Consider the following 115343-nt stretch of genomic DNA (forward strand, 5'->3'; position numbering starts at 1 on the left):
GTCTTCACGGGCAGGGAGTCCAAGGTGGATGATCTTGCGTATCGCCAGAGAAAGAAGCGGGTCCGTAAGATCGCCAAGAAGCGCGCTAAGCGAGTCAAGCAGCTCGCTTAAAATAGATTGCTGGCAGGTTCATGAAGGCTCGTATTGATGCGTGGTTGTGGTCCGTGCGCGTCTATAAGACGCGTTCGGAAGCCACGACTGCGTGCCGGGCGGGGCATATTCGCGTCAATGGGGATCCCGTCAAAGCTGCTTATACGATCAAGCCGGGCGATAATGTCCGGATTCGAAGGCACGGCTTTGACCGGCATTTGCAGGTCGTGAAACCGCTGGTCAAACGTGTTTCAGCCCAAGTAGCAGCGACCGCATACATCGACCACACTCCAGAGCGCGTCAAACCTGCGATTCCCGCCGTTCCTGTCCGGCCACGCGGATCCGGCCGCCCCACGAAAAAGGAACGCCGCCAGATGGACCAGCTACGCGCATCGTGGGTTCCTTCTGTTGAAAACATCGAGGATCTAGATCTCAGTTGAGGTCACACTCGCACCGCATCCGCCTCAGCTGGCTCGCGTTTGCCGCTCAACTGCCTTGTGAATGAGCTGTGAGTTCAGCGGGGCGCTAGAGGAAAGCGCGCCGATAAAGTAGCGTGAAGCGTACGCCTGTGCATATGCAGGCAGATCTTGTTCGCCGAAGGCAGTCCGGACCGGTCAGCACGCCGCGAGTCAAGGTAGTAACACCGCCCACACCCTGGGCATTAGCCCAGCACACAAAGGCTGGGCGCAGAAAGGACAAAGCTCGTATGGCTTCTGGAACCGTCAAGTGGTTCAACCCGGATAAGGGTTTCGGTTTCATCGCTCCGGATGACTCTTCGGATGACCTGTTCGCTCACTTCAGCGCAATCCAGACGACTGGTTTCCGCACTCTCGAAGAGGGCCAGCGCGTGGAATTCGTTGTAGCTGAAGGCCCTAAGGGTCTGCAGGCTACGGAGATCACCCCGCTCTAAGCGCAGGTTCACGTAACTCATTCTTAAGCCCCGATGCGGTGCAAGCGAACACTTCAGTGTTCAGCCTGCGCCGCATCGGGGGTTTAAAGCACGGGCGCAGGCCGAGCTGCGGGCACATCGGCGGCGATTTATCCGTGTGTGACCGTGCTATCTACCCGCTGGAAGGGATAGCCTGGGACTATCTCACCTCGCCAACAAGGGGATGACTGTGGCAAGCAAGAAGCTTAAGAAGCGTACGTGGGCTGCGATCGGTGCTGCCGCCGCCGTGGGTGGCGTAGCTGTTCGCGATCTCATCCAGAAGAAGAACGCCGTTCTGCGTAACTACCCTGTCCTGGGGCACGCGCGGTATCAGCTGGAGAAGATCCGCCCGATGATCCAGCAGTACTTCATCGAACGCGACTGGGATGGCCGTCCGTTCGATAAGACGACGCGTGACCTTGTCAACGCACGCGCCGACGGCAAGAAGGCCGAGGAGGCTTTCGGCACGTTGGCTGAGGTCAACGAGGTTGGTTTCGAGTGGATGGTTCACTCGATGAACCCGCTTGAACCGCCACAGACTCCGCCACGCGTTGAGGTGGGTGGCCCGGATTGCTCCCAGCCGTACTCGATGTCGCTACTGAACATCTCAGCGATGAGCTTCGGTTCCCTCTCGGGTAACGCGATCAAGGCGTTGAATAAGGGTGCGCGCATGGGTAACTTCGCGCACGACACCGGCGAGGGTGGCTTCACGCCGTACCACCAGCAGGGCGGCGACCTGATCCTTGAGATCGGTACGGGCTATTTCGGTGTCCGCGATCAGGACGGCAAGTTCGATCCGGAGCGTTTCCGCGATGTTTCAAGCAACGAGCAGATCAAGGCCGTCGAGATCAAGCTGTCCCAGGGCGCTAAGCCTGGCCTGGGTGGTGTTCTGCCTGGCCCTAAGGTCACCAAGGAAATCGCGGAGATCCGCGGCATTCCTGAAGGCGTCAAGTGTGTTTCCCCTCCGGGGCACTCGGCGTTCAAGACCCCAACCGAGCTCATCGAGTTCATCGCCAAGACGCGTGAGCTCTCTGGCGGCAAGCCGACCGGCTACAAGCTGTGCGTGACGTCGGTCGACGACGTCTTGGCTATGTGTAAGGCGATGATCGAGGTTGGCACGGCGCCGGACTTCATTGTGGTCGATGGCGCTGAGGGCGGCACTGGTGCTGCTCCAGTTGAATTCGAAACCCACATGGGTATGCCTCTGACCCAGGGCTTGATGATTGTGCACAACGCACTCGTGGGCGCTGGCTTGCGCGACAAGGTCAAGATCGGCGCTTCCGGCAAGATCGCTGAAGGTAACGCGATCGTCAAGCGCCTGATTCAGGGTGCTGACTTCACAAACTCGGCGCGCGGCATGATGCTCGCGCTGGGTTGCATCCAGTCGTTGCGTTGCGCTGAGGGCACGTGCCCGGTTGGTGTGGCTACGCAGAACCCTCGCCTTGAGCGCGGCTTGGATGTGGATGTGAAGGCTGAGCGCGTCTACAACTTCCACCAGGCGACTGTGGCTCAGGCAGTCAAGATCATGGCTTCGATGGGCGTGACTCGTGTTGAGGACCTCTCCCCTGCGATGCTGCGCCGCAACGTCTCGCCTGACAACAACGATTCGTTTGCACGCCTGTTCACGTGGCTTGAGCCGGGTGAACTGCTCAGCGATTCCCCACGCATGTGGAAGGAACACTGGGAGAACGCGAGCTCGAGCCGCTACGGATTGGGCAACGCCAAGACGGCCCGCGCATAAGCAGACCGCCCGCGCATCGGAATATTTCCACTGAGGGCGCCGTTGAACTAGCTACTATGGCTACTTCAACGGCGTCCTCTTCGTCTTCTGTTCCAACCAAAGCTCCGGCGTTGTCCTTGCTGGATCTTGTTCCGGCCCGCCGCAATGACAGCCCGCAACAACCGTTTATGAATGCGGTTGAGCTCGCGCAGGCGGCTGAGCGTAGCGGTTACGAAACCATGTACTACGCCGAGCACCACAACATGGGTGAGATCGCGTCGACGGCTACCGCGGTTTTGATGGGGCACGTGGCCGCACGCACTGAAACTTTGGGGGTAGGCGCGGCTGGCGTGATGCTCACGAACCACGCGCCGCTCGTTGTGGCCGAGCAGTTCAAGATGCTCGAGGCGCTCTACCCTGGCCGGATCCAGTTGGGTCTGGGCCGCGCTCCAGGCACGGATCAGGCTACGGTGCGCGCGCTGCGCCGCTCCCCTGATGCCGCGGAGCACTTCCCATCCGATGTCATGGAGTTGCTCGGTTATCTGGATGGGCCGTCGCGCATCCCTGGGGTTGAGGCTTATCCGGCGACACCGGATTCCACTATCCCGGTCACGATTCTGGGTTCCTCCCTCTATGGTGCTCAGCTGGCGGCCAAGTTGGGCCTCCCGTATTCGTTTGCGTCGCATTTTGCGCCGACGCACCTGCATGAAGCCATCAAGGTGTACCGCGAAGAGTTCAAACCGTCCGAACGACTGGAGAAGCCTCGCGTCACGGTCGCGGCTGGCGTTGTGGCAGCACCGACGGCATCTGAGGCTAACGATCAGTTCCAGTTCGCACTGCGCCGCCGCGTCCAATCGATGCTGGGACGGAACCGTTCGCAGCCATTCACCGAGGCTGAAATCAATCAGATTTTGCAGATGCCCGCCGGCAACCAGGTGCGCAACATGATGAGCTACTCCGCTGTGGGGACGCCGGATCGAGTGGTTGAGCAGCTGCGTCAGATGGCTGAGGAGACTCAGGCTGATGAGTTAATCCTTTCGTACCATGCGATTAGCCACGAGGACCGCCTGGCATCCGTCATTTCCACGGGTGAGGCGTGGTCGAAATAGGCCTCCAATTGTCCGATACACCGGATAGTTAAGCGCGGAATTACAGTATTTTTATTCAATTACCGAACGAATGGTCGGTAATTCGGCCTCCGGTGTCCACAATTCGTACATTGTGATGTTACTCACGGGTCATTCCGGGTTACTATGACCATAGATCAACCTTGGAACCGGAGAAGCTCATGTCGATACACAGCGAGCAAGTAGATGTCAGCGTGCATCAAGGGTTGGGTCTGATCCGCCTGAATCGGCCTGACAAACTGAACGCCCTCATGCCCGATATGGTCGAGGCCATTCACAGTTCCCTGCGCGCTTGGCGATACAACGGTGACGTCAAAGCGATCGCGCTCCTTGGCGAAGGCTCCCGCGGCTTCAGCGCAGGCGGCGACCTACAGAATTTCCGACGCGCACTACTCGCCGGCGAGGCCGAACAGATGCTGGGCATCCTCGCCGCCGAGTTCGAGCTCGCCGCCGCCGTCCAGACCTACCCTAAGCCTGTTGTTTCTTTCATGACCGGCGTGACGATGGGCGCTGGCTTTGGCATCGCATCGGCGGCTTCGGTGCGGATCGTGACCCCGGATTCGCGGCTTGCGATGCCGGAGGTGCGGGTCGGTTATGTCCCCGACGTCGGTGGTTCGCTGTGGCTCGGCCGTGCGCCGGGTCGGATTGGCGAGCACCTTGCGTTGACGGGTGATTCCATCGGTGCGGGTGACGCCGTTGAGTTCGGTCTCGCGGATTTCTGCATCGCGCAGGATGCGGTTGAAGAGGTTTTGTCTTCGATTGCTGATTTGTGTGCGTTGCCAGGGCAGGACTTGGCGATGGGCTTGCAGATCATGCATGGGCTTCCACAGCGTTCTGAACTGAATGTTCAGCGCGCGTGGATTGATGAGGCGTACGCGGGCAGCGATGTCGCAGAGATTCTGGCGAGGCTGGATGCTTCACCATGGCCGGCTGCGGCGGAGGCCGCTGAGCGGATCCGGGCTAACTCCCCGATTGCGTGCGAGACTGCGCTGCAACTCGTGCGGGAGTCTCGCGCTGAGGATGAGTTGCGGGGCGCCCTTGAGCGCGAACATCGTGCCGCGTCTTACGTCATGGACACCCCTGATGTTGTTGAGGGTATCCGTGCGCTACTCGTTGATAAAGATAAGGCGCCGCGGTGGTCGGTGCCGCGAGCTGAGGACGTCGATACTGACCGGATCGCACGCATGCTTGAGCCGCAGGACGATGAGCTTGGCCTATGGGATGACGGCGAGGAAGGTGGCTGGTGATGAGCGACGTCAGCCAGGCAACACGCAACGAGCCCATTCTTGAGCGGGCCATCCGGATTCTGGATTGTTTCGATCATCAACATCCGACCCTCACGGTTGCCCAGATCTCTGAGCTCTCCGGGATCCCACGCACCACGACCTACCGGATTGTGAACCAGCTGGAGGAGCTAGGTTTACTGCTCCGGGACGAGCATGGCGAATATCTGCCAGGTTTGCGCTTGTGGGAGATCGGAAACCGTGGGTCATGCATCAAGACGGTGGCTCAGGTAGCCCACCTACACATGCTTCATGTACACAGCATCGTGCGCACGGGCGTGCATTTCTCGATCCTTGAGGATAACGAGATGCTCATCGTCGAGTACGTGTGCGAGCAAGAGGGAGCCGATTACATTGGAGTCCACCGCGGCATGCGTCTCCCCGTGCACGACACGGCGACCGGGATGGCAACACTCGCTTACTCATCCATGTCGGTGGTTTCGGAGTACATGGAAGAACACGGCGAAGCGATGACCACAGCGCACCCGCAGCTGCGCCACGAGGTCGAGACGATCCGCAGCCAGGGATACGCCCGCTACCCCGGTTTTGTTCACGAGAACACCGAAGTCCTCGCCGTACCGGTGATAGGCCCTCACGGGCATGCGATCGGCGCTATAGCCGTGATCCTCACGGATCCAGCCGAGGAACCTGCCTCGCTGATTGAGAGCCTGCAGAAAGCCTCAAGTAGCATCACGCAGGACATGCTTGAGCGTGTGGGCACGTTCCTCCCGCCGAAGGTACCTAAGCTGCCTGGACGCTGATAGTCCCGTATACATCGTTTGTGGCCCGCTCGAATATTCGAGAGCGGGCCACAAACGTCTGGGCTAACTCACGTCACAAGCGAGTGACGTCGCCGAGCGCCTCGCGAGCGAGCTTGTTGACCGTTCCGTAGCGGTGCGCGGTCATCGTCACAGCCTGTTCGCGGACGAACGGCAGCATTTCGATGCGGCCCGAGCGGGTCACAGGATGGTCGTTGACGGAGAGGTCAGGGGCCTGCGTCGTCGCTTCGAAGGTGGCCTGAGCCAGGGCTTCCATCTCTGGGGTGCCTTCCCGGCCGATCAGGCGCACGCGACTGCCATCTGGATTCTCAGATAGCTTCGCGCACGTGTTGAGCCAGTCTTCGTCGCTTTGAACAACAACCTCAGCACCCAGCTGACGGTAGGCGTCAGCGATGCCGACGGGCGCCTCAGCTGGAAGCGAGACTTCCATGCGCTGTTTAGCAGCGGTTCCTTCGCCGTCGGTGACTGCACGCAGTACCCGCCAGCCAGCAGCAACCACGCGGGCGAGCCGCACAAGGTCTTCTTCCTCGACCGTGGCCACACGCATCCGGACCTTGACAGGGCGGTAGCGCAAGCCGTTGACCTCAACGTCGAGGCCCGTGGCGTCCTGGAGACCTTCGAAGAAGCTGATGTCCTTCTCGTCTTGAACGAGCGCGCGTTCGAGCCAGGCGCGTGGTTCTTCGTTGAAGGCATGGACCAGCATCGAGTAGTGCGGAGTGGATACGATGACGCGGCGGTCTACCTGCCCGAGGCCCTGTTCGGAGTCCTTCCAACGCAGCATAGAGGGGACGTAGTTCGGGCCACCGGCCTTGGTTCCGGTTCCGACTGCGGACTTCTTCCAGCCGCCGAACGGCTGACGCTGGACGATCGCGCCGGTGATGCCGCGGTTGATATAGAGGTTGCCGGCCTGAATGTTTTGCTGCCAGTAACGGATTTCCTCGGCATCGAGCGAGTGGATACCACTCGTGAGTCCGTAGTCGATCTGGTTGACCCATTCGACGGCTTCTTCGAGGGTTTCAGCCTGCATCACACCGGTCACGGGGCCGAAGTATTCGGTGAGGTGGAACTCGGATCCGGGCTGGACGCCGGCGCGGATGCCTGGGGAGAACAGCTTGCCGGAGTCATCGAGCGGCTGTGGCTTGAGGACCCACGTCTGCCCTGGCTCCAGCTGGGTCAGGCCGCGGCGCAGCTTCTCGCCTGGTTCCTCGATGACCGGGCCCATGATGGACTCCGGGTTCTCGGGGTAGCCCACCACGAGCGACTGTGCGGCGTCGACGATCTGGCGGTGCAAGCGATCGGAACGGCCTGCCTGGCCCACAAGGATCACGAGCGATGCCGCGGAGCACTTCTGGCCGGCGTGACCGAACGCGGAGTCCACGATGTCCTTTGCCGCGAGGTCGTAGTCAGCGGATGGGGTCACGATGATCGCGTTCTTACCCGAGGTTTCCGCGAAGAGCGGCAGGTCTGGACGCATCTCGTGGAAGGCTTGCGCGGTTTCGTACGCGCCGGTCAGGATGACGCGGCCCACGCGTTCATCGGTGATCATCGCATCGCCCAGGTCGCGCGAGGAGGCGTCGATGATCTGCAGGATGTCGCGTGGCAGGCCGGCTTCGTCGAGGGCTTCCCAGATGCATTCGGTCAGCACAGCACCGCAGCGGATCGATGCGCGGGCCGGCTTGATCACGACCGCGCTGCCTGCGGCGAGCGCGGAGACGGTCGAGCCGGTTGGGATCGCGACTGGGAAGTTCCACGGCGGGGTCACGAGCGTGACCTTGTCCATCTCGGCTTCCGCGCCGGCATAGTTGCCGAGGTTGCGTGCTTGTTCTGCGTAGTAGTTGCAGAAGTCGATGGCTTCGGAGACCTCAGGGTCACCCTGGGCCAGCGTCTTTCCAACTTCGGAGCCCATGACTTCGAGCAGGTCCGCGCGGCGGGCCTTCATCTTGTCACCGGCGCGGTGCAGCACGTCGGCACGCTGGTCTGCGCTGAGTCCCTGCCACACGTCGGCTGCCCTCTGGGCGGCGTCGTAGACCTCGTTGAGTCGGGCGGTGTCCTTGACCTTCGCGCCGGCTACCGTCTCGTTGCCGAGGGTGCTGGTCGGGATCTTCTTGAGGATCTCCCCGCCCCACAAGCGGTTCCATGCGAGGTCCGGGTCGGTGTCTGGCTCGTTTGTGAACGTGCCGTCCCAGGTTGGCTTGCTGAAGTCCTCTTCGTTGCGGTCCTGGAAGCGGCGCGGAACTGGTGCCTCGGTCCATTCTGACAGGATGCTGACAGATTCACGGAAGCGGTCTTCTTCCTGCTTGAACGCGGCGGGGTCATCGTCGAGGTTGAAGACCTCGGACATGAAGTTATCCTCAGTCGCGCCCTCTTCGAGGCGACGCACCAGATAAGAGATCGCAACATCGAACTCATCCGGCTTGACCACCGGCGTGTAGAGCAGAAGCCGACCCACGTCCTGCCGCACGGCCTGGGCTTGCTGGCTTGCCATGCCCAGAAGCATCTCGAATTCGACGTCCTTGCCGCCCGGTTCGATGCCGCGAGCACGCATGAGGTGCAAATGCAGCGCGATGTCGAAGAGGTTGTGACCTGCGATACCGAGGCGAACGTTCTTGACGTGCTCTTTGGTGAGCGCGTAGTCGAGGATCGCCTTGTAGTTCGCGTCCGTGAGCTGCTTGGTGGACCACACGGTCTGGGTCCAGCCGCGCATCTGCGCTTCGACCTGCTCCATCGGGAGGTTCGCACCCTTGACGAGGCGGACCTTGATCGGGGCGCCACCGTTAGCGACGCGTTCGGCGGCGAAACGCTGAAGACGCTTCATCGCAGCGTAGGAGTCCGGCAGGTATGCCTGCAGCACGATGCCGGCTTCGGTGTTCTTGAACTCGTCTTCGGCCAGAAGCTCGGTGAAGACCGCGAGCGTGAGGTCGAGGTCCTTGTATTCCTCCATGTCGAGGTTGATGAAGGTGCGCGGGCTCGAGTTATTGGCTGCGCGGTAGAGCGGGCGCAAGTGTTCGACGATGTCGTTGACAGCTTCATCGAAAGCCCACGCGCTGTGCGGGGCTACGGTCGCGGAGACCTTGATCGATACGTAGTCGACGTCCGGACGTTCGATGAGTTCCTTGGTTCCCTTGACGCGGTGCGCGGCCTGATCTTGCCCGAGGATCGCTTCGCCGAGCAGGTTGATGTTAAGGTCGATACCTTCGGTGCGCAGCGCCTTGATGGCTTTGGTGAGTTTGTCTGGGCGGGCGTCCACGATGAGGTGAGACACCATGTTGCGCAGTGCCGTGCGGGCTGCCGGGATGACGACGCGTGGAGCGAGCTTACCGAGGGTACCGCCGGCTTTCACAGCGCTCTGTAGGTACCACGGGAGGAAGGCGGGCACTTTAGCCGCAATTTCGTTGAGTGCCTTGGCGGCCGCGGCTGGGTCTTCAGTACGAATGACGCGATCGACGAAACCCACGGTGAAGTCCAGACCATCGGGGTCAGAGAGCACACCGGCAAGCTGTTGGGCAGCCTTATCTACGGGATAGTCGCGGGCAGCGGTAAGCCAGTCACGAACCTGCTGTACGGCTTGATCTGTGAGGTCCCACGGGCGGACCATGCCTTCCATGTCTGGCCCGTGCCAAGCGATGGGTCGGCGAGTGATGGATTCAGCTGTGTGACGTCCCGTCATGCGTACGTGCTCCTAACTCTTGAGCCGCTCAGACTATGAGGCGCCCGAGCGTCTCGTGTCCGTCGCGTGGATGTTTCCATCGTGTGTTTCACCGCCATGATAGACAGATCGACGATTTACTTACATCCGTAACTTATCGTTCGGTAGAAATGATTATCCTGTGATAAATCTACCTGCCGGTAGTCGTACTTACAGCGTAATTGCCGCTGTTCCTTAGCATTTCTCAGATTTGCCGTAGACTCGTAGATAGATGGCGCCCTCACCGTGGGGGTGTCCTATATATCTGAAAGGCGGTGTTGACCGTGGGCATTCTAGGTTGGATTCTCGTAGGTCTAATTGCCGGCGCTATCGCTAAGGCCATCATGGGCGACAAGATGGGAATCATCGCAACCATCGTGGTTGGCATCTTGGGCGGCCTCCTCGGAGGCTGGCTCGGCTCGCTTATTTTTGACGCGGGTACGGGCAGCTTCTTCGAGCTGCGTACGTGGATCTGCGCGATCGCCGGTACGTGTATCTTGCTGGGTATCTTGGGTATTTTCTCCCGAGGCTCGGCTCGAGCTAAGTAATAGATCTCGTTCTATACGTCGGTGCCCCGCCAGGCTTGGCCTGGAGGGGCACCGCGTGTTTATTTGGCGTCGCGGGGTGTGCGCAGGCCGAAGTACACGGCGATGGATACCGCAAGCGCCAGCACCCCAGCAACCGTCGCAGTGACCGTGACTCCCGCATCGAACGCATGCGAAGCCGCCTGCAACAGCTCAGCCGCACGCTCGTGAGGAAGCCCCGCAGCCACATCGTGAGCCGAAGCCAACGAAGACGCCACCTGTGCCCCTTGCGCCTCACTTAACCCGGCCGGAGGAACCAGCTTCGCGGTGTAGAGCGCATTGAGTAGGCCACCCAAAACAGCGGCACCCATCACGGTCCCGAATTCGTACGCAGTTTCGGACATCGCAGACGCCGCGCCCGCCTTTTCAGACGGAACAGCCGACAACACGAAGTCATTTGAAATCGTCTCCGCCATGCCCGCGCCAGCACCGATCAGCAAAAACGCAACCATCGGAACCCAGTCACCGCTACCCACAAACACGGCAAGAATCCCGTACGCCAACGCACTACACAGAACTCCCGCGACCATCGCCGGAACCGGGCCCGTCCAACGAGCCACCGGAACAACAGCCAACCCAGCCACCACGGTCATCGCCATGCCAGGCAACATAAACAACGCCGCTTCCGCCGGGCTACGCCCCTCAATCAACTGCAGATGCTGCGACAAGTAGTACAGGAAGCCCACCAGCGAAAACATCGCCAACAGGTTGATCGTCAGCGGCAACGCGAACGCCTTGCGCGAGAGCAAACGCACATCCAAAAACGGAATGTCCGCACCCAGCTGACGACGCACAAAAACAAACCCAGCAACCAGGGCGAACGCAATCGCGCCCACACCAACCCACGGCTCCTGCGGCAAGGTCTTGATGCCGTACGTAAGCGGCAGCAACGTCGCCATCGCGAGCAGAATGCTCAACACATCGAGCGGACCAGGATTCGGGTCCTTCGACTCCGGAAGCAAGAACGGCGCGCCCGCCAGGAACGGAACCAAGATCGGCACCGCCATCAACAAAACCGAGCCCCACCAGAAGAAGTTCAGTAGAACACCACCGATGATCGGCCCGAGTGCCGCGCCCGCAGAGAACGTCGCCGCCCAAATAGCAACAGCCGTCGTGCGCTCCCGCGGATCCGGGAAGATGTTGCGGATGAGGGACAACGTCGCCGGCATGAGCGCGGCGCCGAACACCGCCTGCAACGCACGGAACACGATCAGCATCGTCGGCGAAACCGAAAACGCGGCGATGCCGGACACCACCGCGAAACCCACCGCACCGATGATCATGATGCGGCGGCGACCAATCCGGTCACCCAGGTTCCCCATCGGAACCAAGAGGCCCGCCAAAACCAGCGGATAAATGTCCAGAACCCACAGTTGCTCGGTTGCGTTCGCATACAGCGCGACGGCGATCTCCGGCAACGCCAGCACCATCACGGAGTTATCAACCGAAACTAACAGGACAACAATCATGAGCAGAGCCAGAGCCGCCCAACGCCGGCGGGCGCTCGGGATTAGCTGCTCATATTTACCGTATTGAGGGGACATGAACTTTTTCAACTAACAGAGAATAGAAGGGACATGGCGACGCTCTCGGTTCAGAGAACGCTAGCCACGCAGAATAGCTTTACGTTCCCTCCAGGCGCGGGCCTTGCGTTCCGACATCGGCATCGGCCGCTCATCCTCAGGCAACGCGGAGTCCGCGGGGACCGCGATGAACGTGTTGAGCCATCGAGCGTTCGGGTCCGAGTCGATGAGGAAAGATTTCAGCAAGAGCGTTGCCGGAAGCGCAAGAAGGGCACCCAGCGGACCAAGGACCCACACCCAGAACAGCAGGGACAAGAAGGAAACGGTCGGGGTGACACCCACGGATTCGCCGGCGAACTTCGGCTGGATAATCGACTGGATCACGAAATTCAGAACCGAATACGCGACGATCACCGCGACAGCCGAACCCCAGCCCTTCTCAAGGAACGCCAGCAGCGCCGGCGGGATGAGGCCGATGAAGAACCCGACGTTCGGGATGTAGTTGGTGATGAAAGAGAGGATGCCCCACACCCACACAAGCGGGATACCCAAGAGCCACAACGCGCCGACGTCCGCGATCGCGACGATGAGGCCGAACACGGTGGTGACGAGCCAGTAGCGGCACACACCGTAGGCGAAATCGTTGGTGATGATGAGGGCACGCGGCTTGGTGATGCGTAGCAACTGCTGGCGGGCGTGCAGGCCAGCGGAGTCCATCGCGAGGAACAGGGTCGCGATCACCAAGGTGGTCAGTAGGGCGAGGATCGAGGAAACGTTGGAGAACAGCGGTGCCACAAGCGACATGACGTCGTTCGGCTTAATGGCCTGAAGCGACCTCGTGAGCTCGCTGAAGTCCAGGTTGAGTTCGACCGCGATCTCCTGAATCCACCGCCACGCCTCAACGAACTGTTCGTTATAAGACGGCATGAGCTGGATGAGCGCAAGGAGCGACCACACAATGAGCCACACAAACAAGACCAAGATCACGAGCACTAAGAGCAGTGACACCACAGCCCCCACGAAAGGCGGCACCCAGCGCTGAAGGAACTTCTGCACCGGGTAGACCACAATCATGAGGTTCAAACCCAAAAAGACCGGCGCGATGATGTCCTGCAGATCCCGCACGAACATCAAAATAATGCAGGTAGCGGCCAGTCCGAGCGTGACCTTAATAAAGCGGGGGATCCCTGTTTGCTGAGTTTCTTCCCATTTGCGAGCTTGCCCAGCCGAGGCTGAGAACTCATCTTTAGGCTTGCCAGTCTCATCCAGCGGGATCACGCCGATGCTTCGTGCAGGGGTGAACTCCTCCGCGGCGTCGCTACGTGCTTCATCCGTTGACGTTTCGACTGCGTCTTCTGGCGTATCGGAATCCAAGGCAACAACCGCATCGGGCTGATCCGCATCGGATAGATCAGCGGCCGATGCGGAAGTAGACGCGGAGGCTGTCAGCTCGCCTTCTTCAGGTGAGGAAGCAACAGGCGCGTCTGGGACAGCCGCGTTCGGAACAGCGGCGTCCGGGACAACCGGGATCTCGCCCGTAACGGCGTCATTCGATTCCGCCGTGAACTCGTCTGACGGTTCCTGGCGCTCAGCCATACGTCTCTCCCCAGCTACATTGGCTTATCAACACATTCGTCACCATTCTATTGCTCCGCCCGCAACCGCGCGTGCCCGTTGTCGCGACTATTATGGGCCTGGCGCCGGGTCTACTGTCGGGCCGGTTGTCGCGACGGCACTTCTTGCCCGACGGCCAGGGACGTTTTGGGTTCTACATCGACGCCGTGGTATGGTTTCATCTGTTCGCCTCAGCGAGGTGAACAGCGCGAGCACCACAACTTAACTGTTGAGAATCGCTTGCGGGGGTATGGCGCAGTTGGTAGCGCGTCTCCATGGCATGGAGAAGGTCAGGGGTTCGAATCCCCTTACCTCCACAATGTTATGTGTCGGGACATCGTTCATACGATGTCCCGACATTTTTTATGTCCTGGGGTGGTGATGTGTCGCGTCATCGTTCCGCTTTTTTGGTGGATGTGTCAGGACATCGTTCCGTTTTTTGGGTTGGTAGTTTTTGGTGGGGTCGATGGTGTAGGCGCCAATGATTTCTCCTGTTGTTTTGTTGATAGCGAGGGCTTCGGGGCCGTTGACGAGCAGGATGATGCGTTGTCTGTTGTGGGCGTGGCCGATGCCGAGGTGGCGGAGTTTTCCGGCGTAGCGGAGGGTGATTTTGCCGTGGCCGTCTACGCGGTCGGTGCGGACTCGCCAGCAGCTGTTGCCGAGTGTGATGGTGGGTTGATCTTTAGGTGTGGCGGTGTAGGCCTGGTGGGGTGTTCGTCTGTTGATGGCTCGGTGTTTTCGTTGGGTGTTATAGAGGGTCTGGAAGTCGTGGAGTTGTTGTTGTAGGTCTTGGTGGGTTTGGGCTGGTGGTTGGGCTTTGAGCCATGTTTTCAGGGTGCGGTGGAAGCGTTCGATTTTTCCTTGGGTGGTGGGTTTTCCGGGGCGGCCGTTCTTTTGTTCGATGTTGAGATCGGTGAGGAGTTGTTCGAAGGGGTTGGGTTGTTTATTGGTGGTGCGGCCTCCGGCTAGGCGTGTGGTGTAAACGAGTCCGTTATCGGTCAGGGTTGCTGCTGGGAGTCCGTGTGTCTCGGTGGCTTCTAGGAAGGTGTTGACTACTATGCGGCCGGTGATTCTGGGGTAGACGCTGATGTGGGTGAGGTAGCGGGAGTGGTCATCGAGCCAGGAGATGATTTCGGTGTCGGTGCCATCGGCTAGCGGCCAGTGGGTGAAGTCGGACTGCCAGAGGCTGTTGGGGGCGGGGGCTTGGAATCGTTGCCATGAGGAGCGGGGCCGTTTTTGTGGTTGAGGTTGGATTGTCCCGGCTGTTTTCAGGATCCGGAAGATGGTGCTGGTTGAGGGGGGGGCTGCTGCATGACTAGGTGACATTCGACATGGCTAGCGTTTGGCCGGCCTGGAAGGATGATCATCATGCCCGCAAAATATCCAGAGCAGTTCCGAGACGACGTCGTACGCGTCGCGTTGAACCGTGACCAAGAAGTCACGCTCGCGCAAATCGCGAAAGACTTCGGCATCCACGTCGGTACCCTCGATAAGTGGTTACGGCAAGCCCGCATCGAAGACGGCGAAAAGCCCGGCACAACTCGTTCAGAGAACGAAGAACTCCGACAACTGCGCCGTCGAAACAGGCTGCTTGAGCAAGAAGTCGAGGTGCTGCGTCGTGCTGCCGCATATCTATCGCAGGCGCACTTGCCGGGAAAAGGCTCTACCCGCTCGTGAGAGAGCTCGCCGCTGACGGGATTCCTGTTGCGGTGTCGTGCCGGGTATTGAAGCTCTCACGTCAGCCCTACTATCGGTGGCTGAAATCACCAGTGCGAGAGCGTGAACTCGTGCAGGCGTATCGCGCGAACGCGCTCCATGATGCGCATCTGGAAGACCCCGAGTTCGGGCATCGGTTCCTTGCCGACGAAGCAAAACAAGCAGGTGAGGCAATGTGCGACCGGACTGCGTGGCGGATCTGCCGCGATAACGGCTGGTGGTCTGTGTTTGGGAAGAAGAAAGCACGAGGCAAAGGAACCAGGCCCGGGCCTGCTGTGCATGACGACCTTGTGCAGCGTGAGTTCACTGCGACAGCCCCGAACGAATTGTGGCTCAGCGATATCTCAGAACATTGGACCCGTGAAGGCAAGCTCTATATTTGCGCGGTGAAAGACGTGTTCTCGAACCGAATCGTCGGCTACGCGATCGACTCACGAATGAAGTCATCACTCGCAGTCAGAGCACTGAACAATGCAGTCATGCGTCGAGGGAACGTAGCCGGTTGCATCCTGCACACGGACAGAGGATCGCAATTTCGGAGTCGGAAGTTCCGGCGTGCGCTTGACCAACACGACATGGTCGGATCGATGGGCAGAGTTGGTGCTGCCGGTGACAATGCAGCGATGGAATCGTATTTCAGTTTGCTGCAGAACAACGTCCTTAACCGGCGCAGCTGGGCCACACGGGAAGAGCTGAGGCTCGCGATCGTGACCTGGATTGAACGTACTTATCACCGTCGGCGCCGGCAGGCGCGCCTGGGGCGTTTGACGCCGGTCGAGTACGAGGCCATTATGTACGAGCAGGTCGCACTCGCTGCCTGACACAGTTGTCACCTACTCGTGCAGCAGGCCCGGGCGAGTGTTCTCTGGTAGCAGGTCATAGATCGTTTCAGCACTAGCGTCTAGGCCGTCTCGAAGGAGTTGGTGGCGTAGCGCGAGGATAGTTTCGCGTAGTTTTTCTGGTGTCTGGTTGGGGTTGGTGTGCGGGCGTTTGGAGTGTGGGTGGAGTGCTTCAAGCCCGCCGATACGGAAGCGTTTGAGCAAGGTCCTGATCCAACGGGTGCTGACACCAAAATGTGCGGCTGCGTCTTTAACGCTCATCCCGCCGTCAGTAATTGCTAGCACGATCGCTCTGTTGCGTGTGTATGTCATACCTCAGCATGCCGACTCACCCCACCTTATGCGGAACGATGTCGTGACAGACGGGTGAACGATGTCGTGACAGATGGTTGGCAGGGTGTCGTGGCACATCTGTGAGTGGGTTGGGGTGGTTAGGGGTGAACGATGTCGTGAAACCAAACACCCTTACCTCCACAAATTGTTAAGTCTCGGGACATCGTTCAGATGTCCCGAGACTTTTTTGTTCCGTAGTTTTGATGTCCCAGTGGCTTGCCGTGACGGGTGGCTACCTCTAGGCAGGGGCTTCATCGCCGCCTACCTCATCGTCTGCGCGCCGGATGAGGACACCGAGCCGCTCAGCGTTGGAGCGCATTCTCTCGATAGCTTCCTCCAACGGGGTGCCGGCCTCCGCCTCGATAGTTTTGATGAACTTCGGCCCGAAACTAGCGTCTGGATTCCGCGCCACTTCGCGGTACGAAAAAATTTCGGACTTCAAAGCCTCAAGCGCGTCCGCGCCGTTCTCTAGTGTGCGCAAAAGTATGAGGTCTTCAGCATGCGGGACATCCACCAGGTCCAATACATACAGATTCGACACCGCAAGAGCCGCCGCTAACTTATGTACAGGCTCGAAGCGCTCAAGCCAGTGCTCGATGAAGCGGTGGCAAAGCGCGGAATCAGCCGGTGCAATGTGCTCCTCCAGCGCTTCTTTCACGCAAGAAATTGACATGCCGTCCGCAATCGTGAGCGCAACAGAGAAACCATCATTTGACGCCGCCAGAATCTCCTGAGCCAGCCGGGTTTTGCTGTCTAGTCCAGTCATTACCGATCCCTATTCTCCCTTGACGTTGGCATCCGCGGCGCCATAATACTTCTCTTTATTTTGACACTCTGATGCACGCTTTCAAGCGGACCTCCACGCAAGATACGAAAATCTAAATGTGCCCCTCCTATCTGAACTGCTCCCCATTAGTTGGACTGAGAAATTCAGTTACCGACTAGTGGGGAGCAGTTTTATGCAGTCACGTAGTTCGTTGAGTCAGTCTCAACGTGAACGGTTAGTGGAGTTGTTTGAGCAAGGTATGGGATTCCATGTGGCTGCTCGTGTTCTTGGTGTGCGCCGCGATCCGGTTGTGAAGCTCTACCATAGGTTCCGGCTTCATGGCAGGCTGTGCCTTGTGCAGAAACGAACTAAAAAGCAGTACAGCTATGAGACCAAGAAAGAAGTCGTTGAGCGTTTCCTGGCTGGCGCGACACGGCAACAGTTAGCTCGTGAGTACCAGTTGAGTGCTGATGAGGTCGTCACGAAGTGGGTAGGGGCTTGGCGTAAAGGCGGTGACGAGGCGTTGCGCCCGAAGCCGAAGGGCAGGCCTAAAGGATCTAGCAAGCCTAAGGTTTTGCCTGAAGAGGAAAAGCTACGCCGGGAAGTGGAACGGTTACAGGCTGAGAACGCTTACCTAAAAAAATTGCGAGACTTCAGGAATCAGGGACACGCCTGAAGGTCCAGGTGATCCTCACCCTCAAGTCCCAACATCGCCTCACCGACCTGTTGCGTGCTGCCCAGATGGCACGATCAACGTATTTCTATCACCAGAAACGGCTTGCTACTGCCGATAAGCACGCAGCTCTTAAAGCCGCGATCCAACAGAGTTTCGAATCCAGTCAACACCGGTACGGGTACCGTCGAGTGCTACAAGACCTACGCAACCAGGGCTGGGTTATCAACCATAAACTGGTCTATAAACTCATGCACCAGATGAGCTTGAAAGCTAAGATCAGACGCCGCCGACCCTATGTCTCCTACAAGGGCGCGATCAGTCATATCGCACCGAACGTGTTGGACCGTAACTTTATGCCGGTAGCACCGAATACAGCCTGGGTCAGTGATGTCACCGAGTTCCGGATCGCAGGACACAGCGTCTATCTCTCACCGATCATGGACCTGTTCGATCACACGATCATCGCCCACACCATAGCGACCTCGCCCTCCACAGCATTGACTGCCTCATCGCTGAAGAAAGCCCTCACCCAACACTCGCCAGCACCGGGCTGGATCATGCACACCGACCAGGGGTTCCAATACCAACACTCATCCTGGCGCGACCTCGTGGATGCGCACCAGAGAACACTTTCGATGTCACGCAAAGGCAACTGCTACGACAACGCCGTGATGGAAAACTTTTTCGGACACCTCAAAGCCGAGATGTATCACGGTGAAACCTTCACCACAGTCGAAGAATTCACCACTGCTATCAACGACTACATCCACTGGTACAACACCACACGAGTCCAACAACGACTCAAGGGCCTGACCCCGATGCAATACCGGAGCCAGACCCTTGAAGCCTCAGCCGCCTAAAATAAAACCAGTCCAACTTTCGGGGGCTAGTTCATTTCGGGGGCTAGTTCATTATGGCGGGGCACATTTGTTTCTGGGGTGATTTTGGCCTGGGCGCCGGCGGCGGTGTGGGCGGCTGCAATCTGTTCGGGCAGACCATGATCAACGTCAAAGCTCCGACGTCTGTAACCGCATCTCGATATTCCTGGCCGGCATGTTCCTGCTGATCCTCATCGTCGTCATCGACCTCGCCGAGGTGTCCCAGCCGACCGTGTCCCACCACTTGAAAGTCCTCAAAGACAGCGGGATACTCATCTCGGAACGGCGCGGCACCTGGGTCTGGTACCGGATCGCTCCGGCCCGGCAGCGCGCCGTCGCCGCGCTCCTGGACACGTTCGCACCAGCTGCGGTCTCAGGCGAGCCGGAGCAGATCGAAGCCGACACTGAGGCGTTGCGCGACATGGACACCCGCGTCACCCGCCTCGCAGAGGAACTCGCCGACGAACTCACTGATCTGCACCGGGACCTCGTGATCGCGATCGTGCGGGAACCCTACGCGGGCCTGATGCGGTCCGCGAAAGAGACTCGGGACATGATCCAGCTCACCGAGCGTTTCGCCAGGCAACGGCTGTCCGATCTCACCCGGGACCGCACGGCGGGGACACCGCAGGTGTTGTTCGTGTGTGTGCAGAACGCCGGCCGCTCCCAGCTCGCCGCCGCCCTTCTCAACCAGCTCTCAGGCAGCACCGTCATCGCACGCTCGGCAGGGTCGACCCCAGCGGCGGACGTACACCCGCACGTGCGCTCTCTGCTGACCGAAATCGAGGGCGAGCCTCAGGCGGGGTCGGCGTTCCCGAAGCCGCTTACCGACGACGCCGTCCGCGCCTCCGACGTCGTGATCACGATGGGGTGCGGGGACGTGTGCCCGATCATCCCAGGCATCCGTTACGAGGACTGGGCTGTGGGCGACCCCGCCCTCGCCTCCCCGGAAGGGGTTGCGGCGATCCGCGACGACATCGAAACCCGCGTCCGCGCACTTCTTGCCACCCTCACCGACTAAACGAAAGAAATGAACTGAACATGAACGACCACAAGCCTTCGGTGCTGTTCGTCTGCGTCCACAACGCCGGCCGCTCCCAGATGGCCGCGGGCTACCTCCGCCACCTCGCGGGCGGCCGGGTCGAGGTCCGCTCGGCCGGTTCCATACCTGCCGAGCAGATCAACCCGGTCGCGGTCGAAGCCATGCGCGAGGAAGGCATCGACATCACAGCCGAGCACCCGAAGATCCTCACGACCGAAGCCGTGCAGGACTCCGACGTGGTGATCACGATGGGCTGTGGGGACGCATGCCCGATCTTCCCCGGCAAGCGATACGAGGACTGGAAGCTTGAGGACCCCGCCGGCCAGGGCATCGACGCCGTGCGGCTGATCCGCGACGACATCAGGCAGCGCATCGAGACGCTACTTGCGGAACTCCTCGACTAAACGGAGCAGCGAACGAGCGAGAGGCTGGCGCGCATCATGACACACAGGCAGCGACCACGAGCAGGCTTTGAGGCGAGCCTGAGCTACTCGTTGAGTGGGACGACGTCGAAGCCCAGGAGTTCCACGCTCATGCCGCGTCGCTCGTCGCCTCCGTGATCGCGGGCCGGGCGCGCATCCAGCCATGCCTGGAAGTGCTCGCGGGTTTCCCAGCGGGTCACAACAAAGTAGCGGTCCTCCCCGATCTGCGGACGCAACAGTTCAAAACCCTGGAAACCTTCGGCTGCATCGACAGCTTTCTTTCGCGCGGCGAAGCGTTGCTCGATCTCGGCTTCAGCCCCTTCAGGGTAAGTGAGTGCTGTGATGTTGACGAACGTCATCTGAACCTCCCTAGACGGCGGCGGTGTTACGCGCCGCTACATGATTCAACCTTTTAAACAAGGTTATCGAAGCTTCCTGAAGTTTCGCTGAGTGGTACCCGCGGTTCCACTCAGGTTCCGGTGTGGGATTGGATATGTGCTGTTGGATGCTCAGGGAACACGATTTAGTACTTCTCGTAGATCCCTACCAAGTGTGGAAACTCGGGGAGTTTGCCGCCATCTCGGATGAAGGTGCAAAAGATAAGAGCCGTGTCATCCATTTTAGTTTCTAGGACACTGTCTCCTTTCTTTGTGAGTCTCCAGTAGAGGCAGGATCCTTCGCCACGGAGCTGTACTTCATTTCGGTAGAAGCGTATGCCCTTTTCTGGCCCGCGCTTATCTGGCTTGAAGCAAAGAGTTTGGACGGAACCGTTTAGGATAGCGTCATTGCTGATGATCACGAAAGACTGGTCATTGTTTGACGCCAGTTCCTGAATTTCTTCTAGCGCCCACCTGACCTGCCCGTAAGACGTAATCGGCGTATCTTCGAAATCGTCAAGGGAGACATATATTTTCCACCCGTCGGGGACTCGCGCGGTGTAGTCGAATTCGGGTACTGGGACCGGCGGGACAAAACGTACTGCTTGCACACAGTTATCACTTAGCATGAGAGCAAATCTCAGCAGCTCACCTTCGTTCGTATAGCTAGTGGCACCCACCTTTCCACGACCGTCAAGGTTCGGCTGTTGAATGCGGGAAGCTGGCAGCGACGGAGGGTTTGATGAGCGAAGCAAAATGGAACCTGGTGCCGCTTACGCCTGAATACATTGAAAATGAGCATGGCGGCTACGTGTCGGAGCTTGAGAACGCGCTCAAGAATCATGAAATCCGCAACATCGCTCTTTCCGGGCCTTACGGTGTCGGAAAGAGCAGCATCCTTCGCGAGCTTGCCAGGAGACAAAAGGACCGCGTCATGGGGCTTTCACTAGATCTTCTCAACATTTCCCTTCGAAAAGCCCTTAAAGCTAACTTGGGGCTAGGTAAGCCTCGCGATATCGAAGAAAGATAATCGAAAAACGGACTGTTACGGGACTTAAACCGAGGCTACTGTAAGTGGAATTGGGCCCCGGCTTGGCGGAGCATCTGGAAAGTGTCCAGCGTATCAACGTCCATAGCCATGCAAGCGTCCGGAATCAATACCCTCTTCCGAGAATTAGGTTGAGGGCGTTCATGGGTAACCACCGTATGCTTATGCTCCCGCGCGTAGGCCACCAAAAGGTAGTCGGCGTTGGCACCGGTGAACTCGTTTAATGCAGCTTGAGTAAAGTTCCTCGATTTTGCCCAAGTAGTGAGGGCGGCGAAGTGTCGCGTTGTACCTTGATCGATAGGCCGAAAGAAGGCCGCATTACCCCTAGCCCACCTCGCGAGCTCATCCTCACCAGCAAGGAGTTCTTTGCGGACCGCCTCGATACTGCAAGCTAACGATTTCTGGTGAGCTGTATCGAGCCAGGTCCAGAATCCAGGAGCGATATCGAAGGCGTAATAACGGTTCTTGGCTTCAATAAACACGTTAGTGTCGAGTAGATACATCATGCCACCTGCAGCTCGGTAGCTAGATTCTCAAATGTCTCGTGCTTTTTAGTGCCGAGCAACCTGTAAGCGTCCCGATAGGTAGTGTTTCCTTCATAGGCGCTAGCAATTACAGCCCGAGCAAACCGGCGGCTTAGCCGGAGCGGTTGCGTTTTGTAATAGTTGCCTCCACCCGACCCACCGTGTTTCTCGGCGAGGATTTTGATAACGCGATCCCGCTCTTCCTCATAACGCTGGCGGTAGCCATCCCATGTCAGGAGTCCGGCGTCGAAAATGCGCCTGAGAATCACCAGGGTGCTGACTCGATATTTCCCTGCCAGGCGTTCCAGCTCCTCAAGGATCGCTTCGCCCAGATAATCTCTTCGCAATGCATCAAGCGGAACCAGCACTTCTGCCGCAACTTCATTGCACCACAGTTCCTCGGCTAAGCCAGTACTGGCAGTCAACGCCGCGTCGGAGAGCGCGCTTCTCCCCAGCCACACATGAGCGAGCTCGTGGATCAGAGTGAAGATCTGCGCTGCTTTCGTATCAGCGCCGTTAATGAAAATCAGTGGCACAAGCGGGTCAGACAGTGCGAACCCCCGAAACTCTTCAGGATTGAGTTTCCGGTGAGTGTTCGCCCCTACGATCCCATTGATCATTACCAAAACACCGATGTGTTCGATCCGATCAATCAGGCTTCGACGAGCATCTTCCCAGCTGGAAAACTCTTCTCTTCGGGACAAGCCGAGGTCCAGCAAACGGCGCATCTCATCCGCCACTAGCTCCGGGGACGTGTCCGTGGTTACGGATCCGACAAAGTCGGGGGCAACCATGCCGCACTCTTGTGCGTAGGCTCGGTACCAGTCCTGTCGGGACTGACACATGTAGATCGTGTCCAGCAGATCAGCCGATGGCTGCGGGACAGCAACATTCCCGATGGTGCGCATGTCTGGGATGGGAACTTCCTCGCTGGGTGGCTCAGGGAGGAACAGCATCCCGAACGGGGTATGCGTGGCGTCAGCGAATTTCTCGAGCTGTTTTAGTGTCGGCTGGACAGCGCCGGAGATCCAGGCATCAAGTTTAGGGGCACGCCGTTCAGCAGTTTCAACATCCCATCCCGCCCTCTCGACAGCCCACTGGAGCAGATCGGGAGCGACCTCAACGCGAACACTCACCACGCCACCTCCAAACGGGTTTGAATCGAAGACAACCCTGAATCAAATTCTACCTTGGAGACGAAACAACGACATGGGCGGTTTCTTTCACAGAGCGAAGTTCGGTTCGGCTAAAGCGCCTGCAGTCCTGACGCTAACCCTCATCCACGCTGCAACCCCGAGGTAGTCGCCAGCCTGCGCCCCAGGGCGTCGCAACTAGAAAGGTTGGACATCCGGAGGCGAGATCGGTCAGGCGTAAACTGAACATGTTCAGTGAACGCGTTCAGGAGTTACTCGTGCCCCGCAGCCGAAATGAAACTAGACAAGCAACCCGCCGCGCCGTGTTGAAAGCTACAAGTCGCCTATTCGGCGAGCGCGGGTTCGCTTCCACGACGATTCGTGAGATCGCTCAAGAAGCCGGCGTGAGCGTCGGCACCGTCATGGCCGCCGGGGACAAAGAAGCCCTCCTCGTTGAGCTCTTCGATGACCTCATCGATCAACGCCAACAACACATCGATTCCCTCGACTTAGATACCAGCGAGCCGTGCGGCGACAGTGCTATATCCATCGTGGAACCGTTCGTCGCTCTCTTCGAGGAACGCCGCGAACTAGCCCGCACCTATGCATCGGTCCTAGTGCGCGGCCGCCACACCTCCGTCGTTTTCACCGACCTTGCACGCCGACTCATCGATGTGTTTGAACAACTCATCACCGCCCACGGATGCACAAGCCGGGCAGACACACATAGACGAGCCGAAGCCCTTCATTCTGCCTATATCGGCAACCTATTCATCTGGGCATCCACCACCGAACAGTCCGGCGCCGACCTCCTCACTCAGCTACGCAAAGTCTTCACCGCAATCTGCCCACCAACAGGAAGCAACTCATGATCCTGATTCCCTCATCAGAGCTACCACCAGCGCTCTTAGCAACCGCTCTCATTCTCGATGTGGCACTATCAATCCGGCCGGTCCAATTTATTCGCGACTGCCTCCACGGTGTCCGCTTTCCTGAAGAATGGTGGTGGTCCCTGCTCGTCATCAAGGTGCTAGCCGCAGCCGGGCTCATCGCAGGGATCTGGGTTCCCGGACTAGCCTTCGCGGCAAACAGCGGTGTAATCGCCTACTTCCTCTGTGCTGTTGTAGCCCATATCCGCGCAAAAGCAACAGGCTCAGCCTTCTGGATCAATTGCCTGGGGGTGCTCGTCCTAGCCAGTGCCACACTCGTGTGGAGCTTCATCTAGAAAGTTCTCGCCCGGAAGCTACCTACAACAGAAGATGCCCCAGGATCGTCCAGATCCTGGAGCATCTTGCTTTAGCTGTTGCGGATCTTCGCCGCCTTAGCTGTTAGTTAGCGAAGAACTCGTTCGGGCTTACCGGCTTGCCGTTCTCGTCGTAGTTGTAGAAGCCCTTGCCGTCTGCGACTCCACTGAAGCCAGCATCGATCGCTTCCTTGAGTTTCTTGCCGAAACGCTGGCGAGTCTCGTCCTCAGACGTGCTTGCGATGTTCGAAGCCACGTGGAAACCAACCACGTCGTAGACCTCGAACGGGCCGCGAGCGAAGCCCGTACCGAGCTTCCACGCGTTATCGATGTCCTCAGGGGTGCCCACGCCGTTCATGTACAGGTCGCTACCTGCGTTGAGCCATGGGATCAGCAGTGAGTTCAGGAAATAACCAGGGGTTTCCTTCTTCACGTGAGCCGGAACCATGCCGGTCTCCTTGGCGTACGTCAGCGCCTTCTCAACGAAGGCCTGGTCCGTCTTCGGGGTCTCCATGACCTCCGCGAGGTTCTGCTTCCAGATCCGGTTCGCGTAGTGGATGGCGAGGAAGCGCTCCGGTGCGCCCGTCGAGTCAGCAAACAGTGACGGCAGCAACGACGACGTGTTGGTCGCCAACAGCGTCCGCTCATCAGCGAGCTTGCCGACCTTAGCCCAGGTTTCGCGCTTGAGGTCAAGGTTCTCCGGTACTGCCTCGATGATGATGTCGACGTCGGAAACCGCCTCTTCAAGGTCAGTTGTTGCCTTGATGCGCGCTACGGCTTCCTCAAAGTTCTCTTCCGTGAAGTCGGCCAGGTCCTCGCTGTAGCCCTTGCGCATCCACGCCCAGCGGGCCGGGAGCTTGTCGATCGATTCCTGGAACGGGTCGTAAATGGTGACGTCTTTACCGTGATAGGCAGCCTGCATGGCGATCTGCGATCCCAGCACGCCTCCGCCCAGAACGGTAACGGTTGTGAATTCAGTTGCGTTGTTAGTTTCCGACATCTTCCGCTCCCCTCACAAGGACTAACTTTACACTTGTAACATTACTCCTCTTGGCGCTTGAAACAAGGCATTCGCCCATCAGCGAAACCAGTCACGAGGCTCAATCTCCGCGGAATAAAGTCGGGCCCAAAACCGGTTAAACACCACGAGCTTGCCCCTTCCGCAAGCATCTACTTAAGGCCTCAACCGAAGGAGCATCATGAGCACCACCGTTGATTTCTACTACGACCCCTCCTGCCCCTTCTGCTGGGTCACCAGCCGCTGGCTCGTCCGCGTCCAGGAAGACCGCGACATCGACATCACGTGGCGCCCGTTCTCACTAGCAATCAAGAACGATGAACTCGGCAACGGCACCGCAAACCACAACGGCCGCGGCCACGTCGCAGGCCACCGCGTGCTGCGCGTGATCGCCGCCGCCGAAAAGGCCGGGGCCGACGCCGGCGCCCTCTACACCGCTTTCGGCCGCGCCTACCACACACAGGACGGCGCGATGGATGATTCCCTCATCGCGACCGTACTGAAGGACCACAACCTCGATGCGTCCCTCGCCGATGCCGCAGACGACGCTTCCTGGGACGCCCACCTCGAAACTGAACAGCAGGCAGCGCTCGATGCGGTCGGCAACGACGTCGGCGTGCCGATCATTCTCTTCACGAAGAACGGCGCGGAGCCGCAGGGCTACTTCGGTCCTGTCATCAACGCCTTGCCAAGCCGCGAGGAAGGCCTCGACCTATGGGACGGCCTCGAGAAGCTCGCGCCAGTTCCTTCGTTCTACGAGCTCAAGCGCACCCGCCCAAAGGGCGGCCCAGACAAGACCGGGACCGAGAGCATCTAGCCGAGACGATCTAACCGGTCAGCAACCGGACATCTGAGCAGGCCCGGCGAACTTACCCCTTAGCGGAAGCTCGCCGCGGCCCGCTCAAAGTCTGGATACTCAAACACAGGCCCCAGAATCTCGGCGGCATTCGTGCGGGCCTTCACGCCGGTCAGCAAAAGCTCCGGTTCGAAACCAGCCAATTCTCCGACGGCACGCATCAGGCCCGCAGGAACCCGAAGTTGCCAACCCTTACCCGAAGCGGAACCGAGCAATTGCAAGGCTTCCGAAAGCCTGATCGGCTCCGGCGCCGCCGCCACCACAACGCGGTGCCTCAAAGCTTCGAAGCCACGTCCTTCGGCTGCCGCTTGCTCTTCCTGCATGAGCAACGCGTGCACAACAATCCGAGCCCAATCCTCCACGTGAATCCACGACAACCAAGAGTCCTCAGCTGGGTGAACCCTTGCCGCTGCAACAGTTTTGAGCCCTGCAAGCCCCGGCATCCCGGAACCTAAAACAGGTGCCGTCCGTACTACCACGGCGTTATCCGGTGCAGCGGCTTCCCATTCCTTCAGCAACGCCGCCATACCCGGAACTGATTCCGGCGCCCAATCCGGGGCTGTGTCCGCGGTGTAGTCCTCTGCGTTAGCATCCGTGGTCAATGCAAGGGCCGATGCGTGGATCCAGCCCGTCACACGCTTCGCCTTCCGCGCGGCCTGATTCAGCGCCCGAGCCGCCGTCACCCGTGCCACGCGCAGCTCCGCCAGCTTCTCCGCCGTTGCCTTCTTGAACATGCGCGGACCCACCATGTTCACAACCGAAACACCGGCAGGGTCTGCAAACAGTTCCGACCACTCCCCCTGGCTCACACCATCCCATTGACGCCGCGGGACCAAACCACCCGTACGCCGCTTACGGCTCAGAACCACCACCCGGCGACCGCGCGCCATCAACGTGTGAGCAAGCCGGGCACCCAAGAAGCCCGTCCCGCCAGCGATCACAACCAGCGGCAAGGCCTGCGCCGCATCGCGCTCAGCTTCCTCAGCGAGCATCTCAAATAAACGCGCACCAACTTTTGACAGGTCACTGTCAAGGAGGCCGCCGAAAGCCGCACCGCCCGCGGCAGACCCCAGCGGTCCCTCCGCCTCAATCCGTCGCTCAACAATAGTCCCGCGGCCATCCGCCGAGTCAATCAGCGACCACTTCACCCGCGTAAAGCCACCAGGCTGATCCTGCTGCCACGCAAAGCGGAACCCCTCAACCACCTCAACAATCCGAGCCGGCGGCGCCGTCAACGCATGCACCGTCCCACGAGCGACAGCCCTCGGAACCACCATGATCCTCTGCCCCACAGCCAGGTCACCGGCTTCGCCCGCGGCCACATCAACCAACACCGTGCCGTCCTCAGCAACCGGAGTACACCGCTGAACCGCATCGTCCATCACTGGCCACACATCAGGGGTCATCAAGGCACCCCACACAGCCTCACGAGGGATAGCAACACGCACCTGCTGAACACGCTGAAAGCTCATAAAACCAGCCTACCCACCAGCCGCCCGCCGGCTACCCACCAAACACACCCCTTAAACGGCGCGGCCGCGGCGGGGCACACCAGCCCACCGCAACATGGTTGCAGACGGCTCAGCCGCCTCCTCAGCTACCTCACGAACCCGAGCAAGCAGATCCTTATCCATCCGGCGGTCCCCAACCGTCAACGTGCCCAGGTGCATCTGGTCCTCAAGGAACAACAACGTATCCTTCTCAAACTCAACATTTGGCACCTTCCACCTTCGGCTGCTACATCTTGTAGAGTTAGGCAAGTAATGACAGGCAATAACAGGCAGGGAGGTGACCCCATGACGCCCATTCGCGAACGCGGCCAGCTTGAACGCGAGGTGCTAGATCTTCTACGGGAGAACGCCTCACCTATGAGCGCGCGCCAACTCCAGGACGCATTCGACGAGCCACAACCGGCCTACACGACCATCATGACGGTGCTCGCCCGCCTCGAAAAGAAGGGCCAAGTGACCCGCGGAGGTCCGTCTCCTCGCAAGACCACGTTCCAAGCCGTCCACAGCGACGAAGACGCCGCAAGCCACGGAATGCTCGCAGCACTTGGTCAGGCCAACGACCGCAAAGCGGCTTTGCTCGCTTTCGCAGGTAACCTCGACGCCGCAGATGTAGCCCTTCTCAATGAAGCCTTCAACTCTAAGAAGCGCCGCAAATCCTGACATACTGTGCCTATGCTCTGGTGGGTCCTCGCATGTTTCGGCGTCTCTACGCTCTTAGCTTTTGTAGCGCCCATCGTCCTCACCAAAGGACATTGGCATGTGCGACGCCCGCGACTCGGTCTCGCATTGTGGTTCGGGGCGTTCTTCACAGGACTAGGCTTCACTGCACTCGGCTTGATCTTGAGTGCAACTGCGGCGGTGTCCACTCCCCCGGAAGAAACTGGGCTCGAATCGTTGGCCCTTTCGCTCCTCGCCTGGATCGGCCTGCTCGCCCTCGGCGCGGTCACGGCTTTGATTTACACGGCAAATGAGCCGCTCGTTGAGATCCAAAAGTCCACGGTTTCGCACCTTGAGTCCGCAAGCTACAGCCGCACACAGCATCGTGATTATGAGCTGATCCTCTTCCACGCCGATGAGCTGCTTGCGTGCGCTGTCCCCCTCAAACGCGCGACCGTCTTCGTTTCTTCGGGACTGCGCGAGGCGCTGAGTGATGCTGAGCTCGATGCGGTGATCGCCCACGAGCACGCCCACCTGACACAGCGACATGGGCTCGCATTGCGGGTCGCACATGTGAACTCTGTTGCCCTCGGCGCGTTTCGCGCTGGCCGCGAGCTACGGCGGGCTTCGCTTTTGCTGGTTGAATTAGCCGCCGACGACGCCGCAACTAAAGCCACAAGTTCCGCCGCGCTGGCAGGGGCCCTCACGACGATGGGCACGGAACTTGGTGACGCCGGCATGCTTGCGCGGGCGCACAGGTTACAGATGCAGGCGGCTGTCGCCTAGCGGCGCTTCCGGCCCGCCGCAGTCACGTTACGCGAAGAGAGTGTCCCCAATGAATCCGCCGTCCTTACAGCCTGGCGGGATCGCGAACACGGCGGACCCGATGTGCGTGATCCATTCGTTGAGCAGGTCGAGCTCATCGAGCCGCTTCTGCAACGGTGCGTACTGCGTAACGGGGTTGTGCTGGAATGCCGTGAAGATGAGCCCCGAATCTGAAACTTCAGTCCCGCTGGGGTGCACGTCGTAGTTGTAGACGCGACGGAAGATCCGCTCGTGCGGATTGTCAGAGCGGGCGCGCCGGATGTGCGCGAACTCGGCGATCACGGGGAAGCCAGCAGCGTTCTTCGCTTCGAAGTCCGGCTCGTCGTGTTCTTTATGGCCAGTCAGCGGAGCTCCGGAGGCCATACGGCGCCCCACCGAGGCTTCGCGGCCATCGCGGTCTAGCCGGTCCCACTTGTCGAGCATCATCTCGATGCGTCGGATCACGAGGCTCGTTCCGCCATCGAGCCAGGCAGGGTTCTTATCCGGGCCTTCCCACACGACTGACGCGAAGTCATCAGTTTCTGGCGCCATGTTGACGGTGCCGTCCAACTGGCCGAAAAGGTTGCGCTGCGTGTGGTTGTGCTTCTGAGATCCGTATGCGCGGCGGAAGCCCTGCTGAACCCACGCGACATCCATAAAGTGGCGTGAGTCTTTGAGCAGCATGCGAGTTGCGTGAGCGACCGTCACCGGATCGTCCGCAGCCACTTGAATCAGAAAGTCGCCACCGGTCCATTCCGGTTTGAGGGTATCCCGCTTGTACTTAGGCAGCGGCTTGAGCCAGTCCGGCATGGCTTTCGGGTCCGGATTGATCCGCTTGACCGTCTCGGAACCGAAGCCAAACGTCACAGTGAGCCGCGACGGATAAAACGCGAGCTCCGGCTCGGTGTCCGCCAACGCGCCAGTCCCCTGCGTGAGGCGTGCCGCATCGTCGGTGAGGATGTTGAGTAAACGGTAAAGGCCGTCGCGGTCCGTCTTTTTCTTGAGGGTGAGCCCCACAAGCGTCTGATGCGCCTGCGGGTACATCTCAACGCCTGCTTGGTGCTCGCCGTAGAACGGCAGCTTCTTGACGCCCTGAATGACGTCGGCCTCGGCGAGCGCTTCTTTCCTCGCTTGGTCTTCACGGTTGCTTGCAAACGCATCGACGCCGACAACGGCCGCCGCTCCCGCTACGGTTGCGGCTCCCCCGAAGAGCAATGAGCGACGCGATACGCCACCCCGACCTTTCTGGTCGTCTTGTTCCGCGCGGGTCATTACGTGCCTTTCCTTTCTATCGACGTCGATGCGTGTGCATACTGAGGCTGATTGCCTTACTTAGTGATCGCTGTGGTCGTCACCGTGGTCATGGTCGCCGTGATCGCCGTGGTCCATATCGCCGTGGCCGTCCTCGTAGTTTTCGTTAGCGCCCGTGAATTCCTTGGCTGGGGCTTCGAAATCGAAGGTGTCGCCATCGGTGGTCTTGAGGGTGATCTTGATGGTGTCGCCTGGCTTGATTTCCTTCTCAAGACCCATGAACATCAAGTGGTCAGCGCCTGGTTCAAGGGTGATGCTCTTGTGAGCGGGAACGACGAACCCGCCTTCCTTCTCCTGCATCTTCTTGGCGCCATCCGGGGTCTCGACAACCTCGTGCAGTTCGATCTTCTTCGCATACTCGCTGGTTGCGGATTCGATCGTGATGTCTTTATCGGTCTTGTTTTCGATGACACCGAATGCGGCGGTCATGCCCTCGGAAGCTGCTTTGACCCAGGTTTCGTTGGTCGTGAGTGCTTCCTGCGAGCTTTCCTGCTTGGTGTTTTCTTTCGTATCACCCGAGCATGCTGACAAACCAAGAACGGCAGCTGCGCTGAGTGCGATTGCGGCGGAAATACGGCGGTTCATAGTGATCCTTTACGAAGAGAGGTTGCCTCAGTTGGTTTTCGTGCCACGGCTGGCGAAGTACCAGATGACAAGACCCACGATGATCACGCCAGCCCCTGCGGTCGCGATAACCCAGACAGGAACACCGGTTGCCTCGTTGGATTCGGCGCTGTCGGCGGCTTCAGCGGCACCGTCGTAGATGCTGCCGCTGTCAGCGTCCTTCCCTTCAAGGGCAGGAACCTTCGGAGCGTTCGTAACGTCACCTACAGAGAAGGGAATGGTTCCTGAGATGGGGTGCCCATCCTCAGAGACCACGCGCCAGCGGACTTCGTAGTTTCCGTCTGGCAGGTCTTCCGTCAAGGGCTGAGTGACCTTAAAGTCTTTCAACTCTGGGTCAAGACCCTCGGCATAGTTCTTCTGCTCCGCATCCACCACCATGATCATGGTGCCCAAGTCCATCGGGCGGCCAGAGAACTCGAGTGTGATGTTCCCTGGGGACTGATCGAGAGCGGCTTCGTTGGATGGCGTTGATTTGACCAAACGATCGTGAGCTTGCGCGGTCGATGCGCCAAAGACCGATGCGAAGAAGACCGATGCGATGACCAACAACAGCGCGAACGCCGCAGCACTCAGTGCAGCAATAGGCCTCGGCAGTGTTCGTGTCATTACTTTGATCTCTCCCGGTAGCTTGACGAGTTTGGACGTTGTCGTAGTGGGTACGCGGATTACTCTACAAGATGTAGTAGATAAATCCTATTGCGGAACGCTCAATCACAGCGCTAACCCACCCCTTTAAGTATGGACTGCGCCTCGAACGAGACGCAGTCCATACTTAAACGCCCCTCACACAGCGGGGCTTACGGCCGGGGTTACAACGGGGTTTATGCGGGCATCATTCTCCCACCGGGGCACCCACCGAATCACGCTGCGCACCAACCGAATCAACCGGAGCACCAACCTTCGAAGCCGGCAAATAGACCTTGCCGCCCGAGGCCAAAACTCTTGGCTCTTCTTCTGCATCCCCACCAAGGCCTCTTGAGCCTCCCTACTACCGTAGGTATCGCGGATATCCTGCGAGATGCGCATCGAACAGAACTTAGGCCCGCACATCGAACAGAAGTGGGCAGTCTTCGCGGGCTCAGCCGGCAGTGTCTCGTCGTGGTATTCAAGCGCAGTCACAGGGTCCAATCCCAAACCGAACTGATCGTGCCAACGGAACTCAAAACGGGCCTTAGACAACGCGTCATCACGCTCGGTCGCCCCCGGATGCCCCTTCGCAATATCTGCAGCGTGCGCCGCGATCTTATACGTGATGACACCCGTCTTCACGTCATCACGATTCGGCAGACCCAAGTGTTCCTTCGGGGTCACGTAACACAGCATCGCAGTGCCGTAACGCGCGATCTCCGTGGCACCGATCGCCGACGTGATGTGGTCATAACCCGGAGCGATATCCGTAGCCAACGGGCCCAACGTATAGAAAGGCGCTCCGTCGCACAGCTCCTGCTGACGCTCCACGTTCTCGCGAATCTTATGCAACGGAATATGCCCAGGGCCTTCAACCATGACCTGCACGTCATACTCCCACGCACGCTTCGTAAGCTCAGCGAGAGTATCCAGCTCAGCAAACTGCACAGCATCGTTCGCATCCGCAATCGACCCTGGCCGCAAGCCGTCACCCAACGAAAAAGCGACGTCGTACTGCGCGAAAATCTCACACAACTCATCGAAGTGCGTGTACAGGAAATTCTCCTGGTGGTGCGCCAAACACCACCCGGCCATGATCGAACCACCCCGGGACACGATGCCGGTAACACGGTCCGCGGCAAGCGGGACGTAACGCAACAGAACACCCGCGTGCACCGTCATATAGTCCACACCCTGCTCACACTGTTCGATGACGGTATCGCGGTAAATCTCCCACGTGAGCGCATTCGCGTCGCCGTCCACCTTCTCCAACGCTTGATAGATCGGGACCGTGCCAATCGGGATCGGCGAGTTCCGGATGATCCACTCACGCGTAGTGTGAATATCGTTACCCGTGGACAAATCCATGAGGGTGTCAGCGCCCCACTTGGAGGCCCATTCGAGCTTGGCCACCTCTTCCGAAATGGAGCTTGTCACCGCGGAATTACCGATGTTCGCGTTGACCTTGACGAGGAACTCCCGGCCGATGATCATCGGCTCAGACTCCGGGTGGTTCACGTTATTAGGGATGATGGCGCGCCCCGCCGCCACCTCGGTGCGCACCTTCTCGACATCGCAGTTTTCACGCAACGCGACATACCGCATCTCAGGGGTAATGATCCCCTGCCGCGCATAGTGCATCTGCGTTACGCGGCGCCCTGGCTTTGCACGCAAAGGAACGGGCCGGCGCCCCCTCCACTCTTGAGAAGCCGCGCCACGGCGCACGGCGGAGCGTCCATCGTCTTCCAGCTTGCGGCCGCGGGCCTCGTACGTTTCCACATCGCCGCGTTCGAGGATCCACCGTTCACGCCACGGCGCGAGCCCCTCCTCTGCAACACTTCCTGGCCCCATCGTGCGGTAAACTTGCAACGGAGGGTTCGGGGAACCATCTGGCGAATCAAGCTGTGAAATCTCGGTGACGGGAACACGGATGCCATGCTCTTTGTCTTCGATCCATGCAAGCCGATGCGATTCATACTGTTCGCGCTGCTGCGCATCGGCTGATGATACTTCCGCAGACGATTCGGCGACGGTTTCGGCCGTTTCAATGGTGGACGTTGATTCAATGACGTCGTCAGGGCGCACAGACATAGCGCAATCCTCACTTTCCTACGCCGGTATGACCCGGATCAGGTTCGACGGTCCAAAGCTCATAGCTTTGTCTCAGCCCCTCGCAGGGGCACCCGTATGGATGCTCACCATTCGAACACACAACGCGGGCAGATGCCAACACACATCACATTCATGCCAACACCCCGTCACCGCTTCACGCTTGTAAGATATAGCTCGTTATCCGGTCACCTAGTACTCGCCCTTACGTTGAGGGCGTTATACGTTGACGTCTTGCAGGAGATCCGTGGAAAAGCAGCTTAAGAAGATCGCACGCAAAATTTTCAGGTCTAAAGCCTGGAAAGCAAGCAGCCAATGGCTCCGCGGAACCCGCCAATACAACATCGCCGCCAAAGAACACGCAGATTCCGCGGCGCCCGGCGCTCAAGTGCTCGCCTACTTCGGTGACACCCACGCCAAGCTCTACCAGTTGCAGCAGTGGATCCCGGTGCTCGAAGAGCTCAACGAAACCGTGCCTACCGCGATCTTCCTGCGCCGCCCATCGGCCATTGAAGCCGTCGAAGAGATCACGGACCTCCCGGTGGTCTACCGCGGAAGCTTCGACAACATGATCAGCTACTACGAAGAGCACAAGCCCAAGCTGTTCCTCTACGTCAACAACGGCCGCTCAAACTTCCAGACCCTCAGCTACGCGCCAGCCGTGCACGTGCACATCAACCACGGCGAATCAGACAAGCTCTCGATGGTCTCCAACCAGGCCAAGGCATACGACGCCGTATTCACCGCGGGCCCAGCAGCTTTGCGCCGCCACCGCCGCGCGCTCATCGACTTCGACGAATCGAAGCTGATCTCTGTTGGCCGCCCACAGCTTGACCTCGACTACGAAGACGAGCTTCCAGCCAGCCAGTTGCGCACCATCATGTACGCGCCAACCTGGCAAGGCGAAAACGACAACAACAACTACACCTCGATCGACTGCTACGGCCCACAGATCGTGGAAGCAGCCCTGGCTACCGAAGGCACGCGCCTCATCTACAAGCCGCACCCACGCGTGGCAGGGGCACGCCAGCCAGAGATGAAGGCCGGACACCAGAGGATCCTTGAGCTCATCGAAGCAGCGAACGCCGAAGGCGGCGAACATTTGATCCTCAAGGAAGGGAACATCCTCGCGATGTTCTCCGACGTCGACCTCATGATCACCGACATCTCCAGCGTTGGCCTCGACTTCCTCTACCTCAAAGCAGACAGCCCGATGCTGCTGACCGACCGCCGCACCAACCGCAAACAGCTCACGGATGAATCACCGATCGCATCAGCTGTACCAGTGATCGATGCGGACACCGTGGATACATTGCCTACGATGATCGCCGATGCACTCGCTAACGGCGGCGATAAAGACGCGCGAGCACAAGCACGTGCGCTGTACTTCGGCGATTACGGGGTTGGCGAGTCGCGCGTAGCGTTCATCGAAACCGTTCAGAAGCTCATCGCTGAGCGGGAAGAGAAACTAAAGCACTTCGATGTGCAGCCCACCGCAGCCGAAACAGCCGACGAACCCGAAAGCTAAGGCCTCATGACCGTGTCAGGACACGGATACGGCCTTTAGAACGTGAGGAAGTGATCGCGGCTCAAGAAGACGCCGCGCTCCGTCTTTGTGTTCCAGCACGTCAGGCCGTGCATTTCGGAAACACATACGAAATCCCCGTACGTAACAGCCTTATCGTATTCCAGCTTCTGCCCCTTGAAGCCGTCTTCACAGCCGTCTTTTTCGAAGCAGAACTTTCCCTTGTGTGAGCCGCCGTAACTTGGCTCCTTGTTCTCCGAACCCAGGTAGACGTATGGGGTTGTGCCCTTATCAGGCTGAGGGTCCGCGGCTACAGGCGCGTCATCTTTCCACGACTTGACGGCACAAATGATCGAATCCCTCGAGTGGTCATCCGGGTCTTCCGAACTGTCCGTCAACCGGATGTCGCATCCGATGTTGCCTGTCGGGGTGGCGATCGAGGCGATCTTCAGCCCGCTCTTAGAGACCGTTTCGCTCGGCTCCAAGGAACCGGACGGGGCCGGTCCGCGAGCACCCTGATACGCCTCGGACGGCAGCGGTTCCTTCGGCTTGTCCTCGCCGCGTTGATCGCCCTCGTCTTCCGAGCTCTCGCCAGCATCTTCTTCAGCATCTTCCGTGCTGCTAGAGCCCGGCGCTTCAGCGGCGGCATCCGGGGCAGTACGTTGAGTTCCCCCACCCAACAAGAACTTGCCAGCGAAAACCACGGCAACAATCGCAATCACAGCCACCAGCACGATGGCCAACGCGGCCCCGCCACGCCGGCGCGGCTGGTCGTCGTCTTCCTCATAGTCAAAGGGTTGGCCTGGAGCGTACGGTTGCGGTTGCCCGCTATGACGCGATGCCGCTGAGGCCTCTTCCGCGGCACCCTCTGCAGATACCGGCGGCAAAATCGGAACGAATAACGGCCCGCCACCCGATGCGCCAGGCTCCTGAATCTCAGACTCCTCGCTAGTCGAGTCCGGTAGAGGCGAAGCCGACGCCGGGGGGACAGGCGGAACGGACCATTGCGTCGCATCCGCATCATCCGACGCATCAAGCGCATCAGTCGCTGGAGATTCCGACGTAGGAGCCGGAGGTCCGGGCACCTCCGAGAGGATCTGCACCAGGAGCCCGCTAGGGCAGTTCGGGTGCATGAAAACCTTGCTCCTCAGCTCAGGGTGCTCCGTAGCGATACGCACTAGCTCATCAGCAGAAAGCTCCGGATCTTCCAGACGCAAACGCGCTTCGTCCATGTCTCCATCCTCGAACATCACGGTCAAACTATGTTGCCGCCCAACTCTCACCGCTGGGCATCGATGCAAATACTGATTGTAGAAGGCTAACAAGAGATTCAGGACACATCGCACCCACTAGCTTCTCTAGACGCCGCTGCCTTCTCTAGACGCCACCGCCGCAAGCGTTTTATCGTTGAAAACGCAAGGAGTTGAAATCGCTAGTACCAATAATCCGCTGAAAGACCAGTACGAAACCAAAAGCAATGTCAGTTTCCCCTCCGGGAGGACAGCATCATGAATGGTCACAACCCTCAAACCCCAGGCCCACACTCCACTGGGCAGCAACAGGCAGGATCGAAGCGAGCAACGCCATGGATCGCGGGTATCAGCGCCGCGATCGCCGTCATCGTGCTTGTTGCGGGAATCATCTGGATCACAACCCGCGGCGGAGACGAAAACAAACCGAACCAGCCTTCACCTGAAGCCTCGTCAAGCACCACAGAAAGCAACGAGGCCTCAGATAGCACAGGACCTTCGGAGTCCGACTCGCAACCGTCTGCCACGGACTCCGCTTCTGAAAGCCCGAGCGGATCTGAAGAAAGCGAATCCGACGACAGCAGCGACTCGGCCGAGGACCCCGGCACCGGCATCAACGTCCTTGAAGGGAAGCTACCGAAAGCCGGCGATCCCGCCCCAAGCAACGCGATCGACGCGAACCGCACCCGTGAGGACAAAGGCAGCCTCGTCGCCTCGATCCAGGTACCTAGCGGCAACATCGGCTGCAACATCTACAAGCCCGCAGCCGACAATGACCGCATGGGCAACCAGATCATGTGCACCGTCGACTCGTGGAAGACCAACCCACCGGAGCTGTTCTCTAAAAACGCTCCTCACCACTCAGAGACAGACGACGCGCTGGTTGCCATCACCCAAGTCGACCGGAAACCGTATTACGGAAGCGCCCTCGTAGGCGACAAATGCTACAAGAAGGACGTGTGCGAAAAGGGCTTTGAGGGCCAGGTTCTCGATTACGGGACCGTGGTGAAGCACGGCGACTACGTATGCCAGTCCGAAAAAGTTGGTCTCACGTGCTGGAACATCAAAACCGGCCGCACCATCTTCATGAGCAAAGAAGACCTCCGCGTCTTCTAGTCGTTTCAACCGTCATCTCATTGACGAGCGTTGAAGCAATCAGACACGGAGGCCGTCTGCGGTAACTACCGAAAGCTCATGCTTTGGAGCCTTTAGTCGGCGAACTCGTCGGCGAGGGCATCCCTCTCGGCGGCCTCGCGAGTGTACGCGTACTGACGCTGAATATAGGACTCCAGCTCAGAACGTTCGATGCGCCAAATGCCGCGACCGCCCACCTTGATGGCTGGCAGGGCACCCGTACGCACCAGCGAACGGGCCTGCTGCATGCTGACGTTCAACTCGTCAGCTACATCTTCAAGACGCAGGAAACGAGGCTGCTTCTTCTCCATTAGGGCTCTCCCTCACGGTCACGGCACCCTGGCAGTCAGGGCTCCCCAACAGCTTTGGATACGCATGCGAAGACGCGCTCGCAGAGCGATGTCGGTGCACCTACCAGGTTCTTTCTTATGGAATTGAATACAGAATAGCACCGTCAGACGCCACCAAGAAAGAGCTAACGACATAAAAGGGGGACAAAGCGTTCAGATGACACATTGAGGCATCCCCGACTGAACATTACGGCCCACCTTAAGGCATGATGTGTGTTAGATCACAGCTCGTTTTGGAGTTAGCACCCGTCATCATTCTGGAGTCCACATGCGCATCGGCGTCCCCACCGAAGTCCTCAACAACGAATCCCGTGTAGCAGTCACCCCTGCAGGCGTATCCGAGCTGACAGCCGCAGGCCACGAGGTTCTAGTCCAGTCAGGCGCAGGCATCCATGCCGGCCACACAGACGAAAACTACACCGATGTGGGCGCCACAATCGTTGACGGCGCCGCCCCAGCATGGGACGCCGAACTCATCCTCAAGGTCAAAGAGCCACAAGCGAGCGAATACGACCTGCTGCGCAAAGACCAGATCCTCTTCACATATCTGCACCTTGCCGCATCGCGCGCCTGCACCGAAGCCCTACTCGAAGCCGGAACCACCGCGATCGCATACGAAACCGTAACCCAAGGCCGCACGTTGCCGTTGCTGTCGCCGATGTCGGAAGTGGCGGGGCGCCTCTCCGCACAGATCGGTGCGACGCTGCTGCAGCAGCCAGCCGGCGGCTCCGGAATCCTGATGGGCGGCGTGCCCGGAACCCGGCCCGCGAAGGTCGTGGTGATCGGCGCCGGCAACGCGGGCGAACAAGCAGCGCGCACCGCGCAAGGCATGGGTGCCGAGGTCACGATCGTGGACATCTCCGCGTCGAGGCTGCACGAAATCGACAACCTCGCGCGCGGCCACATCAAAACGATGGCCTCAACCAAGCTCGCGATCGCTGAGCTTGTGAAGGACGCCGACCTCGTGATCGGTTCCGTTCTCATCCCAGGGGCGGCGGCCCCGAAGCTCGTGACGCTCGATATGGTCGCAACGATGCGGCCGGGCTCGGTGCTCGTGGACATCGCGATCGACCAAGGCGGCTGCTTCGAAGGTTCCAAGCCAACCACCCACGACAACCCGACCTACCGCGTCCACGACGCCCTCTACTACTGCGTGACCAACATGCCGGGCGCCGTCCCGCAAACCTCAACCGCCGCGCTGACCAACGCGACGTTGCCGTACGTCATGAAGCTCGCGAACAACGGATGGCGCGAGGCACTGGCAGCAGATGAAGGCTTCGCATCCGGCCTCAACACGCACGACGGGAAGGTCACCAACCGCGGTGTCGCTGAGGCACACGGAATGGACTTTGTTGCACCCGCCGATGTGCTTGCTAGCTAACGCTGATGTGCTGGCCGGCTAAAGCTGGGGTGCCGCGCCGAGTTACTTGAGCGCCGGTGCCGCGCCGAGCGCGATGCACACGATCACCACGAGGACGATCACAACGGTCGAAGCCGCACCGAGCACGAGCGGGCGGCCACCGAGCTTGATGAGCGACTTCACGTGAACACCAAGGCCGAGTGCGAACATCGCTGACGCCAGCAGGAACGTTTGCGCGATCTTCGCTATATCCAGCACCGGTTGCGGAACGATATGCAGCGAAGCGATCACGACCATCACGATGAAGCCGAACACAAACAGCGGCATGATCGGAGGAAGCTTCGTGTCCGCGCCCACGCCACCGTCTGAGCCGTTCCCTGCAGCACGGCGAGCGCCAAGCGACACAGCTGCGATCATCGGCGCCAGCATCAGAACCCTTGCCAGCTTGACCGTCACGGCCGTCGACAAGATGACCCCGCCGCCCGCGATACCGCCGGCCGCAACCACCTGAGCGACCTCGTGAACCGTACCGCCGATGAACATGCCGGCCGCACCATCGTCATAACCGAGCAACCGAACCAACAGCGGAGCCAACGGAATCATGAGCGTTCCGCACACCACCACCATCGCGACCGCAGCCGCAACCAGCTCCTGTTTAGCGCGAGTTACACCCTGCATCCCGGCGACCGCCGCGGCACCACAAATCGAGAAACCAGCGGCCATCAGCATCCGCAGATCCTTCTCTATGCCGAGCGCTTTGCCAAACCACAGCGTCGCAACAAAGGTAATGGCCACTGCCGCGACAGCGACCACAACCACGCCCCAGCCGAGCCCAATGACCTGCGTGACGGACAGCTGCAAGCCAAGGAGCACAACGCCGAGCCGCAAAACCCTCTTGGCGGCAACAGCGATGCCGGGGTCGAAGATAGCGGGCACTGGCGCAACATTACGCCACACCGCGCCCAGCAGAATCGCGACGAGCATGACCGGGATCGAAGCATTCAACGCACCCAATCCGATACACACAGCCCCCACCGCGAACGCGAGCCCAAGCCCCCACCACACCGATGGTTTCGCGGCTGCATTGCCGCTTTGTTGGTCTTGGATCTGGGCCACGTGGCGCTCCTTCGAAGGTGGCGGGCTGGAAGTGTCGCGATCTTCAGGCTAGACCTTGCCTTGTTCTTTCTCCACAGGCATGGTTCATGATTCTGCAAAAGAACTAGACTCAAGCCCATACCCGGCCGAACGGCGGCGACAAGAGAAAGGTTCCGGTGTGACAGGTTCGACTTCCGTGCGAGCTAAGAACTCGGCTTCTGTATTGCTGGTCCGCCCGGCCGCTAAGTCCAATAGCGGCGTTGGGGCCGGTAGCGGCGTTGAGGTTTTCGTTCACGTCCGCGCGAACAGCATGGAGTTCGCGCCGGGCGCGGTGGTGTTCCCCGGCGGAGGCGTTGATCCGAGCGATGCGGAAGGAACCGCCTCGTGGAGCTTGCCTGATGCCCTTGCTACCTCACTGACCGACGACGCCGCGGAAGCTTCCGGTGTCACCGCGGCTGATCGTGGTGAACCGGTCACGCCGCAAACCCTCGTGGCTGCCGCAGTACGGGAAACCTTCGAAGAATGTGGTGTCTTGCTCGCCGAGCCAGCTAACCCGGCCACCGGAACTGAGCTGCATCCCGACAGGGAAGCCCGGCGTCGCGCGCTAGAGGAGCACCGCATCGGCATCCATCAGGCCATGACCGCGCTCGATGCGGTCCCCTACCTTGAGAACATCGTGTGCGTTGACCGCTGGATCACCCCAACGGGGCTACCTAAACGCTATGACACCCGGTTTTTCGCCGCAGTTCTGCCGGAAGGGCAGATCGCGGACGGCCACACGAGCGAATCGGTCGATAGTTTCTGGATCCGCCCCGAAGAAGCGTTGCGCCGCTATAAGGAAGGCACGCTGATGGTCATGGCCCCCACATGGGCACAGTTAGAGCGGCTAGCGCGAGCAGAAACCGTTGAGGACGCCCTCAAACCAGCCACCACCGGCGTGACGATGCCAAGCATCACGCGCCAACCCGGTGCTAAACCTCGCATCGAATTCTGGGGCGAAGACGCCTACCGGGACGCCGGAAAACCGATCTACAGCTAACCTGCCCTGCATCTATCCCAACCAATCCGACCTCCACCCGAACGAACAGCGCAAAGCGAGCGAAACCTTGAGCACCGAAGCACCACGTACCGTCTACGTTTTCAACGGCCCCAACCTCAACCTTCTAGGTACCCGCGACCCGGAAACATACGGGACCACGACCCTCAGCGACGTCAAGGACCTGTGCGAGGCCGCTGCCACCGAGCACGGGCTGACGCTGGATTTCCGGCAAAGCAACCACGAGGGCGAGCTCATCGACTGGATCCACGAAGCCGGCGCCGCAGTCAAGGACGGAAACGCGGTGGGCGTTGTGTTCAACGCCGGGGCATACACGCACACGTCACTCGCGCTCGCGGACGCGATCTCGGGCTCCTTCTGCCCCACGATCGAGGTGCACATCTCCAACGTTCACGCGCGTGAAGAGTTCCGCCACCACTCCTACCTTTCTCCTGTAGCAAAGGGGATCATCGTGGGACTCGGGGTTGCTGGCTACGAGCTCGGGATCCGCGCACTCGCACAGTAAGGGCCGGCTCACACAGTAGAGGCCGACGGACGCCGAGCCGGTCCCAGAACGCCCCTCCCCCCTGGAGATAGTTGACAATATGCAACTACCCTGGATTATTGTTGACTTTCATCAACAACATTCGTCATGGACTCCATGACCCTTCCAGGAGGTTGCGTGGCCGAAAACCCAGCGCCGGCATCAAAATCTGCAGCTACCGATAGTTCTGCGCCTGCAACTGAGACAACGCCGATGTCTCACCGCGCCAAGATCCAGTCGCTGACAGCGCTGATCATCGCGATGTTCGTGGGCATGATCGCCAACACGGTCGTCTCAACCTCGATGCCGCGCATCGTTCACGACCTCGGCGGTACACAGGCGCAGTATTCGTGGGTCATCGCCGCTTCAATGCTCGCGATGACGGTCACCGTCCCCATCTGGGGCAAGCTGTCTGACCTGCTGGACCGCAAGATGCTGATGCAGGTTTCGCTCGCGATCTTCGTCTCAGCAACAGCGTTCGCGGGCTTTTCACAATCCATCGACATGCTCATCGGCGCCCGCGTATTCCAGGGCATCGGCATCGGCGGAACCATGACGTTGTCGCAGATCGTGATGGCGGACGTCATCTCGCCTCGCGAACGCGGCAAGTACATGGGTGTTTTCGGCGCCGTGATGGCGTTCGCTACCGTTGGCGGTCCGCTACTGGGCGGCTGGATCACCGACACGTTCACGTGGCGTTACAACTTCTACATCGCGCTCCCGGTTGCGATCGTCGCGTTCGTCATGCTCCAAACACGCCTGCACCTTCCGGAGCAAGAACGTCGCCGTTTCCGCCTCGATGTGTGGGGCCTGGTTCTGCTCTCTGGCGGCATCTCCTTATTCCTCATCTGGGTCACGATGGGCGGCAGCGGCCCCAGCGCGATGTTCCCTTGGAAGTCCGTTGAAACGCTGTGGATGACCAGCGCATCGGCTATCTTGCTGATCGCGTTCGTGTTCGTTGAGCTGCGCACCGATGAGCCGCTTTTGGACCTGCGACTGTTCAAGAACCGTACATTCACGCTTTCAGTAGTCGGTTCGATCGCTGTTGGGCTCGCGATGTTCGGTTCGACCGTGTACTTGTCTCAGTTCATGATCATGGCGCGCGGCGCAAGCCCAACCATGGCGGGTGTCATGACCATCCCGATCATGGCGGGAAGCATGATCTCCGGCAACGTCGTCGGCTTGATCATCACCCGCACGGGCGTGTGGAAACCGTATGTGATCGCGTGCTCGGTCATGTTGGTGGCGGGCCTCGGATTGATGTCTGTGGTTCGCGCGGACACAAATTACTGGTTCATGGCGGCGCTCATGTTCCTCATGGGCGCGGGCATGGGCGGCACGATGCAGAACTTTGTGCTCTTGACTCAGAACGCTGTGCATCCGCGGGTGATGGGTGTTGCGTCGTCGGCTGTGGCGTTCTTCCGTTCGATGGGCGGAACTGTTGGTATCGCGTGGCTCGGCGGTGTGCTCGCTAACCTTGCGCCGTCTTTGATCGCTGATCGTCAGCAGGATCTGATGGCCGCTATCGCTAAGCTTCCTGACGGTGAGCGGGCCTCGATTATGGAGATGCAGAGTTCTGGCGAGCTTCCGGCGCCAAGCATGTTGCCGGATTCGGTTGCGACCATCATCGAGCACGCCTACGGCGAAGCGATTGCGCATCTGTTCCTGTATGCGGCCCCGATTGCCGCACTTGGCTTGCTGGCGGCGATCTTTATTCCGAACCTGAGCTTGTCGACGCACACCCGTCATGAAGAGCTAGCTCGCGCGGCTGGAGAGTCCGCCGATAAAGTTACGGATCATAGCGGCAAAGCTGAAGAGCTTAACAGCCAAATAGCACGGCAGGAGGTGCGTCGCGATGTCTGAGATGCACAGCGATGAATTCGCAGAGCAGCTGCGTTCACTGACCCGCGAATACCGGATTCTGTTGGCTGCAGCTCGCCGGAGTTTCCGCGAGCAGGCGGCGGCTTTGGATGCATCACTTCAACCGTTCGATGGGACTGTGGCCTCGACGCTGTACCGACGGTGCATGGAGACCGATAGCGAGACCCCTGACGCCGGGATGACGGTCACTGAGATTTCCGAGGTTGTTGACGCGGATAAGTCGATGGTCTCGCGTGCGATCAAGCGTCTGGAGTCGGCGGACCTGTTGGTTCGGACCACGGATCCGAAGGATGCCCGAAGCTTCCTGTTGTCACTCAGCGATGTAGCCCGGGAGCGGCTCCAGGAATATGCTCTGAAGCGGCAAAAAGAGTCGGCGGCCATGTTTGAAGAGTGGACTCTTGAAGAAGTTTCGACGTTCGCGGCGCTCATGAAGAAACTTAACGACAGCCGTGTCCGTCCCTTGGGTAAAGACGCACCATAAACGGGCTTCGGTGTTCCACAGAGGGCTTTCTCGCGGGTTTTATCCACATTATGGGGCCAGCCTGTTCCGGCCCCTCACCGCACTGAGAAGCTGGAAGTCCAGCGCATCACTTAGACCTCTAGGAGACCATTGTGGATCAGCCAGCAGCCGGCAGCGAGAACCTGACGCGCGCATCATGGGCATTGCAAGACCCGCTTCTCACCGAGTATTACGACACCGAATGGGGCCGCCCCGTCACGAGCGAGCGCGGGCTCTATGAGCGGATCGTTCTCGAATCTTTCCAGGCCGGTCTGTCCTGGCTCACGGTCTTGAAGAAGCGCGATGCCCTGCGCGAGGTCTTCGCTGACTTCGATCCCGATGCGGTTGCTGCTTTCACCGAAGAGGAAATTCAGCGGCTGCTCGCTGACGCGCGGATTATCCGGAACCGCGCCAAGATCGAGGCCGCGATCACCAACGCTAAAGCGACGGTCGCAGCGCGTGATGTGGGCGGGCTACCGGCGCTCGTGTGGCGGCATACTCCAGAACAGAGTTGTGTTCCAGCAACCGAGGACCAGGTCCCGTCGCAGAGCGTGGAGTCACGTGAGCTCGCAAAAGATTTGCGTGCGCACGGATTCCGTTTCGTGGGGCCAGTCACCGCGTTCGCGCTCATGTGTGCGGTCGGGATGGTCGATGCCCACGTCACGTCGTCCCACCTACGTGGTGTGTGCGGGCTCCGTGATGCCGCTGGCCAGCTGACGGAGCGCGGCGAACGCTTCGTGGAAAAGCTCAGTGCACCCGCTACTCACCAGTGATGCGGATCGTTGCGCTCGCCATCGCGCTCAGCATCGGAGCATCGTGTGAAACGATGGCCGCGGCCGCTATCCAAACACGCAAACGCCGGCTGCCCCGCAAAGGTGTCACCCGGCGTGGAAACGGCTTGGATAACTCCGCTTAGGACACTCGATTACTGGCGATAAAACTCGAACGCAGACGGGCCAGCGCCCGTCGCAACGCGTTGCGTCGGATTCAAAACCCCATGCTCAGTAATCCGGTACACACTGATGTGTCCCGAAAGCTCGCCGCCCACCAAAACCAGCTCACGGCCCGGCGCAACAGCAGCCGCACGAGGCCGCTCCTCCGTCCGCGTCCTAGCCCTACGGCGAGGCTGAGCCCCCGTATCAAACACAGTCAGCGCGCTCGTCGTGCGCTCCGTAGCCAAAATATAGCTCGCGTTACGCGCATGCATCAGCGCCCCCGCCCACATCGGACGCTCCGGAACCTCAACGCCCTCTACCAAGCCAGCGCCGCCACCACCGCGGGCAACACCAGGGGCAAGCTCATCCTCCGGCTCATCAATCCGGACCCGCGCGAACTCAGCCAGCTCGCCCGACTCCGCGTCGCGATGGAACGTGACAACCTCGCCACTCAACTCCGTCAACAACGCAACATACGTGCCATCCGGATGAACCATCACACGCCGCGGACCAGAACCCTCAGCAACAGCCACAGAGCCCTCCCGAACCAACGGCGGCTCACCAGAGACGCCCCGGCGATACATCACCAGACGGTCATCGCCCAGGCTCGTCGCATACACATGCTTGCCATCAGGCGACGGCGCCACGCAATTCATCCCACGGCCAACCGCATCATCGATCCACGCCGGCTGCCCCTCCTGAGGCAAACCCTGGGAATCCAACATGACACGGAACACCGCGTCCCCGAAATAGCTCGCCCCCAGCAAGCCATCCCGGCCCACCGAACCAGTGACTGCCGGATGCTCATCCCCCGACGTCGGATCAAACGTCAAATACGCAACCGAACGCGGCAAATACGCGGTACCACGCAACGCCAAACGGCCACCAGCCACCACCGTGAAAACCCACAACAGCGGACTCTCATGCTCAGCGCCGCCCTGCGCCGCATACACAATCCCGCGACGATGATCCACCGTCACAACAGCGACATCATGGAGTCCCTCGACGACCGCGAAACGGTTCAGCCGGCCCTCAGCCTCATCCAAAACATAGGCCTCGATGCTGCCCTCGTCACGGCACGCAACATACGTATACGTCGTCGACATCAGGCGTTCCACAATCCATACGAATCCGCGAGCTGCGCAATCTTCTGCGCACGCTTCAAACGAGGCAAATACGAGCCGTCCGTCATCGGCGCACCCTCCGCATGCTGATCCAACAACTCATGAGCCCACTTCAACTCATCCTCGCTCGGCGAGAGCCCAGCGTTCACACGGTCAACCTGATCAACATTCAAAACCAGCTTGCCCGTCATACCCATCTTCGACGTCACCGCGCAGTCCTCGATGACCTCCGCATCACCAGCGGAAGGCACCGACGGGCCATCAATCGGGCCAGGCAAGCGCCCCACACGCGAAGCCACCACAAGCTTGCCCCGCGCATACGCCAACGCCAACGGATCCCCACCAGCACCCGTATCCTTACGGAAATCATTCACACCAAACGCCAGCCGGAACGTACCCGGCGCAGACGCGATCGCCGTCGCATTCTCGATCCCCAAAGCCGACTCAATCAAAGCCAACACCGGGGTACCAGCCGCCAACCGCATCGCAGTCAACGCAACCTGCTCAGGCTTCTCAGTCTCCGCAAGCATCACCCCACGCAAACCCGGGGCACCCTGCAAAGCCTTCAAATCATCAGCCCAAAACTCAGAACGAATCGGGTTCACGCGAACCCAACCGCTCATCCCCCCATGCAGCGCCTCAACAACATTCTGGCGGGCCTCTTCCTTCTGATCCTCAGGAATCGGCGCCTCCATATCGAAAATCACCGAATCAGACTCAGACGCCAACGCCTTACCGAAAATCTCAGGCTTCAACGCGTTGACGAGCAGCCAAGACCTCGAAAGCTTGGCCGGAAGAGCAGCAGCACGAATATTACGGATGGGCATACCTCAACCCTATAAGGACAAGACGGCCGCGTGAACACTTAGCCGCAAGGATGACGAAACAACAAGCAGATGCGGACTAATCCAGAAGCAGCGCCGGCTCCTCGAGGATCGCGGCGATATCCGCCAAGAACACCGCACACTTATCGCCGTCAACGATCCGGTGATCAAACGAGCCACCCACCGTGGTGACATACCGCGGAACCACCGCACCATCGACCACCCACGGGCGCTCCCGCACCGTACCGAACGCAACAATCCCCGCCTCCGGAGGGTTGATGATCGGCGTACCCGTATCGATACCGAGCGTGCCCACGTTCGTGATCGAAATCGTTCCGTCACGCATATCCTCCGGCCGCGTCTTGCCGTCGCGGGCGTTCAACGCAAGATCATTCAACGCGATCGCAAGCTCCTTGAGGCTCAACTCATCAGCGTTCTTGATGTTCGGGACAATCAAGCCGCGGTCCGTCGACGCCGCGATACCAAGGTTGATGTAACCCTTCTGGTGGATCTCCGCGCCGTTCTCCGTCTCAACCCACGTCGAGTTGATCTCCGGATTACGCTGCGCCGCCCACATCACGGCCTTCGCAACCACCAAAAGCGGGGTGACCTTCACACCCTCAAAGTCACGCGAAGCCTTCAGCCGGCGTACAAACTCCATCGTGCGGGTCGCATCCACATCCACGAATAGCGACACATGCGGTGCCGAAAATGCAGAACGGACCATGGCCGCTGCTGTCGCCTTGCGCACGCCGCGCACCGGAACCACCGTGACCTCACCCGCAGGCGGCTCCGCCGAAACACCATTCTGGGCGCCCGCACCAAACGATGCCGCAACAGCACCCCGCGGAACCTCACTCGACGCCGCAGGGGCCGAGCTACGGTAGGTTCCCAAACGCTTATCCGCGAACGACGCCAGATCTTCCCGCGTCACCTCACCGCGCGGGCCAGTCGCCGGAACATCACGCAAATCCACACCCAGGTCACGAGCCAACTTACGCACCGGAGGCTTCGCGAGCGCCGGAACATCCGCTGCGCCTGGGAGTGAACGCTGCGCCCGTGCCGCCGGACCATCGAAGTCCACGCCACGCTCAGTAGCACGCTGCGGCGCACGCCTACGACGAGCACGTAACGACGCCTTATCCGCAACCGGACCAGAGCCCACCAGCGGGCCTGGCCCATCAACTGCACCGGCATCGCTAGCCTCAGCGGAAGCCACGGACGCAGCGGGACCGTCACCCGCGTCGTCGGCAACCTCTTCACCCGGACAAGCGATATCGATCAGCGGCTGACCCACCTCAACCACCTCGCCGACCTCGGCGTGCAGGCGAGTCACCGTCCCCTCAAACGGGCACGGCAACTCAACCAAAGACTTCGCGGTCTCAATCTCAACAAAAGGCTGATTCAACGCGACCTCGTCGCCCACCGCAACCTTCCACTCAACGATGTCAGCCTCAGTGAGGCCCTCGCCCACATCAGGCAAATTGAACGTCGTCATCTCAAAATCCTTCCAAAGTGCCTAGTGTTCGAACGTGCGGTCCAACGCATCAACGATCCGGTCAATGTTCGGCAGATAATCTGCTTCCACCCGCGACGGCGGATACGGCATGTGATAGCCGCCCACCCGCTCAATCGGTGCCTCCAGCGCGTAGAAGCAACGGTGTCCGATGCGCGCCGCGATTTCCGCTCCTAGGCCCTGGAACGTTGGGGCCTCGTGTGCGATGACGAGGCGGCCGGTCTTGGCCACGGAGGCTTCGATCGCGTCGAAATCGATCGGGTTCAGGGAGCGCAGGTCGATCACCTCGACGTCGAGGTCTTCCGTCTCCAGCGCTGCGGCGGCAGCGAGCGCGGTAGGCACCACAGGCCCCCACGCGAGTAGCGTCGCGTCCGCACCTTCGCGGACGACCATCGCCTGATCTGGCGCGGCCTCGCGATTCTCGGTGTCGACCTCGCCGCGCAGCCAGTAGCGGCGCTTCGGCTCAAAGAAAATCACCGGATCATCCAGCTCAAACGCTTCCTGGATCATCCAATACGCATCGTGCGGCGAGGACGGCGTCATGATGCGGATGCCTGCGGTGTGTGCGAAGAGCGCTTCCGGCGATTCGGAGTGGTGTTCAACCGAACCGATCCCGCCACCGTATGGAACGCGGATCACGACGGGCAGGTTGACCCTGCCTCGGGTGCGGGCGAACATCTTGGCCAGCTGGGTCGTGATCTGGTTGAAGGCCGGGAAAATGAAGCCGTCGAACTGGATCTCCGCGAGCGGGCGGTAGCCGCGCATCGCCATGCCGATGCAGGTGCCGATGATGCCGGATTCCGCGAGTGGGGAATCCACGACTCGATCTTCACCGAAGTCTTTCTGCAGGCCGTCGGTCACGCGGTACACGCCGCCAAGCTTGCCGATGTCCTCACCGATCAAAAGCGAGCGCGAGTTGGTTTCAAGGATGCGGCGCAGGCCAGCGTTGATCGCGCCAGCAATAGTCATGCGTTGCGTGCTCACGTTCACGCCCCCTTCCCGGCGCCGTCATCGGCTTGGCCAGTTTCATCGTCTTCAAGCGATTCCATGAAGGCCCGATGCTCGGCCCGCTCTCGTTCCACAAGCGGGTGTGGGTGTGCGTAGACGTGGTCGAATTGCTCGTCGAGCGTTGCGCCGGCAAAGTTCAGGACCGCGTCGCGGACCTCGGCTGCGCGGGACGCGGCTTGTTCTTCGACCTCGTCGAAGAATGACTCCGCGACCCCGCATTCCTCGAGGAACGTGCGTGCACGCACCAACGGATCACGCGGAGCCCAGCTTTCCTCTTCCGGACGGCCGCGGTATTTGGTTGGGTCGTCGGCGGTCGTATGCGCGCCGAGGCGGTACGTTTCCGCCTCGATCAAGACCGGACCCTTTCCGCTGCGCGCATGCTCGAGCGCCCACTGAGTCACCGCGTGAACCGCGAGTACATCGTTGCCATCAACACGGACGCTCGGGAAGCCGTAACCCGCGGCGCGTTGAGCGAGCGGAACCTTTGATTGGGTTTCGAACGGAACCGAAATGGCCCACCGGTTGTTCTGGCAGAAGAACACGACGGGCGACTGGTTGCTCGCCGCGAAAACCATGGATTCGTGCACATCGCCTTCAGACGACGAACCGTCACCGAAGCATGCGATAACAGCCTCACCATCTTGCGCGAGCTTGGCTGGATCCCATCCGGCCTGGTCTCGCTGTATGCCCATCGCGTAGCCGGTTGCGTGCAGCGTTTGTGCCGCGAGTACAAGCGTGTAGACCTGGAAGTTGTGCGCGTGAGGATCCCAGCCGGAGTGGCCTTCGCCGCGGAAGAGACGAAATAGGTCCGTGATGCTCACGTCGCGGGCCAACGCCATAGCGTGTTCGCGGTAGGTCGGGAAAACGAAGTCGCTTGAACGTGCAGCGCTAATGGCGCCGACCTGCGCAGCCTCTTGGCCTTGCAACGGAACCCACAAGACGAGCTCACCCTGTCGCTGAAGGATTGAACCTTCTTGGTCAACACGGCGAGCGATCATCATGTCCCGATAGAACTCTTGATAGTCCTCGACCGTGAGGTCTGTGACCCAATGGTCCCAATCAGGGTTGGCGATTCGCCGACCTTCTGCATCCAGCATCTGCACGGGTTCAAAGTCCAGAACCTGTTGCATGAGCTGGCGAGAGTCTGGCCCGCTGTTCGCTGGGGTGACCGTCATACCGCTCCTCACGTGCTTCGATTCAGCGGCGTATGTGATGCAGCCAAATCCCACACAAGCTATTCATATTCCGTCTGCAGAATATGCCATCTCAGCTTTTACATTCCTTGTGAGCCTACCCGCATTCACGGCACAAAAGGAAGTGCTTTGGGCCGCAGAAATCGCGTGTTTCTGCGGCCCAAAGATGTATTTAGTTTGCCTCCCTACATATTCTGCTTTTGGAATATCTAGCGCTTAGCTTCGCTTGATGAACTCTGCGCAGAGCTCAATGAAGCGCGCATTTCCTTCTGGTTCGCCAATGGAAACGCGTACGCCTTCACCCTCGAAAGCACGCACCGAAAGCGCCTGCTGGCCGGCGGCTTCTGCGAACTCTGCGGTGCGCTCACCGAGTGGGAGCCAAACGAAGTTCGCGTGCGTCTCTGGGATATCCCAACCCTGCTCGGTTAGCGCGGCGACGACTTTGTTGCGCTCCTGGACGGTCTCTTCGACGCGTGCGAGCACTTCGTCGATCGCGTCGATCGACGCCACTGCGGCCGCTTCGGCGACCGAGGAGACACCGAATGGGACTGCGACCTTGCGCAGGGACTGGGTGATGTGTGGCTGGGATACCGAGTAGCCGACGCGCAGGTTCGCGAGCGAGTGCGCCTTCGAGAAGGTGCGCAGCGCAACGACGTTCGGGTATTTGCGGTAGAGCTCGAGGCCGTTGACGGCTTCGTCGTCGCGCAGGTATTCAAGGTAGGCCTCGTCGATCACCACGAGGACGTTGGTTGGAACCTTGCTCAGCAGGTCCTCGACTTCGGCGGTGCGGAGCACTGGGCCGGTCGGGTTGTTTGGGGTGCAGAGGATCATCACGGAGGTGTTTTCCGTGACGGCCTCTACCATCGCGTCAAGGTCGATGCGGTGGTCTTCGGTCAGTGGAACCTGAACCGAGGTTGCGCCAGCGGTTTCGACGATGATCGGGTAGGCCTCGAAGGAGCGCCATGGGTAGATCACTTCGTCGCCGGTGCCGTCTTCGTTGGTTCCGGCGAAGGCGTTGATGATCTGGGTCAGCGCACCGAGTGAGCCGGTTCCGGTGACGATGTCGTCTGCCGGGATGTCGAAGTGTTCGGCGAGGCGGTTGCGCAGCTTGGTGGACAGTGGGTCCGGGTAGCGGTTGTAGTCCTCGTAGCTCTTGATGGCCTGGGCGACAGAAGGGACTGGCGTGCCAGGGTTTTCGTTTGAGGAGAGCTTATAAGGTTGAAGCCCTGGGATGACCATGGGTGGCTTGCCTGCTTTGTAGTCAGGCAGCCGGCCGATCACTGGGCGTGGAGTAGGGGTTGCGGCATTTTCGGTGACATCAGACATACCGCTAGGGTATGCCTTCTGCGGACACCCTTGCATCTTATCTTTGTGACGGTGGACACATTGCCGGTTGTCCATGAGAGCCTCCACATGATGCGGCGGTTTCCGGCCGGTACGGTGTCAGCTCGTCCATGACTACCTGCTCAAGGCCTGGAACGGCGAACGTCTGACGTGCAATGCTGTAGGTATGCGTTTCATCATCAGCGCCATCGTCAACGCGCTTGCGCTCGCAGCGGCGGCGGCCCTCGTCAACGGCATTCACATCGGCCCTGTTGGTGCCACGGACAATTCGGGTTCCGTTATGGCCTCCTACCTGCTGGCAGGTGCGTTGTTCGGTCTCGTCAACGCCGCTTTAGGTAAGTTCATTCGGATCCTTTCCATTCCGCTGTACTGCCTAACGTTGGGACTCTTCGCGCTGGTGGTCAACGCGTTGCTGTTCCAGATCACCGCGTGGCTCTCTAACCTCACCGGCCTGATCGTGTTCTCGATTGACTCGTTCTTCTGGGACGGCATCCTCGGGGCCCTCATCGTCTCGATCGTGTCCGCACTGATCGGCCTCGTGCTACGCACGGCACGCATCGGCGCCTAGATTCTTGTCCGTTCTGGTTCTTGTCCGTTCTCGCCCCGCGATGGTCATCTCCAGCGCCGGTCTTCTACCGCGCCGCAATTAGTCGCCGGAGCCGGTAGAGGTTGTGAATCGATAGGTTTCGGTGATCTTGAGGTCCTCGATCTGCATTCGCCTCTTGAGGTCCCGTAACGCAGTGTCCTCCACTCCGTCCGCTGCCTTAGCGTGGTTCAGATAGTTCTGGGAACCGTGATCCGAACCCAGAAGCGATGGGGAGTCCGTCTCGTAACGGTGCCCGCTCTTAGAGAACAGCGCCACACGGTTCGGTGAAACCTTAAGCGCACCAGCCGCACCGAGCGCTGGGATCGCATCGTCCGGGTCGATGAGCATGAGCTGCGGAACATCTGCCGGTGGATCCTCATCCCCGTGAGGGGCTCCCGCCGTAAACGCGCCCTTGAGCGTGTACTTCGCCTTGAACTGTTGATCTTCGGACAAATTGAGGGCATGCCTTCCGCCTTGTGAATGGCCGTTGAGGTAAACCCCTTCCCCTGGCTTCGCACCAACATCCTTGAGGGCCGCCTCGACGGCTTTGCGCACATCGTCGGTTTCACGGTTGAAGGCTTGCTTCATGCGCGGCAGACCCCACGGTGAGTCTTTAGACATATTGGTTCCTGGGAGCGTGACAATCCACGCGTGCTCCCCGGCTTCCGTTACGACTTTGCTCACAACGATCGAACCGCGCCCCTCCCCCGCGAGCTGTTGCTGTTCAATCCACGTCCTGAGCTTGGAGGCGTCCGCTCGCTGAACAGAGCGGCGCTCCTTGGACTCCATCTCGATTCTCGGCGCCGCGGGGAAAGCAAACGAGAATAGTCCCTTGACGTTCTTGGCCCCGAGCTCTTTGAACCCTTCAGGGTTCAATCTGTTCTGCATCAGCAAATCAAAGAACCCCGGCACGTAGGTGAGTCCGGCGGCGGCGCCTATCGCATACTTCGCGTCCGGCGATGCTTCCATCATGTTCTGCACGGTTCCCCAGGTGGCATCCTCACCAGCGAACCCGATGGTGCCCAGGTTCTCCGACTCCGCTTGTTCATACTGATCCGCGGCACGCACCAGGTCCGCTTCCAGATGCTCGATGCGGTTGTGGGCCAAACGCATCTTCGCGGCAGTCTCCTGGGCCGCGACACTCAGCCGATGCAGCGCACCCGTGACCTCGGTGAAGTGGGGCGGCAACCCGTATCCACTCGGCGCAGAAGAACACGTGGCACTCAAACGCGCCCAATCCGGTTGATATGCACCCAACTCCCCCGCGGCCAATTTGAGCGACCCCGTGACGATCTCAATCGAATGACCTCCACCGAAAACCTCGATCTGTTGCCCACCATCGGCCAAGACATGCGTTGCCACTACCGCACTCCCGTCAAATCCAGGCCCGATACCTGCCGCGCATGTTGGTCCTCGATGGCACGCAAGGCCGCCGATGCGCAGGCCAGCAGATCCTGTAAGGACTGTTGCGTGCGGTACATGGTCTGTGAAGCCTCTTCCCGCGCCGCGTCATAGCGACGTTTAGCTTGACCCTTCCAATCGGGAATCTGGCACCTGTTGACAGCAGCGTGAGCGGCCTCGACATCGGTGACCATCGTCGACACCGAGTGAATATAAGACTCGACACTGAAACGTAAAGAACTCAGCTCGAACAACGTGACCTCCCCTTTGAGTGGCGTTTCCTCAAAGGTAAAAACTCGCGCGAAGCGATGGGCCGGCCTGTGGAGAAGTTGCTCCGGCTCACGCGTCTGTGTGCAACGAAACCCGCCCACGCTCGAAGCATGGGACAATGGGGGCATGTCTGCTTCACGTGTTTCCTTGTCAGAATCCACCCTTGCGCTCGGCTCACTCGACGGCCGCTACCGTTCCGCAGTCGCCGGCCTCATCGACCACTTGTCTGAAGCCGCGCTGAACCGCAACCGCATCCACGTGGAAGTTGAATGGTTCATCTACCTGTGCGAAAACAGCGTCCTGCCGGGCCTGAACCCGCTCACTGACGAACAGAAGTCCGGCCTGCGCGCCATCGTGACCGAATTCAACACCGATTCGGTCGCTGAGCTCGCAGAAATCGAAGCCGTAACCGTCCACGACGTCAAGGCCGTCGAGTACTACATCGGCCGCCGCCTCGAAGCGCTCGGCCTCGAGAACCTCAAAGCACTCGTGCACTTCGCGTGCACCTCAGAGGACATCAACAACCTCTCCTACGCGCTCGGAATCCGCGACGCGATCCAGGACGTGTGGCTACCTGCCGCATGGGACCTCGTGAACCAGCTTTCCGAGATGGCTGAAGCCGACCGCAAGACCCCGATGCTCTCGCGCACGCACGGTCAGCCAGCAACCCCATCCACGCTCGGTAAAGAGATCGCGGTCTTCGCGTACCGCCTGGCCCGCCAGCTGCGCCGCATCCAGAACACCGAATACCTCGGCAAAATCAACGGTGCAACCGGAACCTACGCGGCCCACCTCGCCGCAGCACCTGCCGTGGACTGGCAGTCGATCTCCCGCGGCTTCGTCGAAAGCCTCGGCCTGAGCTGGAACCCGCTCACAACCCAGATCGAAAACCACGACTGGCAGGCGGAACTGTACTCAGACATCGCACGCTTCAACCAGATTCTGCACAACCTGTGCACCGACATCTGGAGCTACATCTCCATCCGGTTCTTCCAGCAGATCCCTGTTGAAGGCGCAACGGGTTCCTCCACGATGCCGCACAAGATCAACCCGATCCGCTTCGAGAACGCGGAAGCCAACCTCGAGATCTCCAACGGGCTGCTCAACACGCTGGCATCCACCCTGGTGCAGTCCCGCTGGCAGCGCGACCTCACCGACTCCTCGAGCCAGCGCAACATCGGCACCGCGGTCGGGCACTCGCTGCTCGCGATCAGCAACGTATCGAAGGGCCTTGAACGCCTCGACACCGCAGTCGACGTGATCGCCGCCGACCTCGACGAAAACTGGGAGGTCCTCGGCGAAGCCGTCCAGACCGTGATGCGCGCAGAAGCCATCGCAGGCGTTGAAGGCATGGACAACCCATACGAACGCCTCAAGGACCTCACACGCGGTCACCGCGTAGACGGCGAGCGCATGCGCGAATTCGTCAAGGGCCTGGGCCTCAGCACGGATGCCGAAGAGCGCCTACTCAACCTGACTCCGCAGAGCTACACGGGCATCGCGGATCAGCTGGTCGACTGGGTTTCGCAGCGTAGCTAGGTTGTCGCAGCACAGCTAAGCTCGCGCGGCTCAGCGCTGCACCCGGTTTCCGGCCGCGCACGCAGTGACTCCCAGGAAGCTCCCAGGTCTCTTTGTACATTTACCCTGGAGTACCCAAGGATCTCACCAGGATGCGCAGGTAATGTCGAAGACACCTCAAGGGTGCGAGTGATGACGCAGAAGGCCCCAGCCGAAAGAATCGGCCGGGGCCTTCGTCATTTAAGCGTTCCCTGCGCTACACAGCGCAACGTCACCGCTACTCTGCTGAATCCTCCTGAGCTTCAGCTTCAGCGATCTGGCGGCGCACATCGTCCATATCCAGCGACTTGACCTGCTCGAGCACATCCTCAAGCGCGGAAGCCGGCAAAGCGCCCGCCTGACGGAACACCAGGAGGCCGTCACGGAAAACCATGAGCGTTGGGATCGACGTGATCTGGGCGGCCGCCGCCAGGCCCTGCTCGGCCTCGGTGTCAACCTTCGCGAAACGAACATCCTGGTGCTTCTCAGACACGGCTTCATAGATCGGTGCGAACTGCTTACATGGACCGCACCATTCGGCCCAGAAGTCGACGGTCGTGATGCCTTCGGCCTGGACCGTCTCCTGGAACTTCTCAGCAGTAAGATCAAACGTCGCCATGGGTTGCTCCTAACGTGGTCGACAACGTGCTTGAGGTGTACAACCTGCCGGGCACTCCCACTATTCCGGCGGCTGCGACGCCTACTCGGCGGCGGCGAGCTGGCCACATGCGCCGTCGATCTCTTTACCGCGGGTATCGCGCAGGGTCGTCGGGATGCCGGCGGCTTCGAGGCGCTGAATGAATTCCCGCGTGACTTCCTTGGTTGAGGACGTCCAGATCGAGCCCGGGGTCGGGTTGAGCGGGATCGGGTTCACGTGGGCCCAGCCCCGGCCGCGTTCGTTGAGCTTCTTAGCAAGCAGGTCTGCACGCCATGCGTGGTCGTTCATGTCCTTGATGAGCGCGTACTCGATCGAAACGCGGCGGCCCGTGGTCTCGAAATAGTTGTAGGCCGCATCCAGGACCTCATCGACCTTCCAGCGGGAGTTCACCGGAATCAGGTCGTCGCGCAGGTCATCGTCGGGCGCGTGCAGAGACAACGCGAAACGCACCTGCAGGTTCTCTGCAGCGAGCTTGCGGATGCCCGGCTCCAGGCCCACCGTCGAGATCGTGATGCCGCGAGCCGACATACCGAGCCCTTCCGGGGCGTCGGCGATCATGCGGTGCACCGCGTTCATGACGCGTTTATAGTTAGCCAGTGGCTCACCCATGCCCATGAAAACGATGTTGTTGACGCGGGCCTGAGGCTGGTCGTCGCCGCGGATCTTGCCGAGCCCACCCTCGGCGATCACACGGTTAGCCTTCACGATCTGGTCGATGATCTCAGCGGTGGACATGTTGCGGGTCAGCCCATTCTGACCCGTCGCGCAGAACGGGCAGTTCATACCGCAACCGCACTGGGACGAGATGCACAGCGTGATGCGGTTCGGGTACCGCATCAATACAGACTCAACGAGGGCGCCGTCGAACAAGCGCCACAAGAACTTGATGGTCGCGCCGTCGTCGGTCACGAGCCTGCGGACCTCGGTCAGCAACGGCGGGAAGAACGCTTCCCCGATCGCTTCACGCTTATCTTTCGGAAGGTCGGTCATCTCTTCCGTCTGGTCCGTGTAGTGCTGGAAGTAGTGCGTCGAGACCTGTTTGGCTCGGAACGCCGGCAGGCCCAGCTCTTTCATCTTTTCCTGCCGCTCGGCAAGCGTCATATCAGCAAGATGCTGCGGCGGCTGCTTGACGCGCGGACGCTGCGCGAACTGGAGAGTAGGGCGGCCATCGGGCCCCATCGGCTGCTTCCAGCCCTCCGCAGTTGGTCGAACCTGCGGGCGCTGACTCTTGGACGGAGCGGACTGCGGATGCTTCTGCGAAGGTTTCTTGGAAGTGTTCATGGTGTCTCTATCATCCCACGCGGTAAGTTGGAGACATGATCAAGGAACAAGCTCTTCCCACGAAGCCCACTCATTCGGGTGCTTTCACGCTCGAACCTGCGCAGCGCCAAGCTCGCGCCGTGATGCGTGGTGGCGGTATTTCTTTCCTCGTTTTGGCTGCGTGGTGGGGCGTTGCTGCCGCGCTGTTCCAGTGGGGAACCCCGATCGCTGGCCAGATCGCGTTGTTGATCGGTGCCGTTGTTGCGCAGCCGATCACGTGGGCGATCCTCAAGCTCCTGGGCGGCCCTGCATGGCTTCCACGCGAGAACCCGTTGCGTGGGCTCGCACTTGCCAATGCCACGATCCCTGTCGTGTGCGTCCTAGCAGCGATGGCGATGGCCACGAAAATCCCGGAGGCTTTCTTTGCCGCCGCGATGGTCGGCTGGGCCGCTGCCGCCCTCCCTGACGCGACGCTGTACGGGATGCGGATCCACTGGGTTTTCGGTGGCCTACTGATTCTGATTCCAGTCTTGTTGTGGTTCGCGATGCCGACGGTTCTTCCGTGGGCTGGCCTGATTGGCGTGGTCATGTTCACGCTGTTTGGCCCGCTGATCTTACGTTCTGGCAACCTGTTGCCGGCCGACGGCAGTGTTCCGTCGATGACGCAGGCCGCTGAAATCTCGGCCTCGGCTAAGACGGTTGACGGCAAGGCCGCTAAGCCGGCTGGCAAGAAGGCGGATGCCACGCCGGTGGGCGGCAAGAACGCCCAGCCTGCTGAAAAGAAGGCAGGCGGCCCGAAAGCGCCAACTGGCAAGCAGGTTGCTGATAAGCCCGTCTCGCAGTCAATCCCGCAGCCTCAAGAGCCAGGGCGACCACAAGAAGCAGGCAAGAACGCGCCAGAAGGCAAGCGCGGCGACGAACAGCCGCCGCGCCCATAACGGCAACATCGCCATCTAAAGCAACGGGCCCGTCGGAATTACTCCGGCGGGCCCGCTTGTGTCTGCACCCAAGGTCTACACGCGTTGCGACGGCAAACGCGGAACCAAGAGCCACCCGACCAGCGTGGAACCCACAGGAACAGCGAGCAGCAACGCAAGAAGCTGCGGCCACGGAATCCAACTGAGCGTATAGAGCTCCACCAGGCCGTACCCCATCAGCGGAGGCAAAGCGACCACGATACCCAGCAGCACACCCAACGTAGAAAGCAGGAACGCTTGAATCGCAGAGAACCCACGACGCAAAACACCCGTTGACCCCATCACCAAAACCAACAGTTGATCACGCCGCGCATCCGTGACCCCGATCCCAGCGGTCAGCGACGCAACCGTGACGATCATCAACGCCGCGGCACCCGTGACCGGCCATATGAACGGATCCGCAACGGGCTGCAGATTCGCGTTCGTATCCATCTGCAAATTAGAAGACGCCAGCTCCTCGTTGACCAACTGAGTCTGGGCATCCGTGATCGGGGCTCTGAACTTCACAAGCAAACCGCCCAAGCCCATCCGCTGATGCGTCCCCTCAAGCGCAGACGAAGGAATCACAACAATCGGGCGCGCGCCCACGCCCTTCGGCTGATACACATGAGCCTGGATACGATGCTCAGTCATCGGGGCCCACAGCGGCCACCGCATATTCAGAGACGAAACACCGACCTCCGTGTCAGCATGCTCACCCACGTCGATGCCTTCGTCAGCCGGGTTCATACTGAACTCGCCCAAACGGATCTTTCCGTCCGCAGCAACATACTGCGGGTCGAACACCAAAGCCTGCCCTTCACGCAAAGCCTGCTCAGCGGCCTCGTCCTCACCCCACAGCGGGCTCGGCATCGTCTCGGGACGCTCCGGATCCACAACCACAACAGTCTGCGTCGGATATCTCAAATCAACAGCAGTCACGACGCCCGTAGCGCTACCGCCGCACTTAGACTTCTGCTCACGAGTCAGATCGCCAACCTGTTTCGACAGCGCACCCACACGGCCATCAAGAGTCGGGTTCATAGGGATAGGCAAACTACACAGACTGCCCTCCGGATACAGCGGATACAGCTCCGTGCACGAACTCGAGAACTGCGTAGCGCACGTCGGCAACGGCTGGTAAACCTCCCAGCCGCGCTCGGCCTGAGGAGCCCCTGGAACCTGCGCGATATCAGCGATCTTCGTGTGAACGCCCGCCGCGCCACCCGCGTAAATACCCTCGCTCGCCGCCAGCTTCTCAACCGTGATCGTGCGGCCTTCAACCTGACCCTGCGTCAACGCTTTACGTTCCAAAGTGGTCCGGTCGTCCACCGCAACCCAACCAGTGCGGTCATCCGGAGCCAACGCATCCATCGACGGCTCAATCAACGACGCCTTCGTCACCGCAAGCAAAACAATCCCATACACACCCGCCACCGTGATCGAAACGACCACAGCCAAAACCGGGACAGAACGGCCCCGACGACGGCTAAGATCACGCACCGAAAGACGAAGCGCAAACGGCAAATGGCGGTCCCACTTAGAAAACGAACTCACCATCGATGGGATCAAAAACATGACGCCAGCAAGCATGAAGAACAACGCCAACAGCTGGCTACCACCCAGCATGACCCGCGCGCCCTGCAACTGCTCATCCGTCTCAATCGACAAGCCACGGATCGTCAACGCGATAGACGCAATCAAACCAGTGATCAGCAACGTCCAGCCGCCCCACTGACTCAACGGACGCACCGGCTGAACCTCGGCCACCGACGACGCATTGGCAAACACACGGCGCGAAGCCCTGACACCAACCCACCACGACGTCACAGATGCCGCCAACAAAGCCAAAACCGCGGTAAAGAAAATCTCACCCCACGGAACATGCGGACCAAACACAACAACATGCCGCGTCTCAGCCGCACCAATCCACAGCCAACCCGCCAAAGCGCCCACAGCGCCACCCAGCACCGCGCCCACAGTTCCACACGCGATACCCACCCACAGCACCACGCGACGCAAAACACCAGGCTCAGCGCCCATCGTCGACAACTGACGCAGCAACGTGCCCTGCCGTCGTACAGAAATAGTCAACGCGAAACCGCTCAGCAGAATCGCTTCAGAGAAAGCGACAACCGCCAGAATCCCTACCGGGAGCGCCTGCTCCGCACCCATCACGCTACTGAGCGGATACCGCAGATCGAACGGCTTCTTATCCGTCGCATGGCCGAATTCATCCACCACTGGACGGAACAACGCAGGGACATCCGCGCGGTCATAAGCAAGGAACTGCGCGTACGTGTCCGGGACGTCACCGCTCAAGTACAAGCGCTGCGTGCCCTTACCGGAGAGCTTCTTCGCAATCGCGCTGCCCTCCTGCACGAACAACGTCGGCACAGAGCTCGGTTCAAGCCGCAAAATATTGCTCAGTTGCGGCCAGCCTTCAGCATTATCCGAGACCTGGCCCGTGATGGTGAACGTCTGATACGTCCCCTGCTGCCCAGTGCGGCTCGGATCGAGGATGCCTACCTGCCCCTCAGCTGTAGTGGTTTTCCCACGCGCCTCCGCACGCTCACGTGCCTGATCAAGGAGCTTCGCAAGCTGCGGGGTCACCATGACCTCGTCCGCTTCTGGGTCAGCGACGGCACCGTCAAGAAGACTGAAACGGCCGTCCTTACCGAGGAGTTTAGGGTTACGGAAATCCGCGATCACCGTCTGAACCGTCGAATACTGCCCCATGCCCAGTAGTTCCACCGAGACCGTCTCAACGGTCGTAACGGAAACACCCGGCGGGATCGCGGCCGTCAGGTCGCACGGAGGCTCGCCGCACAACGCATGATTGCGGGCTTCTTTCGCGGCCTGTTCCGCGTCGATACCCATGCTCTCCAGTTTCTGGGTGTTGAGCCGGATGTTCGGGTTGGCTGGGGCTGGGAACGTTGAGGAACGCTGGTCTTCCTCCGGGTTCGGTCCGGGGGCTGCCGCATGCGATTCAGAATCCCCGTCCGCGTTAAGAGTCATGGCCTGAGCGGCGTTGAACGTCGGATCAGACAGGTCGATCAATACCCCATCGAAGCCCGACAGCACGCGGTTCGCGTACTCAGTCGGCGACGGCTTGCTCGCTGAATAAAACAGGGTTCCGATGGCACCCACCAGAAACACCGGGATAGCGACGAGGAACGCGATGATCGCGTGCCGCAACGGATTCCTGTAAATGATGCGCTTAGCTAGCCGCCACGCGCTGTACTTGAAACTGCGGCGCGGGTTAGCCACGGTCAGTGAGCGGGACTCGGTGGTCTTCACTCGGTTCCACCCAGCAGGACGTCGTCGTCGAATAGTGAAGCAGTGGACTGTTCCGCGTGAGCGGAGGCGGTGTCGGCTGCGCCGGTGGCACCGGCGGAGGCGACGACGGTGGTGTCAGACACGATCTTCCCGTCGCTGAGCTCAATCACGCGGTCAGCCCACGGTAGCGTTTCCGGTTCGTGCGTCACCACGATCACCGCGGAGCCCGCAGCAGCCTGCTGCCGCAACAATCTCATCGTTTCTGTACTGGCGGCTTGATCGAGTGCGCCTGTGGGTTCGTCCGCGAGGATCACACGCTTCTCGCCCGTGATCGCGCGGGCAATCGCTACCCGTTGCTGATACCCGGCCGACAACTCCATGACCCAACGGTCTGCCGCGTCTTTCAGGCCCACCGCATCGAGCGCTTCAAGTGCCGCTTTCCGCGCGGCACGCGGCCGCACACCATCCAGTTCAAGCGGCAGCGCGACGTTCTCTGCCGCCGTGAGGATGCTGATGAGGTTGTGATCCTGGAACACAAAGCCGATGGCTCGGCGCCTCAAACGCGCGGACTGCGTGCGGTTCAAGCCGTAAAGGTCGGTGCCGACGATGTGGATGCGGCCGGAATCCGGACGCTGCAGTCCACCCATGAGAGACAAGATGGAGGACTTACCTGAGCCTGATGGCCCGGTGATCATCACGAGCTCGCCAGGGTTCACATCGAATGAGACGTCGTCGAGGGCGACCGCACGGGCGTCACCCTCGCCGTAGCTTTTGGACACGTGGTCGACGACCACCGCGGACCTCACTGGGGCTGTTGGCTTGGTCAGCGGGCTCATGCTCGGCCCTCCGCGTCGGTGTCCTCTGCGCTGGCCTCATCTACGCCAGCGCCGTGTTCCGGGGCGTGCGCGGCGTGGAAACCGGCGTTGAGGCGGGCGTGGGCGGTCTTGGCATTGTGGATGAATTCGGCGATCTTGTTCATTGATTTGATGCCGCGTTCAGATTCCACGCCGGAGGAAACGTCCACGCCCCATGGCTGCGCATCGGTGACCGCTTGCGCGACGTTGTCGGGGTTGAGGCCGCCGGCCAGAAGCCACGGTTCGGCGAGCTTGGCGTGTTCGAGCGCCGTGAGGTCCCACGTGCTTCCTGAGCCCGGGACTGCGGCGTCGATCAGCAGAACGTCTTCGCCGCTCTGCCCGCTTTCAACGTGCGGATGGTGTTTGAGGGAGGTCGCCCACCACACTTGCCGCGGCGCGTACTCGGCGCCCAGCTCGGGAGCTTTGTTGAAAACGTCGCGAGCGGCCGCGACGTCCTCAGCCCCGTAGTTCCCGTGGAGTTGCAACACGTTCGCGCCGATCTCGATCGCGTCCCATGCCGCTGCAACCGCCGGGGTATCGAAAACAACCAGCACGATGTGCGCGGGACGTTGATGCTCAGCGAAGGCTTCCCGCGCCGTTTCCGCTACGCGCACGGACTGCTCGTGATCTGCGTGGCGGGGGCTGGGTTCGTAGTGGATGATCCCGACTGCGTCTGCACCGGATCTCACGGCGTGGCGTGAGTCTTCGGCTGTGGTCAGCCCACAGATCTTGACGAACACTGTGACGTACCCCCATGACGCCGCGCTTGGGTCACGCGGCTAGTTTTGCCCTGCTAGTTTTGCGCTGGCTTCTCTTGCGTCATTATTTACTCTTGCGTCATTGTCTCACGTGAGTTTCGGTTGGCACGTGAGTTTCGGTTAGCACTGGGCTGTTCGGGTTTCCGGATGAGGAGCACCATGACGACAGCCAGAAGAGCCGTGGCCGCATAGAAGATGAAGACGCCTGGGTAGCCGTTGCCTGTGCTGATCATCCAGCCGGTAACGGCCGGGCCGATGATGGCACCGAAGCGCCCGATGCCGGCGGTCATGCCCATGCCGGTAGACACGAGGTGGGCTGGATAGATGTAGCCGACGAGCCCGTAGATCATCACCTGGGCCGAGAACACAAACACGCCCGTGACCAGCAGGAACGCGTTGAGCACGAAGCCGCTGTTGAAACGGATGACGAGCGAAAGCAGGAAGACTGCCGCGAGCAGGAACCACACGGCGATGGATCCGCGGGCGCCAAAGCGGTCTGCGGTTGCGCCGCCGATCAGCAGGCCGATGACGGCGCCGACGTTGGTCACGAACAGCATCACGAGCGAGTCAGCGACGGGGTATCCGGCGGAGACCATGATCTTAGGTAGCCACTGGTTCAGGCCGTACACAAGCAACAGGCCCATGAACGATGCGATCCACATCGCGATGGTGGAGCGTGCGCGTCCGTCGGCGAAGAGGGCGGCGATGCCTGGCTTGGTTTCCGCCTCGGCCGAGGCGGCTGCGTCGGCTTCCTCGGCGGAGCTGTGGTCTGGCAAGTAGAGGTAGATCAGCGGCAGCACGATGATGCCGAGGCCGCCACCGATGTAGAAGACCCACTGCCATGCGTCCGCGACGGCGAGCGCGACGAGGGATGCTCCGACTGCGCCGGCGTGGTAGCCCGTCATGGTCACGGTGGTTGCGTGTGCCCGGCGTCCGCTTGCCATGGTTTCTTGCATGACGGTGAGTGCAACAGGCATCGATGCGCCGAGGCCGAGGCCGGCGATGAACCGGAAGAGCGCGATGAGGGCCCAGGTGGGCAGGAGCGGTATCGCGATCGTGAAGATGCTGAAGAGGGCTACGCACGCCAGGAGGGTGCGGCGGCGGCCCCATCGGTAGCTGAGTGGACCGATCATGACGGCGCCGAGGCCCACGCCTACGAGTGACAGGGTTGCGACCACCGTCATGGTTTCGGTGGTGAGGCCCGCGTGTGGTGCGGCTGGGTCCGTGAGGATTGGGGTCGTGGCGCCGAGCGCCACGAGGTCGAAGCCTTCGAGGGCTACCGTGAACCAGCACAGGATCACAATCCAGGTGCGGGAGAAAGTGTTGTGTGTTTGCGTGCGCATGCGTCTCCTCAGCAAGCGTCAGGTTCTGGAGTATGCGCGTTGATCGCGCCCGGCGGCCTCCGGAACACAGGAAGTCTATGGGCTTGATGATTTTGAGCGCCAGTTATTTACGGTTTTTCTTGGTCGGAACGGTTTCGCGACGGGGTCGATGCCTACGCGGCACGCACATTACACATACATGACACGATTTTGCATGCAGGGCATATTTGCATTCAGAGCATATTTGCACGGCGTGCACATATTGGTAAAATGGGTTGTATGACCAACATTCCTGCATCACGTCACGATGAAGCAACTAAAGCGCTCGGTAGGCGTGAGCTCAACCGCATGGCCACAACCGAGAAGATTGTGAACGCATGCCTCGATCTCGGCGAGGAAATCGAATGGGAAGACGTCACTGTCGATGCGGTCGCTGAGCGGGCAGGGATTTCCCACCGGACGTTCTTCAACTACTTCAGCTCACTGGCTGAAGCGGTGCACTATCCGCTGACGGTAATGATTCAGGATGCTCCTAGACGAATCACCGACACGAACGGCGGTTCTGCCGATCCCGCCGCCGACCCTGATTCTGCCCCGGCGTCTGAAGACCAGCACATCGAGGCCGGAGAACCGCTTGACTACGCGCAAGCGCTCGCTGCTTCGATACGGCTTGAACTGCTGATCCCTGCAACCCGCACACTCTTGCTGACTCGCGCATCCGCTAAGCTTCGCGCCGAATCGTTGCGCACATGGGAAAACAGCGTCACCCAGCTCCTCAAGCCAACTCAGCATCTTTCACCGAAAGCGCGGCTCGTGGCCGAGGTTCACGTCAGAGCCGCGGTGGCCGCCGCTCAAGTGGCCTTCGAACACTGGGCTGCGGCACTTTCCCACAGCCCCACCAAGGCAGACGTCGAGGCGTTGCGTCGCGACATCGGCCGGGCAGTCTCACTGGTCTCACCCACAGACATGTTGCCCACATCGAACACTGACACCACCCACCTCACGTGGCCGGACTGGCTCTCCAGCGATGAACGCGAAGAAATCTATGAGGCGTTCAAAGTGGGAGGAACCGGCAACCCGGCGGCACCGAACGCATCAAAGCAAACGTGCCGCAACGCGTAACCCAACTCGTTTCTTTAAGCCCCAACCTCTGCGAGGACTCACGGAAATATGGCACATAAGCTCTACCAACTAGCCAAGCTAGCTGCACGTCGGCCTTGGGCATTCATCGTGTCCTGGTTAGTGATCATTGGTCTCCTGGGAGGTTCAGCGGCTCTTTTCATGGGCAAGCTGACCAACCAGTTCTCGATCCCAGGAACTGAAACCCAGAAGACCCTCGATCAAGTAAAAGGGGTCTTCCCTGACTTCAGCGGCGGCACCGGCTCGGTCGTTTTTGCTACCGAGAACGGCGAAAAGTTCACGTCTGAACAGAAAAAGAAGATCGACTCGATCCTCTCTGGCCTCGAAGACGACAAGACTGTGCTCTCCGCGGTCAACCCGTTCAAGAGCCAGGAAGAGCTCTCAAAGGCAGGCGAGAAGATCGCCGAAGGCAAGAAAGAGCTCGAGAAGAACGAGAAGAAACTAGCCGACGGCCAGAAGCAACTGGACGGCGCGAAGAAACAGCTCGAAGACGGCCAGAAGGAACTCGATGACGGCAAGAAGCAGCTCGAAGACGGCCTGAAGCAGGCTGAAGAGGCCGCGCAACAGCTCGAAGCGGCTGGCATGACCCAGAGCCCGGAGTACATGCAGGCGCAGGGAACCATCCAGGCGCTCAAGCAGCAAGAGGCTGGCTTGAAGGCCAAGCAAGCGGAACTCGATGCGGGCCGCGCTGAGATCGACGCTAAGCAGAAAGAACTCGATGACGGCAAGAAGCAACTCGAAGACGGCCGGGCGGAGCTAGCTCAGGGCCAGCGGCAAGCGGAATCCGCGGAAGGCATGAAGTTCGTCTCTGATGACGGCGCGACCGCGATCTCTCACATGCAGTTCGAAGGCCAGGCGGAAGCCATGGAGTCCGAGAAGCGCGATCACCTGCTGAGCGAGCTTCACAGCGTCGAAAGCCTGGGAGTTGAGGTTTACCCGTCTACCGAAATCTCCTCCGACCTGAACAGCATCTTCGGCATCGGAGAGGTCATCGGCCTCGTTATTGCAGGCCTTGTGCTGCTCATCATGATGGGCACGTTCGTGGGTGCCGGGCTGCCGCTTCTGCAAGCAGTCCTGGGTGTGGGCGCTGGTGTCGCGGGTACCCTCGCATTCTCTTCAGTGCTGGATATGGCCTCGATTACCCCAGCCCTGGCTCTCATGCTGGGCTTGGCTGTGGGTATTGACTACACACTGTTCATCGTTCACCGCCACCGCCGCCAGCTGATGCAGGGCGTTGAGGTCAAGGAATCGATTGGCTTGGCGGTCGGTACCTCCGGTAGCGCTGTTGTATTCGCTGGCTTGACGGTTGTGATTGCGCTTGCCGCGTTGGTTGTTCCGGGCTTGCCGTTCCTTTCGATTCTGGGCTTGTCCGCTGCCGCGACGGTCGCGTTGGCTGTGTTGATCGCGATCACGCTGACCCCTGCGTTGCTTTCGTTGATCGGCACGCGGATCGTTTCGAAGCGTGCACAGAGGGCTTTCGATGCTAAGCAAGAGAAACAGCAGGCTCGTGCAGCAGCCGCTGGCGCTGAGGATGCTAAAGACCACGGCAACCACACTGGGTGGGCTCGTTTCACTACCGGCAAGCCGTGGATCGCGGCACTTGCTGGCGTGCTGTTGCTCGGGATTATTGCGATCCCAGCTACCAAGCTCACGACTGCGTTGCCTGACGGCGCCCAAGAGCCGTATGGCTCGGATGCACAGGTTGCGTACACGAAGATTTCTGACGATTTCGGCGCTGGTTTCAACGGTCCTATCCTCGGTCTCGTGACTCTGCCGGAGGGGGCATCTGAAGTTGAGGCGCAGAAGTCTCTATACGAAGCCGCTGAGAAGGTCCGCAAGTTCGATGGTGTGATCGCTGCTGCCCCAACCCAGCAGAGTGATGACAACCGTTACGGCTTGCTCCAGATCATCCCAACTACTGGCCCTGCCGATAAGAAGACCGTTGAACTGGTCGACCAGATCCGTGCGGCCGAACCTGAGATTGAAAACGCTACGGGCGCGAAGCTCGCGTTGACTGGTCAGGTGACCGCGATGATCGACGTGTCCGAAAAGATGGCGGAAGCTCTGCCGCCATATCTCGTGATTGTGGTGGGCTTGTCGCTCGTGCTGTTGCTGCTCGTGTTCCGCTCAATCGTTGTGCCGCTGGTCGCAACGCTCGGCTTCCTGCTTTCGCTCGCAGCCGCGTTCGGTGCAACCGTTGCGGTGTATCAGTTGGGTTGGCTCGGTGAACTGTTCGGCGTCCATACGCCTGGCCCGATCATGTCCTTCCTGCCAATCCTGTTGACCGGTATCTTGTTCGGTCTGGCGATGGACTACCAGATGTTCCTCGTGACCGCGATGCGCGAGGCATTCGTGCACGGCGCCTCACCTCGCGCAGCAGTCCGCAAGGGTATGAAGTCGGCAGCCCCAGTTGTGGTGGCCGCGGCGCTCATCATGATCTCCGTGTTCGCAGGCTTCATCTTCTCCGAACTCGCGATGATCCGTCCGATCGGTTTCGCGCTGGCATTCGGTGTGCTGTTCGACGCGTTCGTGGTCCGGTTGACCATCACCCCGGCAATCATGACGCTGCTCGGCAAGCACGCGTGGTTCATCCCACGCTGGCTCGACAAGGTCTTGCCGAACGTGGACGTTGAAGGTGAATCCCTCAGCGAAGAGATCGCGGCCGCCGAGCGCGCCGCCGGCGCGCGGTAGCCGCTAACGTAAGGGGTGGGGTTTCGTGCGAAACCCCACCCCGCATCGTTGTTTAGAACCCTATTCTTCACGTGGAGGTTCCGTGTCCACTCACCTTCGTGCCCTCGATCTTCCGGAAGGGCTGCTTGCTTTCGTAGGGAACCTGCGTTCCATGGACGCACCCACGTGGGCCGGCATTTCCACGTTGCGGCAGAACGTTTTCATCGTCGAACAGGAATGCAACTACGCAGACCAGGACCTCGACGACCTTGAGGACACCACGGAACACTTGTGGGTTGAAGACGGCGCCGGGGTCGTGTTCGCGACCCTGCGGATCATGAACGAAAAACCGAAAGGCACCGGCCTCGGCCTACCGCTGCTGGGAAATGCACAGGCCGGGAATGCGCAGAGCATCAACATCTTCAACCCTAGCGGCAACGCGTCGGGTAACAGCGCCGCGGGTTCCGCGCCGCAAACCAAACGCATCGGCCGAGTTGCGGTGCACAGCAAACGCCGCGGCCAGGGCATCGGGCGCACGCTCATGAAGACTGCGGTGGCGCGTTGCGGTAAGCGCCGCATCGTGCTCGACGCGCAATCCCACCTGGCTGACTGGTACACGCAGTTCGGTTTCGTGGTGGACGGCGACGAGTTCCTCGACGTAGGAATCGCGCACGTGCCGATGGTGCGCGAAGCACTCTAACTGCTGCGCCCGCGGCACTGTAACTGTACCGGTTGCAAGCGCGGCCCGGTAGCGGTCGATGCGCTCGGGGCTGCGGTTGTCAATGGACGCAGTTCCGCGGCCGGCGAGCGCCCTGCGGATATACTCGGGCATATGGCTGAAACGACTTCCCCACTGAATGCTCCCTTGATTAAAGCGCGTGAAATCAGCACTGAAGAGCACCTTGAGTTCCTGGCGCAGCACCCTGATGCGAGCTTCATGCAGACCCCGGCCTGGGGTGGCGTGAAGTCTGATTGGGATCCGGTTTCGCTCGGTATTTACGCGGGCGAGAAGCTCGTTGGCTCTGCGTTGGTTCTTTTGCGCTGGGCGCCGGTCATCAAGCGTTGCCTCGCTTATGTGCCGATGGGACCAGTGATCGATTGGTCTGAATACCCTGCGGACGCAGTGGTCGATGCGCTGGTTGAGGACGTGAAGCGGCGCGGCGCGTTCGCGTTGCGTTTCGGCCCGAACGTCAAACTAAAGCGGTGGGCTTCCGCTGGTGTCCGGAAGGTTCAGGGCGCCGGAACTATGCAGACCCTCGATGAGCTTGAGCCCACCGAAACATACGAGCTGGGTGCCCAGCTCACTGATGCTTTCCGTGCCCGCGGCGCTCGCCCGCTCGGTGGCGGCTTGGATTTCGAAGCCGGCCAGCCCGCATGCCTCGCACTGGTTCCGCTCGTGGATGACCAGGGGAACCAGCTGGATCTGGAGGGCGCGCTGAAATCGTTTTCATCCGGTGACCGCCGCAATGCTCGCAAGGCGCGGCGCGTTGGCTTTGTGGTGCATGAGAATCCCGACAATGTCTTCGCTCGCTTCAGCGCACTGATGGATGCAACCGGTAAGCGGCAGGATTTCAGGCCTCGCCCAGCGTCATATTATGAGACCCTCTACAAAGAACTGAACGATCAAGAACCGGGTTCTTGCCGCATCTTTATTGCGTCCGCCCCGGACGACGAGAACCACGACCTCGCCGCCGTGATGCTGGTGATGCGAGGCAATCAGGCTTGGTATCCATACGGCGGTTCGGTTCAAGACCGTACCTACTCGGGTGCCCCTCGCTTGCTACAGACCGTGATGATTGAGGCTGCGATTGAGCGCGGCTGCGTTGTGTTGGATCAAGGTGGCGTCACCTCAACCCTGCAGATGGGCGGAGAGCACGCGGGCGGTTTGACGCACTTCAAGACCGGCCTCGGCGCGGATATTTTCCGGATGGTCGGCGAGTGGGAGATCGCGATCAGCAAACCGATCACGTGGGCGTTCAATAAATACATGGACATCCGTTCCAAGTAGCGCTCAAGCGTACGCACCCGCCCCTCAGCCATCGAACTTCCAAGGAGGCACCCTGTGACGACCGTGAGCCCCAACCAGCCTTTTGTCCCCGTTTTGTATGGCGGCGACATGGGTACGTACGCGATGGCGCGGGCGTTCCACGAGAACTACGGCGTCACGTCGGTCATCGTGACGGGCGAGTCGAACGGCGCGATCAGCAATTCCACCATCGTGGACCTGCGGCCGGCAGGAACCATGACGGACGAGGACCGCGTGATCCAGTTCTTGCTCGAACAGGGGCGGGAGCTTGCGGGGCCAAGGCGCCGACCACTGTTGCTTCTAGGGTCGATGGACCTCCACATCGGGCAGTTGGTGCGCAACCGTGAGGCGCTCGAGGAGTTCTATACCCTCCCCTACCCTGACGAGCGCACCATCGCGGCGGCCGCGAATAAAGCTGAATTTTATGCGGCGTGCGAGAAGTTGGGGATCCCGCACCCGCGCACTGTGGTGGTTGATCCGGGCAAGGCTGCAGGCGGGAACGCGGAAGCCGCGGTCCCGGGTGAGCTGCCTGAGTTCCCGCTGATCGGTAAGCCGGCTGATTCCGCGGCGTGGGTCAACGCCCGGTTTGAAGGCAAGCAGAAGGTTTTCCGTTTCACGGACCGCGATGCGGTGGTCACGATGGTGGGCCGCATGGCTGAGGCCGGATACACGCAGCCGTTCATCCTGCAGGAAATGATTCCTGGCGGCGACGAGAACATGCGGTTGTGCTCGATGTACGGTGCTAAGGATGGTTCTGGGACGCTGTATGTTGCCAACGCGAATGTGGTGGTTGAGGAGCATTCCCCGATTGTTGAGGGGAACTCGGCGGGCATCGTCACCGTTGACAATCCGGATATTGTGCCGTCCGTCAAGGCCTTGGTTGAGCATTTCGGCTGGACCGGCTGGGCGATGGTGGATGCCAAGTTGGATCCGCGCGATGGCGTGGTCAAGCTGTTCGAAATGAACCCGCGTTTGGGCCGGAACCACTATTACATGCAGGCGGCGGGGCTCGCGGCTTCGCGCGTGTATGTTCAGCAGTGGCTGGATGCCGGTGAGTTCGGGCTTTCCGATGGCAGCCCGGTTGTGTCCGATGCGGATTCCCGCGTGGACGGCGAAACCCGCGTGTTGACGCGCGAACACTTGTACACGGTGCTTCCGTTGTGGCTTTTGAAGAAGTACGCGAAAGGCGCCTCTGGCGAGCAGGCGAAGGCGCTCATCAAGGCTCGCAAGGTCACGAATCCGCTGTTCTATAAGGTTGAGCGCAGCCCCCGCCGGTGGCTGTATATCGCGATGGCGATGGTCAACTACGTCAAGAAGTTCCGCGACTTCCCGCCTGTTTAAGTGGCGCATGCTGCGCCGGCGGCGTTCGGTTGTGGCTCTGGCGGCGTCCGGTTGTAGTCCGTCCGCTAAGGCTCTGATGTGATCCGCTCTGCGTGGACCTCATCACAGTCCCTAGATACCCCTAGGGAGTATGGGTATAGTGAGGGTCATGACTGATTCGACTGGCTCCACGCATCACGATCCGCACGCGGGTCACGGCTACACCCAAGACAAGACGGCGTTGCTGAACCGGTTGCGCCGCATCGAAGGGCAAGTCCGCGGAATCTCGCGCATGGTCGAGGAGAACACGTACTGCCTCGACATCCTCACCCAGGTCGCGTCAGTGAACTCGGCCATCCATAAGGTTTCGCTCGAGCTCATCCGGGACCACATCAACCACTGCGTGGTCGATGCCGCGCAGAAGTCCCTAGACACAGGCGACGCCACGATCGTCCAGAACAAGGTCGACGAGATCACCGCCGCCGTCGGCCGCCTCCTGCGCTAACTCAACACTTTTCCCAACACTTCCCTCCAACTGAAGGAGACCCCAATGTCTGTAACCCTGAACGTTTCCGGCATGACCTGCCACCACTGCGTCTCGTCTGTCAAAGAAGAACTCGGCGAGATCGACGGCGTCACCAACATCGACGTCGCGCTCAACACCGGCGGTACATCCGTCGTGACATTCGACGCCAGCGCTTCCGTGACCGACCAGCAGCTCCGCGACGCAATCGACGAGGCCGGCTACGACATCACGGAGGTGACCCGCGCGTGAGTGAAACGCAGCGTGCAGTTACCCTCGACATCGATGGAATGACGTGCGCGTCCTGCGTCAACCGGATTGAACGGAAGCTCGGGAAGCTTCCCGGCGTGAGCGCGAGTGTCAACCTCCCGCTTGAAACGGCACGCGTCACCGTGCCCGAGGACATCGAGGACAACGAGCTCATTGAGGTCATCCGGAAGGCAGGCTACGACGCGCGCGTCCACGCCCCCAAGAAAGCACCAGCGGCAGCTTCTTCCGTCCCGGCAGCTGACCCGGTGGCTGACCCGGCGCTGACCGGCTCGGAACATAGTGAACCTGAGCGCCCTGACCCAGCCCTCGAATACGGTTCGTCCGCGGGATACCGGGTTCCGCTGTTCAAACGCTTCCTCATCGCGGGGACCCTGACCGCTCCGGTGCTTGTGATCTCGATGATCCCGGGGCTTCAGTTCCCGCATTGGGGCTGGGTTGCCGGCTTGTTTTCCTTGCCGGTGGCTACCTGGGCCGCGTGGCCGTTCCATAAGGCTGCGGCGATCAACGCACGCCACGGGGCGTCTACGATGGACACGCTTGTGTCCATCGGCGTGACTGTGGCCACGATCTATTCCTGGGTTCAGTTACTGCGTGACCCGGCGATGACCGCTCACGCGCGCCTCGGCGACACGCATGCGATGCACGGGCACGACCTGTACTTCGAATCTGCCGCCGTCATCGTCACGTTCCTCCTTTTGGGCCGATGGCTTGAAGCTCGCGCCCGCCACGGCGCTGCCGACGCGACCCGCGCTTTGCTTGAGCTGGGCGCGAGCCACGCAACTGTTGTTGATTCCGACGGCGGCCACCGCGAGGTCGCAGCCGAGGACCTCGCCGTGGGCGACGTTATTCTGGTGCGCCCGGGGGAGAAGATCGCGGCGGATGGTGTGGTGCTCGAAGGTCATTCCGATGTGGATGCCTCGGTGATCACGGGTGAATCCGTTCCGGTGCCGGTCGCTCCAGGCGTGGAGGTCACCGGCGCGACCATCAACACGTCCGGGCGCCTCTTGGTGCGTGTGACCGCGGCGGGCGAGGATTCAACACTGGCTGCCATGGGGCGGCTGATTGCTCAAGCGCAGTCTGAGAAGACACCCCTTGTGCGTCTTGTGGACCGAATTTCCGGTGTTTTCGTTCCGGTTGTTTTAGCACTAGCGGTGCTCACGTTTGTGGGATGGTGGCTCATCGCCGGCGACCCTTCGGGTGGTTTCATCGCCGCCGTGACTGTTTTGGTGGTCGCGTGCCCGTGCGCGCTCGGGCTGGCGACGCCCGTCGCGCTCGTGGCGGGCACGGGCAACGGCGCGAGCCGCGGCATCCTCATCTCGGGACCAGCTGTTCTTGAGGAAGCGCGGCACCTCGACGCCGTAGTGCTTGATAAGACGGGGACCATCACCGAAGGTCGCATGACGCTCACGGCCACGCACCTACTTCCAGCCGCTAGCGCTGCCGGCTCCCCTGCCGCAGCCGCGGACATCAGCGCCGACACCGCGCTGGCTCTTGCCGCCGCACTCGAGCGGAACTCGGAGCACCCCATCGCCCGCGCCATCGTCGACGCCGCGGATGCATCAACCGCCGCGCGCAACAGCACCCGGCCTACGGTTGAGGACTTCGCGTCCCACGCCGGAAGCGGGGTGAGCGGTGTAGTTGACGGTCAAGACGTCGCGGTGGGAACGCTGGATTTGCTCGCCGAGCGTGGCATGGCAGTCACTGACGCTGACCGCGCTGAGCTTGCGCGGCTTGAACGCGAGGGCATGACGGTGGTCGCACTCGGCGTCGAGAGCAATGCGATTGCGCTACTGAGTGTGAGTGATCAGGTCAAGCCAGATTCCGCGGACGCTATCGCGCGGCTCACCTCGATGGGTGTGACGCCGTGGATGGTCACGGGTGATAACCGAGAGGTTGCGCTTGCGGTTGCTCGCGAGGTTGGTATCCCGGAAACGCACGTGATGGCTGGCGTGAAGCCTGAAGGCAAGGTCGATGCGATCCGCCGTTTGCAGGCGGAAGGCAAGAAGGTAGCGATGGTCGGCGATGGCGTCAACGACGCGCCGGCCTTGATGACCTCAGACCTTGGGTTAGCGATGGGTGCGGGCACCGATGTTGCGCGCGTGGCCGCGGGGGTGACTCTGATGGGGTCGTCGCTGGGGCAGGCCGCGGACGCGATCGAGCTGTCGCGTCAAACGCTGCGCATCATCCGGCAGAACATTTTCTGGGCGTTCTTCTATAACGTTGCTGCGCTCCCGGTGGCAGTCATGGGGCTGCTGAACCCGATGATCGCCGGCATCGCGATGGCCGCTAGCTCGGTGATCGTGGTGTTGAATGCGTTGCGCTTGCGTCGCTTCGGCCAGCGTCACGGCGGTTAACCTCCCCTGGCGCACGTAAGGGTCGCATCACGATGTGAGAAGATACCAACCGTGAAAGCTCATGAGTTGGTAATGCAGTGGGTGACCGACGAACTTTCGGCGGGCCGCCTCAGCATTGGCGACCATTTGCCCAGCGAACGGGCGCTGGCTGAAACGCTTAAGGTTTCTCGCGGTTCCATCCGCGAAGCGCTGCGTGTTCTGGAGGCCTTGGGTTCTATCCGGAGTTCGACGGGGTCGGGACCTCGCGCTGGAACCGTGATTACTGCGGCGCCTGAGCAGGCGCTTTCGCTCGCGCTGAACCTCCAGTTGGCTACGAGCCAGGTTGAGCACCCCCACGTGTTTGAGATGCGCCTCTTGCTTGAGGATTGGGCCGTGCGCAACGTTGGCCCCGAGAACGCTGACCCGCAGCATCCGGTATGGATGAAGGCCGAAAAGCTTCTGGACATGATGGATGATCCGGCTTTGCCTGTTGCCGACTTCCTGAACCTGGACGCCCAGTTCCACGTTGCGCTGTCTCATGCGGCGAATAACCCGCTCGCCTCAACGCTCATGGATGCGATGCGTACCGCGATCGAAGACCACACGGTTGAGCGCGCCCAAGCTCTCCCCGACTGGGAGGCGACGTCCAAGCGTCTGCGTAGCGAGCATCGTGCGATCCTGGATGCCGCACGCCATGGCCAGGCTGACACGGCCGCGGATCTGCTGAAGGAACACATCCGCGGCTACTACGCCGAAACCTCGGCCTGAGCCTGACTCCGGACGCTACCGCGGCCGTCTTTGCCCGGCCCACAGAAATCCACCCCTTGCGCAAGTGTGATAAACCTCATATTGTATGTGGTTAGACCACATGGTCTGACCACACATAGTCTTGACATTGGCCCCAGAAAACGGCCCCTAGATTCAGGAGTAGCTTTGAAGCCTTCAACGCATCAGAACTCCGCCGCAACCAACCCGGCAGCAACTGCCACGAGCGCAGGCTCGGGCAGCAACGCCGGCGCAGGCTCCAAAGCCAGCAGACCACAAGAGAAACAGCCCCTCAACTACCGGGTTCTGCTCGGAAGCCTCAGCGGCTCCGTCATCGAATGGTTCGACTTCCTGATCTACGGAACCGTCGCGGCCCTTGTCTTCAACAAGATCTACTTCCCTAGCGACAACGCGTTCATGGCCACCTTCCTGGCCTACGTATCGTTCTCGTTGACTTTCTTCTTCCGCCCGCTCGGCGGCGTGATCTTCTCCCACATCGGCGACCGCATCGGCCGTAAGAAGACCCTGTTCATCACCCTGTGCCTCATGGGTGGCGGAACCGTGGCGATCGGTTTGCTGCCGGATTATTCGATGATCGGGCTGTGGGCGCCGATCCTGCTGTGCCTGTTCCGTATTCTGCAGGGCCTGGGCATCGGCGGCGAATGGGGCGGCGCACTGCTGCTCGCCTACGAATACGCGCCACGCAACCGCCGCGGCCTCTACGGCGCGGTGCCTCAGATGGGTATCTCGCTCGGTATGCTTCTCGCTTCCGCTGTGGTTGCGCTGCTGACCCTCATGCCAGAAGACCAGTTCATGCTGTGGGGCTGGCGCATCCCATTCGTTGCATCCATCGTGCTCGTGTTGATTGGCCTGTGGATTCGTAACGGCCTTGACGACACCCCTGAGTTCCGCCGCATGCGTGAACAGGGCAAGCAGCTCAAGCTTCCGATCAAGGAAGTTGTCACCAAGCACTGGGGTGCAGTCCTGGTTTCGATCGCCGCGAAGGCCGCTGAAACCGGTCCGTTCTACATCTTCGGAACCTACATCGTCGCGTACGCAACCAACATTCTCGGCGCCCGCAACAACATGGTTCTGCTCGCGGTAGCTGCCGCCGCGTTCGTCGCGACCATCTGGATGCCGGTGTTCGGCGCGATCTCCGACCGCATGAACCGCGGAGCCCTCTACCGCGCGTGCGCCATGACCACCATCGTGCTCGTGTTCCCGTACTACTGGATCCTCAACACCGGCGAGACGTGGGCGCTGTTCGCCGCGACCATCCTCGGCTTCGGTATCCTCTGGGGCTCCGTCAACGCAATCTTGGGCACCCTGATTGCTGAAAACTTCGCACCACAGGTCCGCTACACCGGCGCATCGCTCGGCTACCAGCTGGGTGCCGCGATCTTCGGCGGTACCGCGCCACTCATCGCTGTCTGGCTGTTCGAAATCTCGGGCGGCCAGTGGTGGCCAATCGCGTGCTACGTCATCTTCTGCTGCTTGATCTCCGTGATCGCAAGCTTCTTCATCCATCGCGTGGCCTACATCGAAGATGAGATCCTGGAAAACGAGGCCGCTGACGCTGCGCCTGCTGCGGCCGCTACCGCATCGTAAACCTGACCATTACCCGAGCGACACGTACTTACCTGCCGCATTGATTCAGAGAAAGGAAGAGCGTTGATTCGCCGTCAGCTCCCCAATCCGGTCGAGATTTTTGATCTTCTGAAGTTCAAGAAGCCCGAGCTTAACCCTAAGAAGCGCCGCCTCAGCAACGCGCTGACCGTGAGCGACCTGCGGAAGATCGCTAAGCGCCGCACCCCGGCCGCCGCATTCGACTACACCGATGGTGGCGCTGAGGAAGAGATCAGTATGCACCGCGCTGAGCAGGCGTTCCGGGACGTGGAATTCCATCCGGACATCCTCAAACCAGCTGAACATGTTGACACCTCGGTGGAGATCCTCGGTGGCAGCTCCGCACTTCCATTCGGTATTGCACCAACCGGTTTCACCCGCCTGATGCAGACCGAAGGCGAGCACGCTGGTGCAGCCGCCGCTGGTGCCGCTGGTATTCCGTTTACGCTTTCGACGCTGGGTACGGCTTCGATTGAGGACGTCAAGAAGGCGAACCCTCACGGCCGTAACTGGTTCCAGCTCTATGTGATGCGGGACCGTGAAATCTCGTACGGCTTGGTTGAGCGCGCCGCTAGGGCCGGGTTCGACACTCTCATGTTCACGGTCGACACCCCGATTGCTGGTCACCGTTTGCGTGACTCCCGTAACGGCTTCTCGATCCCGCCGCAGATCAGTTTGGGGACCGTGTTGAACGCGATCCCTCGCCCGTGGTGGTGGATCGACTTCCTGACCACCCCTAAGCTCGAGTTCGCTTCGCTGTCGTCGACTGGCGGCACCGTGGGTGAGCTGTTGAACTCTGCGATGGACCCGACCATTTCCTACGAGGACCTCAAGGTTATTCGTGAAATGTGGCCAGGCAAGATTGTGGTCAAGGGCGTTCAGACGGTTGAGGATTCCCACCGCCTGCTGGACCACGGTGTGGATGGCCTGGTTCTGTCTAACCACGGTGGCCGTCAGCTGGACCGCGCACCGGTTCCGTTCCAGTTGCTGCCGAAGGTTGTGCGTGAGGTCGGCAAGGATGCGACCGTCATGATCGACACCGGTATCCGCACTGGTGCCGACATCGTGGCGTCGATGGCTTTGGGCGCTAAGTTCACCCTGATCGGCCGCGCTTACCTCTACGGCCTGATGGCTGGTGGCCGCGAGGGTGTTGACCGCACCATCGAGATTCTGCGCACCGAGGTTGAGCGCACCATGACGCTGCTGGGCGTTTCTTCGGTTGAGGAGCTCGAGCCTCGCCACGTGACCCAGCTTCAGCGCCTGGCACCTGTCAAGAACGATGCGGTGGAGGCCGCCGAGGGCTTGCTCTGAAACTAAGGAGCTAGCTGCGGCGAGCTGATTCAGCAGCACAGCTCCAGCTAGGAACGACTCGGGGCGGGACACCGGTTGGTGTCCCGCCCCGACTCGTTCCACCCAGGACGTGTCTCCCATTAAGCGTTCTCAAGGGCGTAGGATATTGCGATGTGGCCGCGTTGAGAGAGTTGAGTCCCGAGCGGGACCGCGATGTTGAGGCCCTTCAATCACTTTTGGAGTCCGCTCCGGACTACTCCCGCCGTATCACGGGCAGCGCCCCTGGACCATCGGACGGCCATGACGTGCTTGAGGCTCTTCCTCGAGGCCTTGACCCTCGGTGCAAGCTCGACCTTGGCCTGTGGAGCGAAGACTCTGGCCGGCTCCTCGGGTTCGCGGATGTTCTTCATGGATGGCCTCGATCTCGTGTCGCTCACGTCGGCCTCCTGGTGGTGCATGGCGCGCATCGCGGACGAGGTATCGGCAGACAGCTGCACGACGGTGTCGTGGAGCGAGCCGTGCAGTGGGGTGAAGCGCCCTGGGTTTAGTGGAGACTCAGCTCATTTGATTTCTACCAGTTCTTTGGCGCTGGTAACCCCAGCATAGGACTTTTCTTCATGCTCGAGCGGAGGCACATCCCCGAGGTAGCCGTGCAGCCGCTGCGTGTTGTGCCAGTGCACCCATCCCAATGTCGCGAGTTCGAGATCATCGATCGTTTTCCACGGCCCCGACTTCGCTGGCCCGCGCACCAACTCGGCCTTGTCGTAGCCGTTCACCGTCTCAGCGAGAGCATTGTCATAGCTGTCGCCAACGGTCCCGATCGAGGGCGTCGCCCCGATTTCGGCAAGACGCTCACCGTAACGAATGGACGTGAATTGACTGCCCGCATCGCTATGGCAGCGCAGGTCTGGGAGGTGCCTGCCGCGTGACCAGCGGGCCATCTCGATCGCGTCGAGCACCGTCTCGGTCTTCATGCTCGATGCACATCGCCAGCCCACAATCATGCGGCTGAACGCGTCGATGATGAAGCAGAGGTAAGCGACTCCCTGCCAGGTGGGCACGAACGTCAGATCTGTCACCCACAACTGGTTTGGCGCATCCGCCCTGAATACCCGGTTCACGAGGTCGGGATGCCTCGGCATCCTCGGGTCAGACTTCGTGGTCTTGACCCGTTTCTCGCGCCGCACCCCTTCAATCTGAAGGATTTTCATCAGTCTCGCGACTTGGTCACGACCGATATCGATACCCGATCGCTGGGCTGCTTTCCAGCAGCTTACGCACCCCATAGACCGAGTAGTTTGATTCCCAGAGCTCGAGTAGCCGCGGCGCGACCTCCGCGTCCCTGATCTGCCGGGCTGATACCGGCCTGCCGTTCGCGGCGTAATACGTAGACTTTCAAGATTTCATTCGCGCGCTTGAGTTCACGCACCTCTTGTTCAAGTTCTCGCATACGTGTCTGCTCGTCGGTCCTCACCCCAGCTTTCACACCGTCATCGATGCCAGCTTGAGGCACCCAGGGCGCACTGACTCAACACCATAACCGAGTTGCTCAGCCACCCGCGAGGTCGTTCCTTGGCTCGTACCGAGCTCGGCGCGGAGCGTTCACACCATCCGGACCGCCGCAGCCTTCTCCTCAGTGGAATAGCGGCGTCCCTTGTTCTTGTGTTGGACCATGGCTCCATTCTCGTTCCATAACTCTGGAGCCTCCACCAAACCCAGGGCGCTTCACTTTACGGCCTCACTGCAAATCCCCTAAAGAAGAGACCGCTACTGAGCTTTGCCGGATCGTCATCCAGCACGACCCGCCCCACTTCTTCGCCGGTGGACCGGTCATAACGCAAAATTCTGTACGGAGAACCATCATTATTATCTGCCATGACGACAACCTCAGTATCAGTGAAGATCGCCACGGATGAAGCGGAATTATCGCTATATCCTTCAACGCTAAATTTGCGTTCCGTATGTCCCGTCTTGATGTCCGTGGACATGATCGAATCCTTAACCCCGTACCACTCAAGCTTTCCGTCCTTCAGCGACTGACGGGTTACTTGAGGAAGGTCTGTACCATCTTCACTGATCAAAGGCTCGGTCACTTCATCTGAGCTCAGGGCCTTGCTCTCATACTTACCGGTCTTGGTGTCCCAAATCGATAAAACGGGCTTAGCAGGAACATCCAATCCACCTCGTCTCTCGTCAGAGATGTAGTAGATCTTTCCATTAAGGCATGGCGCATCATTGAGTACCTGGCCCTCTCTAGCCTGAGTACTGCTGCCGACAACTTTCTCCTTGCCATTGTTCGTGCCAGTTAATTGGCTGAGAACCATGGGCTCTGTATCAGGATCACCCGTCTTCGAATATGGACCGGTAGCCAAACCTATCCCGAAGACCTTCCCCTCGCACTGAGCAGCAATGAAATAGCTACCTTCAACTTCGGCTAGAGAGCTTCCGGAACTGGTGGTGGTCACAACCTGAGTCGTATACCCGACGTCGCTGAAGCCCAGATTATAAAGTCCCACTACAGTATCCGGCGTGGTGGCAAGCATGGCGTATTGGCTGTCCGTTTTTGCATTCTCAAAACTCTTCATGCCGTTACCATCTAATAAATAGTCGGTCTTCATATCACTGAAGAACAACCCCTTCTCAGTCCACGCTATCGAGCACATGTCCATGCCCCAGGTCTGCACTTCTGAAAAAGCACCATCGTCGTTTACCAGCAAAACCTTTCCGTCTAGGCTTTTCCCATCCATGTCACGGCTCTGAGCACTGAAGCACAGTGCGTACGCGGCCTCGCCTAGAGCCTTGGTTTTTTGGGATGAGGGATCAGCTGGTGAACAGCTAACCAGGGTAAAAACAGTGGCCGACACTGCCGCTGCGGTGATGATACGACGTCCGTGAATCATGAGTGTTCCATTCTGATACAGAGTTTGGGCCGGCCCAATCTTAGGCCGGCCCAAATACTAGTTTTCCAGTACGTTTAGAGGGTCTTGTACGTCACTGTCTTTGAGGAATCCTTAATGTTGTAAGGATAAACGCCCGGACCTCCGTTGCCGTCCAGATCAATCCCCGTCGCCGCCTTGTAGGCCGCCCACACCAACTGCGAACAATTCATCGTCGAACCGGTCGTCGACTTGTTCACGGCAAAATTGAAGTTATATCCCTTGCCGCGCAATTTGTTGAAGGCATAGTTAGCAGCCTTACCTCTATTGGTCGATGTAGTCCTAACGTACTGCTTCACCGCGCCCTTGCCTACCTGCACCTTGTTGGCTGCGATGGATCGGCTCTTCTTTCCGGCCCCGGGAGCTTCCACGATGGTTGCGGTTGAGTAGTAAATGCCTGTGTGGCCATGCCGAACGAAAAACGTCGAAGCAGGAGAGACGAAAATATCACCCTTACGCTTCGCAGGACCCAAGGTAACGGTACCGCTGCCCCCGCTACTGCTGCGGGCCGAAGCAACGCTTCGATTAGCCAGAGAATCGACCGATTTCGCTTCCCGCACCGAAGCCTTACTCTCGGACAAAGCCCGATTAACGGCTTCGTCCAAACTGATTCCTTCATCCTGTGCGAACTTACCCAGCGAATCTCTCAGCTCGGTGACCGAGGTTCCAGGATTGAGACTTGCCAGCTCATTCAAAGAACCGTTTCCCGTATCAGCCAACGCCGGCATAGCCGAACCAATGACCAGCATGCTCGAAGCTGCGATTCCCGCGAACATATGACGTTTTTTCAAAACACAACCCCTAGCACGTAGCAGTAATGATCCAAGTAACCCGTCAAACATGAACATAAAGAAGCACAAAAATGCATAGCGCATCCGACGCACGTTCAACGAAAAAGATCCTTGATCTGAAGAGAAATAATATTTCAGATCAGTGGATAAAATGATCCTAGCGTTAAGCACGTCACCACGGAAGACTCTTTGGTAAATTTTTCACAGATTTTTATATATGTTCACGTCAGACTTCAAACCAACCCCACCGACGCCCGAGACAAAACCACCAGCAAGAACCTTCAGCTACGCGCTCCAACCAAATACGCGTGATACCCACCCATGCACTAATCTCAAAAACGGTCGTTTATGACACACCTATCTGCCGGGGTGGTCGAGAATCCTCGAGGGTTGAGAACTCAACAGATTTTCCGAGTTCGAGTCCCTGTAAGAGAACATCGACACCAGCCCTTCGGGCGGAAGACTCGTATTCAGTATCATCGCCTCCCTCGCGGAGTTGGAACGAGACCCCCGTCCCCGAACGTACCAACGCCGGCGGACGACCCACACCTCTCTCGCCTGACACACTGCGCGCCGCAAGAAGACTCTTTGAACAGCGCGACATGACTGTGGCGCAGATCGGTGAAGTTCTGGGCGTTAGCCGCAGCATGATCTATCGCGCCCTGGGGAAACATCGCTCGAAGTAGAAAACGCTCTCTGCTGAATTATCCACTTATCTAATAAGCATCAATCTACCTCGACCGAAAAATGTCAAGCTGTGTGGAGTCACTAAGCAGCCTGCAACGCAGCTCCTGCGTCTTCTGACGGCAGGTTGATTCCAACAATTCCTGCAGGCGCAGGAGTGACCGGATCCCGGTGAAAACGTGCTGGATGCTTCCGGTAGTAATCTTCCAAAGCCTGCTGCCGCACCTGCCAAACCTGCTCCCAGGACCCGTCATGGACCTGCGCCGGAGAGAACAATGAAGCGCCCTGGGTTTAGTGGAGACTCAGCTCATTTGATTTCTACCAGTTCTTTGGCGCTGGTAACCCCAGCATAGGACTTTTCTTCATGCTCGAGCGGAGGCACATCCCCGAGGTAGCCGTGCAGCCGCTGCGTGTTGTGCCAGTGCACCCATCCCAATGTCGCGAGTTCGAGATCATCGATCGTTTTCCACGGCCCCGACTTCGCTGGCCCGCGCACCAACTCGGCCTTGTCGTAGCCGTTCACCGTCTCAGCGAGAGCATTGTCATAGCTGTCGCCAACGGTCCCGATCGAGGGCGTCGCCCCGATTTCGGCAAGACGCTCACCGTAACGAATGGACGTGAATTGACTGCCCGCATCGCTATGGCAGCGCAGGTCTGGGAGGTGCCTGCCGCGTGACCAGCGGGCCATCTCGATCGCGTCGAGCACCGTCTCGGTCTTCATGCTCGATGCACATCGCCAGCCCACAATCATGCGGCTGAACGCGTCGATGATGAAGCAGAGGTAAGCGACTCCCTGCCAGGTGGGCACGAACGTCAGATCTGTCACCCACAACTGGTTTGGCGCATCCGCCCTGAATACCCGGTTCACGAGGTCGGGATGCCTCGGCATCCTCGGGTCAGACTTCGTGGTCTTGACCCGTTTCTCGCGCCGCACCCCTTCAATCTGAAGGATTTTCATCAGTCTCGCGACTTGGTCACGACCGATATCGATACCCGATCGCTGGGCTGCTTTCCAGCAGCTTACGCACCCCATAGACCGAGTAGTTTGATTCCCAGAGCTCGAGTAGCCGCGGCGCGACCTCCGCGTCCCTGATCTGCCGGGCTGATACCGGCCTGCCGTTCGCGGCGTAATACGTAGACTTTCAAGATTTCATTCGCGCGCTTGAGTTCACGCACCTCTTGTTCAAGTTCTCGCATACGTGTCTGCTCGTCGGTCCTCACCCCAGCTTTCACACCGTCATCGATGCCAGCTTGAGGCACCCAGGGCGCACTGACTCAACACCATAACCGAGTTGCTCAGCCACCCGCGAGGTCGTTCCTTGGCCCGTACCGAGCTCGGCGCGGAGCGTTCACACCATCCGGACCGCCGCAGCCTTCTCCTCAGTGGAATAGCGGCGTCCCTTGTTCTTGTGTTGGACCATGGCTCCATTCTCGTTCCATAACTCTGGAGCCTCCACCAAACCCAGGGCGCTTCATCACGCCACGGGGTCCCGGTCCGGAACCGGTAGGCGATGCCCTCCACGCATATGGAAGACACGCTCTAGCCAGAAGGCTGATGCTGGTACGGTTGAAACTGAAAGCCCCGGAGCGATCCCTGCGTTTCAGACGCATATCACCGGGGTTATTGCTTTCCCGGACCCGCAGTCCCGGGGAAAACAGCGGGGGCGGGACACCGGTTGGTGTCCCGCCCCGATTGCACTAACGAGGCACCTCAGTAGGATTCGAGGTTGTCGTCGCATTTGGTGGGCATGAATTCGTTCGCGAGGTTTTCCGTTCCGCGGGCGAGGATGCTCACGTCAGCGCCGACGTTGACGAAGTGCGCTCCTGCGTCGAGGTAGTCGCGTGCCTGGTTCGGGTCGAACGCGTTGACGCCCACAATCTTGCCGGCGTCCCGCACCTTGGAGATAACCTCCTTGACGGCCCCAACCACCTCAGGGTGGGTCTGCTGGCCGAGGTATCCCATGGATGCCGCGAGATCGGATGGACCCAGGAAGACCGCATCCACACCGTCAACCGCCGCGATCCTATCTGCATTGCGCACGGCTTCGGCAGATTCGGCCTGGACGATGAGGCTCACGATCTCGTGCGCCCGCGTCAGGTACTGAGGCACGCGGCCCCATCGCGCCGAACGTGCGAGTGCGGAACCAACCCCGCGCACACCTTCAACCGCAGAACCGGCGGCACCTGCTCCGCCTGGCTGTGGGTACTTCATCGCAGCGGCGGCCGCACGTGCGTCCTCGACCGTGTGAACCATCGGAACCATGATGCTGGTCGCGCCGGCATCCAGGACCTGCTTGATGATCGCGGCGTCGTTGCGTGGGACGCGGACCACTGACAAGCTCGGGTAGGCGGCGATCGCGCGCAGCTGGCTGATGAGGCCTTCGAGGTAGAACGGGCCGTGCTCAGCGTCGAGCAACAGGTAGTCGAAGCCCGCACCCGCGCAGATTTCCGCGGCGGTCGGGTCCCCGGACGCGACGAACATACCGACGACCGGGCCAGCGACCCCGTCAGCGCGGCCGCGTGGCTGATCGGCCATGCTCGGCTGCGTGAAGAGGTGTTTGAAGCTGCGTTCGGTGTGGTTTAGACGAACTGGCATGTCACAACCCCTAGTGGACCGTAGTCGGCCATCACGGTGTCGCCCTTGTCTACCCACATTGGGCGGGTGAAGGAACCAGCGAGGATGATCTGGCCCGCACGCAAGACTTCGTCGTGTTCGTGGAGGCGATTAGCGAGCCAGTGAACGCCGTTCGCTGGGTGTCCGAGCACGCCGCCACCGAGGCCTGTCTCTTCGATTTCCTGGTTCTTGTACAGCAGGCCGCCGAGCCAACGCAGGTCGTGCTCGTCCGGGCGGACCGGGCGTCCACCGACCACCATGACGCCCATCGCGGCGTTGTCTGCGATGGTGTCGACGATGGTGCGGCCTTCCATTTCGACGCGGGCGTCGAGGATTTCCAGGGCTGGCACAACGTATTCGGTTGCGCGCAACACGTCGAAGATGTCGGCGTCCGGGCCGCTCACGTCGTCTTTGAGTTTGAACGCAAGTTCCATCTCAACGCGCGGCTTGGTGTAGATGTCCCATTCCAGCTTCGAGCCGGATTCGAGCACCATGTCTTTGAAGATCACGCCGTAGTCCGGTTCGGAGATGCCGGTCGCATACTGCATGGCTTTGGAGGTCAGGCCGATCTTGTGGCCGGCCACAACGCGGCCTTTTTCTTCGCCGCGCTGGCGCCAGATCCGCTGGATCGCGTAGGAGTCTGCGATCTCCATGTCCGGGTAGCGTTTGGTCAGTAGCGGAACGGGAACTTTGGTTTCGCCGGCGGTGACGAGTTCGTCGGCGATTTTCACGCGGGTGGTTTCATCCAGCATGTGTTCGCTCCTTAGTTCAGCTCGTTTTCGCGGTTTGCGAGGTATTCCTCGAACTTGACATTCCATTCACCGGTTGGTGGGAAGAGGCCTTCGATCGGGTTGCCTTCCTTGACGCGTTCCATGACCCATTCGTCTTGGATTTCGGTCTTGAATGCGTGGTCGGCTACCTGCTCCACCACTGCTGGTGGGATCACGACGATGCCGTTGGAGTCAGCGACGATGATGTCGCCTGGCTGCACAGCGGCACCGCCGCATGCGACGGTTTCGTCCATGGTCCACGGGACGTGCTTGCGACCCAGCACAGATGGGTGCGCACCGTTGTGGAAGGTCGGGATGTCAGCTTCAGCAACCTCGGAGAGGTCGCGGACTGCGCCGTCGGTCACGATGCCTGCAGCGCCGAGGAGCTTGGCGCGGGTTGCGAGGATGTCGCCGAGAGTTGCGGCACCTTGTTCGCCGCGGCCCTCGATGACGAGGATCTCGCCTTCCGTGAGGTCGTCGAACATCTGCTTCTGGGTGTTGTAGCCGCCACCGTGCTGCTTGAACAGGTCCTGACGCAACGGGATCATGCGCAAGGTACGTGCACGGCCTACGATCTTCTGGGTTCCGTGGGTGGCGGTGAGGCCCGCGATGGTGCACGCCTCGATACCTGCCGCCTTGACCGAGGAGGAGAGGGTTGCGGTCGCGGATGCCATGAGCTTGGCGCGGACCTCATCGGTGAGTGGGTCGGCCTCGGTTGCAGCATCAGCATCGGCCGCGGCATCCGCAAGGCCTGCGGCTTCCGCGTCGCCCCATGCGTCGATGCGGTCAGCGTCAGTGACCTTGGTCGGGTTGCCGAAGTCCTTGAAGCCTTCAGTGCCCTGGACCGCGGTGGTGCGCAATTCGCCAGTGGACTGCTCGCCGGCCTGAACTTCAACGGTCACGACGTCTTCCGGCTTGAAAACGGAGGAACCCGCTGGGGTTCCGGTGAGGATCACATCGCCTGGCTTGAGCGTCATCTGCTGGGACAAGTCAGCCACGATCTGACCGAACGAGAACAGCAGCTCCTGCGTGGTGGCGTCCTGGACGGTTTCACCGTTGAGCTTGGTGATCACGCGCAGGTGCATCGGGTCAAGGTTCTCGGCAGGGATCATGACCGGGCCGAGTGGCGTGTAGCCGTCGCCGGACTTGGAGCGGACGTTGGAGCCCTTGTCGGCGTACTTGATGTCCTGAATACCGATGTCATTGGAAGCGGTGATCCAGCCGACGTGCGCCCAGCCTTCGTTAGGGGTGATGCGGCGGGCTTCCTTGCCGATTACGAGCGCGATCTCGCCTTCGAACTGCAGCAGTTCGGTATCCGCTGGGCGTTCCACGGTCTCCCCAGTCAAGGCGAGCGAGGAGGTGGCCTTCATGAAGTAGGAAGGGTACTTAGGGGTACGGCCGCGCTGTTCGGCGCGGGACGAATATGCCAGGTGAACGGCAATGACCTTGCCGATATTGTCCAGAACGTCCTGGGTTACTTCGATGGGCTGGTTAGTTGTGCTGAACACTGACACTCCTACTGACACTCCTAGTGACATTCGTGCTAATGCGCCCCTGTTGAATGCGCCGGTCTCATTCCTCATCGTATACGTTTTGACTGCCGCTGTGACCTGCTACATAAGAAATGTGTATAAGCAAGCACCGCATCGGCCGCTGTGAATTCCGGAACTGACCTCCCACTCTCGTATACGATCCGTATATGACCTCCGCACATAAGCCGAAGCGCCGCCCCAGGACCACATCGAAGTCCCAGGCCGCCTACGATGCCGTGCGTGAACGCATCTTGGACCGCACGTATGAGCCGGGTTATCGCTTGGTTTTGCAGACCATCGCCGATGAGTTGAAGTGCTCCGTGGTTCCGGTGCGGGAGGCGATCCGCCGCCTGGAAGCTGAGGGGCTCGTCGAGTTCACTCGCAATAAGGGCGCTACGGTCGCTGAGGTTGATACGGAGCTGTACCTCAACACGATGCAGACGCTCGCGGTCCTGGAGGGCACCGCCACCGCGTTGGCTGCGGAGCACATTTCAGCTTCCGATGTGCAGGCCGCCCGGGACTTGAATGAACAGATGCGTGCGTTGCTAGCTGATTTTGATCCGGCCGAGTTCACGCGCCTGAACACTGAGCTGCATGCGTTGCTGTATTCGGATTGCCCGAACACTCACCTGCTGGATTTGGTGCACCGCGGTTGGACGCGGATGGATGCGATCAGGGTTTCGAGTTTCGATTCGATCCCGGCTCGCGCGCACGAATCCGTCGTTGAGCATGCGGAGCTGATCGAAGCGATCGCCGCCAAGAAGCCTGCTACCGACATCGAGGCGTTGGCCCGCGCCCACCGCATGCACACGCTCAACGCATACCTTGAGGCCATGGGGCGCCCGCCGTCGTCCATTTAAACCCTTTCCATGCCCCCGCGGATCGTATACGATTACACATAAGTGGGCACCAACCCACCAACAACCCGGCCCGCGCGGCCACGCAGGCATCAAAGCCAGCGCCACGACGTGCGACCACACCGGCCACCGGACCACTACCGGATTGAGGAGCTTCACACATATGGCACAGCAAGCAGTCCCGGAGAACCTTCCAGATCAGATCCGCCACTACATCGGCGGCAAGTGGGTTGACTCTATCGACGGCGACACCTTCGACGTCCTCAACCCAGTCACCAACGAGGCCTACATCAAGGCTTCCTCCGGCAAGGTCGCAGATATCGATGCTGCGGTTGCCGCCGCGAAGGACGCTTTCGAAAACGGTCCATGGCCAACCATGCTTCCGCGCCAGCGTTCCCGCATCCTGCACAAGATCGCGGACGTCGTGGAGACCCGCGCGGACGAACTCGCAGCGATGGAGTGCTTCGACACCGGCCTGCCGATCTCCCAGGCACGCGGCCAGGCGCACCGTGCGGCTGAGAACTTCCGGTTCTTCGCTGACCTGATCGTTGCCCAACACGATGACACGTTCAAGGTTCCAGGCCGTCAGATCAACTACGTCAACCGCAAGCCAATCGGCGTTGCCGGCCTGATCACGCCGTGGAACACCCCGTTCATGCTCGAATCGTGGAAGCTCGCGCCAGCGATCGCAACCGGTAACACCGTGGTGCTCAAGCCGGCAGAGTTCACGCCGCTTTCCGCATCGCTGTGGCCAGGCATCTTCGAGGAAGCTGGCCTGCCAGCAGGCGTGTTCAACATGGTTCACGGCTACGGCGAAGAGGGCTTCGCGGGCGATTCACTCGTCAAGCACCCAGACGTTCCGCTGATCTCCTTCACCGGTGAATCCAAGACCGGCCAGATCATCTTCGGCAACGCCGCGCCGTTCCTCAAGGGCCTTTCGATGGAGCTCGGCGGCAAGTCCCCAGCCGTCGTCTTCGAGGATGCAGACCTCGAGACCGCGATCGACGCAACCATCTTCGGTGTGTTCTCCCTCAACGGCGAGCGCTGCACCGCAGGTTCCCGCATCCTGGTTCAGCGCAGCATCTACGACGAGTTCGTGGAGCGTTACGCGGCACAGGCTAAGCGCGTCAAGGTTGGCCTGCCGTCGGATGAGACCACCGAGGTCGGCGCGATTGTGCACCCTGAGCACTTCGAGAAGGTCATGTCCTACGTCGAAATCGGTAAGGAAGAAGCTCGCCTCGTAGCTGGTGGCGGCCGCCCTGAAGAGTTCTCTGAGGGCAACTTCGTTCAGCCGACCGTTTTCGCTGACGTCTCCCCTGACGCCCGCATCTTCCAGGAAGAGATCTTCGGCCCAGTCGTTGCGATCACCCCGTTCGACACCGAAGAGGAAGCGCTCGAGCTCGCGAACAACACCAAGTACGGCCTCGCCGCATACATCTGGACCAACGATCTGAAGCGTGCACACAACTTCGCTCAGAACGTTGAAGCCGGCATGGTGTGGCTGAACTCGAACAACGTTCGTGACCTGCGCACCCCATTCGGTGGCGTCAAGGCCTCCGGCCTCGGCCACGAAGGCGGCTACCGCTCGATCGACTTCTACACCGATCAGCAGGCCGTCCACATCAACCTCGGCAAGGTACACAACCCAGTTTTCGGTAAGCAGGAAAACTAAAACCTGCCCCGGCCGGTGACCCTGCAGGGCGCCCCTGCACCGTGACCGGCCCCTGGTACCTAGCAACGGGTATCTAGCCTGGCTGCCGCTTGCTGCGGACCCGACTTTTCAGTCGGCCGCGGCAGGCGGCAGGTCTTTTTAGCGCACGATGCGGTGGTTGGGGTGACATTGCACGATGCGGTGGCCAGCGCGGCCTGCGTGAGCGGCCTGGAACGTTCCAGCCCAAGCCGGCGCGGCCTGTTCAGCTCGCTGCATCTTTGGTAGACAAGGTTCATGGCACCTACACACCAGCCGCCGTCACCACCACCGGGGCCGCCCTCGGGACCACCGGGTGGGCCGCCGGAACCACCATCGCCCAAGCTAGCCAAGGCATGGGCCGAGTTCAGCTGGGATAAAGCAATAGTCAAGATGCTTGTGCTTCAGGTCTTGTCCGGCCTGACGATGCTGGGATTCGTGTGGGGCGGCGGGTTCGGTGGCGTCCACACGCGCAGCGGGAGCGTGGTCGAGCCTGCCTACATCCTCGTAGCATGGGCGGGGCTCCAGGGCTGTTACGTCGTGTATAACCGTGCTACTGGTGTGAAGGACCAAAACTTCATTGTGCAGAGTCCCCGCTACATCCCGTTGCTGGTGATCTCGCAGGCCCTCGGTGTTGTGGTCATGGCTATATGCGCGTTCATTGGCGCGAACATGCACCGCGAACAGCATGCACTGGGTTCGCTCGTGGCACTCATCCCGGAGAACGGTGCGGCGTGGCTGGCTTTCGTTCTCTATACCGTTTCGATGGCTACGTGGCCGACCGCGTGGATGCTTTACTTGCTCATCATGTCGGCCCGCCGGAAAACGATCGCGCTCGGACTCATTCTTGGCATACCGGGCGTCGTCGTTACCTTGATCGGTGGCCTCTTTCTGGGGTGGCACAAGTTCAACGAAGAGTTCGCCGATGCGGATGCGGCGGTAGCGCTCTGGTTGCCGATTGCGCTGGGCGGCTTAGCGGCCTACGCGGCGTCGCTTGCGTGGCTTGCATGGGCGAAGCGGCGAGGCCACATCGGCCCGCCACCAGATAAGCCGGGCATGTTCACCGGCGCCGTCCGCTGGCGAGACTAGCGGTACAGGCAGGCGTGCGCGGCCAACGCAACTACCGCATCGGAATAATCATGCGGCGGCTAGTTTTTCTCTGCTCATGCTTCCCTACCAACGCCGGATCATATACGATTTGAGATAAGGGAACGTGCTCCAGCGCACACCACCTCAAACTCAGGAGGACAAACATGAGCAACCTGGTGAACCGCCAGAAGACCTCGTCCGGCTTTTACGTAGGCCAGGAAGGTCCAGTCAAGACCGACAACCCGATCCCAACCCCTAAGGCAGAAGCGCCAGATGTGCTGCGTTGCGCCTACATGGAGATTGTGGTCACTGACCTTGCCAAGTCCCGCGAATTCTATGTGGACGTCCTGGGCCTCGTGGTCACGGAAGAAGACGAGAACGCCATCTACCTGCGCTCGATGGAAGAGTTCATCCACCACAACCTGGTGCTGCGCAAGGGCGATGTCGCCGCTGTTGCCGCATTCTCCTACCGCGTGCGCTCCCCAGAAGACCTCGACAAGGCGGAGGCATTCTACAAGGAGCTCGGTTGCCGTGTTGAACGTAAGAAGGACGGCTTCGTCAAGGGCATCGGCGATTCGGTCCGCGTTGAAGACCCACTCGGCTTCCCATACGAGTTCTTCTACGACGTCGAGCACGTTGAGCGCCTCGCATGGCGCTACGACCTCTACACCCCAGGCGCGCTGGTGCGTCTGGACCACTTCAACCAGGTCACCCCGGATGTTCCACGCGCCGCGAAGTACATGCAGGACCTCGGTTTCCGCGTCACCGAAGACATTCAGGACGACAAGGGCACCGTCTACGCAGCATGGATGCGCCGCAAACCAACCGTGCACGACACCGCGATGACCGGCGGCGACGGACCACGCATGCACCACGTCGCGTTCTCGACCCACGAGAAGCACAACATCCTCGCGATCTGCGACAAGCTCGGCGCGCTGCGCATGTCTGACGCGATCGAGCGCGGCCCAGGCCGTCACGGCGTATCCAACGCGTTCTACCTGTACCTTCGTGACCCAGACGGCCACCGCGTCGAGATCTACACCCAGGACTACTACACCGGCGACCCAGACAACCCAGTTGTCACCTGGGACGTTCACGACAACCAGCGCCGCGACTGGTGGGGCACCCCAGTTGTGCCATCCTGGTACACCGAGGCGTCCCTCGTGCTCGACCTCGATGGCAACCCACAGGAAGTTGTTGCACGCTCCGACGAGTCCGAAATGAAGGTCACGATCGGCGCTGATGGCTTCTCCTACACCCGCAGCGACGACGAAGACATGCCGGACTGGAAGAAGGGCGAATACAAGCTCGGAAACCAGCTCTAAACCGGGTCTGAACCGGATCTAAGCCCGGCTTCAAGCCGGCGAGAACCACCACGAAACGCCCCCGCGGCGCCTGCAACTACGCAGGCCACGCGGGGGCGTTTCTTTTTGTCGATTTGTGACATGCGTCAGCCGTGCGGCTGTTACACCATGACCACCGGAGAGGTGCGCGAACCACTGCCTACGGGGTCCATCTTCATCCTGACGCGAATCTCCTGACAAAATCAACCATTGACAATCTCAACTAAATGTCATTCCATAGTTTTGTGACGTTGGCCACACTGTGACCGTCCCGAGCATCCCCGTCCCGAGCAACCTTTGGAGCAGCCTCATGAACACCGGAGTAGGCACCTACCCCCGCCGCCGCGCAGGGGTCCGCCCAGAAGCCATCGCCTTCGAGTTTGAGGGCACCACCCGCACCTACGGCGAGGTCGCCGACCGCGTCGACCGGCTCGCCCAGGCCCTCGTGGCGGGCGGTGCCAGCCGCGGGGACCGGATCGCCTACGTCGGGTTCAACCATCCCGCGCTGCTGGAGACCTTCTTCGCCACCACCCTGCTCGGCGGCACCTCGGTCCTCGTGAACCCGCGGCTGTCCCCTGCGGAGGTGCAGTTCATCGTGGAGGACTCGGGCGCCTCCGTCGTCGTCTACGGCAACGACCAGGTACCCACGGCCGAGCGCCTGGCCACCAACCTCACCGGCCTGCGTCTGATCGCCGTGGAGGGTGAGGACGGCCCCGGCGAGCGCTACGAGGCGGTGCTGGCCGCCGGTTCCGCAGAGCCTGTGGACGCGGAGGTGGACGACGACGACGTCGCCCTCATCATGTACACCTCCGGCACCACGGGCCGACCTAAGGGTGCGATGCTCACCCACCGCAACCTCACCTTCCAGTACCTGAACGCCTTCACCGGCACCGATCTCCGCCAGGACGAAGTCATGCTGACCGTGGCCCCGCTGTTCCACATCGCCGGGCTGAACATGACCACGATCCCCACGTTCATGATGGGCGGACGGATCATCATCCAACGCGCTTTCCGACCGAAGGACGTGTTGGACGAGATCTCGCGCTCCAAGGTCACGGGGTCCTTCATGGTTCCCGCAATGCTCGACTTCCTTTCCCAGGACCCGGCCTTCGCCGAGGCCGACCTGAGCTCGCTGCGCTCGGTCATGGTGGGTGGGTCCCCGCTGCCGGAACGCTCCATCCGCCTGTGGCAGGACCGCGGCGTGAAGATCGTCCAGGGCTTCGGGATGACTGAGACCGCCCCCGGCGTCTGCCTCCTGGAAGCCTCCGATGCTCTGTCCCACGCCGGGACTGCAGGCCGCCCACACTTCTTCGCCGAGGTCCGCCTGGTGGACCCCGTCACCGGCGAGGACGTGGAGAACGGCACCGCTGGCGAGGTGTGGGTCCGCGGCCCGCAGGTCATGAAGGGCTACTGGAACCGTGAAGAGGCCTCCGCCGCTGCCCTGGAGGGCGGCTGGTACCACACCGGCGACATCGCTGTCCGTGACGACGAGGGCTACTTCACCATCAAGGACCGCATCAAAGACATGTACATCTCCGGCGGGGAGAACGTGTACCCCGCAGAGGTGGAGAACGCCCTGCTTTCCCTGGACGGCGTGGCCGAGGCGGCCGTCGTCGGCGTCCCGAACGAGCGATGGGGCGAGTCAGGCCTAGCCTTCGTGGTCCCTGCGGACGGCGCCTCGTTGGATCCCGAAGAGATCCGCGGCAAGCTGGCCGAGCTGCTAGCCAAGTACAAGGTGCCCGGGCAGGTGCGGCTCGTGGAAGAACTTCCACGCACCACGACCGGCAAGATCCGCAAGGCCGTGCTGCGCGAGAGCGCCTAAACACCCCTGAACCCCTTCCCCCACCACACCCCAGACAAGAGACACAGAGGTCATCATGACTAGCATCACCCCTAAGAGCCGGCCCGACGGCACGGCCACATCCGCCGGAGAGAAGCAAGACACCGTAGATGCCTTGCTGAACATCTCCCCCGAGGAGCGCCGCCGAGAGTCCCGCAAGGTCATCCTCTCCAGCTACCTGGGCTCGACCATCGAGTTCTATGACTTCCTGCTATACGCCACCGCGGCCGCAGTCGTGTTCCCACACGTTTTCTTCCCGGCTTCGGACCCTCTGGCTGGATCCATCGCCGCCTTCGGCACCTTCGCGGCCGGCTACGTCGCCCGCCCGCTGGGCGGGGCGCTCTTCGGCCACTTCGGCGACCGGCTCGGCCGCAAGAAGATGCTGGTGCTCTCCATGCTCCTCATGGGCCTGGCGTCCACCGCGATCGGCCTGATCCCTTCCGCAGAGATGATCGGCATCTGGGGCGTGGTGCTCCTGGTGATCATGCGTATCTTCCAGGGCATCGCGGTCGGTGGTGAGTGGGGCGGCGCCGCTCTGATGGCTCTCGAGCACTCCGAAACGAAGAAGCGTGGATTCGCCGCATCCTTCACGAATGCCGGCGCTCCATCCGGCGCCGCGTTGGGCACCTTCATGATGGGCGCCGTCTCAGCCCTGCTCTCCGAGGAGCAGTTCCTCTCCTGGGGCTGGCGCATCCCGTTCCTCGTCTCCTTCCTGCTGCTGATCGTAGGCCTCATCATCCGCTCTAAGGTCTCTGAGTCCCCGGTCTTCCAGGCCGCCATGATCAAGGCTGAGGCTGAGGACAAGAAAAAGCCAAAGGTGCCGTTGATCTCAGTGCTTCGCCGCCCGAAGGCGCTCTTGTTGACGATGTTCGCCGGCGCCGCCGGCTTCGCCCTCCAGGTGCTGCTCCCGACATTCGCCGTCGGCTACTCCGCGGCCGGAGGAACGGCCCGTTCCGACGTCCTCTACGCCTTTGCGTGGGCCTCGGTCATCTCCATCTTCATGGTCGTCGGCTCCGGCCGGCTCTCTGACGCACTGGGCCGCCGTCCGGTGATGATCGCAGGGCTCGTGCTCTACGTCGCGTTCTTGTTCCCGATGTTCCCGATGCTTCGTTCCGACAGCTGGCTCGTCATCCTCGCAGCGTTCACCATCGCCCTCGCCTTGCACGGCATGATCTACGGGCCACTGGCGGCATTCATCGCGGAACAGTTCGGCACCGAGTCCCGCTACACCGGCGCTTCCCTGGGCTACCAGCTGGCCACCCTGCTGGGTGCCGGCTTCACCCCAACGATCGTTGCGTCGCTCTACGCCGGGCCCGGTGGCGGAGAAAGCACACTGCCGGTCATCATGTTCATCGGTGCGATCGCAGCCGTCTCCACCATCGCGATCCTCCTGACCCGGGAATCGAAGGATCATGACCTGCTGATCCACGAGCACTAACTACAGCGGAAAAGTCACAAGGCCGCGGTGGGCAAATGCCCACCGCGGCCTTTCCGCGTTCTCTGCCTTCCACATCCGGGGATCTACCCAGACAGCCCTCCAGCCAGCAGTTCAGACAGCCCTCAAGGCAGCAGTGGAGTTGGGCAGCACGAGTCGACCGTCATCATTGATGAGCAGGTGGCCACACATGTTCGCCATCGGAGCCTGGGATGTGTGGGACGTCGCCGGCGCAGAGGCAGGTTCCCTCCCGACGCTGTCCATGCGATGACGCCCGGTGAGATCAGAGCACCACCGGCCCTGTACAACCACATCAGGGGCCTATACACCACATATCAGGAGAAAGAGGGGCTGCAACAAGTGGTTCTGCCCGACCTCCGAGCCCCGACGCGCTGTCCACGGCGGCACGCACGGCAAAGGCCCCGCTCCCCACATAGTGGGAACGGGGCCTTTCGAAGATGCCGGAGGTCGGCCGCCACTCTGGCGGCCGACCTCACGACACGACGCTGATCAGCGGTAGAGATCAGCGGTAGAAGCGGGCGAGGAAGACGGCCACGACGGCCGGGCGCTCCTCACCCTCGATCTCGAAGGTGGCCTCGACGACGAGGTGCAGGCCGTCGCCCTTGACCTCCTGGACGTCGGCGAGCTTCATGACCGCGCGGACGCGCGAGCCAACCTTGACCGGGGAGGTGAAGCGGACCTTGTCCAGGCCGTAGTTGACCTTGGTCTTGACGTCGGAAACGTCGAACAGCTCGCCCCAGAACGGGATGATCAGGGACAAGGTGAGGAAGCCGTGGGCGATCGGGGCGCCGAAAGGGCCGTCCTTGGCGCGTTCCGGATCCACGTGGATCCACTGGTGGTCATCGGTCGCGTCAGCGAAGGTGTTCACCATGTCCTGGGTGATCTCGCGCCACTCGGTGGCTCCCAGCTCGGTGCCTGCCATGGTCTTGACGGCGTCGAAGTCGACGACGGTGCGTGCGGTGGTCTCAGTCATGTTGCGGTCCTCTCAGGGAAGGGGTGGAAGGTGTAGTTAGGTCTGTGGGCCAGCGTGTTGCCGGCCCGGCTGGTCAGACGAAGGCACTGACGCCAGTTACGGCGCGGCCCACGATCAGTGCGTTGATCTCGTGGGTGCCTTCGTAGGAGTAGACGGCCTCGGCGTCCGCGTGGAAGCGGGCCACGTCGGTGTCCAGGGTGATGCCGTTGCCGCCGCAGACCTCACGGGCCAGGGCCACGGTCTCGCGTAGACGCAGGGAGGTCATCATCTTGGCTAGGGCGGAGTTCTCGTCCTTGTAGATCCCCTGCTCCTCTTGTTCCGTGAGCTGGACCATCAGGCCCAAGGAGGAGGTCAGGTTGCCGAGCATGATGGCCAGTTTCTCCTGGATGAGCTGGAATCCGGCCAGCGGACGGCCGAACTGCTGCCGTTCGCGGACGTAACGTAGCGCGGCCTCATAGGCGCCCGCGGTGGCGCCCACGGCCATCCAGGCCACGTCCGAGCGCATGGCCCGCAAGCAACGGGCCACGTCCTTGAAGGAGTTGATCCCCTCGAGCCGGGCGGTGGCGGGCACGCGCACCCCGCGGTACTCGATGTGGGCGTTCTGCATAATGCGCAGGGAAGCCTTGTTCGGGATGATCGACATGCTCACCCCATCGGCGTCCCGCGGAACCAGGAAGCACTTGACCTGGCCATCGGCGGTGTCACGGGCGAAGGTCGCGACGACGTCCGAGATGGTCGCGCCGCCAACCCAGCGCTTGGCGCCATCGATCACCCAGGTGTCCGTCTCCGGGTCATGGGTCGCGGTCGTGGCGAGCCCGCCGGCCACATCGGAGCCGTGGTCCGGCTCGGTCAGCCCGAACACGCCAGTCAACGAGTAGTCGAGGATCTTCGCGTCCAGCTCCTTCGCCTGCTGTTCCCCGCCGCCCAGGGTGCAGGCCGTGCGGAACAGGCCGGCGTGCGCGTTGTAGAGGGTGCCGACGTTGATGTCGCAGCGGGCCAGCTCGAAGTTGCGGAACCCGGTGAGGATCCTACGGATGGGCTCTCCGGCTTCCTTGAGGGCTGGCGGGTCCATCAGCGGCAACGCACGGACGGCGTCCACCAGCTCCTGGGGAAGCTCCGCAGCGTCCCAGGCCGGGTTGACCAGCGGCTTCACCGTGGTTTCGAGCCGTTCCCGGAGGTCCAGGATGACGGCACGCTCGGCTTCGGTCAGCCGCTCGGCGTAGCCGTAGAAGTCGGATGGGATGATGCTTCCGGTCACTGCTTCAGCCATCTCAGGCCCCCTTCGTCTCGGTCGCGGACCCGCGGTCCAGGCCCAGCAGGCGCACCGCGTTGTCCTTGAGGATCCAAGGCCGGACCTCGTCCTTGAGCGGCAGCTCCGCGAAGGCGGCCAGCCACTTGTCCGGGGTGATCAGCGGGAAGTCGGTTCCGAAGAGCACCTTGCGAGCCAGTACGTTATTCGACTGGCGGACCAGGGACTCCGGGAAGTACTTCGGGGACCAGCCGGAGAGGTCGATGTGCACGTTGGCCTTGTGGGTCGCGATCGAGTTCGCCTCGTCCTGCCAGGGCACCGACGGGTGGGCCATGATGATCTGCAGGTCAGGGAAGTCGGCGGCGACGTCGTCCAGCAGCAACGGGTTGGAGTACTTCAGCTTGATGCCGCGCCCGCCGGGCAGGCCAGCGCCCATGCCGTTCTGCCCGGTGTGGGAGACAATCGGCAGCCCCAGTTCCTGGAGCCGCTCCCAGAGCGGATAGTACTCGCGGTCCGAGGGGTCGAAGCCCTGCACGGACGGGTGGAACTTGAAGCCGCGCACTCCGAGCTGCTCGGCCTGGCGGGTGGCCCCGGCCAACGCGTCCGCCCCGGTGCGGGGATCCACGGAGCCAAACGGGATGAGGACGTCGTTGTTCCGGGCGCAGCCGGCCACGAGGTCGTCGATCGAGTTCGGTTTGTGGCCGAACTGGGTGCGCGCGTCCACGGTGAAGACGACGGCGGCCATCCGGCGTTGGCGGTAGGTCTCCGCGATGGTGTCGACGCTCGGGGTTCGCTCAGCGGACTTGAAGTACTTCGCGGAGGCTTCGAAGAAGTCTTCCGGCAGCGCCTTGTGGCCGCACGAGTCCACCTCGAGGTGGACGTGCATGTCCATGGCCTCGATGGCCGAGGCGTCCACGCCCAGCTCGTAGCGGACTGGGGCGCGGCCGGGAGCAGGGGTTGAGGCGGGGGCGCCGCTGTCGTTGCCGTGCTCAGCCCCCTGCGGAGCCGTGTCCTGGGTTCCGGTCATGGTGCTTGTCCTTAGTTCTTCTGTTCAGGCTCGAGCTCAGCAGGCAGCGGAGGCATCTTCTCGCCGACCTCCTGGAGGTTGCCCTTGACCAGCTCGGCGCCCTGGGTCTGCATGGTGGCGTAGTCCCAGCCGCCCTCGTGGTACTCGGTGGCCACTGGCTCAGGGTGGGACCAGACCTGCAGGCGATCTCCGCCGACGCCGATGGCCTGGCCGGTGATGCCGTCGGCCTCCGGGGAGGAAAGGAAGGCGATCAGGCCGGCGACGTCGTCGGCGGTTCCGAAGCCGAGGTCATGGCGGAAGAAGGACGGCATAGCCTCGCCGCGCTCGTCAGCTTCGACGGCCTTCTGGAAGAAAGGAACGGTCTTGGTCATCGCGGTGGCGGCCACTGGGATGACGGCGTTGACCATCACTCCGGCGCGCTTCATCTCGAGGGCCCACGTGCGGACCATACCGACGATGCCCGCCTTGGCTGCGGCGTAGTTGGTCTGGCCGAAGTTGCCTCGCTGGCCGGTTGGCGAGCCGATGCAGACGATGCGGCCGGCCACGCCGTTCTCCTTGAAGTATGCGTAAGCGGCGCGGACGCAGGTGAAGGTTCCCTTGAGGTGGACGCCGATGACGAGGTCGAAGTCCTCGTCGGACATCTTCAGCAACGACTTGTCCCGCAGGATGCCGGCGTTGTTCACCAGGATGTCCAGGCCCCCGAAGGTATCTACGGCGGTCTTGAACAGCTGGTCTGCAGCTTCGCTGGTGCCGACCGGGACCACGGCGGCGACGGCCTTGCCGCCGGCTTCGGTGATCGAGGCGACAGCGGCGTCCGCGGTCTCCTGGTTGACGTCGTTGATAACCACGGAGGCTCCCTGGCGGGCGAGCTCCTGGGCGTAGGCGAGGCCCAGGCCTGCGCCCGAGCCGGTGACGATGGCGACCTTACCGTCGAGGGACATGGGGTTCTCCTTCGGGATGACGTTCTAGATGTCGGTTGTGTCCTGATGTGGCGTTCACCACACAAGAACCATGACAGTACATATAATTGAGAATGTCAATTATTTTTCGAAGAGTGCTTTTTCGAGTACGATCCTCTGCAGAGGATTTGCCCCCTCTAGGGCAAGTACAGAGACAAGATCAGCTGGATCGCGTCCTCAAGCACACGGACCAAGGAAGCAAGCACATGACGACCACAAAGGACACCTCCGGAGCCACAAGCAGCCCGGCCGAGGCCGCCCAGCGCTTCCCCGCCCCCTCCACCGCGCTTGCGGCCGAGCGCATGGCGGAGTTCACGTCGTCGGAACTCGCCGGCCAAGTCCAGTTCTTGGCGGCCCGGCTGCGCAGCATCGGCCACAGCCACGCCAACCGCGTCCTGCAAGAGGTGATGGGGCTGAAAGTCCGCCAGTACTCCGTGTTGGCCCTGGCCGCCTCGGACGTGAACCCGTCGCAGCGCGAGCTCGGCGACTTCCTGAGCTTGGACCCGAGCCAGATCGTGAACCTGGTGGACTTCCTGGAGAAGCGAGGCTGGGTCGAGCGCCAGGTGGATCCCCGCGACCGTCGCTCCCGGATCGTCGTCGCCACACCGCAGGGGCAGGACGCCTACCGGCGGGCACACGCGCTGACCATGGCCTCCGACGACGTGGTGCTCGCCGCGCTCAGCGCCAGCGAACGGCAGGAATTGAGCCGATTGCTGGAGAAAGTCGCCTTCTAATCTCTGCTTCCTGAGCCCCGCCTTCTGATTCCAGCTAAAGCCTCACGAAACGCCCCTGCATCACCTCCACCTAGGGCGCCTGCATCTAAGCAGGCACCACCTAAGACAACACTGCAGGGGCGTTTCTTGTTGACGTTTTGTGACGTGCGCCGCCCGGCAGGCTGTTGACAGCACCCTGCCGGCACGTATAGAAATGATGCTTGTAACCCATCCAGAGCGACTGAGAGACCTGGCTCGTTGACGTCGCAGCAACCGGTTTATGCACGGTGCTCCCGCCAGGAACGATGGAAAGGAATAACTGTGTCATCGTTGTCCACGCACACCCCTGTCCACCCTGCAGCTGGCGCTGAGATCACCGCCGATGCGGAAGCCAGCACCGCTGTTTCCTCCGCCGACTTGAGCTTCGCTGAAGGTCTGCGTTACGTCACCACGCAGGACGCGCCGGTCACCCCGTGGGAAGCCGGCCACACGCCTAGCCTTCACGAACTGCGTGAGCATTTCGGGCCGATCTTTGACCGCATCGCGCTCGGCGCTTCTGAGCGTGAGACGCACCGTGTTCTGCCGTTCGTTGAGATCGCGGAACTCAACCGCGCCGGCTTCACCGTGCTGCGCGTGCCTACCGAGTACGGCGGCCCGGGCGTTCCGTTCTCCGACTGGGTGCAGCTGCTGATCGATCTGGCGGCGGCTGACCCGAACATCGCGCATCAGTACCGTTCCCACGCTGGTTTCGTGGAGACGCTGCGGTACCACGATGAGCAGACCCGCGAGTTCTGGTACGCGAAGGTTCTTGCCGGCGATGTTGTAGGCAACGCGTCCACCGAGGTGAGCGGGAATGCGCTGAATACGCTCAACACGACGCTGGCCGTGCAGGCGGACGGCTCCGGGGTGCTCAACGGCGCTAAGTACTACTGCACCGGCACGGCGTACGCGACGCATACGCGGGTTTCGGCCACGTTGCCTGATGCGGACGGAACGCCGACCGAGGGTCGACAGTTCGCTGTCGTTTCCACGCGGGCTCCGGGCGTTGAGCTTGAGGATGACTGGAACGGTTTCGGTCAGAGCCTCACTGGTACTGGAACCACGCGTTTCACCGATGTGCGTGTTGCGCCCGAGCACATTCTGAACCGCGTTCCCGGCAGCGCTGAGGCGCAGTTTGAGGCGCCTCTGTTCCAGATTGTTTTGCTCGCGGTGCTGGCGGGTATTGCTCGCAACGTCGTGAACGATGCGGCGGCTGGCGTGCGCCGGCGGACCCGCTCCTTCAATACCGGTTTGGGTGTTCCGCACTCTGAGGACCCGCAGATTTTGGGGGTTGTGGGGCGGCTTTCGGCGCAGGCTTTCGTAGTGGAGTCTACGGTGGTTGAGGCCGCGCGGCGGCTCGAGGCTGCCGAAGGTGTGCTTTCGCTCCAAGATCCAGATGCGCAGCGCTTGCTGACTGAAGCGGAGCTTGCTGTTGAGCGCGCGCACGTGACCGTACCGAGCATCGTGACCAGCATTTGCTCCGACCTGTTCCTCACGGGTGGGGCCTCGAACACGTCGCGGGAGAAGAACCTGGACCGGCATTGGCGGAACGCGCAGACGGTCGCAACACACAACCCGATTGTGTTCCGTGAGCGGATCATCGGCGACTACCTGGTCAACGGGACTGTCCCGGAGGGCCTCAACGCGATCGGTGAGGTGACCCGTGCTTCTTAACGCGTTTGAGATGGCCACGCCGGTGCATCAGTCGCCGGGTTTGTGGCGGCATCCGGAGTCTCGGGCGGCGGATTTTGATCAGTTGAGCTACTGGACCGACCTGGCTCAGACGTTGGATCGCGGCGGTTTCACGGCACTGTTTTTGGCGGATGTGTTGGGAACCTATGACGTGTATGGCGGTAGCGACGCGGTTTCGCATGAGCGCGGCGTGCAGGTTCCGTTGTTGAATCCGTTCGCTGCAGTGTCTGCGATGGCGGCGGTGACGCGTCGGTTGGGGTTCGGGTTGACGGCTTCCTGCACGTATGAGGATCCGTTTTTGTTGGCGCGCCGGTTTGCGAGCTTGGACCATCTGACGGGTGGCCGGGTTGGCTGGAACATTGTGACGTCGTATCAGGATTCCGCTGCCCGCAACCTCGGTTTGGAGCGGCAACTGCCGCACGATGAGCGTTACGACCGCGCGGACGAGTACATGGACGTGATGTACAAGCTGTTCGAGGGCAGTTTCGCTCCGGGCTCGGTGCTCAAGGATGCCGATGCGGGTGTCTTTGTGGACCCGGCGGGTGTCCGGAAGGCTGAGCACAAGGGCGAATACTTCTCGGTTGATGGTGCGTTGTTGACGCATCCGGGGCCGCAGCGCACGCCGTTCTTGTTCCAGGCGGGTGCTTCGGCGCGGGGCTTGCGTTTCGGCGCTGAGAATGCCGAGGCGGTGTTCATGATCGGTTCGGAGCCGAGCGTTGTGCGCGGTTATATTGACCGTTTGCACGATGCGCTTGAGGCCGCGGGCCGGCCAGCCGATGCGGTGCGCACGTTCGCGATGGTCACCGTGGTCACCGGCGCGGACGACGAGGATGCGCAGCGCCGCTTTGAGTCCTATCAGCAGTATGTGGACGTCGAGGGTGCGCTAGCGCTGTTCGCGGGCTGGACCGGCGTTGACTTGGCCGGCCTGGATCCGGATGCTCCGTTGGCGGAGGTTGAGACGGACGCGAATCAGTCTGCTCTGCGTTCGGTGACCTCTGGCGACACGACGCGGGAGTGGACCGTGCGGGACATCGCCGCGTTCGTTACGTTGGGTGGCCGCGGCCCCGTGATTGTGGGTGGCCCTGAGAGCGTTGCCGATCAGTTGGAGGCGTGGCAAGCGGCCTCCGGCGTGGATGGCTTCAACGTGTGTAGTGGCGTGCGGCCGGCTGATCTTGAACGATTCGTTGAATACGTAAGCCCCGAGCTACGGCGGCGCGGTCTGTTGGCTGACGCCGGCGCTGAAAGCGACGATGCCGGTGCCGCGGAGGCCGTGACGTTGCGTGCCGCGGTGACGGGGCAGGATTGGTTGCCTGATTCGCATCGTGGTTCCCGCTTCCGCACTGGCGCTTTGGTGGAGGCTCACAGCTAAGCGTTTCCCTTCCGGCCGCGCATAGCCGGCGAGTGGGTGCCGTGGGACGCCCCGTGGTGCCTGCTGCCGCATCGTAATCCTGCAGCCGCGGATTGTGATGACGAGTTGTGACGGTTGCCAGCTTGCGCGGCCCGGGAAGGGCGATAGCGTTACGAGGGTGAGTAATTCGATGCGGGATAGTGCTGGGAAGAAGCGTCCAGAAGGTTCGACGCCGGCTGTTGAGACGCCGGGTGTAGAGAATCCGGGGGTTGCGGCGAGGGCTGTGAGCCCGGCTTTGGCGATCGCAGGTATTTTGCTGATCGCCACGAATCTGCGGATGCCGATGACCAGCGCGAGCCCGCTGCTCCCCCGCATTAGGGAAGATGTGGGGCTTTCTGCGGCGTCTGCGTCGTTTTTAATTTCTTTGCCGTTGCTGTGTTTCGCGGTGTTCTCGCCGATCGTGCCGCGGATTGCGGCGCGTTTCGGGTTGGCTCATTCCCTGTTCGGCGCTTTGATCGCGGTGAACGTGGGGATCATTTCGCGTTCGTGGGTTGGTTCGTTCGGTTTGTGGGCTGGCACCGTTTTGATTGGTGTTGGGATCGCGATCATGAACGTGCTGTTGCCGGCGCTGATTAAGCGTGATTTCCCGGATCATGCGGGCACGTTGACGGGCGTGTATTCGGCGTTTCAGTCGCTCATGGCAGCGCTTGCGGCGGCGGTCGCTGTCCCGATCGCTGGTCTTCCAGGTTGGGGCTGGCAGGGCGCTCTCGGTTTGACGTTGGGTGCCGGTTTGATTGGTGTCGCGGTGTTCGCGCCGCAGGTCCGCGCGGATCATGTGGTGCGGCGTCAGCAGGTCTTAGCCCGCAACCAAGTCTCTACGGTGTCGTCGGCTGCGTCACCGGCGGAGGCGTCACCAGCGGCGGCGGCGCGTCCGCGGAGTTTGTTGCGGTCCCCGTTGGCGTGGGTGATTACGGCGTTTATGGGTTTTCAGTCGACGCTGTTTTATTCGGTTTTGACGTGGTGGCCGGCTATTGAGATGTCGTCGGGGATTTCTGAGGAGAGCGCCGGTTTCCATATTGCGGTGATTCAGGCGTCTGGCATTGTGGGTTCGCTTGTTGCGGGCTGGCTGATGAGGCGCGACGTGGTGGGATCCACTGTTGCTGTGGCGGTTTCCACGGTGATTGTGGTGCTTGCGGGGACGATGTTGGCTCCGCAGTTGGCGCTGTTGTGGGCGTTGTTGCTTGGTACGGCCCAGGGCGGGTTGTTTACGGTCGCGTTGACGTTGTTTGGGGCGCGGGCGCGGACGCCGATGTCGGCGGCGCGGCTTTCGGGTATGGCGCAGACGTTTGGTTATGTGGTTGCGGCCTCTGTTCCGCCGGTTTTGGGTGTGGTGCGTGAGGCGACGGGTTCGTGGACGGCGTCGTTGTGGATCCTGCTGGGTATTGCGGTGATCACGTTGGTTGCGGGGCTGGTTTCAGCTAAGCCGCGTTACGTCGAGGAGCATTAGCCGCGGGTTTGGTTCTGGGGACCGTGGTCGCGGGCCACGGTGCGCCGCGGCGGTCAAGGAGAGTTAGCCGCGGTTTTCGCGGTTTTGGCGTGCGCGTTGTGCGCGTTCGCGGGCTTCGATGGCGTCGAGTTCGGCGTCGGTGAGTTCGGATGAGCGGTTCACGCCGGAGCCTTTGCCGAGGTCTTCTGGGTTGTCTTTGGCGACCATCATGAGCAGGGAGATCACCAGGAGGCCAGCTACGAATGCGACGAGGAAGAAGATCGCGCCGAGCTGGAAGTTGAGACCGTTGCGGGTTCCGCCTGCGCCGGCCACTGCGGAGATGACGCCGGCGACGACGCCGAAGACCAGCGATAGCACGAGTGCTGGTTTGACGCTTTGCTTCCAGCCGAACTTTTTCGATCCGGACGTGGATGGCTTGTTGGCCACTGATTCTCCTTTGTGCGTGGTCTGCGCGGGCTGTGTGTGCGCTACGCTCTGGTGTTGTTTGCCTCTAGTTTAGTTGGCGCGGCGTTGGTCTTGCATGTAGCCGATGCTGGCGATGAGGTGGTGGGCTGCGATGACGGCGGTGATCATGGAGGCCATGCCGAAGATGCCGTGGGGGTCGCTGGTGGTCATGAAGATCATGATGATGCCGCCGATGACACCGAGTGCGCCGGAGATGGTGGTGTCTTTGCTTGGGCGGCCGGTTTCGCGGTTTTTGAGCCCGCCGTAGAGTTCTGAGGCGCCACCGATGGTGTAGCCGAACGCTACGGCGATGGCCATGCCGGCTGGGTCGCGCATGATGATGGCGAGGATCCCGGCGATGGCCCATGCGAGTACGGCGGATGTGATGGCGGTGCGGTAGCTGGGTGCTAGGGCGAGCCTCATGATGGGCCAGTAGAAGAGGGCGCTTGTGAGGAAGAGGATGGCGAAGGCTGCGCTGATGGCGCCGACGGTTGGGGTGGTGTTGAAGAAGACGCCGACGAGTGCGAAGAGTGCGCTGACGATTCCGCGGTAGAGCATTGGTTTGGCGAGGACTCGTTTGTAGTCTGCCGTGGTTGCTTGCGCGGGGGCGCTGTTGGCGCTGTTGTTGTTCGCGCTGGCGCTGTCCACCATGTGTGTTCGTTCCCCTTGTTTTTGAGGCTTTTGGGTGCGTGTGGGTACCAGCGTTTAAGTTTATCGGATGCCGGTTGGTGGGCTATTTTTCGCGGAGTTTGCGGTTGGTGAGGTGGGTTGGTTGGGCGGTGAGTGGGTTTTCTGGCCAGGGGTGTTTGGGGTAGCGGCCGCGCATTTCTGCTCGGACGTCGGCGTATGGGCCGGTGAAGAAGGAGTGGAGGTCTGATGTGACGGCGAGTGGCCTGCCTGCTGGTGAGAGCAGGTGGAAAAGGACGGGCGCGCGGCCGCCGGCGAGGCGTGGTGTTTCGGTCCAGCCGAAGGTTTCTTGCAGTTTCGCGGCGACCACGGGTTGTGGAGGCTCTGCCTGTGTCTCGTTCCCGCTTACTTCATCACCGCTCGATTCATCTGTATCCCCGTATTCGCTCGCGTCCGGGTACTTGATTGCGGCGGTGTTGCCGGACGGGAGGGTGATGCGTGCGGGTGCGAGTTCGTCGAGGTGGGCGGCTTCTGGCCATGGGAGGAGCCGGCGGAGGGGGTCGGTGAGGTCGATGGTTTTGAGGCTTGCGCCGTGGGCGACGTCGTTGAGTTCTGGGCCGAGCCATTCGGTGACGTTCGCGGCGAGGTGGTGGCTGTCCATCGCTGGCCATGGGTCGCCGATGTGGTGGTGGAGGAATGCGAGCCTGTTGCGTAGTGCGGTGGCGTTGGTGTTGAAGGTGAGGGCGTTGAGGCCGTGGGTTGTGAGGTGTTCGGCGAGCGCTTCCGCGGCTTGGTCGGGGTTGGGTTTGGTGGGGGTTGCGCGTAGTTCGATGGCGCCGATCGCTTCGATGGAGCGTGCGCTGATGGTGCCGTTGGGGGTGATGGTGATGCTGGTTGTGGTTCCGGCGAGGTTCCCGGCGGCGTCGGTGGCTTGCTCGGGGGTGAGTGGTGCGGCGGCGCGGATGATGGCGCCGGTTCCGGCGGCGGCGTGGCCGTGTGCTCGGATGACGTCGGCGATGGCGAGCCATTCGGGGCGCCCGAGTGTGGCGTCTGGTGGGAGTGCGGCTCGCGTTCCGGAGGCGAGGAGGTAGATCCCCTCCCCCATGTGTTTCGCGATCCGGTCAGGCCAGGCCGTGGCGGTGACGATGCCGGCGAGCTCGGCGGCGCTCATGTTCTCGCCCGCAGCCGCATCGCCCCCGCCCAGAGCTTCACCCTCAGCCGCGTGTTGGTGTGCGAGCCGGGTGAGGCGTTGTGTTTCGCGTTGGGTTGGGCGGTGGGGGTTGCGTTGTTGGTGGCGTATCGCGTCGGGGAGGTTGGCTCCGGGGATGCGTTGTTCGCCGGTTGCGACGGCGATCACTGTCGCGACATCCTCCGCCCCGTAACGCGCCGCGTTGTGTGTGAGTGCGTGTGCCCAGCGTGGGTTGAGCGGGATCGCGGAGAGGGTTCGCCCGTGGTCGGTGATCCGGCCTTCGCTGTCGATCGCGTTGAGGGCGTGGAGTGTTTTTTCGGCGTCGTTGAGGGCGGTGGCGGGTGGCGGGTTGATCCAGCGGAGGTTGTGGCCGCGGGGTGCTCCCCATGCGGCGAGGGTGAGGGCGGTTTCGGTGAGGTCTGCGGTGGTGATTTCGGGGGTGATGTGTGCGGGTGCGGCGGCGTGGGTGCGTTCGCTGTAGCAGCGGATTGCGGTTCCGGGGCCGAGGCGGGCGGCGCGGCCTGCGCGTTGTTGGGCGCTGGCTTGGGAGGCGGATACGGTGACGAGTCCGCTCATTCCGCGGGTTGCGTCGCGGCGTGGTTCGCGGGTGAGGCCGGAGTCGATCACGAGGTGTACGCCGGGGACGGTGAGTGATGATTCGGCGAGTGTGGTGGAGACGATGATGCGTGGTTTCCCGCCGGGTTGGCGTCCGCGGATCGCGTGGTCTTGTTGTTGGGCGGGTAGTTGCCCGTGGAGCGGGAGCACGTCGATGTCTGTTGTGGCGGCGCGGAGTTGTTGGGTGATGTGGTCGACTTCGCGGGCTCCGGGTGCGAACACGAGCGCATCGGTATCCGGGTTGGTGGCGAGCGCTTCGCGGTGGGTAGCGAGCGCGGTGGTTGCGATGTGGTTGAGGAAGCTGGTTTCGACGCCGCGCGGCCCGATCCGGTCTCCCGTGTGTGGCACGTAGGTGATGGTGAGTGGGTGGAGTGCGGTCGCGGAGCTGATGTGCGGGACGGGTTCCACGTTTTCAAGACCAGTTCCCATCCCATCGTTTTCTGTGCCGTCGCTTGCGAGGAGGCGGGCGAAGGTTGGGGCGTCGACTGTTGCGGACATCGCGATGATGGTGAGGTCGTCGCGGACTTGTTGGGTTTCGCCGGTGAGGGCGAGGAGGAGGTCGGTTTCGAGGTGGCGTTCGTGGACTTCGTCGAGGATGATCGCGGCGGTGCCGTCTGCCATGGGGTCTGTGAGGAGTCGGCGGACGAGGATTCCGGGGGTCACGAATTCGATGATGGTGGCAGCGCTGGTGTGAGAGTCGCCGCGGACGGTGTAGCCGATGTGTTCGCCGAGTGTGGTTCCGGTGAGTTGCGTGAGGCGGTGGGCGGCGGCGCGGGCGGCTACGCGGCGGGGCTGGGTCACGATGATCCGGCCGGGCGGCGCACCTGCGTTTGCGCTGGCGAGGTGGTTGGCTACTGCGGGTGGTACGAGTGTTGTTTTACCGGTTCCGGGTGGGGCTTGGACGACGGCGGCGCGGTGGGTTGTGAGGGCGGCATCGAGTTCGGGGAGGGAGTCTGCGAAGACGAGCCCTTCCCCGATCACATCCAGGTCAAACAAGGGGTGGGTGTTTGAGCTGTTCCCGGTAGAAGCCATGCATCCATTGTGGAGGAGGGGTCTGACAGTTTGGTCCAGGGTGACGTGCTAGTGCACGGCAGATTCCGTCAGCGTTCGACTTGCTGTTCGCAGTTACCGCTGTAGACCGTCTACAGAACGTCCTCGCCCGTAAGTTCGTCACGAGATATATCACCGTACCTAGCCGGTTCCGTAATGCCTTGTGCAAGTAGTCGGTTCTTGTTCAAGATCGGTTCAACGCTGTCTCGCAACCAGTTATGTGAGATCCCAGAACGGGTAGCGACATCGTCGAGCGCGATGAGGATTTTGTAAATCGAATGGTCCGAGAAATTTCGGTAATCACGTTTAGTTTGCCGGGTGGTTTTGGGTTGCAAACCGGGAACATCAAGCACCCGGTGGTTCCACAGCTGAGCGCAATGCGCTACCCGATTGCGCAAGTAAACGAATGACTTCACTTGTCCAGGCAGAAGTTTGCGCGACGTATTCATCGAGTCAGCAATGTCGTCTAAAACACCAGAGGTACCAGATGCCTGAATGAAGCGAGACAGGCTGCCAAACGAGAAAGCTTCCACCGCAACCCAGATCGGCATCCGTGCATACGCCTCAGGCTTGTATACGTGGCCCTGCTTGATGTCATCACGGTAGTGCGCAACGAAGGCTTCTTTGCTGCGATCAAGGTCGGCGAGAGCATACTCTTCGACACGTTCGGCATCATCGTGAGGTGGCTGAGTAAAACCCTTACCGTGCGCGAAATATCCTGTTACCCCAATTCGACGTCCGTAGGCGTACGCAAAACGGGTACGGAGGAGGATTTCGAGGGGATGCAGGAGCTCATCGCAAACTGTGACTAGCTCTTGTTCGGTTTCGTATACGCCACGAATCTTTTCGAATGTGGTGCCTTCGAAGAACCGGTTGTGGCCCCGTGCTGGGTCATATTGCCAATGCCGGAAGTATCCGGAGAAGCGATAATAGTTGACCTGTGATAGGAATTGGGCGGCATCTTCGGTATTGGCGATAACCATCCCGCGATCAGCCAGTAGGTCTACTTGCTGTTCGTAGCTAAGCCAGTCCTTCGGCATCGGGTATGCCTCCATGGAAAAGAAAGGCCCCGGTCATTTGTGCATTACCCGCAATGGGTAAGAGGCCTGACCGGGGATCTATCGATAGCTATTCTATAACAGCGGCCTAGGCGGCGCAATGTGTCGTAGCCACCAGCCTCACTCGCGTTCCCACAGGTCCCCGCTCTCGTGTTCTTTCAGAACCCACCCGACAGGGCTGCCGATGTGCTTGATGCGTGGCGTGAACCAGTAGGTTGTGTCGGGTCCCCAGCCGGCGATGACGCTCGCGGTGTCGGCATCGAGCGTCGCATCATCGACCGGGATCGCGGTTCCCGCGGCCGCGAGGTAGGTTGCGACGGGAAGGTGGACCGCATCGTAGTGTTGGGCGACTTCGGCCCAGTCTGGGGTGACCCATTTTCCGTTGCGTCCGGTGGTGCGGTACCAGTCGTGGCGTTTATGTGCGGTCTGGTTGAGCGGGAAGCGGCGGCATAGTTCGGCCCAAGCTTCTGCGGAGTCGATCTCGTAGATCCGCAGCCCTCCGGGGACGCTCAGGCGGAGTGTTTCGGCGGTTTCCCATCCCAGGCTGTCTTCGACGAGCCACAGCCCGACGGGGGTTGTGTCGAAGAGTTCCCGGGTTGATGCGGGGACGCCGTGGGGTGTGGACCACCATTCGCCGCTCCAGGATGCCGTTGGGTTGGTGGGGCGTTCGCGGGCAGCGCGGCGTTCCTCTTTAACGGCGTGTACCCGCGCTGTCTTCAGCACGGCGAGCGGGTCCGCCGGGATGGTGCCGGGTTCGTTGTCCCATTGGACGGTCCACTGCGTGGATGTGTCGATGGGGGTGTTCCACCAGGCGGTGTGTTCCGATGCGGTGAGGTGCTCGGCGACGCGACGCAGTCCGTCACGCATGGCTTTGGTTGCGGCGAGGACGTCGGTGCCGTCGGGTTCTTGCCAGTACCTTGCGGTTTCTACTGTGTTGACGAGGCAGGTCAGTAGAAGCCGCGGGGTGACGTCGACGAGGAGCACGGTTTCGAGCCGCTCGGCGACTTGCGCTGGGGTGACGGCGGGGATTTTCGGTATGGAATCTCCGGAGCCGACGACGCGGAGTGCGCTTGTTCCGTGGTTTGGGTCGAGGCGGTAGGAGGAGAAAAACTCGAGTTCAGCGAGTGAGCCGTCGTGCTCATCCAGTCCCTCGATCCGTTCCGATTCGAGGGCATACTCAAGCAACAAGCGCCGCCCGCGTGGGCCGGCGAGAAAGCCGTGCGCGACTGAGACGTTCCCGGTAGAAGCCATGCCTCCATTGTGGACGAAGGGCCTGACAGTTTGGGGCGCGAACCGCGCAAACGGTCCGCACCCCATCGTGCGCATCCCTCGATTGACGCAACACTCGCTCCCACACTTTCTTATTGAGAACGATTATCATCTAGTCTTATTGAGAACCATTTTCATCTAGTCTGCCAACGCAGTAGAAAGCGATCCCATGCAAGTTCTCGTCAGAGCGCGACAAAGCGTCGTCGCTGCCACAATGACACTCGCCCTCATCATCGGATCGAGTGCACTTCTCGGTTCAACACCCACTGCCGCATCCGAGCTTCCAAACGACGACCAGCTCAAAGTCGCCGAACGCTCCCACGTCGACAGCCCCAAGGTGTACTTCGACGAAGCCGACGGTCTCAAGCTCAACGCACAGTTCGGCGGGGCAACGCACCCCATTGAACAGACCATCAACTATGCCGAGCGCGCCTACGATCGCAATGGTCGCCAGCAGTACTATTTCCAGGCCAAAAAGGATGCACCCGAGCTCGACTTCCTACGTGAAACGGGCGAGCACTGGTACATGACCCCGGCAGTGAATCCGCTCGGCATGGCACAGATTTGGTCGGGCTTCGGCGCCGACACCGGCATTCCCGTCGAGAAATTCCGCGATGCCACGTTCTCACTCGACCTCGTGAGCGTCAATGGACCAGGCCGGGTAGAGCTGCTCGTGTGGAACGACCGCGAGGAAGGCGAGCTGGGCCATGTCAATCGGATGCTCAGCTCAACCGATCCCAACTATCGCAGCTTCGCGCTCACTCCAGGAAACCACACCCACAATCTCACGCTGTTCTCAGCCCCCGGACGTTACGAACTCACCTACCGCGCGACCGCACGCGGTAAAGATGGCAAGCTAATCGCTTCCAAAGACAGTGTCCTCCAATGGCAGGTCGGCGGCAACCGGCCCGGCACGCCAATGGATTCAGACCAACCGAAGACCAAAAGCGCCGAGAAGTTTTCGGTAAAGCCGGTGGCCGACTCTCACGACGATGCCGTACCGCTCCACCAGCTGCGTGTAGCACTGGACGAGCCAGTGAGCGGCACCGCCGAGTTCACCGTCAATGGTTTTCACCTGGCAACCGTCAAGCTCCGCGATGGCGAGGCATCCTTCACCGAACTGCTCGGTGGCACAACCGCCGATTATCAGGTGACCGTGCGCGACGAATCAGGCAAAGTGCGCTACACCTCGGCGCCGCTGACGGTCACTCCGGGACAGCCCGCCGCAACGAGCGACACGGGCGAGGCCACACCGAAGTCTCCAGCAGCAAGCCCGGTGCTCAGCGCTAAAGAAATATCTCTGAAAGAAGACATCACCGCGAAGGTGACGGTGTCGACAATTGAAGGAGATGCGCGCCGTATCGATATCGAGTTCTCAAAGCCGGGATTCGTTGGCTTTGTTGACCTGAGCAACCATCCAGAGCCTGGTAGCAAGTATTCCGATATGACATCGAGCATTAATGCCACCGGCGAACAACATATTTCGTTTGTGGCCAGCTACGACTCATACAGCGACGGCTACCAGCTGAAAGCGACCCTGCGCCCGCATCCGGTGGTGCGGAACGCCGAGATGTCAGAGGTGACCCTCACCGATTCATATGAACCCGGCAAGCCGGTGTCAGCTTCGACCACCGTTCGCGCTACTTCGAGCACCGACCCGCAACCGAGCGAACCGGCAGAACCGGAACCGTCAGACCCACAGCCCGGTGAGCCGAATACTCAGCGAGTCATCCTCGGCAATGGGCATCTCGATCTTGCCGCCACCCCCACTGACAACGGCGGCATCGATCTGCTCGTGAAAGATGACACCCGCGAGCATGCTCCAGACACGATCGATCGACAGGTGGACGATGTGGCGTTAGCGGTACCGGACTACCTGATGCACGAACGCAAGGGAGAAACTGCGGGCTCAGATTGGGATGCAGTGCTTGCTCCCGCACCGAAACGCACCCACGTGCTGCCCCACACACAACGGGAGGGCGCACCCTGGCCCGGCTACAGTAGCGACCGATTCAACTATCAGGAGATAACCGGACCGGTGTCACTCGAGCTGGTCGCGGTCAAGGGTCCTGGCCGGCTGGCAGTTTTCCAACCGAACAGTCTTGGCGGCGCGCCGCAGATTGTATTGGGTTCAGCTTCGGGTACACCCAAGCGCATCGACATGGACTATCCGACGCATGCGCATGCTGGGTGGGCGTTTACGGAGCCGGGAAGCTATGAACTCACCTTCCGTAGCACGGTGAAAAAATCTGATGGTTCGACTGCGACCTCACCGACACACACGCTGCTAGTTCTCGTGGGGAACGCTGCAATTGATGACTACAAGGCGGGCTCAAAAGCGGCGACAGAAACCGATGGGCCATCCGCCACGCCTGCAAATCCTGCCACCGGTGACAGCACAACCGAGCGAGCCGGCGCCGAAGCGCCTTCCACCGTCGGTAGCACGACCAAACCAATCGGCGCCGAAGCGTCATCCGTTCCCTCAGCGGCCGAGCACGAAGCGGCGGCCGGGCCACTGGCGCAAACTGGAGCCCCGGTATCGGTGTTACCGCTTGGTTTAGCAGCGATCGCGCTGCTTCTTGGTGGGGCACTCACAGCACGCCGCAAGGAGCATCTGAACTAGCGCCTTAGCCCGACATTCCCACCAAACGAGGTG

General features: G+C 60.8%; 97 protein-coding genes, 1 tRNA gene, 4 pseudogenes and 2 riboswitches (1 of these 104 only partly in view). Of the genes and pseudogenes, 53 read left to right on the forward strand and 49 right to left on the reverse strand.

Annotated features, from left to right (window positions below):
- From JOD50_RS03165 to JOD50_RS03195, 7 genes are all read left to right on the forward strand, one after another.
- Positions 1 to 111: the 3' end of an AI-2E family transporter gene (locus JOD50_RS03165; RefSeq protein WP_180754790.1), read on the forward strand. 1122 nt of this gene lie to the left of the window's left edge; only the last 111 of its 1233 coding nucleotides appear in the window; the start codon falls outside the window, past its left edge; it ends in the stop codon at positions 109 to 111.
- Positions 112 to 131: 20 nt separating this feature from the next.
- The gene (locus JOD50_RS03170; protein ID WP_204880363.1) at positions 132 to 530 is read left to right on the forward strand and encodes an RNA-binding S4 domain-containing protein; all 399 of its coding nucleotides are present in this window, start codon (positions 132 to 134) and stop codon (positions 528 to 530) included.
- 266 nt (positions 531 to 796) lie between these two features.
- Positions 797 to 1000: a cold-shock protein gene (locus JOD50_RS03175; RefSeq protein ID WP_035756264.1), complete on the forward strand. Its 204-nt coding sequence runs from the start codon at positions 797 to 799 to the stop codon at positions 998 to 1000.
- Positions 1001 to 1208: 208 nt separating this feature from the next.
- Positions 1209 to 2759 (forward strand): FMN-binding glutamate synthase family protein, encoded by a 1551-nt coding sequence (locus JOD50_RS03180; protein WP_338051985.1) that lies wholly within the window; start codon positions 1209 to 1211, stop codon positions 2757 to 2759.
- A 56-nt stretch (positions 2760 to 2815) separates the two neighbouring features.
- The gene (locus tag JOD50_RS03185) at positions 2816 to 3847 is read left to right on the forward strand and encodes an LLM class flavin-dependent oxidoreductase (protein WP_204880365.1); all 1032 of its coding nucleotides are present in this window, start codon (positions 2816 to 2818) and stop codon (positions 3845 to 3847) included.
- A gap of 179 nt (positions 3848 to 4026) precedes the next feature.
- Positions 4027 to 5112, forward strand: coding sequence for an enoyl-CoA hydratase/isomerase family protein (locus JOD50_RS03190; protein ID WP_204880366.1), 1086 nt, complete (start codon positions 4027 to 4029; stop codon positions 5110 to 5112).
- Entirely contained in the window at positions 5112 to 5909 is a 798-nt protein-coding gene (locus tag JOD50_RS03195; RefSeq protein WP_204880367.1) for an IclR family transcriptional regulator, read from the forward strand. Before JOD50_RS03190 ends, JOD50_RS03195 begins: the two co-directional genes overlap by 1 nt.
- 73 nt (positions 5910 to 5982) lie before the next feature.
- On the opposite strand, the gene JOD50_RS03200 is transcribed toward JOD50_RS03195, so the two are convergent.
- Positions 5983 to 9594, reverse strand: coding sequence for a bifunctional proline dehydrogenase/L-glutamate gamma-semialdehyde dehydrogenase (locus tag JOD50_RS03200; protein WP_204880368.1), 3612 nt, complete (start codon positions 9592 to 9594; stop codon positions 5983 to 5985).
- Between the two features lie 302 nt (positions 9595 to 9896).
- Between JOD50_RS03200 and JOD50_RS03205 the strand changes: the two genes are divergently transcribed.
- On the forward strand, positions 9897 to 10160 hold the full coding sequence (locus tag JOD50_RS03205) for a GlsB/YeaQ/YmgE family stress response membrane protein (protein ID WP_204880369.1): 264 nt from the start codon (positions 9897 to 9899) through the stop codon (positions 10158 to 10160).
- A 59-nt stretch (positions 10161 to 10219) separates the two neighbouring features.
- Here the strand turns inward: JOD50_RS03205 and JOD50_RS03210 are convergent, their stop codons facing one another.
- Together JOD50_RS03210 and JOD50_RS03215 are read right to left on the reverse strand one after the other, a co-directional pair.
- Entirely contained in the window at positions 10220 to 11740 is a 1521-nt protein-coding gene (locus JOD50_RS03210; RefSeq protein WP_204880370.1) for an MFS transporter, read from the reverse strand.
- A 60-nt stretch (positions 11741 to 11800) separates the two neighbouring features.
- A complete protein-coding gene (locus tag JOD50_RS03215; RefSeq protein ID WP_204880371.1) occupies positions 11801 to 13315 on the reverse strand; it encodes an AI-2E family transporter in 1515 nt (504 codons plus the stop codon).
- Between the two features lie 262 nt (positions 13316 to 13577).
- On the opposite strand from JOD50_RS03215, the gene JOD50_RS03220 reads away from it, so the two are divergent.
- Positions 13578 to 13650 (forward strand) — tRNA-Ala (locus JOD50_RS03220).
- A 46-nt stretch (positions 13651 to 13696) separates the two neighbouring features.
- Here JOD50_RS03220 and JOD50_RS03225 read toward each other — a convergent pair.
- Complete coding sequence (locus JOD50_RS03225) at positions 13697 to 14659, reverse strand: integrase core domain-containing protein (protein ID WP_239541509.1); 963 nt, start codon at positions 14657 to 14659, stop codon at positions 13697 to 13699.
- A gap of 42 nt (positions 14660 to 14701) precedes the next feature.
- Here JOD50_RS03225 and JOD50_RS03230 point away from each other — a divergent pair.
- A protein-coding gene (locus JOD50_RS03230; RefSeq protein WP_204880372.1) for an IS3 family transposase occupies positions 14702 to 15870 on the forward strand; the annotation gives its coding sequence in 2 pieces (ribosomal slippage) (positions 14702 to 14986 and positions 14989 to 15870; 1167 coding nt in all).
- 12 nt (positions 15871 to 15882) lie between these two features.
- Here JOD50_RS03230 and JOD50_RS03235 read toward each other — a convergent pair.
- Both JOD50_RS03235 and JOD50_RS03240 read right to left on the reverse strand, forming a co-directional pair.
- Positions 15883 to 16173 carry a helix-turn-helix domain-containing protein gene (locus JOD50_RS03235; RefSeq protein ID WP_338051989.1) on the reverse strand — a complete coding sequence of 97 codons (291 nt, stop codon included), beginning with the start codon at positions 16171 to 16173 and terminating at the stop codon, positions 15883 to 15885.
- Between the two features lie 286 nt (positions 16174 to 16459).
- On the reverse strand, positions 16460 to 16987 hold the full coding sequence (locus tag JOD50_RS03240; RefSeq protein WP_204880373.1) for a hypothetical protein: 528 nt from the start codon (positions 16985 to 16987) through the stop codon (positions 16460 to 16462).
- A gap of 269 nt (positions 16988 to 17256) precedes the next feature.
- Between JOD50_RS03240 and JOD50_RS03250 the strand changes: the two are divergent.
- The 3 genes and pseudogenes from JOD50_RS03250 (at position 17257) to JOD50_RS03260 (ending at position 19987) form a co-directional block, all read left to right on the forward strand.
- Positions 17257 to 18523, forward strand: a pseudogene (locus tag JOD50_RS03250) (IS3 family transposase).
- A gap of 193 nt (positions 18524 to 18716) precedes the next feature.
- Positions 18717 to 19562, forward strand: coding sequence for an arsenate reductase/protein-tyrosine-phosphatase family protein (locus JOD50_RS03255; protein ID WP_204880375.1), 846 nt, complete (start codon positions 18717 to 18719; stop codon positions 19560 to 19562).
- Between the two features lie 20 nt (positions 19563 to 19582).
- Complete coding sequence (locus JOD50_RS03260; protein ID WP_204880376.1) at positions 19583 to 19987, forward strand: arsenate reductase ArsC; 405 nt, start codon at positions 19583 to 19585, stop codon at positions 19985 to 19987.
- Positions 19988 to 20070: 83 nt separating this feature from the next.
- Here JOD50_RS03260 and JOD50_RS03265 read toward each other — a convergent pair whose 3' ends face one another.
- Positions 20071 to 20364: an antibiotic biosynthesis monooxygenase family protein gene (locus JOD50_RS03265; protein ID WP_204880377.1), complete on the reverse strand. Its 294-nt coding sequence runs from the start codon at positions 20362 to 20364 to the stop codon at positions 20071 to 20073.
- 760 nt (positions 20365 to 21124) lie between these two features.
- Between JOD50_RS03265 and JOD50_RS03270 the strand changes: the two genes are divergently transcribed.
- Complete coding sequence (locus JOD50_RS03270; protein WP_204880378.1) at positions 21125 to 21412, forward strand: YobI family P-loop NTPase; 288 nt, start codon at positions 21125 to 21127, stop codon at positions 21410 to 21412.
- A 35-nt stretch (positions 21413 to 21447) separates the two neighbouring features.
- On the opposite strand, the gene JOD50_RS03275 is transcribed toward JOD50_RS03270, so the two are convergent.
- Entirely contained in the window at positions 21448 to 21936 is a 489-nt protein-coding gene (locus JOD50_RS03275) for a DUF4411 family protein (protein ID WP_239541510.1), read from the reverse strand.
- Positions 21933 to 23090 (reverse strand): ImmA/IrrE family metallo-endopeptidase, encoded by a 1158-nt coding sequence (locus tag JOD50_RS03280; protein WP_204880379.1) that lies wholly within the window; start codon positions 23088 to 23090, stop codon positions 21933 to 21935. The genes JOD50_RS03275 and JOD50_RS03280 overlap by 4 nt, the downstream gene beginning before the upstream one ends.
- A 275-nt stretch (positions 23091 to 23365) precedes the next feature.
- On the opposite strand from JOD50_RS03280, the gene JOD50_RS03285 reads away from it, so the two are divergent.
- A complete protein-coding gene (locus JOD50_RS03285) occupies positions 23366 to 23959 on the forward strand; it encodes a TetR/AcrR family transcriptional regulator (protein ID WP_258265681.1) in 594 nt (197 codons plus the stop codon).
- Complete coding sequence (locus tag JOD50_RS03290; protein ID WP_204880380.1) at positions 23956 to 24312, forward strand: DoxX family protein; 357 nt, start codon at positions 23956 to 23958, stop codon at positions 24310 to 24312. Before JOD50_RS03285 ends, JOD50_RS03290 begins: the two co-directional genes overlap by 4 nt.
- A gap of 103 nt (positions 24313 to 24415) precedes the next feature.
- Here the strand turns inward: JOD50_RS03290 and JOD50_RS03295 are convergent, their stop codons facing one another.
- Positions 24416 to 25330, reverse strand: coding sequence for a 3-hydroxyacyl-CoA dehydrogenase (locus JOD50_RS03295; RefSeq protein WP_204880381.1), 915 nt, complete (start codon positions 25328 to 25330; stop codon positions 24416 to 24418).
- 199 nt (positions 25331 to 25529) lie between these two features.
- Here JOD50_RS03295 and JOD50_RS03300 point away from each other — a divergent pair, with 199 nt between their 5' ends.
- Positions 25530 to 26165: a mycothiol-dependent nitroreductase Rv2466c family protein gene (locus tag JOD50_RS03300; RefSeq protein WP_204880382.1), complete on the forward strand. Its 636-nt coding sequence runs from the start codon at positions 25530 to 25532 to the stop codon at positions 26163 to 26165.
- Positions 26166 to 26224: 59 nt separating this feature from the next.
- Here JOD50_RS03300 and JOD50_RS03305 read toward each other — a convergent pair whose 3' ends face one another.
- Together JOD50_RS03305 and JOD50_RS03310 are read right to left on the reverse strand one after the other, a co-directional pair.
- Positions 26225 to 27676, reverse strand: a complete 1452-nt coding sequence (locus tag JOD50_RS03305) for an NAD-dependent epimerase/dehydratase family protein (RefSeq protein ID WP_204880383.1) — start codon at positions 27674 to 27676, stop codon at positions 26225 to 26227.
- A gap of 51 nt (positions 27677 to 27727) precedes the next feature.
- The gene (locus JOD50_RS03310) at positions 27728 to 27925 is read right to left on the reverse strand and encodes a hypothetical protein (RefSeq protein WP_204880384.1); all 198 of its coding nucleotides are present in this window, start codon (positions 27923 to 27925) and stop codon (positions 27728 to 27730) included.
- 75 nt (positions 27926 to 28000) lie between these two features.
- Here JOD50_RS03310 and JOD50_RS03315 point away from each other — a divergent pair, with 75 nt between their 5' ends.
- Positions 28001 to 28375 carry a BlaI/MecI/CopY family transcriptional regulator gene (locus JOD50_RS03315; protein ID WP_204880385.1) on the forward strand — a complete coding sequence of 125 codons (375 nt, stop codon included), beginning with the start codon at positions 28001 to 28003 and terminating at the stop codon, positions 28373 to 28375.
- A gap of 99 nt (positions 28376 to 28474) precedes the next feature.
- On the forward strand, positions 28475 to 29158 hold the full coding sequence (locus JOD50_RS03320; RefSeq protein ID WP_204880386.1) for a M48 family metalloprotease: 684 nt from the start codon (positions 28475 to 28477) through the stop codon (positions 29156 to 29158).
- Positions 29159 to 29185: 27 nt separating this feature from the next.
- Here JOD50_RS03320 and JOD50_RS03325 read toward each other — a convergent pair whose 3' ends face one another.
- The 4 genes and pseudogenes from JOD50_RS03325 to thiC form a co-directional block, all read right to left on the reverse strand.
- On the reverse strand, positions 29186 to 30448 hold the full coding sequence (locus tag JOD50_RS03325) for a Dyp-type peroxidase (protein WP_204880387.1): 1263 nt from the start codon (positions 30446 to 30448) through the stop codon (positions 29186 to 29188).
- A gap of 60 nt (positions 30449 to 30508) precedes the next feature.
- Positions 30509 to 31072 carry a copper chaperone PCu(A)C gene (locus tag JOD50_RS03330; RefSeq protein WP_204880388.1) on the reverse strand — a complete coding sequence of 188 codons (564 nt, stop codon included), beginning with the start codon at positions 31070 to 31072 and terminating at the stop codon, positions 30509 to 30511.
- A 27-nt stretch (positions 31073 to 31099) separates the two neighbouring features.
- Entirely contained in the window at positions 31100 to 31717 is a 618-nt protein-coding gene (locus JOD50_RS03335) for a copper resistance CopC family protein (RefSeq protein ID WP_204880389.1), read from the reverse strand.
- 226 nt (positions 31718 to 31943) lie between these two features.
- Positions 31944 to 33829: pseudogene (gene thiC, locus JOD50_RS03340) on the reverse strand (phosphomethylpyrimidine synthase ThiC).
- Positions 33828 to 33935: riboswitch (TPP riboswitch) on the reverse strand. Its footprint overlaps the pseudogene before it by 2 nt.
- A 159-nt stretch (positions 33936 to 34094) precedes the next feature.
- On the opposite strand from thiC, the gene JOD50_RS10590 reads away from it, so the two are divergent.
- Positions 34095 to 35375 (forward strand): CDP-glycerol glycerophosphotransferase family protein, encoded by a 1281-nt coding sequence (locus tag JOD50_RS10590; RefSeq protein WP_204880391.1) that lies wholly within the window; start codon positions 34095 to 34097, stop codon positions 35373 to 35375.
- Between the two features lie 35 nt (positions 35376 to 35410).
- Here JOD50_RS10590 and JOD50_RS03350 read toward each other — a convergent pair whose 3' ends face one another.
- Positions 35411 to 36622: a variant leucine-rich repeat-containing protein gene (locus JOD50_RS03350; RefSeq protein WP_476704303.1), complete on the reverse strand. Its 1212-nt coding sequence runs from the start codon at positions 36620 to 36622 to the stop codon at positions 35411 to 35413.
- A 258-nt stretch (positions 36623 to 36880) separates the two neighbouring features.
- Here JOD50_RS03350 and JOD50_RS03355 point away from each other — a divergent pair, with 258 nt between their 5' ends.
- Positions 36881 to 37738 carry a hypothetical protein gene (locus tag JOD50_RS03355; RefSeq protein WP_204880393.1) on the forward strand — a complete coding sequence of 286 codons (858 nt, stop codon included), beginning with the start codon at positions 36881 to 36883 and terminating at the stop codon, positions 37736 to 37738.
- A gap of 92 nt (positions 37739 to 37830) precedes the next feature.
- On the opposite strand, the gene JOD50_RS03360 is transcribed toward JOD50_RS03355, so the two are convergent.
- Positions 37831 to 38067, reverse strand: coding sequence for a helix-turn-helix transcriptional regulator (locus JOD50_RS03360; protein WP_101630880.1), 237 nt, complete (start codon positions 38065 to 38067; stop codon positions 37831 to 37833).
- Positions 38068 to 38374: 307 nt separating this feature from the next.
- Between JOD50_RS03360 and ald the strand changes: the two genes are divergently transcribed.
- A complete protein-coding gene (ald, locus tag JOD50_RS03365) occupies positions 38375 to 39487 on the forward strand; it encodes an alanine dehydrogenase (RefSeq protein ID WP_204880394.1) in 1113 nt (370 codons plus the stop codon).
- 42 nt (positions 39488 to 39529) lie between these two features.
- On the opposite strand, the gene JOD50_RS03370 is transcribed toward ald, so the two are convergent.
- Entirely contained in the window at positions 39530 to 40582 is a 1053-nt protein-coding gene (locus tag JOD50_RS03370; protein ID WP_204880395.1) for a putative sulfate exporter family transporter, read from the reverse strand.
- A gap of 157 nt (positions 40583 to 40739) precedes the next feature.
- On the opposite strand from JOD50_RS03370, the gene JOD50_RS03375 reads away from it, so the two are divergent.
- From JOD50_RS03375 to JOD50_RS03395, 5 genes are all read left to right on the forward strand, one after another.
- Positions 40740 to 41600 (forward strand): NUDIX hydrolase, encoded by an 861-nt coding sequence (locus JOD50_RS03375; protein ID WP_204880396.1) that lies wholly within the window; start codon positions 40740 to 40742, stop codon positions 41598 to 41600.
- Positions 41601 to 41667: 67 nt separating this feature from the next.
- Complete coding sequence (gene aroQ, locus JOD50_RS03380; protein WP_239541512.1) at positions 41668 to 42123, forward strand: type II 3-dehydroquinate dehydratase; 456 nt, start codon at positions 41668 to 41670, stop codon at positions 42121 to 42123.
- Between the two features lie 156 nt (positions 42124 to 42279).
- Complete coding sequence (locus tag JOD50_RS03385) at positions 42280 to 44004, forward strand: DHA2 family efflux MFS transporter permease subunit (protein WP_204880397.1); 1725 nt, start codon at positions 42280 to 42282, stop codon at positions 44002 to 44004.
- Positions 43997 to 44503: a MarR family winged helix-turn-helix transcriptional regulator gene (locus tag JOD50_RS03390; protein WP_204880398.1), complete on the forward strand. Its 507-nt coding sequence runs from the start codon at positions 43997 to 43999 to the stop codon at positions 44501 to 44503. The genes JOD50_RS03385 and JOD50_RS03390 overlap by 8 nt, the downstream gene beginning before the upstream one ends.
- A 131-nt stretch (positions 44504 to 44634) precedes the next feature.
- Complete coding sequence (locus tag JOD50_RS03395) at positions 44635 to 45294, forward strand: DNA-3-methyladenine glycosylase I (RefSeq protein ID WP_338051990.1); 660 nt, start codon at positions 44635 to 44637, stop codon at positions 45292 to 45294.
- 152 nt (positions 45295 to 45446) lie between these two features.
- On the opposite strand, the gene JOD50_RS03400 is transcribed toward JOD50_RS03395, so the two are convergent.
- From JOD50_RS03400 to JOD50_RS03425, 6 genes are all read right to left on the reverse strand, one after another.
- Entirely contained in the window at positions 45447 to 46562 is a 1116-nt protein-coding gene (locus JOD50_RS03400; protein WP_204880399.1) for a lactonase family protein, read from the reverse strand.
- On the reverse strand, positions 46562 to 47407 hold the full coding sequence (locus JOD50_RS03405; RefSeq protein ID WP_204880400.1) for an HpcH/HpaI aldolase/citrate lyase family protein: 846 nt from the start codon (positions 47405 to 47407) through the stop codon (positions 46562 to 46564). The genes JOD50_RS03400 and JOD50_RS03405 overlap by 1 nt, the downstream gene beginning before the upstream one ends.
- A 76-nt stretch (positions 47408 to 47483) precedes the next feature.
- Positions 47484 to 48902, reverse strand: a complete 1419-nt coding sequence (locus JOD50_RS03410; protein WP_204880401.1) for a dihydrolipoamide acetyltransferase family protein — start codon at positions 48900 to 48902, stop codon at positions 47484 to 47486.
- A 21-nt stretch (positions 48903 to 48923) separates the two neighbouring features.
- Positions 48924 to 49889, reverse strand: coding sequence for an alpha-ketoacid dehydrogenase subunit beta (locus JOD50_RS03415; protein ID WP_204881514.1), 966 nt, complete (start codon positions 49887 to 49889; stop codon positions 48924 to 48926).
- 17 nt (positions 49890 to 49906) lie between these two features.
- Positions 49907 to 51103 carry a thiamine pyrophosphate-dependent dehydrogenase E1 component subunit alpha gene (locus tag JOD50_RS03420; protein WP_204880402.1) on the reverse strand — a complete coding sequence of 399 codons (1197 nt, stop codon included), beginning with the start codon at positions 51101 to 51103 and terminating at the stop codon, positions 49907 to 49909.
- 234 nt (positions 51104 to 51337) lie between these two features.
- Positions 51338 to 52447, reverse strand: a complete 1110-nt coding sequence (locus tag JOD50_RS03425; protein WP_204880403.1) for a histidinol-phosphate transaminase — start codon at positions 52445 to 52447, stop codon at positions 51338 to 51340.
- A gap of 184 nt (positions 52448 to 52631) precedes the next feature.
- On the opposite strand from JOD50_RS03425, the gene JOD50_RS03430 reads away from it, so the two are divergent.
- The gene (locus JOD50_RS03430) at positions 52632 to 53033 is read left to right on the forward strand and encodes a phage holin family protein (protein WP_204880404.1); all 402 of its coding nucleotides are present in this window, start codon (positions 52632 to 52634) and stop codon (positions 53031 to 53033) included.
- Positions 53034 to 53111: 78 nt separating this feature from the next.
- Here JOD50_RS03430 and JOD50_RS03435 read toward each other — a convergent pair whose 3' ends face one another.
- The gene (locus tag JOD50_RS03435) at positions 53112 to 54413 is read right to left on the reverse strand and encodes a hypothetical protein (protein ID WP_204880405.1); all 1302 of its coding nucleotides are present in this window, start codon (positions 54411 to 54413) and stop codon (positions 53112 to 53114) included.
- Positions 54413 to 54823 (reverse strand): hypothetical protein, encoded by a 411-nt coding sequence (locus JOD50_RS03440; RefSeq protein ID WP_204880406.1) that lies wholly within the window; start codon positions 54821 to 54823, stop codon positions 54413 to 54415. The genes JOD50_RS03435 and JOD50_RS03440 overlap by 1 nt, the downstream gene beginning before the upstream one ends.
- Positions 54824 to 54848: 25 nt before the next feature.
- Between JOD50_RS03440 and purB the strand changes: the two genes are divergently transcribed.
- Positions 54849 to 56261, forward strand: a complete 1413-nt coding sequence (gene purB, locus JOD50_RS03445) for an adenylosuccinate lyase (protein WP_204880407.1) — start codon at positions 54849 to 54851, stop codon at positions 56259 to 56261.
- A gap of 256 nt (positions 56262 to 56517) precedes the next feature.
- On the opposite strand, the gene trxA is transcribed toward purB, so the two are convergent.
- Positions 56518 to 56898 carry a thioredoxin gene (trxA, locus tag JOD50_RS03450; RefSeq protein ID WP_204880408.1) on the reverse strand — a complete coding sequence of 127 codons (381 nt, stop codon included), beginning with the start codon at positions 56896 to 56898 and terminating at the stop codon, positions 56518 to 56520.
- An 81-nt stretch (positions 56899 to 56979) separates the two neighbouring features.
- A complete protein-coding gene (rlmN, locus tag JOD50_RS03455) occupies positions 56980 to 58218 on the reverse strand; it encodes a dual-specificity RNA methyltransferase RlmN (protein ID WP_204880409.1) in 1239 nt (412 codons plus the stop codon).
- Positions 58219 to 58253: 35 nt separating this feature from the next.
- On the opposite strand from rlmN, the gene JOD50_RS03460 reads away from it, so the two are divergent.
- Positions 58254 to 59135 (forward strand): DUF7010 family protein, encoded by an 882-nt coding sequence (locus JOD50_RS03460; RefSeq protein WP_204880410.1) that lies wholly within the window; start codon positions 58254 to 58256, stop codon positions 59133 to 59135.
- Positions 59136 to 59210: 75 nt separating this feature from the next.
- Here the strand turns inward: JOD50_RS03460 and JOD50_RS03465 are convergent, their stop codons facing one another.
- The 4 genes from JOD50_RS03465 to JOD50_RS03480 all read right to left on the reverse strand — a co-directional run bounded on the left by JOD50_RS03465 (position 59211) and on the right by JOD50_RS03480 (position 65387).
- Complete coding sequence (locus tag JOD50_RS03465) at positions 59211 to 62453, reverse strand: ABC transporter permease family protein (RefSeq protein ID WP_204880411.1); 3243 nt, start codon at positions 62451 to 62453, stop codon at positions 59211 to 59213.
- The gene (locus JOD50_RS03470) at positions 62450 to 63268 is read right to left on the reverse strand and encodes an ABC transporter ATP-binding protein (protein WP_204880412.1); all 819 of its coding nucleotides are present in this window, start codon (positions 63266 to 63268) and stop codon (positions 62450 to 62452) included. Before JOD50_RS03470 ends, JOD50_RS03465 begins: the two co-directional genes overlap by 4 nt.
- Entirely contained in the window at positions 63265 to 64026 is a 762-nt protein-coding gene (locus JOD50_RS03475; protein ID WP_204880413.1) for a phosphoribosylanthranilate isomerase, read from the reverse strand. Before JOD50_RS03475 ends, JOD50_RS03470 begins: the two co-directional genes overlap by 4 nt.
- An 86-nt stretch (positions 64027 to 64112) precedes the next feature.
- Entirely contained in the window at positions 64113 to 65387 is a 1275-nt protein-coding gene (locus JOD50_RS03480; RefSeq protein ID WP_204880414.1) for an MFS transporter, read from the reverse strand.
- Positions 65388 to 65645: 258 nt separating this feature from the next.
- On the opposite strand from JOD50_RS03480, the gene JOD50_RS03485 reads away from it, so the two are divergent.
- The 12 genes from JOD50_RS03485 (at position 65646) to JOD50_RS03540 (ending at position 79877) form a co-directional block, all read left to right on the forward strand.
- Positions 65646 to 66488, forward strand: a complete 843-nt coding sequence (locus tag JOD50_RS03485; RefSeq protein ID WP_204880415.1) for a TetR/AcrR family transcriptional regulator — start codon at positions 65646 to 65648, stop codon at positions 66486 to 66488.
- A gap of 159 nt (positions 66489 to 66647) precedes the next feature.
- Entirely contained in the window at positions 66648 to 69197 is a 2550-nt protein-coding gene (locus JOD50_RS03490; protein WP_239541513.1) for an MMPL family transporter, read from the forward strand.
- Between the two features lie 82 nt (positions 69198 to 69279).
- Positions 69280 to 69876: a GNAT family N-acetyltransferase gene (locus JOD50_RS03495; RefSeq protein WP_204880417.1), complete on the forward strand. Its 597-nt coding sequence runs from the start codon at positions 69280 to 69282 to the stop codon at positions 69874 to 69876.
- Between the two features lie 132 nt (positions 69877 to 70008).
- Positions 70009 to 71184: a lipid II:glycine glycyltransferase FemX gene (locus tag JOD50_RS03500; protein WP_204880418.1), complete on the forward strand. Its 1176-nt coding sequence runs from the start codon at positions 70009 to 70011 to the stop codon at positions 71182 to 71184.
- A gap of 54 nt (positions 71185 to 71238) precedes the next feature.
- Positions 71239 to 72543: a carboxylate--amine ligase gene (locus tag JOD50_RS03505; protein WP_338051992.1), complete on the forward strand. Its 1305-nt coding sequence runs from the start codon at positions 71239 to 71241 to the stop codon at positions 72541 to 72543.
- A gap of 148 nt (positions 72544 to 72691) precedes the next feature.
- Entirely contained in the window at positions 72692 to 73027 is a 336-nt protein-coding gene (locus JOD50_RS03510; RefSeq protein ID WP_239541514.1) for a metal-sensitive transcriptional regulator, read from the forward strand.
- A 45-nt stretch (positions 73028 to 73072) separates the two neighbouring features.
- Positions 73073 to 73297, forward strand: coding sequence for a heavy-metal-associated domain-containing protein (locus JOD50_RS03515; RefSeq protein WP_204880420.1), 225 nt, complete (start codon positions 73073 to 73075; stop codon positions 73295 to 73297).
- Positions 73294 to 75669: a heavy metal translocating P-type ATPase gene (locus tag JOD50_RS03520; RefSeq protein WP_338051993.1), complete on the forward strand. Its 2376-nt coding sequence runs from the start codon at positions 73294 to 73296 to the stop codon at positions 75667 to 75669. Before JOD50_RS03515 ends, JOD50_RS03520 begins: the two co-directional genes overlap by 4 nt.
- 72 nt (positions 75670 to 75741) lie before the next feature.
- Positions 75742 to 76416, forward strand: coding sequence for a FadR/GntR family transcriptional regulator (locus JOD50_RS03525; protein ID WP_204880421.1), 675 nt, complete (start codon positions 75742 to 75744; stop codon positions 76414 to 76416).
- 165 nt (positions 76417 to 76581) lie between these two features.
- Positions 76582 to 78021, forward strand: a complete 1440-nt coding sequence (locus JOD50_RS03530) for an MFS transporter (RefSeq protein WP_204880422.1) — start codon at positions 76582 to 76584, stop codon at positions 78019 to 78021.
- Between the two features lie 63 nt (positions 78022 to 78084).
- Positions 78085 to 79350: an alpha-hydroxy acid oxidase gene (locus JOD50_RS03535; RefSeq protein ID WP_204880423.1), complete on the forward strand. Its 1266-nt coding sequence runs from the start codon at positions 78085 to 78087 to the stop codon at positions 79348 to 79350.
- A gap of 152 nt (positions 79351 to 79502) precedes the next feature.
- On the forward strand, positions 79503 to 79877 hold the full coding sequence (locus JOD50_RS03540; RefSeq protein WP_204880424.1) for a GNAT family N-acetyltransferase: 375 nt from the start codon (positions 79503 to 79505) through the stop codon (positions 79875 to 79877).
- Positions 79878 to 79889: 12 nt separating this feature from the next.
- Here the strand turns inward: JOD50_RS03540 and JOD50_RS03545 are convergent.
- The 7 genes and pseudogenes from JOD50_RS03545 to JOD50_RS03575 form a co-directional block, all read right to left on the reverse strand.
- Positions 79890 to 81003: pseudogene (locus JOD50_RS03545) on the reverse strand (IS3 family transposase).
- A gap of 56 nt (positions 81004 to 81059) precedes the next feature.
- Positions 81060 to 82229: a hypothetical protein gene (locus tag JOD50_RS03550; protein WP_204880425.1), complete on the reverse strand. Its 1170-nt coding sequence runs from the start codon at positions 82227 to 82229 to the stop codon at positions 81060 to 81062.
- Positions 82230 to 82303: 74 nt separating this feature from the next.
- On the reverse strand, positions 82304 to 83056 hold the full coding sequence (locus tag JOD50_RS03555) for a YiiX/YebB-like N1pC/P60 family cysteine hydrolase (protein ID WP_204880426.1): 753 nt from the start codon (positions 83054 to 83056) through the stop codon (positions 82304 to 82306).
- A 991-nt stretch (positions 83057 to 84047) separates the two neighbouring features.
- A pseudogene (locus JOD50_RS03560) lies at positions 84048 to 85161 on the reverse strand (IS3 family transposase).
- A gap of 290 nt (positions 85162 to 85451) precedes the next feature.
- Complete coding sequence (locus JOD50_RS03565; RefSeq protein WP_204880427.1) at positions 85452 to 86336, reverse strand: HpcH/HpaI aldolase family protein; 885 nt, start codon at positions 86334 to 86336, stop codon at positions 85452 to 85454.
- On the reverse strand, positions 86321 to 87106 hold the full coding sequence (locus JOD50_RS03570; protein ID WP_204880428.1) for a 2-keto-4-pentenoate hydratase: 786 nt from the start codon (positions 87104 to 87106) through the stop codon (positions 86321 to 86323). The genes JOD50_RS03565 and JOD50_RS03570 overlap by 16 nt, the downstream gene beginning before the upstream one ends.
- Positions 87107 to 87117: 11 nt before the next feature.
- Positions 87118 to 88662 (reverse strand): fumarylacetoacetate hydrolase family protein, encoded by a 1545-nt coding sequence (locus tag JOD50_RS03575; RefSeq protein ID WP_204880429.1) that lies wholly within the window; start codon positions 88660 to 88662, stop codon positions 87118 to 87120.
- 161 nt (positions 88663 to 88823) lie between these two features.
- Here JOD50_RS03575 and JOD50_RS03580 point away from each other — a divergent pair, with 161 nt between their 5' ends.
- The 6 genes from JOD50_RS03580 (at position 88824) to JOD50_RS03605 (ending at position 96910) form a co-directional block, all read left to right on the forward strand.
- Positions 88824 to 89516: a GntR family transcriptional regulator gene (locus JOD50_RS03580; RefSeq protein WP_204880430.1), complete on the forward strand. Its 693-nt coding sequence runs from the start codon at positions 88824 to 88826 to the stop codon at positions 89514 to 89516.
- Between the two features lie 160 nt (positions 89517 to 89676).
- Positions 89677 to 91185: a 5-carboxymethyl-2-hydroxymuconate semialdehyde dehydrogenase gene (gene hpaE, locus JOD50_RS03585; RefSeq protein ID WP_204880431.1), complete on the forward strand. Its 1509-nt coding sequence runs from the start codon at positions 89677 to 89679 to the stop codon at positions 91183 to 91185.
- A 273-nt stretch (positions 91186 to 91458) separates the two neighbouring features.
- On the forward strand, positions 91459 to 92289 hold the full coding sequence (locus JOD50_RS03590) for a hypothetical protein (protein WP_204880432.1): 831 nt from the start codon (positions 91459 to 91461) through the stop codon (positions 92287 to 92289).
- 164 nt (positions 92290 to 92453) lie between these two features.
- Positions 92454 to 93614, forward strand: coding sequence for a 3,4-dihydroxyphenylacetate 2,3-dioxygenase (hpaD, locus tag JOD50_RS03595; RefSeq protein ID WP_204880433.1), 1161 nt, complete (start codon positions 92454 to 92456; stop codon positions 93612 to 93614).
- Positions 93615 to 93942: 328 nt separating this feature from the next.
- Positions 93943 to 95454 (forward strand): acyl-CoA synthetase, encoded by a 1512-nt coding sequence (locus JOD50_RS03600; protein ID WP_204880434.1) that lies wholly within the window; start codon positions 93943 to 93945, stop codon positions 95452 to 95454.
- 55 nt (positions 95455 to 95509) lie between these two features.
- A complete protein-coding gene (locus tag JOD50_RS03605; protein ID WP_204880435.1) occupies positions 95510 to 96910 on the forward strand; it encodes an MFS transporter in 1401 nt (466 codons plus the stop codon).
- 520 nt (positions 96911 to 97430) lie between these two features.
- Here the strand turns inward: JOD50_RS03605 and JOD50_RS03610 are convergent.
- From JOD50_RS03610 to JOD50_RS03625, 4 genes are all read right to left on the reverse strand, one after another.
- Positions 97431 to 97901, reverse strand: a complete 471-nt coding sequence (locus tag JOD50_RS03610) for a MaoC family dehydratase (RefSeq protein WP_035755878.1) — start codon at positions 97899 to 97901, stop codon at positions 97431 to 97433.
- Positions 97902 to 97974: 73 nt separating this feature from the next.
- Positions 97975 to 99171, reverse strand: a complete 1197-nt coding sequence (locus JOD50_RS03615; RefSeq protein ID WP_204880436.1) for an acyl-CoA dehydrogenase family protein — start codon at positions 99169 to 99171, stop codon at positions 97975 to 97977.
- A gap of 1 nt (position 99172) precedes the next feature.
- Positions 99173 to 100042 (reverse strand): amidohydrolase family protein, encoded by an 870-nt coding sequence (locus tag JOD50_RS03620; protein WP_204881517.1) that lies wholly within the window; start codon positions 100040 to 100042, stop codon positions 99173 to 99175.
- Between the two features lie 146 nt (positions 100043 to 100188).
- Entirely contained in the window at positions 100189 to 101118 is a 930-nt protein-coding gene (locus JOD50_RS03625; RefSeq protein ID WP_204880437.1) for an SDR family NAD(P)-dependent oxidoreductase, read from the reverse strand.
- Between the two features lie 224 nt (positions 101119 to 101342).
- Between JOD50_RS03625 and JOD50_RS03630 the strand changes: the two genes are divergently transcribed.
- The 4 genes from JOD50_RS03630 to JOD50_RS03645 all read left to right on the forward strand — a co-directional run bounded on the left by JOD50_RS03630 (position 101343) and on the right by JOD50_RS03645 (position 106435).
- Positions 101343 to 101870, forward strand: coding sequence for a MarR family winged helix-turn-helix transcriptional regulator (locus JOD50_RS03630; protein ID WP_204880438.1), 528 nt, complete (start codon positions 101343 to 101345; stop codon positions 101868 to 101870).
- A 204-nt stretch (positions 101871 to 102074) separates the two neighbouring features.
- Positions 102075 to 102161: riboswitch (SAM riboswitch) on the forward strand.
- 9 nt (positions 102162 to 102170) lie between these two features.
- Positions 102171 to 103562, forward strand: coding sequence for an acyl-CoA dehydrogenase family protein (locus JOD50_RS03635; protein ID WP_338051997.1), 1392 nt, complete (start codon positions 102171 to 102173; stop codon positions 103560 to 103562).
- Complete coding sequence (locus JOD50_RS03640) at positions 103552 to 104949, forward strand: LLM class flavin-dependent oxidoreductase (protein WP_338051998.1); 1398 nt, start codon at positions 103552 to 103554, stop codon at positions 104947 to 104949. The genes JOD50_RS03635 and JOD50_RS03640 overlap by 11 nt, the downstream gene beginning before the upstream one ends.
- Before the next feature lie 157 nt (positions 104950 to 105106).
- Entirely contained in the window at positions 105107 to 106435 is a 1329-nt protein-coding gene (locus tag JOD50_RS03645; protein ID WP_204880439.1) for an MFS transporter, read from the forward strand.
- Between the two features lie 63 nt (positions 106436 to 106498).
- Here the strand turns inward: JOD50_RS03645 and JOD50_RS03650 are convergent, their stop codons facing one another.
- The 5 genes from JOD50_RS03650 to JOD50_RS03670 form a co-directional block, all read right to left on the reverse strand.
- Positions 106499 to 106861, reverse strand: coding sequence for a hypothetical protein (locus JOD50_RS03650; RefSeq protein ID WP_181377519.1), 363 nt, complete (start codon positions 106859 to 106861; stop codon positions 106499 to 106501).
- A 69-nt stretch (positions 106862 to 106930) separates the two neighbouring features.
- A complete protein-coding gene (locus JOD50_RS03655; RefSeq protein WP_204880440.1) occupies positions 106931 to 107530 on the reverse strand; it encodes a DUF308 domain-containing protein in 600 nt (199 codons plus the stop codon).
- A gap of 82 nt (positions 107531 to 107612) precedes the next feature.
- Positions 107613 to 110342, reverse strand: a complete 2730-nt coding sequence (hrpB, locus tag JOD50_RS03660; protein ID WP_204880441.1) for an ATP-dependent helicase HrpB — start codon at positions 110340 to 110342, stop codon at positions 107613 to 107615.
- Between the two features lie 110 nt (positions 110343 to 110452).
- On the reverse strand, positions 110453 to 111400 hold the full coding sequence (locus JOD50_RS03665) for an Abi family protein (RefSeq protein WP_204880442.1): 948 nt from the start codon (positions 111398 to 111400) through the stop codon (positions 110453 to 110455).
- Between the two features lie 138 nt (positions 111401 to 111538).
- Positions 111539 to 112669: a hypothetical protein gene (locus tag JOD50_RS03670; protein ID WP_204880443.1), complete on the reverse strand. Its 1131-nt coding sequence runs from the start codon at positions 112667 to 112669 to the stop codon at positions 111539 to 111541.
- Positions 112670 to 112856: 187 nt separating this feature from the next.
- Between JOD50_RS03670 and JOD50_RS03675 the strand changes: the two genes are divergently transcribed.
- Positions 112857 to 115310: a choice-of-anchor M domain-containing protein gene (locus tag JOD50_RS03675; RefSeq protein ID WP_204880444.1), complete on the forward strand. Its 2454-nt coding sequence runs from the start codon at positions 112857 to 112859 to the stop codon at positions 115308 to 115310.
- Positions 115311 to 115343 lie beyond the last annotated feature (33 nt).

The organism is Pseudoglutamicibacter cumminsii, assembly GCF_016907775.1.
In the GTDB taxonomy this organism is placed as follows: Bacteria; Actinomycetota; Actinomycetes; order Actinomycetales; family Micrococcaceae; genus Pseudoglutamicibacter; species Pseudoglutamicibacter cumminsii.

Coding starts and splice junctions, on each gene's coding strand:
- JOD50_RS03470 (WP_204880412.1), bottom strand. CDS start 63,268: ATGAGCCCGCTGACCAAGCCAACAGCCCCAGTGAGGTCCGCGGTGGTC.
- JOD50_RS03260 (WP_204880376.1), top strand. CDS start 19,583: ATGAACGACCACAAGCCTTCGGTGCTGTTCGTCTGCGTCCACAACGCC.
- JOD50_RS03295 (WP_204880381.1), bottom strand. CDS start 25,330: ATGTCGGAAACTAACAACGCAACTGAATTCACAACCGTTACCGTTCTG.
- hpaD (WP_204880433.1), top strand. CDS start 92,454: ATGAGCAACCTGGTGAACCGCCAGAAGACCTCGTCCGGCTTTTACGTA.
- JOD50_RS03515 (WP_204880420.1), top strand. CDS start 73,073: ATGTCTGTAACCCTGAACGTTTCCGGCATGACCTGCCACCACTGCGTC.
- JOD50_RS03415 (WP_204881514.1), bottom strand. CDS start 49,889: ATGACTATTGCTGGCGCGATCAACGCTGGCCTGCGCCGCATCCTTGAA.
- JOD50_RS03215 (WP_204880371.1), bottom strand. CDS start 13,315: ATGGCTGAGCGCCAGGAACCGTCAGACGAGTTCACGGCGGAATCGAAT.
- JOD50_RS03460 (WP_204880410.1), top strand. CDS start 58,254: ATGATCAAGGAACAAGCTCTTCCCACGAAGCCCACTCATTCGGGTGCT.
- JOD50_RS03670 (WP_204880443.1), bottom strand. CDS start 112,669: ATGGCTTCTACCGGGAACGTCTCAGTCGCGCACGGCTTTCTCGCCGGC.
- JOD50_RS03265 (WP_204880377.1), bottom strand. CDS start 20,364: ATGACGTTCGTCAACATCACAGCACTCACTTACCCTGAAGGGGCTGAA.
- hpaE (WP_204880431.1), top strand. CDS start 89,677: ATGGCACAGCAAGCAGTCCCGGAGAACCTTCCAGATCAGATCCGCCAC.
- JOD50_RS03360 (WP_101630880.1), bottom strand. CDS start 38,067: ATGGAGAAGAAGCAGCCTCGTTTCCTGCGTCTTGAAGATGTAGCTGAC.
- JOD50_RS03565 (WP_204880427.1), bottom strand. CDS start 86,336: ATGCCAGTTCGTCTAAACCACACCGAACGCAGCTTCAAACACCTCTTC.
- JOD50_RS03325 (WP_204880387.1), bottom strand. CDS start 30,448: ATGACCCGCGCGGAACAAGACGACCAGAAAGGTCGGGGTGGCGTATCG.
- JOD50_RS03425 (WP_204880403.1), bottom strand. CDS start 52,447: ATGTCTGATGTCACCGAAAATGCCGCAACCCCTACTCCACGCCCAGTG.
- JOD50_RS03490 (WP_239541513.1), top strand. CDS start 66,648: ATGGGCAAGCTGACCAACCAGTTCTCGATCCCAGGAACTGAAACCCAG.
- JOD50_RS03270 (WP_204880378.1), top strand. CDS start 21,125: ATGAGCGAAGCAAAATGGAACCTGGTGCCGCTTACGCCTGAATACATT.
- JOD50_RS03590 (WP_204880432.1), top strand. CDS start 91,459: ATGGCACCTACACACCAGCCGCCGTCACCACCACCGGGGCCGCCCTCG.
- JOD50_RS03570 (WP_204880428.1), bottom strand. CDS start 87,106: ATGCTGGATGAAACCACCCGCGTGAAAATCGCCGACGAACTCGTCACC.
- JOD50_RS03225 (WP_239541509.1), bottom strand. CDS start 14,659: ATGTCACCTAGTCATGCAGCAGCCCCCCCCTCAACCAGCACCATCTTC.
- JOD50_RS03665 (WP_204880442.1), bottom strand. CDS start 111,400: ATGCCGAAGGACTGGCTTAGCTACGAACAGCAAGTAGACCTACTGGCT.
- trxA (WP_204880408.1), bottom strand. CDS start 56,898: ATGGCGACGTTTGATCTTACTGCTGAGAAGTTCCAGGAGACGGTCCAG.
- JOD50_RS03620 (WP_204881517.1), bottom strand. CDS start 100,042: ATGGACATGCACGTCCACCTCGAGGTGGACTCGTGCGGCCACAAGGCG.
- JOD50_RS03275 (WP_239541510.1), bottom strand. CDS start 21,936: ATGATGTATCTACTCGACACTAACGTGTTTATTGAAGCCAAGAACCGT.
- JOD50_RS03405 (WP_204880400.1), bottom strand. CDS start 47,407: ATGCCCATCCGTAATATTCGTGCTGCTGCTCTTCCGGCCAAGCTTTCG.
- JOD50_RS03315 (WP_204880385.1), top strand. CDS start 28,001: ATGACGCCCATTCGCGAACGCGGCCAGCTTGAACGCGAGGTGCTAGAT.
- JOD50_RS03175 (WP_035756264.1), top strand. CDS start 797: ATGGCTTCTGGAACCGTCAAGTGGTTCAACCCGGATAAGGGTTTCGGT.
- JOD50_RS03355 (WP_204880393.1), top strand. CDS start 36,881: ATGAATGGTCACAACCCTCAAACCCCAGGCCCACACTCCACTGGGCAG.
- JOD50_RS03500 (WP_204880418.1), top strand. CDS start 70,009: ATGGCTGAAACGACTTCCCCACTGAATGCTCCCTTGATTAAAGCGCGT.
- JOD50_RS03330 (WP_204880388.1), bottom strand. CDS start 31,072: ATGAACCGCCGTATTTCCGCCGCAATCGCACTCAGCGCAGCTGCCGTT.
- JOD50_RS03625 (WP_204880437.1), bottom strand. CDS start 101,118: ATGTCCCTCGACGGTAAGGTCGCCATCGTCACCGGCTCGGGCGCAGGC.
- JOD50_RS03525 (WP_204880421.1), top strand. CDS start 75,742: ATGCAGTGGGTGACCGACGAACTTTCGGCGGGCCGCCTCAGCATTGGC.
- JOD50_RS03400 (WP_204880399.1), bottom strand. CDS start 46,562: ATGTCGACGACGTATACGTATGTTGCGTGCCGTGACGAGGGCAGCATC.
- JOD50_RS03630 (WP_204880438.1), top strand. CDS start 101,343: ATGACGACCACAAAGGACACCTCCGGAGCCACAAGCAGCCCGGCCGAG.
- JOD50_RS03480 (WP_204880414.1), bottom strand. CDS start 65,387: ATGCGCACGCAAACACACAACACTTTCTCCCGCACCTGGATTGTGATC.
- JOD50_RS03210 (WP_204880370.1), bottom strand. CDS start 11,740: ATGTCCCCTCAATACGGTAAATATGAGCAGCTAATCCCGAGCGCCCGC.
- JOD50_RS03290 (WP_204880380.1), top strand. CDS start 23,956: ATGATCCTGATTCCCTCATCAGAGCTACCACCAGCGCTCTTAGCAACC.
- JOD50_RS03605 (WP_204880435.1), top strand. CDS start 95,510: ATGACTAGCATCACCCCTAAGAGCCGGCCCGACGGCACGGCCACATCC.
- JOD50_RS03430 (WP_204880404.1), top strand. CDS start 52,632: ATGCGTTTCATCATCAGCGCCATCGTCAACGCGCTTGCGCTCGCAGCG.
- ald (WP_204880394.1), top strand. CDS start 38,375: ATGCGCATCGGCGTCCCCACCGAAGTCCTCAACAACGAATCCCGTGTA.
- JOD50_RS03420 (WP_204880402.1), bottom strand. CDS start 51,103: ATGACGGTCACCCCAGCGAACAGCGGGCCAGACTCTCGCCAGCTCATG.
- JOD50_RS03335 (WP_204880389.1), bottom strand. CDS start 31,717: ATGACACGAACACTGCCGAGGCCTATTGCTGCACTGAGTGCTGCGGCG.
- JOD50_RS03410 (WP_204880401.1), bottom strand. CDS start 48,902: ATGACGACGTTCAATTTGCCTGATGTGGGCGAGGGCCTCACTGAGGCT.
- JOD50_RS03600 (WP_204880434.1), top strand. CDS start 93,943: ATGAACACCGGAGTAGGCACCTACCCCCGCCGCCGCGCAGGGGTCCGC.
- JOD50_RS03190 (WP_204880366.1), top strand. CDS start 4,027: ATGTCGATACACAGCGAGCAAGTAGATGTCAGCGTGCATCAAGGGTTG.
- JOD50_RS03240 (WP_204880373.1), bottom strand. CDS start 16,987: ATGACTGGACTAGACAGCAAAACCCGGCTGGCTCAGGAGATTCTGGCG.
- JOD50_RS03485 (WP_204880415.1), top strand. CDS start 65,646: ATGACCAACATTCCTGCATCACGTCACGATGAAGCAACTAAAGCGCTC.
- JOD50_RS03580 (WP_204880430.1), top strand. CDS start 88,824: ATGACCTCCGCACATAAGCCGAAGCGCCGCCCCAGGACCACATCGAAG.
- JOD50_RS03575 (WP_204880429.1), bottom strand. CDS start 88,662: ATGTCACTAGGAGTGTCAGTAGGAGTGTCAGTGTTCAGCACAACTAAC.
- rlmN (WP_204880409.1), bottom strand. CDS start 58,218: ATGAACACTTCCAAGAAACCTTCGCAGAAGCATCCGCAGTCCGCTCCG.
- JOD50_RS03675 (WP_204880444.1), top strand. CDS start 112,857: ATGCAAGTTCTCGTCAGAGCGCGACAAAGCGTCGTCGCTGCCACAATG.
- JOD50_RS03510 (WP_239541514.1), top strand. CDS start 72,692: ATGACTGATTCGACTGGCTCCACGCATCACGATCCGCACGCGGGTCAC.
- JOD50_RS03185 (WP_204880365.1), top strand. CDS start 2,816: ATGGCTACTTCAACGGCGTCCTCTTCGTCTTCTGTTCCAACCAAAGCT.
- JOD50_RS03390 (WP_204880398.1), top strand. CDS start 43,997: ATGTCTGAGATGCACAGCGATGAATTCGCAGAGCAGCTGCGTTCACTG.
- JOD50_RS03350 (WP_476704303.1), bottom strand. CDS start 36,622: ATGTTCGAGGATGGAGACATGGACGAAGCGCGTTTGCGTCTGGAAGAT.
- JOD50_RS03300 (WP_204880382.1), top strand. CDS start 25,530: ATGAGCACCACCGTTGATTTCTACTACGACCCCTCCTGCCCCTTCTGC.
- JOD50_RS03305 (WP_204880383.1), bottom strand. CDS start 27,676: ATGAGCTTTCAGCGTGTTCAGCAGGTGCGTGTTGCTATCCCTCGTGAG.
- JOD50_RS03615 (WP_204880436.1), bottom strand. CDS start 99,171: ATGGCTGAAGCAGTGACCGGAAGCATCATCCCATCCGACTTCTACGGC.
- JOD50_RS03655 (WP_204880440.1), bottom strand. CDS start 107,530: ATGGTGGACAGCGCCAGCGCGAACAACAACAGCGCCAACAGCGCCCCC.
- JOD50_RS03255 (WP_204880375.1), top strand. CDS start 18,717: ATGTTCCTGCTGATCCTCATCGTCGTCATCGACCTCGCCGAGGTGTCC.
- purB (WP_204880407.1), top strand. CDS start 54,849: ATGTCTGCTTCACGTGTTTCCTTGTCAGAATCCACCCTTGCGCTCGGC.
- hrpB (WP_204880441.1), bottom strand. CDS start 110,342: ATGGCTTCTACCGGGAACAGCTCAAACACCCACCCCTTGTTTGACCTG.
- JOD50_RS03195 (WP_204880367.1), top strand. CDS start 5,112: ATGAGCGACGTCAGCCAGGCAACACGCAACGAGCCCATTCTTGAGCGG.
- JOD50_RS03200 (WP_204880368.1), bottom strand. CDS start 9,594: ATGACGGGACGTCACACAGCTGAATCCATCACTCGCCGACCCATCGCT.
- JOD50_RS03610 (WP_035755878.1), bottom strand. CDS start 97,901: ATGACTGAGACCACCGCACGCACCGTCGTCGACTTCGACGCCGTCAAG.
- JOD50_RS03170 (WP_204880363.1), top strand. CDS start 132: ATGAAGGCTCGTATTGATGCGTGGTTGTGGTCCGTGCGCGTCTATAAG.
- JOD50_RS03550 (WP_204880425.1), bottom strand. CDS start 82,229: ATGATTCACGGACGTCGTATCATCACCGCAGCGGCAGTGTCGGCCACT.